Genomic DNA, 85,940 nt, shown 5'->3' with positions numbered 1-85,940 from the left:
ACCCCAAGAATGGAACGACTTCCTAGACAGCTTTGTTGACAACGAGCTGCTCGTCGCTCGCATCAAAGCCAAATCTACGCGGTAGCAATCGGGCGGTTACCATCAAAGATAATTTGTCGGTCGTTTGGCATCCCGCACGATGGGATAAGTCGGAACACAATTGGGCCAATCGACACGAGTCGACCATGAACCTGATCCCCCACCGAGTGTGGGAAAGCCCTCCAGATTTCCGTTGGTTCATGGGGGACGAATCGCAATATTTTCAAAGGCGTGCATCTAACGAGTTAATGTACATCCGAGATGTCGGTTCGCTGAACCCCGCGCCAAGGGACGAATATCGGCACTATGCGCGTTTCAATCATGATGTCGTTGATTCAATTCTGATATGTGCCGTCAGGGCTGCGTATGAGGGCCTCATACGGCAGCTTGAACAAAATTTCGAAGTGCTGCGATGACCTCATTCGACTTCGAAACCAGAGTGGAGGACCATGGCGATTACCACCCGGGTTACAGCATGGCGCCTTGAGCGATCAGACGAACTTTTACTGAAGAAGGAACAAGCCGAGGCCAGCAAACGGCTCGCGGAGGCTTCAGCAAAACGTCAAGACCTTGAGCGCGAGTTAGGAATAACCGCAGCGACCCTGGGGGATGCCTTGAAGCGGGCAATGGCCAACTGGAAAGGTGAAAAGCGACCTTCTATGGTAACGCTTGAGAAGCATGCCGCTCAGTATTTGTGATTGGCGGGCCATCCAATCTACGAGCGCGAGGTTCGTCAGATGATCCGGCCAATAATGGCTTCTAAGTCTGACCTTTTACCCGCACATTTGTTAAAGGAATGAACAATTCCGTTGAACCCAACCATAGAGTTGGTTTGGGTGTTATCTAAGGGCTGCCCGTACAATCGCGATGGGCGGTGGGGCAGCTTGACCTGAGGGCACACCACCGGTACACACGGTCCGCAGATGGCGTAAATTTTCACAATAAAATCAATGATGGAATGCAAAGATTCAAGACTTCGAATCTCTCCACTCCGACCTCGGCTGAAACAGCTGTACAATTCCCCTCGACCCGCCAGTTCCACCTGATCGCTGCGCTAGCGGAAATTATAGAACGATTCCGGATCATAGACGCAAGCGTAGTCGAGGATGCACTGCCTTCCCGCGGCATCGCGCAAGCTCGTGGTGCCGCGCTTGTCCCCTAGCTTGCACTTGGCCGGGGGATAGCGGAAGCTTCGCCCCCCGATGCCAACGCGAACAAAGACCGTCTTGTTCTGGCGAATGATTTGCACAATCTCGTTGCACGTATGATCATGGGCGTTCACCTCCGTAGCTGGGGCGGCGAATAACGGTGAAGGGAGCAGAAGCGTAGCGGCCAAGAGCAGATTTTTCATGGTGCCTCCTGAATGAGTTCAGTTATGCAGCGCTTCCAACTCAGTTCAAACGAATATCGTGGCGTCGTCCTGCATCGGAGCCACAACGCCGCGCGTTAAGAGCGCCTTCGGCCCTCGCCGGCGATGTTCCGACGCCTGTTCCGCGTTATTTTTTGCGGTATGGTCGCCCTATCCCAACGGATAGCATCTCTATACGCAGGCGCAATTCCTTCGGCTGTCGGATCGTGTCTTTATATGCATATCTTCTAAAGGAAGCTCGCACCGCCAAATGCAGGGGTGCCAAGCCGGAGGAATTTCCCATGGAAGCCCAAAGATACAGCCTGCGCAAGAACCTCAACATCTATTGGACGGTGTTCGATGCAGCCACCGGATCGGACGCGCTGATCGACGGTTTTGTCATGGATATGCTCACGGCGGAGGAGGCCGAAGAACTGGTTGGCAACCTGAACCGCGGGGATGACGACGGCTTTCTCCTGGCCGCCTGAGTTCGGCTGCCGAATTTATCCACTCAAGCGGATTCCAGGCGAAAAAGCAGCCACGCACCACCCACCCTCCCACTGGTCGGGAGATTCCAGTCAGGCGCGGGATTGCCGGTTGCGATGCAACCCGCAAATCCTTCGGAGCTTGATCAGGCAGGCGAACAATCCGGGCTGGCTTGCATCCCCAACTACGTCCCAGCTCCATCGCCAGTTCGTTGCCCTGCCGCCTCGGCAAAACAGCGCTTGCAATGTTTTTTTGGCTCGTCATAATAATTTTGCACACGTGCTCAATTTTGTCATTCGGCCGTTACGTACGCCCCTTAGAGCGGACTTCGTTCGCGCTTTTCGGGACCTCGCGGTGGCCTTCAACAATGGTGATGGCCCGCCAAGAGGTTCACACCGCTCTTCTGGGGAGACGAAGAAATGACTATTCTGCCAACATTGAAGTGCATGACCATCGCAGCCGCCATTCTGGCTTCGACGACAGCCTTGTCCTTTGCCAAGGATGTCACCATCACCGTCTGGGCCGGCGGCACCGGGCCCAACGATGTCTATCGCCTCGACGCGATCGACATCGCGGCCGAGCAGCTTCAGCGTGAAGCCGCGATCAAGGGCGAAGACCTGAAAATCAAGGTCGAGAAGAAGGCCTACAGTGGGTGGGAAGACTTCAAGCAGGCGATGACGCTCGCCGCAGAAGCAAAGACGGCACCTGATATCGTCGTCACCGGCCATGAAGACATCGGCCCCTGGGCGCAGTCCGGTCTGATCGTGCCGATCGAGGACTACGTCGACCTAGACTCCTGGCCGCTCAACGACATCTACGAAAACCTGATGAGCATCGCCTCGTTCAACGGCACGGTCTACGGTATTCCGCAGGACGCCGAGTCCCGCCCGATGTTCTTCTGGAAGCCCTACATGAAGGCGATCGGCTATAGCGACGCCGATCTCGACGCGCTGCCGAAGAAGGTCCAAGACGGCGGCTACACGATGAAGAACGTGCTGGAAGACGCCAAGAAGATGCAGGATAAGGGCCTCGTCCAGGCGGGCTACGGCTTCTATCCGCGCAACTCCAATGGTCCTGACTACTGGCAGTTTTACACCAGCTTCGGTGGCACGATGGAAGAAGACGGCAAGCTCGTCTTCGACAAGGCGGCCATGCAGCGCACCTACCAGTTCTTCGCTGACGCGGTGAAGGATGGTGTCACCAAGAAGAACCATATCGGCATGCCCGGCGATCAATGGTGGAAGGAAGTTGCCTCCGGCAAGGCTGGCATCTGGCACGGCGGCACCTGGCACTATGCTCGCTATGTCAACCAGGAGGGCCTTAAGGACTTCTTCGGCAACGTCGTCTTCACGCTGATCCCTGCCGGCGAAGGCGGCAAGGCCAACACCCTGACCCACCCGCTCGTCTATCTCCTGACCTCTGGCCACGACAAAGATTCCACCGAGGTCGCTGCCCAGCTGATCAAGATCGCTTCGGAGCCGCGCATCAACGTGCTACATGCGGTCAAGTCGGCCCACCTCGGCATTTCGAAGGCCGAAACCGAAATCGAGCTTTACTCCTCCGATCGTTGGGCGCGTGAAGCCACCGAGCGCCTGCTGCCCTACGCCAACGCGATGCCCAACAATGCCGATTTCGGCACCTACTGGAATATCATGTGGAAGGGCCTCGAAGCATCCTGGACCGGCGCCAAGACCCCTGACGCCGCCGTCAACGATGTCGAGAGCGAGCTGAAGAGCACACTCGGCGACAAGATCGTCATCCGCTAAACACCCCAACACTCCGGGCGGCAAGTCCGCCCGGATCTTTGCGGAGACTTTCGATGAGAACGTCCAGAACGCTAGGGCTCGTGATGATCGCGCCTGCCGCGGCCATGATCCTGCTGTTCTTCCTGATGCCGGTCGTACTGACCGCCGTCTTCTCCTTTACGAACATGACGACGGCCACCGGCATCTCGGGCGGTGCGTACCAGATCGCGCCGAATTCGCTGGACGCGCTCAAGCGCGAAATGCCGGATGTCGTGCAGCAGCTGACCGAACCGCGCTACGCCATCGACGAGGAAGGCATCAAGGGCGTCGAGGCCCTCGGGCTTCAACCCGGCATCGCCGCCGAACTGCGCGAAAAGCATCTCGGTGAAGTCTTCCCCTCGCGACGCGAGGCTGAACGCATGATCAAGGATCTCCAGGACCGGCCCTCGACCCGAGACGTCAAGCAGATCTCCGAGCAGTTCAACCGCTCCGTCGCCAACCTGCGTTTCGCGAGCAAGGACGACCTTTTCGCCTCGCTCGACAGATTCGGCTACAAGCTGACGCCGGAGCAGAAGGAAGGCCTCGCCAAGGCAACCTATACCGGCTGGAACTGGACCACGGAGAATTTCTCGCGCATCGCGTCCTCGCAGGACATGGCGCAAATCCTCTTCAATACGCTTCTCTTCGTCGCGCTAGTCCTCGTGCTGTTCAACACGACCTACGCGATGGCTCTGGCGATCTGGACGCACTACATGCCTGATATGCCGGCGACGATCTTCCGGTCGATCTGGCTCCTGCCGCGCATCACGCCTGTCGTCATCTATGTGCTGATGTGGAAGTGGCTCGCATGGGATACCGGCTTCATATCGGTGTTGATGGGCAAGTTCGGCTACCCGCCGAAGAACTACCTTCTCGACACCGCCTACCATGCCTGGTTCTTCGTGGTGCTGATCAACGGCTTCATCGGCGCTTCCATGGGCATGCTGGTCTTTTCCTCGGCGCTGAGGGCCATTCCAAAAAGCCAGTTCTTTGCCAGCGAGGTAGACGGCGCCAGCCGCTGGCAGCAGATCCGCTACATCATCCTGCCGCAGATGCGCTGGCCGATCCTGTTTGTCACCTGCTACCAGACGCTGTCGCTGCTCGCTTCCTTCAATGAAATCCTGCTTTCGACCCGCGGCGGGCCGGGCAAGGCGACCGAAGTCTGGTCGCTTGCTGCCTACCACACGGCGCTCAACAACTATGCCGGCAACCTGGAATACGGGCTCGGCGCGGCGATGGCGCTGGTCCTAGTGGTCATTGGCATCATCCTCTCGCTCGCCTACCTGCGCGTCTTCAACTATGCCACGCTGGTTGCGCGGCCGCTCATCGAGGATTGATCATGGCGGAAAAATCGCAACCCTCGGCCAACTACCGTACCTGGCCGGTCATCCTGGCTCTGGCGATCGTCAGCCTGCCACTGGTGCTGATGTATGCCTATCTCTTCATCGACACGATCACCGACAAGCAGCCGGCAGCGCTCATCCCGGATTCGATCACCTTTCGCCACTGGGCCTTCCTTTGGGAGACACCACCCGGAAAACCCAACATCTGGCTGGTGACGCTGAATACGCTTATCTTTGCCGCGAGCACGACTGCCGTCGTGCTCCTCGTCTCGTCGATGGCCGGATACGTGCTCTCCCGGCTAAACGTGCCCGCACGCGGTTTCTTCCTCGCCGGCGTCATGGTGCTGCACGCATTTCCGTCGGTGACGCTGATTATCGCGATCTTCATCGTGCTGCAGATGGTCGGCCTCTATAACTCTCTGATCGGCGTTATCCTGGTGAAGGCTGCCATCGACCTGCCGCTTGGCATCTGGCTGATGAAGGGCTTTTATGACGCCGTCCCTTGGGAAATCGAGATGGCTGGCGTCGTCGACGGTGCCTCGCGGTTCCGCGTCTGGCGCAGCCTCGTGCTCCCGCAGGTGCGTCCTGCGATGATGGCGCTGGCGCTCTTCTCCTTCCTGTCAGGTTGGGGTGAATTCATCCTGCCGCAGGTTTTGGCGCCCGGCGCCCGGGTCCAGGTGCTGTCGGTCTATCTCTCCGGGTTGATCGCTGACGACAACAATTTCAACTTCGGTACCTTCAAGGCAGTGGGCGTGTTCTACGTGATCCCGGTCCTGCTGCTTTACGGGTTCTTCCACAAATACCTCATGAATATCTATGGCGGCGGGAGCAAAGGCTGATGCGTATCCTCCTCGACAATTTCTCGAAGAGCTTCGGCTCAACCAAAGTAATCGAGAACATGAATCTCGAAGTGGCGCATGGCGAGATGCTGGCACTGCTCGGTCCTTCCGGCTGCGGCAAGTCGACGACGCTTTTCGCCGTGTGCGGTATCCACCGCCCGACCGGCGGCCGCATCCTTTTCGGCGACCGCGACGTGACTGATCTGCCGAGCCAGGCGCGCAATGTGGGCGTCGTCTTCCAGTCCTATGCGCTCTATCCGCACATGACGGTCGCCGAAAACATCGCCTTCCCGTTGAAGGTCAAGGGGATGGCTTCGGCAGATATTCGCAAGGAAGTAGACAGCATCGCCGGTCTTGTGCAGATCGGCAACCTGATGGATCGCCGTCCCTCCCAGCTTTCCGGTGGGCAGCAGCAGCGCGTGGCGCTTGCCCGCGCGCTCATTCGCAAGCCCGATGTCCTGCTTCTCGATGAGCCGCTCGCCAACCTCGATGCGAAGCTGCGGCTGGAGATGCGCTCGGAAATCCGGCGCATCCAGCGAGAGACGGGCATTACCGCCATTCTCGTCACCCACGACCAGGTCGAGGCGATGAGTATGTGCGACCGCATCGCCATCATGAAGGAAGGCGAAATCGTGCAGATCGCAACACCGGCTGAAATGTACAACGACCCGCGGACCGCATTCGTCGCCGGCTTCCTTGGCAACCCGCCCATCACCTTCCTGCATGGTATCGCATCGAAAGGTGCCTTTTCCGTTCCTGGCAGCCAGATAGAAGTGCCGCTTCCGGCCTCGGTCAATGCCGGCGAAGGTGTCAAGCTCATGCTCGGCGTTAGGCCGGAGCACTATAATCCGGCGGGCGACGTGCACGTTACCGGCACGGTCAACTTCGCCGAAACCCAGGGCCGCGAAAATCTCTACGACGTTCGGCTTGCCGACGGTCCGCTGTTGCGATCGATCCAGCCGGTACGCCATGACATCGCCATTGGCGACGAGGTCACATGGGCCATCGACAGCCGCAACGTGCTGATATTCGACGAAAGCGGACGGAGACTCTGATGCAACGTGATTTCTCGGCCTTCTTCGAACGTTATCGCTGGCCTGCAGGCAAGGGCCAACTTCCCTTTTGCGTCGGCCACCGTGGCGCGAGCGGCCACGCCCGTGAAAACACCCTCGCCGCCTTCCGGCTGGCGGCGGAGCTCGGCGCGGAAATGTGGGAGCTCGACACGCAGTTGACAAAGGACGGCGTGGTGGTCGTCTCCCATGACGACCATCTCGAGCGGGTCTTTGGCGTGGACCGTCGTATTTCGGAGATGACCGCTGCCGAGCTTGCGGCATTGGACGCGGTCGATGTTCCGACTTTCGAGGCGGTCGCCACACTTGGGCGCGAAACGGGAACAGGTCTGTATGTCGAGCTGAAGGCGCCCGGAAGCGGCCTTCGTTGCTGGCAGCACCTTCGGGAACAGGGCCAGCGATTTGCCTGCCTTGGCTCATTCGACACGGCACAGGTCCGCGAGCTTCGCGAGGCGGGCTGCGAGTATCCGCTTTCGGTGCTCATCCGCGTCGGCCAGGATCCGCACGCCATGGGCGACGAGGCGCACGCTGACATCCTGCATCTTTGCTGGGAACGCGCCGGCGAACGGCCGCAGGATCTGGTTACCCCTTCACTTATGAACCGGGCCTTCTCAGAAGACCGCGAGATCGTCCTATGGCACGAAGAAAGACGGACGATCCTGGATGATTTAATGAAATTGCCGGTGCTCGGCATCTGCACAGATTTGCCGGACATGATGCGCGCCGGCTCGGGTGGGGAACAAAAACGTGGCCGACAAGGATAAGGGACCGCGCAGAGTAACGTCCTTCGATGTGGCGCGCGTGGCAGGTGTGTCTCGCGCGGCGGTCTCACGTGCCTTCACGCCGGATGCCAGCGTCTCTCCCAAGACCCGCGAAAAGATCCACCAAGCCGCCAAGGAGCTCGGCTATCGGGTCAATTATCTGGCCCGCAGCCTGACGAACAAGCGCTCCGATCTCGTCGGCGTCGTTGCCGCGGGGCTAGACAACCCATTTCGCACGCTCCAAATCGAGCATCTGGCGCGCACGCTCATATCCCGCAATTTCAGACCGATCCTTCTGCCAACCTCGAAGGAGGCGGATACGTCGACTGTCATTGGCCAGCTGCTGCACTATGCCGTCTCCGGCGTAGTGGTAACATCGGACGCTCCGCCGACGGAGATCTGCGAGCAGTGTGCCGCCGATGGCGTGCCGATCGTGCTGATTAACAAGGGCGACGACATTCCCTTCGTCGACCGCATCATTTCCGATGACCGCACCGCCGGGCATCTCGCCGCCGATCATCTGATCGATGCGGGCACCAAGCACCTCGGCGTGATTGCAGCGCCGTCCGTTTCCTATACCGCGCGCCGCCGCAGCGAGGCTTTCCTCGGTCGCTGCCGCCAGCGGGGCGTCGAGGCACGACTTCTTTCAGTCGCCGTAAACGACTATCGATGCGGCTTCGACGTTGCGTCCGAACTTGGATCCCTGGCGATTGACGGCGTCTTTTGCGCCAACGACTACATGGCCTGCGGCGTCGTCGATCGGTTGATGTCCGGCCTCAACCGCGATGACGCACCCGCCGTCCGCGTTATCGGCCATGACGACATTCCCCAAGCAAGCTGGGCCGCCTATGAATTGACGACCATTCGCCAGCCCTGCGATCTCCAGGCCGAACAGACCATCGACCTGTTGATCAGCCGGATGGCCGAGCCAAACATGACGGCGCGTGTGGAATTCACGCCCGTTTCGCTGATCCAGAGAAGGACCGCCTGATGAGTTCCGCTTTCGATGCCGCTGCCCTCAATACCCGTGCTGCGGCTGCGATCGAGATCGCCCGCCGCGTTGGCCGAGAGGCGGCCCGCTTTCGCGCGGAAATGGGTTCGGGATTGGAGGTCGAGAACAAAGGCTTGCAGGATTTCGTTACTGTCGCCGACCGCAATGCCGAGCAGGCCATTCGCGACGGCCTCCTTTCGATGTTTCCGCAAGACACCTTCATGGGCGAGGAAACCGGCGGCACTTCCGGTAGCGCCGGAACCTGGGTGGTGGACCCGATCGACGGTACGACGAACTACATCCGCGGTTTCCGCCACTGGGGCGTGTCGATCGCCTTCTGCGCCGAAGGCCGCCTTGAGATCGGAGCCGTCTACGATGCCGCCAAGGATTCGGTCGCGTCGGCAATCCGTGGTCGAGGAGCATTCCGCGAGGGTGTGCCTGTCCACGCAGCGAAAACAACCGACCCGGCCAATGCCATGTGCATCCTCGGCCATTCGCGCAAGACAAGTTTCGACGAGCATCTTGCGGTGTCCCACCGCCTGCATGAGCATGGCATGGACTACCGCCGGATGGGCGCGGCGGCGATCGATCTGCTGCGCGTCGCCGAGGGGGCAGCAGACCTCTACTACGAGCGGCACCTCAACGCATGGGATATGCTGGCTGGCGCGCTCATCGCTTCGGAGGCGGGCGCGAAGGTCGCCATGCCGGAGTTGCAGACCCTTCTCGAGCATGGCGGCCCTGTTGTCGCCTTCACGCCGGGGCTCGCTCGGGAGTTCGAATTCATCCTCGAGATCGAAGGCCTGTCAGCGGTGACAGGCTGATCAGCCCATCGTCCTTTGTGCCCAGGCACGTTCCGTCGCGGGGGCTTCGTCGGTGGTGATCTGATCGGGTTGCAGCGCCATCAGCGCCGAAAAATCAGCCCATTCCCCTTCGTCGAATCCTGTGTCCGGGCTTTTCAATGTGAAAGTCCAGGCATCGACGCGCCGCCCTTCAGTCCGGCAAAGGCCGATCATATCAAGACCTTCCCGCTTGGCGCGCAGAATTAGCGGCCAGTGAAGGTATACCGTGTCCGGCTCTGTCGGCCCGCGCAGGTCGGCAAACAGCTCGCGCTCAACGGCAGCGAGCCCTTCCTGCCGGTAGATATCCACCAATTTGTCGGTCGGATCGATACCGCGCTTCAGATGCGGCAGTCGCTCCTTGACCGCGACGATCAGGTCAAGACAGGCGCCACTGACGATGATCGAGGAGGCAATGTTGCTGAAATGCGCCGTGAGATGCGTAATGCCCTTCTCGCCGATCGTCGCGTAGTCGTCCTTCATGTCGAACTGCAACAGCGATTGAGGATGCGCCATCTGCATCATGGCGGAAAGATCTTCGCTTAGGATCAGCGGCCGCCCGCCCTGCCGCATGCGGATCGGCAAGAGTTCGTCCATCCGCTTGTCCACGATCAGCCCGGATCCGGTCGTCTCGCCTTCCAGGTCGGCGTCGTGCAGTACGACAAAGCCGCCATCGGAACGCACCCGCAGGTCGAGTTCCATCGACGCTCCATCCTTGAATCCGGCTCGCATGACCTCGCGGGAAAACAATGGGTCGCGCATTTTCCGGCGCAAGCGATGCCATTTCAGCCTTGTGGAACGGCCCTCATGCAGGATTTCAAGGCCCGACTCGATCATCTCACTCTCCGCCTGTCGCTTGTGTTGCCTTGCCTTGGGCACGAGCGGATTGCAAGGGGCCGGGAGCGCAAAGGCTTTCTTCCCTCAGAGAACCGCTGCCCCGGCCGGCGACGGTGGGAAGAGCATAAATTCGCATGCTAGAACAACCTATGGTATATATTCGAACGTGTCACCGAAACAAAAAGTTGACGCGGCGGCATCAAAGCTGTAGGGAAACAGCAATCGATACTTTGTTTGCCGATCTTTGTTTTTGCTGCGCCTCGCGCTTCGTGACGAACTTTCCCTTTCAAAAGTCGAAAAATGCCCGTTGTGCTTCGCGCTGCGGTAGTCAGTACTTTTAGAAAGGGTCCATTATGGCCACTGGCACAGTAAAATGGTTCAATGCCACCAAAGGCTTCGGCTTCATTCAGCCCGACGACGGCAGCACGGACGTTTTCGTCCACATCTCTGCTGTTGAGCGCGCAGGCTTGAATTCGATCGTCGAAGGCCAGAAACTCGGCTTCGAGATCGAGCGCGACCAGAAGTCGGGAAAGATGGCCGCCGGCCAGCTTCGGGCCGCTTAACTTTTAGCCTCCATGACCGCGGATGTACTGGCATGGAAGCGCAAGGTTCGAAAGGTCAGGCGCATGTCTGGCCTTTTTTTTCGTCATGTGCTCTTAAATCGCCGCAAATGCTGATAGAGCTTCGGCCTGACGATCTATTCGCAATGCCGCGAATACCACCACCCGAGATACGAACAAGGAACACACGTTGAGACACCTGAACGACAATGGCTTTGCAGAACGTCGCACTGCCGCCGCGCAAGCGAAGAAAGAATTGCTGTCTAAATTTGCTTCTGCACCGAAACCGACCGATCCTGAAATGCAGGAGCGGCTTGCCGCGCGTGAGGCCGTTGCCAACGCCAGAGATGCTCGTCGCGCCGAGCGCGAAGCATTGAAGCAGGCGGAAAACGAGCGCCTCCTCGTAGAGGCCGCAGCACGCACGGCCGCAGCCGAGGCTGACAGGAAGGCCGAAGCCGAGGCTCGCGAAGCAGAGGTCAACGATCGGATCGCGCGCGTTCTAGCCGATGAAGCCGAACGTAAGGCCGAGCGAGACCGTCGCTATGCGGCACGCAAGGCTCGCAAGAGCTGAGGACTGAATATACTGGAGAGTGCAAGCGGGTCCGTTTCGGCGACGCAGCATACCCGGCCAACACGGATCGACCTTCATGAGCGCTCACGCCTACGCAACTGCGGCACCTGCCGAAGAAAATGTCGGAGCTTGGCTGAAGATTCTTTCAGCCTACCGCCAGCCACGCATGGGGCGGAGCAGCTTCGAGCTCCTCGTCACGCTGCTTCCATTCATTGCAATCCTGATGTGCGCCTATGTCACCGTTCACAACGGTTTTTGGCTGGGATTGGCGCTGGTCGTTCCGGCCGCGGCATTTCTGCTTCGCCTGTTCATGATCCAGCATGATTGCGGGCACGGCTCCTTCTTTGCCCGCCGGCGCCTCGATGACTGGACCGGTCGCATCCTCGGCGTCCTGACCCTGACACCCTATGACTACTGGCGACGGGCGCACGCCGCGCATCACGCGACGGCGGGAAACCTCGACGAGCGCGGTATCGGCGACATTACCACGCTGACGATCGCCGAGTATCGTTCGCTGCCCCGATCAAAGCGGCTCGCTTACCGCCTCTATCGGCATCCTCTGGTGATGTTCGGCATCGGCCCCGCATGGCTCTTTCTCATCAAGCAACGCCTACCGCTGGGAATGATGCGCGACGGCCCCCTGCCCTGGATTTCAACGATGGCGACAAACGTGGCCGTGGCTGCACTGGCTGCGGGCATGATCTGGGCTTTCGGACTTGTTCCGTTCCTCGCGATCCATCTCCCTATCGTGCTGCTTGCCGGCGCGGCCGGCGTATGGCTCTTCTATGTTCAGCACCAGTTCGAGGAAACGCACTGGTCAAAGGGCGAGGAGTGGCATTTCCCGCAGGCCGCACTGCACGGCGCTTCCCACTACGACCTGCCGCTGGTGCTGCGATGGATCACCGGCAATATCGGCGTTCATCACGTCCATCATCTGTCGAGCAGAATACCTTACTATCGCCTCCCTGAGGTCCTGCGTGACTATCCCGAGCTGGCCGGCATCGGTCGCATAACACTCTGGGAAAGCCTTCAATGCGTCAGGCTCACACTGTGGGATGAAAAGAGCGGAAAGCTCGTCTCCTTCCGTGATGCAGCCAAAGTAGCCGCCACCATATGATGCCCTAAGTGTGAACAAATCGCCCGCGCCGAGCGCAGGTCGTCATTCACCTTCGGCCTAGCCGTTTCGAGGATAGAAAATTGAACAAAGTAGACCTTACACCCATTCAAATCAGGGGTTTGAAACTTGCCCTGGACGGAGACCTGTTCCCGCAGGACGCCAAGAAGTGGACGCATCTGAACGCCACTGTCACCTACGCAAAGACCGACAGGTTCAAGGAGCGGCCACAGAAGATCAAGTTCCTGAGCACGACAACCCTGACCGAGTTGCGCGGCATGGGTTTTCTTGAGCCGCTGGATGCCGATGTCCCGGCCGAAGGCACGGCACATGGGATAACCATGGCAGGCAAAATCTGGCTTCTCAAGAACAAATAGTCGGCTTGATCCGGCCGAATTAGTGGTTCCCCTTCACGGGGGAATCAGTTGACAGCGGTGCATTTCTGCTCCGCTGTTTTCCATGACCGGGCATCGGCAATCTAGTGTGCCGACGGCTGCTTCGCCCTCGCCACAATCTGCGTTGGATTTACAAATTGAAGCGCGATGATGAGCCAGAAAAGCGTCGTCACCATGTAGACGACCGCCATCGCATCAATCGACTGGCCCGCACGCACACCTGATGCAAATACGGCGTAGTAGAGAGAAACCACCAACGTCTGCGTCGTCGGCCCGGCAATTAGGAACGTCAGCTCGAACATGGCAATCGTGCGAACGAGCACGAGCAGCAGGGCCGCAAGCATGCCTGGCAAGAGCAGCGGCAGCAGGATGCGCACGAACAGACTTGTCGTCCCTGCCCCGAATACACGGGCAGCCGCCTCGATGCGCGGATCGATCTGTTCGATGAATGGGATCATGACCAGAACGACGAACGGCAGCGACGGCACGACGTTGATCAGCACCACGCCCCAGAAAGTCCCGCCAAGCCCGAGTTGATAGAGCACGGTCGCGAGTGGGATGCCGTAGGTGAGCGGCGGAATGAGCAGCGGCAGCAGAAAGAGCAGTACGACCAGGCGCTTTCCCGCAAAATCGCGTCGCGCCAGCGCGTACGCCGCCATGACACCGAGAATGCCGGAGATGATGACGACGGTGAAGACGATCTCGAATGTGACGAGAACCACGCTGGAGAGCTGGAATTCCTTCCATGCACTGAAATACCACTTTGTCGTCCAGCCTGCCGGAAGCCAGGTGCCGAGCCATCGGGTAGCGAAAGAGTTGACAACGACGGCGGCGATGACGGCAAGAAGATTGAGGACGAAGAGTGTGGCAAGCGCCCAGATGGCGAGGCGCCAGATCTTCGAGGTGAGACCTTGATCGCGGATCATGACTAGCCTTTCGTGCCGCCGGCAGGGCCGCGATAGAAGAACGACCGACCGCCGAGCACCGCAAGAACCACGGCGAGTTCGACGCCCCCCATGATCAGCGCGATCGCCGAACCGAGCGAGTGGTCGTATTGCTCGAAGGCGGCTTGATAAGCTGCGATCGAGATAACCCGCGTCGGACCGGCGGGCGCGCCGAGCAGAACCGCGGATGGAAAGACGGCAAATGCCTGGACGAAGGCAAGGCAAAAGGTCACCGCCAGCCCGGGCACCAGAAGCGGCAGGAACACCCGGAAGAAGCGCCGGCGCGGACCAGCGCCAAGGGTGGCCGCCGCCTGCTCGATAGCAGGGTCGATACCGGTGACGTATGAGAGCGTCAGCAGGAACGCGAAAGGAAAGCCGGTGATCAGCAGGGACGCAAAAACGCCCCAGTAGTTGTTCGTCAGCTTCACCGGAGAATCAAGAATTCCAAGGAGCAGGAGCGTATGATTGAACCACCCGCGGGGGCCAAGGAAGGTGACCAGGCCATCGGCCACGAAAACGGTGCCAAGGGTGATCGGCAGCACCAGAATTGTGGTCAGCAGCCGTTGCCTTCGCATCAATCGGACGCGGAAGGCGACCGGCACCGCAAACGCGAGGTTGATGATTGTCACCGGAAGCGCAAGCCACAGCGTGGCGCCAATGGTGTTGTATTGGAACGGATCGCTGAAAAACTTTGCATAATTCGCGTACCACGCGCCGCCGTCCTTCGGCACCAGGGAGTCTACGACGCCGTATAGGAACGGATAGACGAACAGCGCGATCATGAAGGCCAGCCCAGGCAACAGCAATATCGTCGTGCCGTCGAAGCCGCGCGCAGCAAGCCGCGTTTGCAGGGATGACCGGCTCATCGCGCAGTATCCCTGAAGAGAAGCGCCCTTCCCGCAACCGGTCGCAGGCGCGTAGCCGCTCCCCGCGGCAGCACGTCGTCGGCTCGAAAATAAAGCTCCGATCCATCGTTCGATCGCGCCATGCCGAAGAACGCACGACCACGATACTCCATACTGGCGACAGTGGCAGGAATTCCCTCCTCCTCGGCGACGAGATCCTCCGGCCGCACCGACAGTATGGCTGCATCACCGACTTTCAACGGAGTCCGGATGGTACCCGCAACGCGCGCTCCAGCGACCTCGATCTCCGCCTCATCTCCGGAAACGCCGACTACTCTGCCGGCTACGCGGGTGCGAAACCCCATGAAGTCGGCCACATCTACATTGACGGGACGCTGGTAAAGGTCCTGCGGTGAGCCGATCTGCTCGATATGCCCCTGACTCATCACGACAATTCGATCGGCTAGCGATAGCGCCTCGTCCTGGTCGTGTGTCACGTAAATGGTGGTAGAGCCGATCTGATCGTGGATGCCGCGGATTTCGGCGCGCATTTCAAGGCGCAGCTTCGCATCGAGGTTGGAAAGGGGCTCATCCATCAGGACGACGGGCGGGCGAATGACGATGGCGCGCGCTATCGCCACGCGCTGCTGCTGACCGCCGGAAAGTTGGCCAGGCAGCTTCTCCGCCTGGCTCTCAAGACGCACCAGCGCCAGCGCATCATTGATGCGCTTGTCGGCCTCCGTCCCCTTGATGCCCTGCATGGTCAGACCAAAGCCGACATTCTTGCGTACGCTCATATGTGGAAACAGTGCGTAGCTCTGGAACACCATGCCGAAACCACGCCGCTCAGGCTCCAGTTGGTCGATACGATTGCCGCCCAGGCGGATTTCTCCCCCCGACAACCCCAGTAGGCCGGCAATGCAATTTAACGCGGTCGACTTGCCACAGCCAGACGGGCCGAGCAGCGCGACGAACTCCCCCGGTTCGATCGTCAGGTCAATCGCATCGAGGGCGTTATAGGCCCCGAACGAGCGGCTAAGGCCATCAAGCTCAAGGCGGGCATTGCTACGCGCAGAGGCCACTGCATTCGGAACCGAATTCAAGCCAATCTCCATTCACCGATATAATGGGCCGGCTCCGATGTCATGATCGGAGCCGGCGTTTTTCAAGATCAACCCTTCTTGGCGCCGATCTTTTCGTCCCAGAGGCGGAAAGCCTGGACGAGCAGCTTTGGTTCGAGCGGCACCTCCAGCGGATTGTTCGCGATCCAATCGGCATATTCGGGCCGACCAAACTCCTTGATGATGTCCTGGCTTTCCTGCGGCGCCATGTCGATCGTCACGTCCTTGACGGCCGGGCCCGGATAGAAATAGCCGGCATCATAGGCAATCGCCTGCTGCTTCGGCTGAAGGATGTAGTTGAGAACGTCGAGCAGCACCGCGATCTTCTCGTCGGACACACCCTTCGGGATCACCGCGTAGTGTGCATCCGTAACCCAGTGGAACCCATCGAGTTTCTGCACCTTGGCCTCGGCAGGAACGATGCCCAGCGCGCGCGGATTGATGTCCCAGCCAGTGGTGGAGACGACGATGTCGCGTGTGCCTTCGCCGAGTTCCTTCATCACCTGACCGGTGCCGGTCGGATAGTATTCGATATTCTCGCCCAGAGCCGCAAGATATTCCCAGGTCTTGGCCCAGCCGTTGACCGGATCGCGTGGATCGCTGTCACCGAGCAGATAGGGCAACCCCATCAGGAATGTCCTGCCAGGGCCGGAATTCGCCGGTCTTGCATAGATGAAGCGGTTCTTGTTTGCCTTGGTCCACTCGAGCAGTTCCTGCGCGGTCTTGGGCGGGGTGGGGACTTTGTCAGGCATGTACTCGATAAGCGGCCCGGACGGATAATAGGTGATGACAATGCCCTGATCCTTGGCCAGGCCCTGCATCTTGAAAGCCTGCGGCTGCAGGATGGATTGCAGATCCGGGAGCGCAGCCTTGTGGGCCGAAAGGTCGATCCACAGGCCCTGATCGAGACCGGCAGACAGCGCATCGGTGCCGGTCAGGACGAGGTCGATATCGACCTTGCCGGCATCCTGCTGCGCCTTGATCTTCCCCGGAAGTTCCGGCGCCGGCGCCTTGGTAAAGGCAAAATTAGAAACCCACTCGGGCTTTTCCGCCAGGTAGGCTTCAAACATACCCTGCGTCAGCGCCAAGTTGCCGGCAACGTCGGCGATGGTAACGGTGACAGGGCTTGCGGGCTTCTTGGCCTGTGCCCACGCCCGGACCGGAAGCAGTCCTGCGACCACCGCGCTAGCGGCAGTACCGACAAAAGTTCTGCGGGTAATTTTCATAGTGTTCTCTCCTCCTCTTATGGCTGCATCAAACGGGGACAGTCGCCTCGATGCTCGGCACCAACGATCTGCTGTAGACCGGTGCTAGTATGGGCTGTGTGGAAGCTCCTGAAGTGGCTGCAAGGTACCGTTCCTCCTCGGCACATCTTGGCAGCGCATCTGAATTGATATACTAGTATGCACAGTTAAGTCAATGTTCAGGGCGCTCTATGCAGCCAGCCACAATTCCCGCCGCCATTGCCCTCCCGACTCCTGCCGAGAGACCGGCCAAGATTCGGCGCGTGACCACGGCGGACGCTATCTTTGATCGGCTTTATGGCGACATCCTTTCCCTTCGGATGCCACCGGGAATGGCTCTTCAAGAGAAGCGCATTGCAGAGGATTTTGGCGTCAGCCGGACGCCCGTTCGCGAAGCGCTGCTGAGGCTTTCAGAGGGCGGGCTCGTCGATATCTATCCGCAGTCCGGAACGGTTGTCGCAAGAGTGCCTGTGTCGTCCATCCCCGAGGCGGTCGTCGTGCGCAAGGCGCTGGAAGGCACCACGGTGTGCCGAGCCGCGGAGATTGCTGCAGCGATCGATGTCTCGCGTCTGGACGCTATCATCGCCCGACAGAAGGCGCTGGCGGTCCTCGGCGACACCTCCGGTTTTCATGAGGAAGACGAGGCATTTCACGAGGCGATCGCTCAGGTTGCCGGCTATCCCGGCATTTGGACAATCCTGAAGACTGTCAAGGTCCAGATAGACCGGGCACGACGGTTGACGCTTCCCGTGCTCGGGCGCATGGACAATGTAGTGCGCGAACACACCGTCATCCGCGACGCAATCGCCGCGCATGACATAGGGGCGGCGCAGGCCGCAATGGCCCACCACCTGAGCGCGGTCATTCCCGACGTCGCGGAATTGCGCTCTCGGTACCCGGATTATTTCTGCTGAACACATCAGCACATCATAACAAAAGCAGACAGCGAGGAGGAGAGAGATGCGGCAGGGTTGGAGATGGTTCGGGCCTGAGGCACCGGTAACGCTCGACGAGGTTCGCCAGACCGGGGCCACGAATATCGTATCGTCGTTGCATCAGATACCAATCGGCCGCGCCTGGACCAAAGCCGAAGTCCGTGAGCGGCAGGCGATGATCGAGACGACACCCGCGGGGCGTTCTTCGCTGACTTGGTCCGTGGTGGAAAGCATTCCGATTCCTGATGCCGTCAAGCGCAAGGGCAAAGAGGCAAAGGCTGAGATCGAAGCCTGGATCGCGAGCCTCGAGGCCGTGGCGGCCTGCGGCATCCCGGTTATCTGCTACAACTTCATGCCCGTGGTTGACTGGACCAGGACGGACCTCGACCACGAGATCGCCACCGGCGCGACAGCTATGCGGTTCGATCACGAGAAATTCACCGCCTTCGACCTGTTCGTCCTCCAACGCGCCGGCGTAGATCAGGCCTATTCCTCAGATGACAAGGCCCGTGCCCGTGCTGTCTTCGAAACGATGTCGGAAAATGAGATCGCCGACATAACGCGGAACATCACCTCGGCGCTGCCCGGTTCGACAACCGAACCGCTGACGATCCCCCAATTCCGTGAAAAGCTTGCGGCCTATGCTGGCATCGATGCCGCGAGACTGCGCCAGCACCTCATCGAATTCCTGCAGGCCGTGACACCGGCCGCGGAAGCACGCGGCGTCAAGCTGACTTTGCACCCGGACGACCCCCCGCGCTCCCTTTTTGGCCTGCCGCGCATTGCCTCGACCGCGGAAGACTACGCCGCACTTTTCGACGCCGTTCCATCCAAGGCAAACGGCATGTGCTACTGTACCGGCAGCCTTGGCGTGCGCGCCGACAACGATTTGCCGACAATCGCCCGCCGCTTTGCGTCACGCATCCACTTCGCTCACCTGCGCGCCACCAAGCGCGAGGGAGACGGGCGCAGCTTTCACGAAAGCGCCCATCTGGAAGGTGATGTGGACATGGTAGCAGTCCTTAGGGAATTGGTAGCGGAAGACCGCAATCGGAACGCGGACGAAACCATCGTGTTCCGCTCAGACCATGGTCATCGAATGCTCGACGACTTGCACAAGCAGGTTACCCCTGGCTATCCGGCCATTGGTCGCCTGCGAGGCTTGGCCGAGCTTCGCGGCATCCTTCACGCGCTCGGATCCCCGCCCAACTGACGGGTTCGTCGCCTGCGTACATGCCAGACTGCCGTCGCTGGCAGTTTGTCAGCACATCACCTGTTCGGTGAACAAAGACAGGCATGAAACGAGCGCAGTTTTGGGATTGTGTGCCGGAACGGGAAAAGCGTGGTGGATATTCGCGACCTGTTATCCCTAGCGCGTCATCTGAATGGATCGACTCGCCAAGGTAGATCAAACCTGATGCGCCGCACCACCCCTCACTGCGGCGCTGGAGGCCCGGCAGGCGGACCGTACGAGGACAATTTGCCGGGTCTTCAGCCAAGCAGCCGCGTGACATCATCAAGTCGGCGATAGCCGCGGATTGCGCGGCGAATGCCGTTCGTCTCAGACGGCCTTAGAAAGCACGGCGACCTGTGCCTGCAGACCATTCGGCAGAGGCCCGGCGGGCCCTATTTCTTCTTCGTGGTTGTCGCACTCATCACCTTGTCGCCAGGCTTGATTCCCAACTTGGCCGTCACGCCGGCATTGAGTTCGACGACATATTTCACCTCGGCCATCGAATCGATGATGTCTTCGGAATAGGGAACGGCATTCTGCTTGATGTTGCGGATGGTGCCTGTCGAATCGACAAACAGCATGTCGAGCGGAAGAACGGTGTTTTCCATCCACATCTGCACCCGGCGCGACGTCCCAAAATCGAAGATCATGCCCGCGTCGTCAGCCATTTCCTTTCGAAACATCAGGCCGCGCTGCCGGCGCTCGCTGGTATCGGCAATCTCTACGATGAAAGTCAAACGCTTGCCCGACGCCGTCTCGACGATCAGCGGCTCCTTGTCGAATTTCATCGGCTGCTGGGCAAGGAGGGGAAAGGCAAACATGAAAAAAAGCGCCGTAAGGGCGCCTCTGATCCAATGCGAAACCAGAAAACGCATCAATGCGCACGGCTCGCCGGGCTCGGCACATCCGGATGAATTTCGGCGGCCATCAGCCCCTTGTCGCCGTCGCCATAGCGCACCAACACGACCTGGCCCGGACGCAGTTCCGTCAGGCCGAACCGCCGAAGCGTTTCCATGTGAACAAAAATATCCTCGGTGCCCTCCCCACGTGTCAGGAACCCGAAGCCCTTGGTGCGGTTGAACCATTTGACAAGCACCCGCTCCAGCCCGCTTGTGGGCGTGACCTGCACATGCGTGCGTACAGGCGGCATCTGAGAAGGATGAATGGCGGTAGACTGATCCATCGACAGGATCTTGAACGCCTGGTAGCCCCGTTCGCGCCGCTGAATCAGGGCGACGATGCGCGTGCCTTCCAAAATCGTTTGATAACCGTCTCGGCGCAGGCAGGTCACGTGTAGCAAGACATCCTGCATTCCGTTGTCCGGCACAATGAAACCGAAGCCTTTGGCGACATCGAACCACTTGACAACGCCAGTGATTTCAATGAGATCGACCGCTTCTCCCGCGAGTTGATCGAGGTCGGTGAATTCCTTTGATGAAATTCTGTCAGCCATGTCGCCAGCCCCTCAATACGCGTCACACTGTTACGGTTAACTGATTCTTGAGATCAAGATTAACATGTTGGTAACGGATTAGCGCAAGTCCTACTTTTCCATTATTCGCAGTTGCCAATTATACCCCGGAGTCTTGCACGAAGCTGACTCTCCGCCACATACGAATTTGAACCCGCATTTAGAGAGGAAACATAATGCGTTATCTCCACACGATGGTCCGCGTGAAGGACCTGGATGCGTCGCTGAACTTTTACGCCACGCTGTTCGGCCTCGAGGAAGTGCGCCGTATCGACAATGAAAAGGGCCGCTTCACACTGGTGTTTCTGGCCGCACCGGAAGACCGGACCGACGCCAGTGCCAAAGGCGCGCCTTGCCTCGAACTCACTTATAACTGGGACACGGAGAACTATACGGGTGGACGCAACTTCGGCCACCTCGCCTACGAAGTCGACGATATCTACGCCACATGCCAGAAGCTGATGGACAACGGCATCACTATCAATCGCCCGCCGCGCGACGGCCACATGGCCTTCGTTCGCTCCCCGGATGGAATCTCCATCGAGATCCTGCAGAAGGGCGGCAGTCTGCCCAACGCCGAACCATGGGCCTCGATGGGCAATACCGGCGCCTGGTAAGCCGAGGCTTTTGCGAGGCTTGTGGCTTTTGCGATTCCGGGTAACTGCGGCCGGATCGCGCTTGTCGCAAGCCGAAGCAACGGGCACTCTCCAGCTGACTCAAGGCGAATGGCGCGACTTTCAGCGGGTTTCGCCTCCATTTTGGAGATTGCTCGCTTGTTCGCTATCGAAAAGCGCATGCCCCTCGGGGCTGCACTTCTGGTCGCCACGTCGGTGTTGGCGCTGGCCGGCTGCGTGTCGGACAAGAAAGCCGTCGATGCAGCCGCCGTGCTCACCCCCGCCGATCCATCCACGGGCCAGCAAAGCACCGCCGCAAACGCACCTGTTGCCCAGCCCGGCTATCGCGACCCGATGGTCAGCGCATCCGGTGCGCAGGCAGCAGCAACAGCGCAGCCGGGTGAAGCGCAGCCGATGGCCGCGGGGTCGGCTGCCTCCGCCCCCGCCAATATCGGCGGCCTGACGATGCAGTCGACGGGAATCAATGCCCAGGCGATCAGCATATTTTCAGCCCGTTCAACATCGCAGAACAATCCGACATCGACTGTACTGCAATCGCCCGGCGGGAACGCGTATGCCCCGGCCGGTGTCAGCCCGACGCGGTCCAGCGTCTACAGCAGCCAGACACCGCCCGAACAGCCACAGCAGGGTCAAGCCGTGCTGCCGCAGCAATCCTCCGAGAACGTCAGCACACAGATCACGCCCGCCCACACTGCATTGGCAACGGGCGCGCTTCCCGGTCAGACAGTGAACGCTCTTTACAGCGCACCGAGGCAAAATCTGCTCGGCAGCCTTTCGGGCCTCCTGCAGAAGGCCTCCCTGCCCGGCATGACGCGCATGGCGCCCAACGGGCTTCACATTCAGAACGACAAAGTCGAGGTCGGGTGCTTCAAGCCCAATCTTCTGAACGTCATCAAGGCTGTCGAAACCCATTTCGGCAAGCCGGTCGTGGTCACCTCGGGCTATCGGGACCCGGAACACAACAGGATGGCCGGCGGCGCGGAAGAGTCCATGCACAAGAGCTGCGATGCCGCCGACATTCAGGTCAGCGGCGTTTCCAAATGGGACGTAGCAGGCTACATCCGCTCGTTGCCCGAACGCGGTGGCGTCGGCACCTACTGCCACACGGATTCCATCCATCTCGACACGGGAAAAAACCGTGACTGGAACTGGGGATGCGGCGGAAGGGGCGCGCCAACGACCCTCGCACGGGCGCTGTGACCACCGCCATTCTACAGGCATCACGTTAAGTCAAATCATACGCCAATGCGTAAGGATTTGCGGCCAGGAACCTGATTCAACGACGATAATCCCCATTTCGCCTGCGCAAGAAATTCCTGTCATTTTTTTGATAAAAATCTTAATTGGCGATAAGGGCGCCACCACGAAGGAAGCGCCCTTCGTCTATCGGTTAGGACACCAGATTTTCATTCTGGGAAGAGGGGTTCGACTCCCCTAGGGCGTGCCATCGTGCTTATTTTTCAATTACTTACAATGCCGATTCACCATCGAATCACTTATCGATCAGTGACTCAGTTATGGGCGCGTAACCGCTTTACCTCCGCCGCTTGCTTGCCGCCGCCGCCGCGCGTTGCGCCATCGGCTCCGCGTTCAGGTCTTTCAGGTAAATCATCGTCGTCGAGATATCCTTGTGGCCCATTGCCTTCATGATCGCGAAAGGATCGGCGGCACCCTCGGCTAGCTCGCTGGCAAAGGATCGCCGCAGGCCATGCAGGGTATAGCCCGGTGCGATCCCGGCCTGCTTGCACCAATGCGCCATCATGCCGGTCAGGCTCTTTTCCGAGAAAGCCTCGCCATACATGGTCTTGCGGATCGTACCGCCCTTGGATCGGTCCAGCGCGTTCAGGGCGATCTCAAGCTCTGGCGGCACGAACAGGACCACCTTGGCATTCTTGCCATTGTGCGCGTTCTTCCTCGCCTCGAATTCGATGATGGTCGTTACCTTGATTTCATCGATCGATGCGGCCTAAGCTGGCTCCATTCGACGGTAGCGACATCCCCTCGCCTGTTTCCTAGAAAGCGCGCCAAGGCGAGGCATGTCCGGGCGGCGGTTCCCGGCTGATGATGGCGATCGTACTGATCGACAATTTCCGGTGGCCATGGCTTTTGCGGTGTCGCTTTCGGCAATTCGATCTTCTGGAGATCTGCGCCAAGATTGCGCAGGCACCATTCGGCCTCGACGGCGGCGGCATAGAGCTTGCGGATGACAATCGCTATCCGCTTGGCCTTATGCGCAGCATGGCTTGCGACATGCTTGCGCAAAAGCGGCAGGATTTCGGTCTCTGGCGTACTGATCGCCGCCATGGCAAACGTCGCCTTCGATCCCTTGTCCATCGGGCTTTCGAGAAAGACCCGCGCATGCCGGATATGCCCGGCCAGCGTCTTGCCCTCATAGCCCGCCCATTCATCCGAGTTCTTCTCACCGGCTCCCGTTTATATTGTCGGCCTTCTGCCCAGCGGAAATTTACGGCACAATTTACCGTAACGTACTTATGCAAAGTGCCGCACTGGTGGTGTGCTGGCGTCACCCGCAGTCGCCAATCAGGAGCCTATCATGAAAGAGACACCGGAAAGCCGCGCGCAGATCACTCGTCGCGGCGCAATGAAGGGAAGTATCGGAGCGGCAACTCTCGCCGCTCTGGGGGCAAGGGCGGCCACGCCGGTCGCACTTTCAGCTGCACCGATATTGATGGCAGCCGAAGCGGCTCAAGCGCAGGCTGCCGGTGCCGCTCCGGAAGTCACGATGCCTGCCACTGGAATCACGATGCAGCCAGGATATGCCAAAGCCATCGCGCAGATGGCCTATGTCTGGGGCTGGCCCATCGTCAACATGCTCAACCGAAACGCCAAGATTACGCAAGCGCCGTATCCCGGCTTGCTAGGGGGTATCCTACCTGCCGCACCGCGCGGCCAAGTCGGCATGCTCCACGACTACATCGAGCCTACCGAAACCTTCGTGACCTGCCCAAATCAGGACGTTGTCTACGGCCTCGGATTCTTCTCGCTCGATGAGGAGCCGGTTGTTGCGCAGGTCCCGGATTTCGGCGACCGCTTCTGGGTCTATGCGCTCTACGATGCCCGTACGGACCAGTTCGGCCATCTCGGCAAGCCTTACGGCACAAAGCCCGGCTTCTATCTGCTGGCAGGTCCGCGATGGGCAGGTTTGAAGCCCGATGGAATTACCGATGTCATCCGCAGCCCAACTGCACTTGCAAACGCGATCCCGCGCATTTTTCAAGACGATACGCCTGAGGATAAGAAGGCGATCCAGTCGGCCATCAATCAGGTCGTCTTCTATCCGCTCAAGGACTTCACCGGTGAGATGAAGACAATCGAATGGGCGAAGGCCAAGGACATTCCGGTTCCGCAATCGTCCGATCCGGACGGCGGTGGTGGAGAAACAAAATGGGTTGTCCCTGAGAATTTCTTTGACCAGTTTCCCGATGCGCTTGCGGCTGCCGATCCACTCCCGGGCGAGGAGGCGCTTTACGGCCAGTTCCGCTTGTTGATTGACGCAGCAGCCAAGGACCCGGACCTCAAGAAGCTTTTAATCGAAACTGCCATCGAAACCGAGGAAAGGGTGATCCATCCGTTCTTTGAATGGAAGCACAACGGCCGCCCGGCCGGCAATGGATGGAACCGGTCCACCAACAATGCCCAGTTCGGCGTCGATTATTTCAACCGAACCGGGACCTCGAAGTCGAACATGTTCGACAACCGACCAAACGAGACCCAGTATTTCTACACCGAATATGACGAGAACGGGAAACAACTGACCGGCAGCGGCAGCTATGCGGTCACCTTCCCCACAGGACAAGAACCGCCGGTCAACGGTTTCTGGTCGCTGACTTTGTACAACGACAAGCACCTGTTCCACGTCAATGATCTGAAGCGTTTTTCACTCGGGACAAAGAACAAAAACCTGAAGCGCAACAGTGACGGCTCACTCACGCTCTACGTGAGCGAAAAATCGCCGGGAGGAGACAGGGAAACAAATTGGCTTCCCGCCCCGGATGGTCGCTTCTCTCTCTACATTCGGGCCTACTGGGGCAAGGAGCCAGTCTTGGACGGATCATGGCAGCCACCCAAGATCAAGGCGACCTGAGGTCTCTGGTCGGGGCGGGGCACTTTGTCGGCTAGTGCCCCGATGGCCCGCTATTGGTACAAATACGAAACTCGGCCAACGTAGAAAGGGAGGACTTAGGCCCTCCCCTTCTACCTCACCTGGCAAGCCAGAGAAGGATATCATCTAGATCGGCGGAATACTCCGAGCCGAAAACCACACAATTTCGGTCGTCCGCTAACAAGTATCCATCGGCCTGCGCGTCGGGATTCTTGAGGAGCTCGAATCCGGCCTGTTTAGCAAGACGATAAGCATCAATCTCGGGAGCGGTTAGCTCCCACTCTATATCGCGCTTCATCGCGCTACTCCTTTCTCAAGAGAAATAGGAAGTACCGCGCCGAGCAATGCCTGCCGTGTCGTGGAAACCGTGCAATGCCGTGACGAATATGCTTTGCATTCGGTCCCTCGCGGCCATGTTCCCACAACGCCGAGACAACACAAATCACTTTTGTGCGTCCCAAACATTGATGAGCGCAATTTGGTACGAAAGCGGAACGCGAATAAATGACTCCCCATGGCAATAGCGAGCTTTGATAAGTGACTCGCTTTTGCAACCCCTTGAAAAGGCAACAAGATGGCACACCCCTATGGCGTGCCATTCTGTTGAATTCCAGTTATAATCCGGCGACTTGTCAAAGCGGTCTCGCGCTCCTATTTCACATTGAAGGCGCCCTTCGTCTATCGGTTAGGACAACAGATTCTCATTCTGTAAAGACGAGTTCGACTCTCGTAGGGCGTACCAGTTCGTCGCGAAGCCAAACCTCTTCGTCATGGAAAGCGAACTGATACGAAATAGCCTGCCGATTGCTGTTGGCCTATTGCTTGGCAACGACAGGGTAGCAGGTCTGGCGTCCGCATCCGTGCCCTACAGCGCCTTCATCATGCCGCCATCGACGAAGTAGGTCGAACCAACCGAATAGCTTGCCTTTTCCGAGCACAGGAAGACAAAGAAATTCGCCAGTTCCTCCGGCGAAGCGAAACGCTTGATGGGCGCGTGCTCACGAGCGACGCTGTCGAGATAGCCCTGCCAATCTCCACCTGTTTCCGACGTGAGTTGCTTTGCGGTCTTGATCCAATCGGGTGTCAGGACAAGTCCGGGATTGACGCAGTTGACGCGGATGTTGTCCCCGACGACCTCGGTCGACAGCGTCTTAGAGAACATCATCAACGCCGATTTCGTGACGTTGTAGATCGGCTCGTACCAAAGGGGCTGAGCGGCGCAGATTGAGGCGTTGTGCAGAATGACGCCGCCGCCCCGTTGCCGCATCTGCGGCACCAACCCGCGGGCCAGGCGAACTGCCGCCATGACATGCAGATCCCAGTATTGCTGCCATTTCTCGTCCGGTGCCTCCATGATTGTCTCGTTGGAACCGGTCCCCGCGTTGTTGACGAGAATGTCGGCGCCGCCCATCCGCTCGGCTTCACCGATAAGATCAGCCACGCCAGCCGGCGTGGCGACATCGCAGGCGACCCCCGTCGCCCTGACCTTGAACTCGTCGGCGATGCGGGCGGCTTCCGCGTGAACACGCTCGGCCCCGCGCGCCGCTAGCACGACGTCGGCGCCCTCCTTCGCCAGACCCTCGGCAATCGCCAAACCTATCCCGACACTTCCGCCCGTGATCACGGCGCACTTGCCGCGCAAACCCAGATCCATCGTTGCTCCTCCCACGCGGCCCTCCGCCGCTCGGGAACAAGATTAGGCGGGTCATTTGCAACGACGCAAGCTGAAAGAGCATGGATCTCCACTTGGAGTGGAAGGCTTTCAGGACAAGGGTTTTAACCTGGCGCGCCCGTTACGCCGTCGCCGGGAGTTCGGTTCGAAATACAAGCTCCAGAAGTATGCCGCCCGGCGTTCGCACGAAAAGACGCCGTTCGCCAAGGTCGGGCAAATCCATTGTGGAGTACCCGATGCCGCGTGCCTCGAGCCTCGTCCTGGTGCCGTGATAGTCATGGAGCCGGAATCCCGCATGATCGATGATCTCGGCGTCGTGTCCCGTCATACGGCCGCCACCCGGAATGAGATGTACGATCGGGTCGTCACCTTCGTAGAGCCAATAGCCGGGAAACGAAAACGCCGGGCGATGACCAGGCTTCAACCCCAGAACCGCTTCCAGAAATTGGCGCGTCGCTTCGAGGTCCGCCGTCCTCAACGTGACATGATCAATTTTCATGGCACTATCCGATCGCCCCCCCGCCATCGACGCGGATCGTCGAGCCGGTCGCAAATGGCGTGGTGAGTACGAACATGACGGCATTCGCGATGTCCGATGGCTGACCGACGACCTTGGCCGGCAGGCTGTCGGCGACGCGGGCGAACATCGCCTTGCGCGCGTCATCATCCATCCTGGACCAGAGCGGCGTGTCGATCAGGCCGGGAGAGACGGCATTCACCCGCACCGGTGACAATTCCAGCGCCAGCCCCCGCGCAAGCGCCTCCAGGGCGGCGTTGATTGCCCCCTGCAGCACCGAATTCGCCGAGGGGCGTTCGCTGAGGAAGCCGGAAATGAAGGTCAACGACCCGCGCTCGGTAAACCTGGCGGCGCGCGCGATCCTGTACGCGCCCCAGAATTTGCTCTCCATCGCCGTTCTTGCATCTTGAAGCGACAGCTTTCTCACCGGACCGCTCGGTGTTTGCGCCGCGGAGACGATGATGTGGTCCCAGGCGTCCTCGGCTGCGAAGAAGGCCTCGATGCCGCTTTCGTCTGCGGTGTCCAGAATGACGGTCGGCACGCCGCCCAGAAGGTGCGACGCTTCCGCCAGTTTGTCCCGCGATCGCGAAGCAATGGTGACGGAAGCCCCTTCGGAGATGGCCTGGGCGGCGACGGCAAAGCCGATACCGGAGCTGCCGCCCACAACGAGCACGCGTTTCCTAACAATGGATGTCACTTCTCTGGTCCTTTCGCTCAAGCCAGTGTCGGCAGGACACCGCCATCAACCCGCAATGACGCGCCGTTGGTCGCAGATGAAAGCGGGCTCGCCACGTAGGCTACGAGATTGGCGACTTCCTGCGGATCGATCAGGCGCTGCAGCAGAGAGGTCGCGCGGTGCTTTGCAAAGAATTCCGCCTCAGCCTCAGCCGCGGAGGCGTTCGGTTTTGTCGACAGTCCCTTCAGGAAGTCGACAATCCCCTCGGACTGGGTGGGACCGGGCAAGACGGAGTTCACGGTGACAGCGGTCCCTTTCGTCTGTTCGGCAAGGCCGCGAGAAATCGCAAGCTGGGCGGTCTTCGTCATGCCGTAGTGGATCATGTCGCCCGGCGTCATTAGCCCGGATTCACTGGAGACGAAGATTACCCTTCCCCAATTGCGTTTCAGCATTCCGTCAAAATAAGCCCTTGCCAGTCGCACGCCACTCAGCACGTTGGTGTCGAAATACCGCCGCCATTCATTGTCGTCGATCTCGGCAAATGGCTTTATTTCGTAGATACCGAGATTGTTGACAAGGATGTCGACGGCCGGGACCGCTTTGACGATCTCGGATGCCCCCGCCTCGGTGGCGGCATCGGCGACAACGCCGGATACTTCCTTACCGCCCGACGCACGAATGCTTGCAACGGCAGCATCGAGCTTGTCTCTGTTGCGACCCGCCACGATGACGTTCGCGCCTTCGACCGCCAGGGTCCTTGCAATCTCCAGGCCGATGCCGGCGGTAGACCCTGTAACCAGGGCAGTCTTGCGTTCCAGATCTAGGTTCATCTTCTGCGCCTCGTGTTTGTTGACGGGGTCAAGATAGGGGGCTTTCCCATTTGCAAGAATAGCCGTTGATGGTGATGGTCCATTGCGATATCAGCAATAATATGGCCGATAATCTTTTCGATATGCTGGTCTTCGTCCGCGTCGTCGAGGCGGGCAGCCTGTCTGGCGCTGCCCGCGATCTCAGGCTGTCGCTTGCCGTCGTCAGCCGCAAGCTCGCCCGGCTCGAGGAACGCCTCGGCGTTCGCCTCGCAAACCGCACCACGCGAACCCTGACACTTACCGAAGAAGGCGCACGCTTCCATGCCCGTTGCATCCGGATCCTGGCCGAGATCGACGACGCTGAAATGGAAGTCACCAGCGGCCTGGATACAGCAACCGGCCTCCTCCGGGTGACGTCGACATTCGCGTTCGGCTGCCGCTGGCTTGCTACGCTGCTGCAGGAATTCCAGGCGATGCATCCCACGCTGCATATCCATCTCGATACGTCTGACACCGTCACCAATATTGTCGAAGGCGGCTACGATCTTGCGGTCCGGTTCGGGTCGCTCGCCGATTCAAGCCTGATTGCCCGTCAGTTGGCACCGAACAAGCGGATTCTGTGCCGCTCCCTCGTACCTCGCACGCCGGGGACGGCCGCAAAGGCTTGAAGACCTTCTCGTGCACGATTGCATCACCTTCGGCGATCCACCCAACAGCCATTGGACCTTTTCCGACAACCGCAGCATCAACGTGAAGCACCCCCTCAGCACCAACAACGGCGAACTCGCTCGTCGCTGGGCGATCGACGGCGCGGGGTTGGTGCAAAAATCGCTGTGGGACGTTCGCGACGATATCGACGCCGGCCATCTGGAAATAGTGCTGCCAGGCATCCCGCTGCCAGCAGCCCCGATCCATGCGGTATTTCCTCACAATCGCCTTACCGCCGCGAAAGTTAGGCTGTGCGTCGATTTCCTCGCCGTGCGTCTGAAAGCGATCAATGTGGCGGGCATCAGGGCTGGCTAGCACACCCCCTCGAAAGTCCGTCTCTCTCGAATCAATCACTAAACATCTGGCGCCAGAACAGTGTGCACTGCAGCAACGATTGCCGCTTGCATTGTTTATAAATTTATCTATCACTAAACATATTGCTAAACATGATGTTTGAGGAGTTCATGTCAGCATTCTCTGGAAGTGGGTGAACTCGCGCTGCCGGCGGAGCCGGCCTTTGGTTCTGGGAGGAACTTATGCAGAAAAGATCGAAAGCCCTGCTCGGGCTGGCCTCGGCATTCGTGATGTCGTCGGCGTTGCCCAATCTCGCAAAAGCCGACCAACTAACGCTGTGCTGGGCTGCCTGGGATCCAGCCAATGCGCTCGTCGAGCTCTCGAAGGATTTCACCGCCAAGACTGGCACGGAAATGAAGTTCGAGTTCGTCCCCTGGACAAGCTATGCGGACCGCTTCCTCAACGAATTGAATTCCCATGGCAAGCTCTGCGACCTGATCATCGGCGACAGCCAATGGATCGGCGGCTCGGCCGAGAACGGCCACTACGTCAAGCTGAACGACTTCTTCGACAAGGAAGGCATCAAGATGGATGACTTCGTGCCGGCGACGGTCGTTGGCTATTCGGAATGGCCGAAGAACACCCCGAATTACTGGGCGCTTCCGGCTATGGGCGACGTGGTCGGCTGGACCTACCGCAAGGATTGGTTCGAAAAGCCGGAGCTGCAGAAGGAATTCAAGGAAAAGTATGGCCGGGATCTCGCCGCGCCGAAGACCTACGACGAGCTGAAGCAGATCGCCGAGTTTTTCCAGAAGCGTGAGATCGACGGCAAGACCGTCTACGGTGCCTCAATCTATACCGAGCGTGGCTCGGAGGGCATCACCATGGGCGTGACCAACGTTCTCTATGATTGGGGCTTCCAGTACGAAAATCCCAAGAAGCCTTACGAAATGGAAGGATTCGTCAACTCGCCGGACGCAATCAAGGGCCTGGAGTTCTACAAGGCTCTCTATGACTGCTGCACACCGCCCGGCAGCTCCAACGTCTACATGGTCGAATCCGCAGACGCCTTCAAATCCGGACAGGTCGCCATGCAGATGAACTTCGCCTTTACCTGGCCAGGTCTCTACAAGGACGAGAAGGTCGGCGGCGACAGGATCGGCTTCTTCCCCAATCCCGCTGAGAAAGAACATTTTGCCCAGCTTGGCGGACAAGGCATCTCGGTTGTGTCGTATTCCGACAAGAAGGATGCGGCCCTGCAATACATCAAGTGGTTCGCGCAGCCTGAGGTACAGGCCAAGTGGTGGCAGCTGGGCGGCTTTTCCTGCCTGAAGGCTGTCGTCAACGCACCTGATTTCGCGTCGAGCCAGCCGTATGCCCCGGCATTCCTGGAATCCATGGCCATCGTCAAGGACTTCTGGGCGGAACCAAGCTACGCCACCCTTCTCCAGGACATGCAGAAGCGCGTTCACAACTATGTGGTTGCCGGCAACGGCACCGCCAAGGAAGCGCTTGATGGTCTGGTGGCGGACTGGACCGAAGTGTTCAAGGACGACGGCAAGATCTAGTGTCCTCCTGGACGCGTGACATCCTAGTCAGAATGACGGCCCGGATCGGCAAAAGAGCCGGGCCGCCTGATGTCTCACATACCCAAAGACCAGGTGACATCTTGAATATCTCCCACTCCTCTATCGTCGAGACAGCCGCGGATGCGACAGCACGGGCGACGCCTGTATCGGTCGCCCGGCGCGTCCGAGGTCTTTCCGACAGGGCGATCGCTTGGTTGTTCATCGCCCCGGCTATCATCCTGCTGCTCGCAATCAACATCTTTCCGCTGCTGTGGGCAGTCTATCTTTCTTTCACAAATTTCCGCGCCAACCGACCGAATGCGCCGGTGCAAGGCGTAGGTCTCAGCAACTACGAGCGCGTCCTCACCGATCCGGATATCTGGCAGGCAATGCAGACCACCGCGCATTTTGTCTTCTGGACGATTGTCCTGCAGACCGTGATCGGCTTCGGACTTGCCTATCTGATCGACCGGAAGTTTCGTGGTCATGCCTTCTGGACGACCATCATTCTGATCCCGATGATGCTGTCTCCTGCGGTGGTCGGCAACTTCTGGCGCTTTCTCTATGAGCCGCAGATTGGCCTCTTCGCCTACGCGGTTTCGCTTGTCACCGGCATTCCGACCTCGGAAATTCAGATGCTCGGCAGCGTCACCCTGGCGCCCTGGGCGATCGTTATCGTCGATACATGGATGTGGACACCCTATGTGATGCTGATCTGCCTCGCCGGGCTGCGCTCGATCCCGGACTATATCTACGAAGCGTCGGAGGTCGATCGTGCGTCAGCATGGCGGCAGTTCTGGTCGATCACGGTCCCGATGGCCCTGCCCTTCATCATGCTCGCCGTCCTCTTCCGCGGCATCGAAAACTTCAAGATGTTCGACATGGTAACGCTGCTGACAGGCGGTGGGCCGGGGTCAACCACCGAAGTGGCCTCGATCACGTTGAAGCGTGCGGCCTTCGAGAGCTGGGCGACCGGCCGGGCTTCCGCCTTCGCCATCGTCCTTTTCGTCGCGGTGTTCGGACTGGCAAACATCTATGTCAAGGCTCTCAACAAGGTGAAGCAACGATGAGCTCCGTCAACGCTGCCCATTCGGTCGTCGAACCAAGCCTCACCAGCAAACGGATCGCCGGTGCGCTCGTCATCCTTTATGCACTGATCACGCTGATTCCGCTCGTCTGGATCTTCCTGACCAGCATCAAGTCGCCACCGGACTCCATCAGCTACCCGCCGAAGATCGTGTTCACGCCGACGCTGGAGGGCTATTGCAATCTCCTCACCACGAGAACGCGGCAGACGCCGGAGTACATTTCGTCGCTGCCGGCGCCGACTGGTACCTGCGATGAGGTGACGCGCAAGCGCAACATGGTGATCGCCGGTCCCTCGAACTTTCTGCCGCGCTTCGTCAATTCGCTGGTGATCGCCTTCGGATCGACATTTCTTGCCGTCTTCCTCGGAACGCTCGCCGCCTACGGCTTCTCGCGCTTCCGGATACCGCTCGCCGACGACCTGCTGTTCTTCATCCTGTCGACCCGCATGATGCCGCCGATCGCGGTCGCCATCCCGATTTATCTGATGTACCGGGAGCTCGGCCTCTCCGATACGGCGCTGGGCATGATCCTGCTCTACACGGCCGTCAACGTCTCACTAGCCGTCTGGTTGCTCAAGGGCTTTATAGACGAGATCCCGCGGGAATACGAGGAGGCGGCGATGATCGACGGCTACACGCGGCTGCAGGCTTTCCGGAAGGTGGTGCTGCCGCAGGCAACAACCGGGATCGCCGCAACCGCAATCTTCTGCCTGATATTTGCCTGGAACGAATATGCCTTCGCAGCCCTTCTTACCTCGGGTGCAGCCCAGACGGCGCCTCCCTTCATTCCGACGATCATCGGCGAAGGGGGGCAGGATTGGCCGGCGGTGGCCGCGGGAACGACGATCTTCCTGATCCCGATCCTCGTCTTCACCATTCTCCTGCGCAAGCAGCTGCTGCGCGGTATCACCTTCGGAGCGGTCCGGAAATGACGCACCTCATCGAAACGCCCCGCCCTCCTCCGAAGCGGCCGTTCTTCCTGCGCCGAGGCCCGATGGAAAATATCGCCACCGCGCTGATCGCCATCGGCTTCCTGATGCTGTTCCAGCCCTTCCTGCTGGTGCTCTACACCTACTCTCTGGTGACGCTGCTCGCAGGCACGGCCATGTTCATCATCGTCTCAAAGTTTCCGGAGTGAACCATGGCGGACATCAGAATCCAAAATCTCCGCAAGGAATTCGGCAGTTTCGTCGCAGTCCAAGACTCGAGTTTCGTCGTCCATGACGGCGAATTTCTGGCGTTGCTCGGGCCTTCCGGCTGCGGCAAGACGACCACGCTGCGCATGATCGCCGGGCTGGAGCTGCCAACCAGCGGCAATATCTATCTCGACGGAGAGGATGTCACATTCAACCGCGCCAGCGCTCGCGATATTGCGTTCGTCTTCCAGCTGTTTGCGCTCTATCCGCACATGAATGTCCGCAAGAACATCGGCTTTCCCTTGTTGTCGCAGGGAATGCGGAAGGCGGAGATCAAGCAACGGGTTGAGGAAACCGCCCGCCTGCTGCAGATCGGCCACATTCTCAACAAGTCCGTCTCCGGCCTTGCCGGCGGCGACCGGCAGCGTGTGGCGCTCGGCCGCGCCATCGTCCGGCGACCGAAATGCTTCCTGATGGACGAGCCGCTGGGCACGCTTGACGCCGAGTTCCGCGAAGTCATGGTTCACGAGTTGCGCGAACTCCATAACCGTATCCACGCAACCACAGTCTACGTTACGCACGATCAGCACGAGGCCATGGCGATGGCCGACAAGATTGCCGTAATGAACCACGGCGTTATCGAGCAATTCGGCACGCCTCAGGAGATCTACAGCAAGCCGGCGACAATGTACGTCGCGGACTTCATCGGATCGCCGCCAATGAATTTCATGCGTTTCACGTCGGGTCTGCAGATGGGATCGCGGTCCATCTTGCTTGACGGCGTCGATGTGCTCGTACCGGAGATCCGTCAGGACCTGGCGGAGGGCGAGCTGGCGCTCGGCGTGCGACCTGAACACATCCGCTTCAGCGACAGCTCGCCGTTGCGCGGTGCCGTTTACGGGAGTGAATATCTCGGCACGAACCAGGTGGTGGCTGTCGAAACATCCAGCGGATTGATCAAGGCTCGTGTTCCGGCAAACCGGAACTTCCGCATCGGCGAGACGGTCGGGCTGGAATTCAATCATTCAAACCTGGCGCTGTTCGACTGCAAGTCGGGCCGCGCCGTGGCGTCAGCGCTCTATTCGGAGGCCCAGCATGGCTGACGTTGTCCTGAAGGGTCTCAACAAACGCTTCGGCGAAACCCAGGCTTTGACCGATCTCGACCTGACAATCCGCGACGGCGAGTTCGTCGTTCTGCTCGGGCCGACGGGCGCCGGCAAGACGACAACGCTCCGCCTTATTGCAGGGCTCGAAAAACCAGACAGAGGCCGCATCGAGATCGGTGGCCGGAACGTCGGCGCCGAAGCACCAGCCGAACGCGATGTCGCCTTCGTCTTCCAGCAATACTCGCTCTATCCGCATATGACGGTCTACGAAAACCTGGCATTTCCGCTGAGGGCGCCGGTACGCAAGCTCACCGCGAACGAGATAGACCGCCGGGTGCGCGACGTCGCACGGATGGTCCGGATCGATCACAAGCTGGAGAACCGCTCCACGCGTCTTTCGGGCGGTGAGATGCAGCGCGTCGCGATCGGCCGCGCGCTGGTGCGCCAGCCGTCAATCTATCTCATGGACGAGCCACTCTCCTCGCTCGACGCTAAGCTGCGCGCCGAACTGCGGCTAGAGCTCAAGCGGATTCAGAAGGAACTGGGCTCGACATTGCTCTATGTAACCCACGATCAGGTGGAGGCCATGACAATGGCCGACCGCATCGGCATTGTCGCCGAAGGTCGGCTCATGCAGGTGGGAACGCCGCGCGATATCTACGGCAACCCAAGCAATCTTCATGTTGCTGCGCGCCTCGGCCAGCCACACATCAACCTGCTGCCCGCTGATCTGCTTCCGGGCGGCCATCCGCCGGCAGGCACCAAGACCGTAGGGGCGCGCACCGAACATCTCGATATCATCCTTGGCAAGGACGCCAACGCCGAAATCGACTGGATCGAGCATCTCGGCGATCAGAACCATCTGCACATCCGCGTCCGAGATCACAAGCTCGTTACACTTGCGGACCCATATCTCGCAATAAACAGGGGCGACAGGATCAACTTGACGCTACGCGATCCACTCTATTTCGATGCAAGCGGAAAGCGCCTCTCCTGAACGCCAATAAAAACCGATCATCGCATGCAAGAAAAAACAGACGGGTATCGATCAAATGAAGCATTTTTTCAACCGCAGGGAAAACATAGTCACCGAAGCTTTGGATGGCCTGCTTCTGACGAGCGGCAAAGGTCGCCTCGCCCGTTTGGATACGTTTCCCGACATCAAGGTGATCCTGCGGGCCGACTGGGACAAGTCGCAGGTGGCGATCATTTCCGGCGGTGGCGCCGGACACGAGCCCTCCCATGCGGGCTTTGTCGGCAAGGGTATGTTGACCGCAGCGGTTTCGGGCGAAATATTTGCATCACCAAGCGTCGATGCGGTTCTTACGGCAATCCGCGCGGTGGCCGGCCCAAAGGGCGCCCTGCTGATTGTGAAGAATTATACGGGAGATCGTCTGAATTTCGGCCTCGCCGCCGAGAGGGCCCGCGCCGAGGGTTTCGATGTCGAGATGGTCATCATTGCCGACGACATTGCAATTCCCGAGATCAATCAGCCACGTGGCGTGGCCGGGACATTGTTTGTCCACAAGATCGCTGGCTTCCATGCCGAAGCGGGTGAAGACCTCCCGACCGTAACGATGCACGCAGCTGCGGCAGCCAAAGACATCGTCTCTCTCGGCATGTCTCTCTCGACCTGCAGCGTGCCGGGGCAAGCGCACGAGGATCGCCTGGGCGAAAACGAAGGCGAACTTGGTCTTGGAATCCACGGTGAACCAGGTGTCGAGCGCATAGCACTCCAACCCGTCGCGGACATCGTCGCAACCATGCTCAAGCGACTGAGCGCCAGGCTGCAGGATGGTGCCGGCCACGCGCTGCTTATCAACAATCTCGGCGCGGTGCCGCCGCTTGAAATGACCGTCATCGCCAATGCCGTGTTGTCCTCGCCGACTGCGGAACGAGTGAAGCTGATCATCGGGCCGGCTCCAATGATGACCGCACTCAACATGAACGGCTTTTCGCTATCACTTATCAGGCTCGACGCTGTCCGCGAAAAAGCACTCGTGGCTGCGGTTGGCCCGCATGCCTGGGTGCCTCCCGTCGAACGCCACGAAATCACAATCGTCACCGTTCCGAAGGCGGACGCACGATTGAACGGAACAAATGCCAGCGACGATGAATGGAGTCGCCGCATGATCACCGCACTTTGCGACCACCTGATATCGCTCGAAGGCGAACTCAACCGCCTCGACGGTCGTGTAGGCGACGGTGATACCGGCTCGACCGTTGCATCCGGCGCGCGCAGCATCCTCGCCCGCATCGATACGCTGCCGCTCAGGAAACCTGCCGCCACACTCGCTGCCATCGGCGACATCCTCGGCACCAGCATGGGTGGCTCGAGCGGAGTGCTGATGTCGATCTTCTTTACCGCCGCTGCCAAGGCAATGGCGGAAAAGCCTGATATCGCAGCGGCCCTTCTTGCCGGGCTCGATCGGATGACGTTCTATGGTGGTGCAGGCGTTGGCGATCGAACGATGGTCGACGCGCTTGCCCCGGCGCTGCAGTCGCTCGCATCGGGCGGCGTGGCAGCGGCTGCGAAGGCAGCTGCCGCCGGCGCGGAGGCGACGAAGGCAATGACGAAGGCAAAAGCCGGACGTGCGTCTTATGTCGGCGAAAGAGATCTCGCGGGCGTGGCCGATCCCGGCGCAGTCGCAGTGGCTGGAGCATTTGGAGTTATGGCGAGCCTCGCCCAATAAGAGCGGTGGCATAGGGAGGATTTAGTGCAGGCCGAACCAGCCCTGGTTTCAGGATTGATCGAGGTTTGTCGCGCGACGATCGCGGCCAACAGCGATCACCTTTGCGCTCTGGATCGAGCGATCGGTGACGGAGACCATGGAACGAACATGCAGCGCGGCTGCGAAGCGGTCAGCGCTGAACGCGCGGAACTTTCCAGCCTGCCCTTGGCGGACGCCGTGGAGAAGATCGGCCTGACGCTGGTGATGAATATCGGCGGCGCGGCGGGGCCGCTCTACGGCACGTTGTTGATGGAGTTGGGCCGGGAGCTTCGCAAGCGTGATGAAGGGGCGGAGTTTTCCCTGGTGCTGAAGCAGGCGATCGATGCCGTGGCGAAGCGGGGTCGATCTCATGCAGGCGACAAGACGCTGCTGGATGTCCTCTATCCTGTTCATGCGGCGCTCGCCGAACGTTCGCCGCTATCGGATATCGCCATCAGGGCTGAGCGGTCAGCCGATCAGACTGCGGCCATGAAGGCCATGCGCGGCCGCGCCTCCTATCTCGGAGACCGGTCAATCGGCCACATCGATCCCGGAGCATCTAGCTGCGCGCTATTGACCACGGCAATATGCCATTATCTTGGGGAGAACCATTCGGCATGAGTGGAAAGACGGCAAATGTTGGCATCGTGATCGTCTCCCACTCCCCTCTCGTGGCGCGCGGCATTGCCGACATGGTAAGGCAGATGGTGGGCGACTGCGTGCCGCTCTCCTGGTCCGGTGGCAATAACCACGGCGAACTCGGTACCGACGCCGGGGGCATTTTGCGCGCTATCGAATCCGCCTGGTCCGATGCAGGCGTTGCAGTCTTCGTCGACCTTGGTGGAGCGGAGACAAACAGCGAAATGGCGATCGAGATGCTCGGCTTGCCGCGCTCGAAACTTGTGTCGATTTGCAACGCACCTCTCGTTGAAGGCGCAGTCATAGCGGCAGCGGAGGCATCGGGCGGGGCATCCTTGGCAAAGGTCGTGGCGACAGCCGAGGAACTGTCACCCTGATGACCGGGTTGCCCATGAAGAGGCGGGAGGACAATCAGTTGCAGGCCAGCTACCAGACGGAGGTGGAAGTCAAGCACGGCGTGGGACTGCACGCCCGCCCCTCCGTCACGTTTACGCGGCTGGCAAAATCGTTTCCCTGTTCGATCGAGATCGCCGTCAACGGCAACGACGTGTGGCTGAATGGCAAGAGTATAATCAAGATCATGGGCGCCAGAATCCGCAGGGGGTCGATTCTGAGAATCAGAGCCAGCGGAATCCTTGCCGAAGAAGCGATCCGGGCACTGAAGGAGCTTATCGAGCGCGATTTCGATGAGGAAAAGAAGCATGGCCGAACCGCTTAGACTGGACGGAACGATCGCCTCCCCGGGCGTTGCCACCGGCCCTGCCTATCTGGTCGAGCCGACGCTTGCGTCGGTCACACCTCGCGCACAGGCGTCTTCCGGCTATGAAGTGCTAGCAGCCGCGATCGAAACGGCAGTCACCGAGCTGCAGCGCCTTGCCGGTGGTGCCGACGCGGAAAGCGGTGACATCATTGATTTCCAGATCGAAGTCCTTCGCGATCCGACGATAGCCCAAATGACGGCAGCACGCATGGAAACCGGCGAAAATGTCGCTTTCGCCTGGGTCGACACGCTCGACGGGTACATCCGCGAATTGGAGACTGCCGAGGAGGAACAGATGCGCGCGCGCGCCGTCGATATCCTCGACATCAAAAATCGCGTTCTCGGCGCCCTGACCGGCACGCCGCTCGAGGATTTCCCCCTGGGGTCCGTCTTCGTCGGCAAGGATATGGAGCCTAGCCGCTTTCTCGCGCACGACTGGTCATCAGGCGGTGGCATCGCGCTATACAATGGCAGCGCCGCCGGCCACGTTGCGCTGCTCGCCCGGTCGAGGTCAGTGCCAATGGTCGTAGGCGTGGGATATTTCACCACGGCCGCAGGAGCACCTATTCGCGTTGACGGCGACGCCGGCGCGGTTGTTCTTCAGTCCGGTGCCAGGCCCATGCCGCGCAAGACGCCGGTCGGCGTTTCCGGCAACGCCGCCCATGCCTCCGGAAGCGGCACCCCACGCACGGCCGATGGCGTGCCGCTTTCGCTGTCCATAAACCTAAACGATCCGACCGAACTCGATAGCGTCGATCACGCCGCCGTAGCAGGCATTGGATTGCTACGCTCCGAATTTGCGATTACCTCGGCGGCAGATGCCGCAAACGAGGAAAGGCAACTCTCCGTCTATTGCCGTGTGCTCGAGTGGGCAGTGGGCAAGCCGGTAACGATCCGGATGTTCGATATCGGGAGCGACAAACCCCTCTCTGGCTTTGAGACGTTGCCCGATGTGGGCCTGCGGGGAATCCGGCTGCTTCTCGCGCGGCCGGAAATTGCCCGGGTGCAGGTGCGTGCGCTGCTCAGAGCGTCGGCCTTCGGCAATCTCGCGGTCATGCTGCCCATGGTAACCGTTCCCTCCGAGATCGACGAGATGCGTCGTATCTTCAAAGAGGAAGCCACGGAGCTTGATCGGCGCTCGGTGCTGAACCGTTTCCCGTCCATCGGCATGATGGTGGAGGTGCCCGCGGCTGCATTGATGCTGGATAGCTTTGCCGTGGCGGATTTCTTTTCGTTCGGAACCAACGATCTCACCCAGTATCTCACTGCGTCGGCTCGTTACGGTTCCGGCTTCGAAATCCCGCGTGACAAGTCCATACCGGCCGTCTTGCGTCTCATCGAGCAGGCCGTGAAACTGGCCGCCGGCAAGCCCGTCAGCATATGCGGAGACATGGCAGGCGACCCTGGACAGCTATCGGCCCTGCTCGCCACGGGCCTGCGTCACTTTTCCATGGCGCCGGCCCAGCTTCCCGCGATAAGGTCGGCACTCGTCGGTTTGAACGCCGATGGGACAAAGGCAGCCGGAGAGTAGAATGGCGCGCGAAGACACCGAAGACGCCATTATAGCCTACAAGTCCATCCTGGCGCAGATCATCGATATCAGGCCCTCCGGCACGCGTCAGCGGTTGGCGACCGAACTCGGCAAGCACCGCAGCTTCGTCACGCAAGTCACCAGCGCGACCTACTCGACACCGCTGCCGGCGCGTCACCTCGCAACGATTTTCCGCGTCTGCCATTTCAATGCTACCGAGCAAGAGCGTTTTCTCGAGGCCTATCAGCATGCCCATCCGGGAAAGCTGCCGGAGCTCGGGCATTCCGAAAAGTTACGGCACCTGTCTTTGATGGTGCCCGACTTTGGTGACGAGCGCCGAAACCGCCTGCTGGAACAGGCGATCTCCGACCTTGTGGAAAAGATTGTCGCAATTTCCGGAGGGCCGGAATGAGCGGAACCACCGAACGACAGACCCGGTAAACGATCGCCGCCTTGGGAGGGGCTTGATGAAGAAGTTCATGAACACTGCGGACACCATGGTCACCGAAAGCGTCGAAGGCTTTGTACGCGCCCATGCGGAGTTCGTCGTGTTCGGTGCGGAGCGCAAATGCATTCGCCGCCGTCATCTGACACCAGGCAAGGTCGCCGTCATCTCCGGTGGCGGGGCTGGCCACGAACCGATGCATATCGGCTTCGTCGGCCGTGGCATGCTGGATGCCGCCTGCGTGGGCCATATCTTCACGTCGCCGACACCCAGCCAGATCATCGGTGCGATCGAGGAGGCAGATACCGGCGCCGGATGTCTGCTCGTTGTCAAGAACTACGATGGTGACGTCATGAACTTCGAGATGGCTGCCGAGATGGTTGCCGCCCGTCACCGAATCGAAATGGTCATCGTCAGCGATGACATAGAGACTGCGAGGGTCGGCGATGGACGCGGCCGCCGCGGCGTTGCCGGGACACTCGTCGTGGAACGGATTCTCGGCGCTGCCGCAGAACAAGGCATGTCGCTCGACAGGCTGAAATCGCTCGGGGAGGGCTTAAGTCCGAAGATCCGGTCGATGGGTGTGGCTCTCACTGGCGTGACCGTGCCGCACACCCAGCGGACGACATTTTCCCTGAGCGCGACGGAAATGGAAATGGGCGTTGGAATCCATGGCGAACCCGGCCATTCCAGAAAGCCCTTCTCAGCCGCCGACACCATTGTCCGGTACCTATGCGAAGCGATCGCCGGCGATATCGCCAGCCAGCCCAATGCCAAGGCATTGCTCTTCGTAAACGGGCTCGGTGGCACGCCACCGGCGGAACTCTACGTCGCGTATGATGCCGCGCGCCGCTTCATCGAGAATGGAGGCATCCAAATCGAACGCTCGCTTGTCGGAACCTATGTCACCTCGCTCGATATGCAGGGACTATCGGTAACGCTGGCACTCCTCAGCGATGAGGAATTGGCCCTGTGGGACTCGCCGGTGGCAACCGCCGCGCTACGCTGGGGCTGCTGACCGCAACGCGCTGGTTGGGTCAGCTTGGTTCCCTGTCATCGGAAATGCGAAAACGTCCACGGGTTCGCCGAGCCCTCGCAACGGGAATGATCCGAGGCTGTCCATCCCGACTCCGCAGTCAGCCATATCCACGAAAGCCTTTGACAGCAGCACCGGGCGCTTAACCTCCTTCGTGAGGTTTTCGAGACGCGATGCCACATTGACGGCGGGGCCGATAACCGTGAAGTCGAGACGCCTGCGGGTTCCGATGTTACCGTACATCACATCACCGACATGCACGCCGATGCCGTAGCGAAGCACCTCGCGTCCGTCCCGCGCGTTTCGTTCATTGAGAGTTGCCATGGCGACACCGGCCTCCTGAATAGCCGTAAGCAAGTTCCTGCAGGCCATCGGATCGGTCAGCGGGAAGATGGCCAGCATCCCATCCCCCATGAACTTCAGTATCTCGCCGCCGTGCCTCTCGATCGGCTCCGACATCGCGTCGAAATAGTCATTCAAGAGTTCGATGACATCATCGCGGGGCCAATGATCCGAGATGGTCGTGAAGTCTCGCAGGTCGCAGATCAGGATTGCTGCGCCGACGGTAGCGCCACTGCCGCGTGTCGTCGCGCCTGCCAGGATTTGCTCGCTTGCGTGCGGACCGACGTAGGTTTGCAGGAGCGTGCGGGCAAGAATGTTCTTGAGCCTGATCTCTGTGACAAGCGTCAGGGCCGGCATGAGATCCTTGAGGAACGTGACGTGCTCCTTGAGGAAACCTCCCGGTCTGTCAGTCGAGAACGTCGCGATATGCCGCTTGCCGAGTGTGTGCTCCATCGGCCAGGCGATATAGTCCGTCAACCCGTCGCGTCGCAGGTCGTCGTAGAAGCGGTGTCGGCTGTCGTCTTCCCGCATGCCTTCGAGATTTTTACGAACCTCCGTGGCGCCGCTGAAAATATCGTTCACCGGACTGTTGAGAAACTGCGGTGTCTTTTCGACGCCATAACCGAAAGTGTCGATCTTGGCCTCGGCCATGCCGACGTTCCACAGAAGCCGTGCACCGAGCCATTGCGGGTGCTGCGTTCTGAAGTGCATCGTTGCGCGCGCCACCGGAACGCCTTCACTCCGCAGCCTTTCGCACATCTGTACGAGGATGTTATCGATGAACCGCTCGTCCCGCGTTTCGTTGATTAACCAGTCGAGAATCTTCCGCCTGTGCGACGGCCAGACGCCTTCACCTTCGTCAATCGAATTGAAAGCCGCGTCCGAAACGGATTGCATGGCAACGCTCCAAAAACATCATGTCTACCCTCGACCATGACAATGGAAGGGCTTTCCCAGCCTGTTAGATGGTGTTCGCGGGCGCGAATTAAAATGGCCCTCGGACACGCGAGGTGTTTTTACCGACGCCGTCTTGCTCAGGCAAGCAGTCGTCTCGTGGCCGCAATCGTTTCAGCGCTGGATGCCAGCGGCCGGTATTCGAGGCCGACGGCGCCATTGTAACCCTTGGAAAAAAGCCAGTCGAGCCGTGTCTTGAGGTCAATCACGCCGCTACCCGGCTCGTTGCGCCCGGGATGGTCGGCAATGTGAACGTGAAATACCCGGTCTACGTCCCCACCGATGACCGCTGCCGTGTCCTCTCCCATGACGGCTGAATGATAGACATCGTAGATGATGCCTATCTCCGGACGGCCCGTTGCCCTCACGATCTCTATGCCCTCGACGGTGGAATGCAGGAAATATCCGACGTGATCGATCAGCGTGTTGAGGGGCTCGACGCCCAGACGGACGCCGCTGTCTTCCAGAAGTTCCCCTGCTCGGGTCAGTATTTCGACCAGCGCGGCCGCCTGCTCATCACGCGACTTTCCCGCAAGATCGTCTCCCGCCTGGGCAATCAGCGTGTGCGCACCAAGCCGCCTCGCGGTTTCGATGGACGACTTCAGCCCTTCGAGGAAGGCGCCTTTGTTCGCGATATCCGTCAGGGGAATCATCGGTTCAGCGACAAAGCTCGCGAGCTGGATCCCGGTCTCGGCCACTGCCCACTCGATGCTGCCCAGGTCCTTGTTCGTCCATCTCCAGAATTCGACGGTGTCCAATCCTGCGCCGTGCGCGAGCCGGATTCTATCAGCAAAATTCTCGGCTTCGTCGGCAAACAGCCATTCGATGCAGGCGGAGAGTTTCATGATGGCCTCGTTTATCTGGGACGTTGCAGCGGACCACAATCGAGCAACTGCGGCAAGCCCGGCAAACGCTGTGGCCGACTTGTTTCCACCTTGACGGCATATTTGACATTGCTAACCTGATGTCACCTATCGACGTTCCGGTTTCACCCGTCGGCGCTAGCGGGCAATCTCAGCATCCGGCGGCACGATCTACGATATGGCAGCGGAGGATTGATGCCAGCGGTCAGCGTCTCAGCCGGAAGAATGATGTTGGTCCTGATCGCCTTCGTTCTTTTCGTGGACGTAGTGCCAGGGGCGCACGCCCAACCGCCGGCAGCAACGTCGCATCGCGTCTGCGACTATTCGATGGACGTTCCCGCGACGGGAGAACGCCTTTGCATCTCCGGCGACACATACGGTCGCGATCTCTGCTCGGCGCTCGAACACTTTTCGCAGGCAAACGATCTGCCGCCGGAGTATTTTGCCCGCCTGATCTGGCGCGAAAGCCGCTTTAGACCCGGCGCTGTCAGCCCCAAAGGTGCACAGGGCATTGCCCAATTCATGCCGGGCACTGCGAGGCTGAGAGGATTGAAGGATAGTTTCGACATTCTCGAGTCGCTCAGCGAGTCCGCACGCTATCTCGACGAATTGCGAGGACGCTTTGGCAATCTCGGCCTTGCCGCCGCAGCCTATAATGCCGGCGAAAAAGGTTTGGCGAACTACCTGAATACCGGCCTTTTGCCTTTCGAAACAAGAAACTATGTTCTCGCCATAACCGCCAGCACGATAGATCAATGGAAAAACAGTCCACCGGAAGACGCCGCGCCGTTTCTTAGCCGGGAAAAGGGCTTTCTGGCTGCCTGCGTTGAACTCGCCAATAGCCGGCGCCTGACCGAGAGCCCATCCGCTCGACAAGGTCCCTGGACACCCTGGGGCGCCCAGCTTGCAGCCCACGGCAACGATGCTGCCGCGTTGCGGTTGTTTGCTTCGGTCGCGCGCCAACTCCCCGCCGAACTCGCTGATGAACAACCGATCATTGTTCCCGTGCGTGACAGGAGCTTCGGTTTCAGGCCACGTTACGCCGCACGCATCGGAAGGCAAACCCGCGCCGAAGCAAACCAGGTCTGCGTCGAGGTTCGCGCATCCGGGGCAGCGTGCACGGTCTTCAGGAACTGATTCTGGTCCGCCACGGCTACGCTATGTGTGAGCAGCGTGTCAGTCCGTCAAGAAATCGGGGCCAGTGTCCTGGTATGTAAGCTTGAGTGTCCCATCCGGCTGGACGACGTACTTCTCGAACGTGCGATATCCCCACTTGCCGAGAAAAGTATTCTTGATCACCGTCCCCGGTGGATAGGGAGAACGCACCACACGACCGCCATATGTCAGGCTCCCCGGCGTTGGCTCGGGCGCCGAAGCGGTCGTCGTACAGCTGGCGAGTGCCATCGCGATGACGATCATTGCGTATTTCATAGATATCCTATGCACTGAAAAACCGGTCGCAAGAATGCGACCGGCGTCATTCCGGGCGACAAGTGCCGAAATGCTATCATCAACCCTGCGGCGTCAGGGTCATCGACGTTCCTGTTGCAGCAACGTTAATGCCGAGCTGGCCGGTAACGCTTATCACCTGCAACTGGACCGAACCGTTTGTCCCGCCAAAAAGAACGTTCGCGCCGACACCGGCCACCAGCGTGGCTTCGGCGCTTGCGCCCTGATAGAGCCCACCCAATGCGCCGCGATGATATCCGGAGGTCGGAGCAAACACCGCCCAAACAATCCGGCCGCGCGTGGTGAAGCCGAGGTCGACGCCAAACTTGCGGATCGCTCCGGCGTACCGATCTTGCGGCACGCCGCTATAAGCCGGCGTGAACACGCAATCGACCGACTTGGCCGACCCCAGAAGGTAACCGATGCCGCCCCCGACATCACATGCCAGAATTCCGATCTTCACGCCGTCCCGAATGTCCGGCTGCTGGTATGTCCTTGCCATATCGGCTGCAGTTGCAGGCGATACCAACGTTTGCGCCAGAGCTGCCGCAGCAAGGACCGATGCGATCTTCTTCATGTTTTTCTCTCCTTGTTTGGGCTTAAGAACATAGCGCGCCACTTAAATTTACCAAGGCCACGAATGCAACACAGCACTTCGGTGAACATGTCGAGTTGCGGTGACATCGGCCTTTGTCTAATTGTAGCCCAGCGCGAACCGCGACGTTGCCAATCAGGCAAATAAGCGGTGCGTCCTAGCGAATTCGCTTGGACGCACCAAGGCGTCACCTGGCATTTCGGCATTTTTCCCCGTTAAACCCTCACAGGAGGCACGATCAATGACCCAGGAGCTTACCAGAGAAGAACTGGAAATCAGAATTGCAGACGTAAGCGAGAACATCCGAACCCTGATCGAGCAGGCCGCCGCCATCAGCGGCGCCGCCGACGAGGAACGCGCTGACGAGCGCATCGAAGAGCAGCAGGCGCTCTACGAGCTCCTGGTGAGGCAACGTGACGCACTCGATCAGGCCAAATAGCGGTCGAACTGTCCCTGTCGTCAGCGAGTGCGCCGCTCGCCGCCATATCGGCTACTGAGCGTCGAGTGCGTTATCGCGGCTCACGAGGATCTTGTCGACCCGGCGACCATCGAGATCTATGACCTCGAATCGCCAACCATTCCTGGTGAAGCTCTCGCCGAGCTCCGGCAGATGCTTGAGTTCCTCAAGCACAAGCCCGGCAACCGTTTGGTAGTCGACATCGTGGTCGATGGGCACGTTCATGAAGTCGGCGAATTCGTCGATCGGCGTCCAGCCTGAAACAAGATAGGATCCGTCGTCTCGGCGCTTGATAGCCTGTTCGTCAATCTCGCCCTCGGCGAAAACGCCCATTATCGCCTCGAGAATGTCGCCCGACGTGATCACGCCTTCGAAATGGCCGTATTCGTCGAAAACCAGCACCATGTGGTGCGGCGATCTCCGGATCGCTTCGATGACCACGCTCGCCGGCGCGAGATCGGAAACCACGGGGACTTCGGTCGTCAGGGCACCCAGATCGACGCCATTCGGGATCGCGTCATAAAAATCCTTTACCGCAAGGACCCCCAGGACTTCATCCGAGCTCCCCTTGCGTACCGGCAGACGGGAACGGTTTGTGCGTTTGATCTGGGCACGGATCTCATCGATTGTATCCTCCACGTCGATAACCTCGACATCTCGCCGCGGTGTCATAAGTGCGCGAGCAGTGCGATCTGCCAGACGCATGACGCCCGAGATCATGGCCGACTCCTCGCTTTCGATGACGCCGGCGCTCTGCGCCTCCGCTAGCACCGTCTTGATCTCCTCATCGGTGACGCCTTCGCCGCTCTTGCCGGATTGGCCGAGAAGGCTGAGCACCAGTTTTCCGGAAGCGTCAAGCAGCCAGACCAGCGGCAGCGAAAACTTCGACAGATAGGTCATGGCAGGCGCTACCTTCGCAGCGACAGCCTCCGGCGCCCGCAACGCTACCTGCTTGGGAACCAGTTCACCGACAATGAGGGAAAGATAGGTAATCGCCACGACCACGGACCCGACACCAAGCCCGTCGGCCCAGGCACGGGTCAGGCCCTGCGTAAGGAGCCACTCGGAAAGCCGTGCGCCAAGCGTCGCGCCCGAGAAGGCGCCCGAGAGAACGCCCACCAGCGTAATGCCGATCTGGACGGTGGAAAGGAAGCGGCCGGGATTCTCGGCCAGCTTGATGGCGAGCCGTGCCCCCCGACTTCCCTGGTCGGCGAGAACCTTCAGGCGAGCCGGACGGGCGGAGACGACGGCAAGTTCCGACATGGCGAGGACGCCGTTCACGATGGTGAGCAATATGACGATTAAAATTTCGAGGAGCAAAGCGAACCCGTAAGGCTGGTTGTGACAAGACCACGATAGATGACTACGGGACGCACGCAAAGCTATCCCATGAACTTTGATTTCGGGTCTTCTGCTTGTTAATTTCGACGATGGCGGTCTTGGCCCGTGTCAACAGATGCTTGTGACGAACGCAGAAGCATCAAGCAGCCAGAATTCGACTAGCGTGTTGCGTCGATGCGCCCGAGCGCGAACCGCAGCGGCTCGTCCGATACATAGATGATGCCGTGATAGGGGTGAGCCATATCGTTGATGACAAATATGGCGCCCCCTACTGAAACAGCGCAGACCGACACGATGCACAGCACGGTCGCATTGCGAGGCGACAACAGGCCGAACGTCATGAACAGCAAAGCGAGCCAGAACACCAACACCACCAGAAAGGCTGTCGGAAGGCCCTCGTTTCCAGCCTCCACCACGAGCCAGTGTGCTTCCGCGATCTGGCCGCTGACCTCTATCGCACGATCCCTTATCAGCTTCTGCGCGTCGTCGTGAGGAACGAGCGCCCGCAACGTCCGTTGCACCGGCTCGATGCCCAAATCGTCGTCCGCCGAATGTTGCGTCTCTTGCAAGCCGCCCCACGTCTGGTTCAGCCTAGCATAGACGAGTGCGGTAAGTTGTCTGCGTGCCTCTTTCGTTTCATCGCCGTACTGGACCATCACGCGATCCAGAAGAACAAGACGCGCCGCGGATGTCTTAAGTTCCTGCTGGGCTGTGTCGAACGTGGTCTTTGCCGAAGCGATCAAAAAGCCGACGGCCAACGCCGACAAAGTTCCGACCACTGCCGTGGCGAGCTTTATGGCCTCCTTCGAATCCACGCTCAGATGGTGATCCGGAAGGCGACGGCTGAGACCTGCTCCGATCAGACTGGCGCCGATCAACAGCAGCGTCACCATGATTCCGGTTTCCAGTGCATTCATGGTGGCATTGCTCTTTCGGTATAATCTCTCTTCTGTCCCCGGTCGTCAGGCGGCGTGGACATCCCCGCCACAACCGCGACCGCTGTCATAGCAGCAATTGTCGCTGATGCCATCAGTCGCCCGGCGGGCGTGATGCGCTACCCTGCCCCGGATTTGTGGGAAACAATCGAACGGGACGCGATATCGTCCCCATACCCAGATCTGGGTGGCAGACCCGCGAGGAAAACAGCGTGGACCGCCAAACCAGTTATGCATCGAAAAGCCCGGCAAATGACCGGGCTTTTCGCAAATGCTACTCGCAGACCCTAATATTCTCCATATGCCATCCACCGTCGTAGGCGTTCTGCACGCGGCGGTCTTCAAACCAGCAACGCGGCGGCGGTGGTGGCGGATCGATGTAACGTGGCCCACTATTGTTGGCGATCGCACCACCGATTAAGCCCCCGATCACGCCCGCCGCCAGACCACCGACAACAGCATCGCCGTTGTTGTGATGGTGGTGACGCCGCCAATCGTCGGCCGAGGCGATGTTGGCCGAAGCAAACATGCTGCCAACGACCAGGGCCATGGCAATGGTGGAACGAATTGCAATCTTCATTGTCTCTCCAATCGAGTTTGCGCAAATCAGTCGCAACTCAATAATTTCAGACAATGGCATCACTGCGATCAATTTTCGGAAATGAAATCCGCGATGCTGTCGTCGTCAAGCGACTAGCGTTCACGCGATCTGGTATGAAATTGATTAGCATGCTCGGGCCTGCGGGACTATTGTCCCCCGTCGCCCGCTCTAGGGCGCTGCTCATCATAACCTTAGCCCTGCCTCTGCGGGGCTCTTTTTTTCTAGCCGGCCTTCCGCGCCTCTGCCATGTCATCCGGCATCACGTGCATGCCCGCCTCGTGCGCAGCTTCAACGAAGGCGGCCCTGGCGGTTTCCGCATCCACGTAGAACTCCAAAGCCTCCACCGATGACACGACCGCCCGATGGAACGGCGACCCCTTGGGGCCATGCCATTTTCCGCTCAAGAGCATAGCGGCAAGATCCTCGACCGTATTAGCTTGGCGATATCGGCCGGTGCCTTCGATTTCGACCTGCATCGGGCTAATAAAAACCGGGATCTTGCCATCCATGGAACCAAACTCCTTGACATCCACCGAATCACTAAATGGAAAAGCGATTCGTTTCGTCCAGTGGCGACCGCACAATGATCTTGACTCTTGCTGAAAACATGAGAACATATAGAGAACAACCACGAGGCTAGCCCATGACAAGGACAGAGGAAGTCATCGCAAACGCATTGGCTGTTGTCGCCAAGGCCCGCGCTGAACGCGAGCGCGACGCCGAGCGCCGCAAACGCATCTTTGGCAAAATCGACATCGGCCGTCCGTTGCCGTCGATCAAAGGTCAGCAATTGAGCCTGGATTTGCACTGATGCAGCCCGCCACAAAGGAAGACGTCGACTTTGAAGTGCAGGCCGCACTCGCTTGGCACGATGACGACGTGAACGCGACCATTGCCACGTTGCTGGAAGACATACGCCACCTGCGCCGACAGCTCATATTGTCGCAGACGGCCATCAGCCGCGGCATGAAGAGAGGATGGTCTCCCCACTTCCAACGAAGCTGAGAGACATCTTTATACAGGCGCCAGGTCGTCACCAATGGCACCGCTCCGATTTCGTCTATCGGCTTACACGCAGGCTCTTAAGTGAATTACCGATCGCCTTGAATATCGGCTGGAGTGCGGCAGTCGTCGGCGAGTTGAAGTAAAACGCGTTCTGAGACGCGCAGCCGCGCATTAGGTCCGTTGTATCTTTGTCGAGGCTGCCGAAGGTAATCGTGTATATGACAATGCCCGAATTTTTCATTGCCGTGCAGACTTCCGCTAGCCGGGTGTTCAGGCCCGTCACTGCCGTCTCCTCGTCTTTCGTACCCAGGTAGTTGGTGCCGTTGAGCAAGCCATAGGCGGTGTAGACGTTGTCGGACATGGTGTTCTCACCATCCGTCATGATCACGACGGCCTTGGTCATGCGCGGAGTATTGTAGTCGAGCGGCAGCTTGTAGGTAGTCATGTCACCGCCCCAGAGACCCCGCCACTTCGGAGACAGCATGCGCCAGCCCCAGACGGCGCCGAAATTGACATGCGTGTTGCCCACGGCCTTCATCGAACCGATCGCGGTTTGGAGTGTCTTCTTATCCGACGTCATGCGGGTGACCTCGGCCGGGCAGCTCTTGTTCGGCCCGATGGTGTCGTCGAGCGGATCAACCTTATTACCCTTGTCACTGATCCAGTCGTTTTTGGTATTGTCTCGCCAGTAATAGGGTGTGAGCGGTTTTGATGATGGCACGGCGTCGAAAATGTCGTCGGCCACGGCACTATAGGCTTCGACACATCCTCCCCAGGACGTCTTCCCCCAATCGAGAGCCGCGACCGAACCGGCTTTCAGCCAGCCTGTGTGACTCTTGCCGACGTTGACCGATTGTGAAAATGGCACGATACCGACATACAGGTTCTCGGCAGAGTCCTTGTCGTCGAAGAGGATGTCAAGGAGCGTGTTTGACGCCTTTTTCAGGGCGGTCAATCTCGATCCGCTCATCGAGCCGGTATTGTCCAGCACTAGGGCCAGTTCGATGCCACCTGTCGCGCGGTCGATGACGCTTTGCGCACTGGCGCTGATCTTTTGAATGCCGAGAACCTTCATCAGGCTCGCCGGCGCGCTGGCCGTGGCGTTCACCGTCAACGTCTTTTTGTCGCTGCTGATCGTCCAGGTCAGACTGTCCAGTGTCGCGCCCACGGAGCCGCTGCCAAAATTCGCTTTGGTGAATTTGGTGAGCTGGGCCTGGATCGTCGCGGTATCGAGCTTGGCGACGGTGGAAAGCGCCCCTGCATCGATGGAGCGTTGCAAGGTGGAATGCAGCAGCATCATGCGCGCGGCATCGATGCCGAAGCCTGTCGCACCGATGACTGCGATCCCGATGACGGCAACAAACGGCAGCACGCTGCCGCTCTCGTCTTGGCGCATACGGGAGATCATGGATCGAATGTTCATGCGATCACCATTCCTTAGTGCTAGCAGCCGGGTGCGCTGGTCAGGTCGCCGAGGCGCGGACGGAAAACAGCGGTCTTGTAGATCAGCTCGTTGAGCGGAACGAAGCCGTCGAAAATTGGCGTGTACTGATAGAAGACTTCGGCAACGATGACGTTGTCGGTTGCATCGAGAACGAGACTGTTCGGCAGCGTGGCGGCCTTTGAGACCAGGCCAACACGGCTCGCGTTCGTCGGTGTTCCGCCTTTGCACTGCCAGGCGACCTTTGGCGCAGCCCCGCTCGTACGGGATATTGAAGACAGGATCACATAGCCGTTCTTGGAAAAATCCCTGCCGCCCATGATCTCTCCGGATACCGTGAAGATCGAAGAAATGTCGACCGACGTCACGGCCTCATATCTGGAAACCGCGTCGGCCACTGTCGAGGCCGTCTGTGCCGCCTGAAAGTTGGAGCGTGCATACAGCGCCACCTCCCCACCACCGCAGAGGAGCAGGAGCAGAACGGGAGTGACTAGCGCCATTTCGACGCCCGCGACGCCGTCGTCGCGAGCAACGAGCTGACGAGCGCGACGACCGGTGGCTTCAATTGCTTTCCGGATTCTGTTCATCTTAGTAAGGCTCATTTTGAACAACTGCGGTGGCCGACAATTCAATCGTGCCGTTGTCGCCGACAAGCTCCTTGAGAACCGGCGTGTGGAACGTCCAGGGATAGGAAACGGTATAAAGAACGACCTGTTTGGCACCGCCGTACCCGGTCGCACCCTGGTCCTTGTCGTAGACCCCGTTCTTGTTGACGTCCGTGAAGTTCTCGCCGTCGTCGCGGATGCCGTTATTGTTCTTGTCGATGAAAGGTTCGGGCATCTTCAGCGTGTCGAAACCGGAATAGGACTTGCTCGTGATGACGAGCTTGTCGGCATCCATCAGAACGCTTGCCTGCGACCTTATTCTCTGGCGAACGGTAACGTCCTGCGTGGAGCCTTCCGACACAAAGCCTGTGCGACCTGTTCGCGCCGCATCATAGGTCGCATTCTTTAGAAGGATGTCGGCTGCAAAGGCTATCCCAGACTCGACAATCGCAAATGTCAGGAAAATCAGGACAGGAGCGACAATGGCGAATTCGACCGCCGTCGCGCCATCGTCAGAAGCTCCAAAAGCGATGCCCTTCGAGTTGGCCAATTAAATCACCGCGCCCTTAAATAGATCTCACTTAAGGACGAAGTAATACTCGCAGAAACTTCACGCCGATCTAAGCCGACAATTAAAATACGACGAAATCAGCAAATTATTCTGATCACCGGCTGCGGGGCGCAGCCGATTGTCTTTTGCTTCGCGTTGTCGCTTTGGGATGCCTGGGGCGGCAGACCATTAGGCCGGAGAGCGCATATCTTCGGAAAGCGGTGATTTCGCGCGTGGTTCCACAGTTGCGGGAAGGAGAGAAGCTGGTGTCCTTGCCGCAATTCGCGCTGCGCTCTGCATCAGTTGGGCAAAGGATCGCTCGTGGACACCATCGGCCGCGTTCAAAAGCGCGATAAGCGGATCCAGTAGAATTTCAGAAATCGTCAGCTCGTTCTTCAACGGATGATCCTCCTGTTCAGGACACCCAATCGGCTATCACCCAAACATGACGTTCATTGGAGGCAGACGATCACGTCTCGGTCACAGCCAGACAGTTTCTCGCGACAAGCACCCTTGCAGAGGATCGGCTAGCGCAATCACGAGGCCAGTTTGACGCCCGCTGAGATAGGCAAAATGCCCGACAGCAACAGAGCGGAAAGTAATCGCGCGGAGTGGAAACACAACCCGCATCCCGGTCCGCCTTCGGCAACTGTCACGCTGACAAATTCGAGAATCGCCTTCTTCGTCGACGTGGCGTTCCTTGACGGAAGTGGATCGGTCTGCGCCGAAGCTTGGAGGACGCCCACAGCAGGATTACGGCGGTTGCGACCACTTGCGTTGTTTTCAGAACGAATAGCGCCTCTTCCTAAATTCGTTGTATTGACGGAGAACCGGGAAACGCCGAGGTCACTTCACTTCTTCAAGGTCGGCGGGCTTCCAGCTCCCGTCGAAGGCAGGCTTGTCCGGGCCGTAGATGCGGATGTAGGCGAACCAGCCATGGCCCCGGCTATGTCTTGATCCATCGGTCCTCCTGGCCCTGCGGGGCGGACGGACCGAAGTAGAGGTCGGGGGCTTCCGGCCCTTTCGCGTCCTTCAGTTCGAACAATGAGCGCAGCGCCGCCTTTCCCTGATCGGTCTGGACTTCCGAACGCGTCTGGGCGTCGTACGCGGTCACTGACCGGAAGAGCTTGCCAGGCACGGGCTGTGGAATGGAGAGCTTATAGGTCTTGCCGCCATCGAGCCACGCGCCGGAGCTTCTCCCCGAACTGGATGTTGTCCTCCCATTTCAGCGACGTGCGGTCCATGTCGAAGCTTGTCGTGTCGACGGACTTCAGCCGCTGCTTTGGGTTTGCGAGCGGATAGACCTTGATCGCCTCGAGTGCCTTCAACGCCTTATCCTGATCGCCGCCGACCGGAAGCGCGCGCACCGCAAGCAGGTTCTTGTAGGCGGGCGTTTTGCCGACGAGATATCCCTATGGTATCTTCCCCTTGTAGTCCGGGCCGGCGATCAGGTGCTGGCCGCCCTTGCCTGCGTCGGGACCGGAAATCCCATGTCGAGGACCCAGCCCTGATTGTGATCGTTGACGAGGCCAATGTAGGCGCCGGGCGGAAGCTCCACGACCATAGGTCCCTTGGAGACGTCGAGCGTTGCCGACCCGGCGTCGTCCCTGGCCTTCGTACTGGTTTCGGGTGCTGGATAGCCTATGTCGGCGCCATGTCCTCCTGCGCAAATGCCGTCGTGGCCAGCAGGGTCGTCGCGAGAAGTAAGGATGCAAACTTACGGTTCATGCGTCGATCTCCATCGGGATGAAATTGGTCGTGGGTCAGTCCGCCTTGACGACGTCGGACAAGACCCACTTCTTGTCGAAAAAAGCCTTGGTCGGGCCGTATGCCCGGAACATCAGCTCGAACTTCCGCTTCGGATCGGTCGGAACCCAGTTGGACTGCCTACCCTCGGGCGCCTTCGGTCCGAAGTAGAGATCGATGGATCCATCGCCGTTCTTAGCAAGCTCCGGAATCTGGGAGGATCGACTGGCGCGGTCGACGTTCTTGATCAGGGCATGGGTCTCACGATCGTAGGCGGTGACCGACCAGTACTGCTGCACCGGGACATTCGGCGGGACATTGAGACGGTAGCTCCTGCCGCCATCGAACGCCTCCCCATCTTTGTCCCGGATGGAGATCGAATAGAACTGCCCTGCTCCGAGCCGCTTGATGCCGATATATGCGTAGCTGTAGGCAACGCCGCGATCGTCGACCGGATAGGCGTCGGCTTCGTTGAATTCGGCCTGTGCCGCCTTGATGAGAGCGGGATAGGTTGGGAACGTCCAGCGACTGGTCTCGGAGAAAAATGGCGGGAAGCCCACATCGTATCTGGCCTCCAGCAGGGACTTCGCTTCGGCGACGCCGTTTGCGAGCAGTCCCTCGAGATGGGCGTCAGGCTTGAACGGCCTGCCCTTTTCGATGCCGAGCGTTTTCAACTGGTCGATCATGACACGGTCCCGGATGATCCACGGCTCCTCTTGCACCACCCTGTCGAGGTGCTCGAAGAAGCTGCCGTCCCACCGGATAGTCGAGTCGAACAGCATGTCTTTCACGTCGGTGAATACGGTCGCTGGCGGAGCGGCCGCCTGCGAGAGGGGGTAAACCTTTAACTTCTTTCCGTAATCGATCGAGGCGCTCACATCTGCATCGGAATGACTCGCGAGGTTGGAGCGAAAGAGCATATAGCCGCCGTTGACCTCGGATCGAAGCGGAATGTAGCCATCCGGAATCTTGTCCGCATAGCCGGGCGGAAGCACGAGGAACTTGCCTCCCTTCCCCTTATCGACGCCGAGAAGCCCTGCGTCTTCCAGCGGAAGCTGCCAGGCCGTGACGATATTTCCATTGAACGAGGCATGCCCTTCCGCCGCGGGCAGGTCGAGAACCACGGGGCCGTCCTTGGTCGTGAAGAAGACCATGAAATAAAGAGCATCGGGATTGGGCGTCAGTGTCTGGTTCCTCCAGTCGAGCGGACGCCCCCAGTAGATGACCTGCCCCACCTTGCCCGGCGTTTTGTCGAGCATCTCCTGGCGCATGAGGTCGAAGTTGACGGCGGGCATGCCCCATACTGCGGCCTCGACAGCCTTCCGTTCGATCTCGCGATCGAAGACGGATAGGTTGTCGGCGGCAGGAGCCGGAAATGCCAACAGCGCGGCGGCAACAAGCGTGGAAACGAGCTTCACTATTTGCCCTCCTGAATAGAGGCTGCAGTTCAGCAAATGAACGGCCACCTGGGAAGTACGTTACAGTAAACGTCCGGACGTCACCGCATCGCAAGTGCGCTAATCTCACCAACTTAGCGATGCTGCCAGTAGTTCAGCTTGTGTGGAAATGTGTCTCCTGCGATGACCCGAGAGAACACGAAACAGTCCCTCGCTTCTGACAACACCTCGGGAGCCATTTGCATCAATGGATGGGCTCCGCTTGGCTACATGCGTGAGAGATCGGTGGCCACCTGTCCAAATCATCGTAACATCCGGCCATCATTCTCCTGACGCCAGCCTGCTCCCAAGTGGTGTGGCCTTTTATCGGCAAGCCTCGCCGGCAGGACGCTTACGCCATCCGCGTGAATGGGCTGTCCGGCAGGTCCGGCTCTCCGGGATGTCTCACAATCACACTTGAATCCTGGGCGCCAAACCATGCTTTGTGATGCCGGAGGAGGAAAGGTCGAGCGAGCTTCCAGCAGGGTCCGGCCGAAACCACTCGACCATCTCCGTGGGGCCAGGTTGGCGCCGAGCCCTTGGAGGCTCATCATATCTTGGGACCCGAGCACGCCGCGAGCCGGAATGCGTCCCGTAAGCCGGATGAAATTTTCTTGCCAACGATCGGTGCCCTGGGTTCTGTTCAGTATTGACTGCCGGGGTGGTCTGCGAGGTGCTCCGTGCGAACGAGCCCGATTCGGTGAGGAGCAAACCGGCGCAAAAAATGGCGATTCTGTCCATTTGTGTTTCCGCCTGTTGAGTGAACCGGAAACACGCGGAAAACGTATAAGTTCTAATGAATTATTTGCGACGTCTGGCCTTACAACGCACTGTTGCCGCACTATGACCGAACGTCGTCATACGCAGGAACCTCGAAATCGTCGTCGCCCGATACGAACAGTTTGGTGGCAAGCTGCTTGATCCCAGGCTTGTCGACGACGCGAAGAACAGCGCGCTGTAGAGCAACGCCGAACATCGTCTGTGGCTGCAGCATCTTCGGAGCAAATTTCGGTACGTTCTGTCCCTTCTCCACGTAAGGACGCATGATCTCATCGTACCGTCTGAGCGCCACTGCAAGGTCGGTCGAGCGCGATAGTTCGCCGGCCAGGACGTATGCCCCGACTATGGCAAGCGTCGTGCCGATTCCCGCGATCGGAGTGGCGCACCACGCCGCGTCGCCGGTGAGGACGACCCTGCCATTCGACCAGCGATCCAACTTCACCTGCCGCAGGACGTCGAAATACAGGTCGTCAGTCGTCTCCAGTCCCTGCAGTACCCGTTGCGTCTCCCAGCCTGCGTCGGCGAAATGCTCTCGCAACTCTCCGGAAAAGACGAGCTCACGAGTGGAGGAACCGACACCCTCTGCGATCACGACGAGATCGTATTCGTCACGAGCACCGCTTTTGAATGAGACGTGGACGGCCTCCCCGGCGTCTGTGATGTCGATGATGCAGTCGTCGAAACGGAACCTTACATCGCCATCGCATGCGACGTAGAAGATACGCGCCAGATCGCCACGAAGGATTTCGAGTTCGGCGGTGGGTCCGTCGGAGCCAAGTTCTTGAACGTCGAACTGGGCAATCGGCTTGTCATCGCTGTCGACGAACCTGACGCCCGTCTCGCCGGTTCCGCCTTCGGCAACCACCTGTTCGAGACCCATCATCGCCAGAACCGTTCGGCCCGCACCCCGGACGTCGATATTCTGTCCGCCATCTCGGAACTCCGGGTGGCGCTCGACGACGGTAACGGTGAACCCCCGTTTAACGAGCCACCAGGCGAGGGCGTTGCCCGCCACGCTCGCACCACTGATCAAGATTCTGCCAGCCGATGTCTGTCCAGAGCCCCTCATCGGTCATCTACTCCAGACACGCGTCGCTGCCAAGTCTCCCAAAATCCGCTTGACGGCAGGTATCTGTCTTACCGAAACCTCAACGTCGCCGGCGAACGGAGCGTCGTCGCGCTGTGCGCCCTCATGTGACGCCTCGCCGCCGGCTTTCGAGCCCGAGGCATTCCCTTCCGCTGCCGATTGAACGAACATATACGGTCTCGATATGCCGCGCTCTTGAACGATGTGCTCTACCGCGAGGTCTGCAGCTTCACGCGTTTCGAAATTGGCGCGGGCCGTAACCGCCCTGTCGTCTGCCATGTCCTGTCTCCCTTTGGCCTCGAGACTAAACTCTCAAGGCGTTCGGTTGTTGCAATGCCTTTCGTCTTCCTTCCATCAAGTGAAGAAACAGGCAGCCAGTCATTCTGAATCCGGCAGTCTTCAAGGAACGGCTGGACGTCGGCATGACACCTGCGCGAGCGAAAAGCCTGCTGCAGGAGAACTTCGACGGCCGACTGGAATTCAATCGCGTCGCTCGAGATGCGAACTCGTCGAAGTTCGAAGGCAAGCCGCTTCCAGAGGTCAAGTCCTTTTGATGGTGACGACAGACCTTGTCGCAGAATTCGTGCGTGCGGCGAACCGCCTTCCGAAGCTTCCGCCCCGGAAAGCCGGCGTTCTCGAAAGAGGCCTAACAGCCTCCGGTGCACTGCGCTGTCTCCTTGCGGACAGGCAAGATCGCGTCCGGACTTTTGGAGACCGACGGATTGGTGGAGATGCGGTCATCGATATCAATCTAGGGAAGCGGAGCGAAGTTCGAGATCGCCAGATGCCGACGCGGCGCGCCTCCGCGTCGTTCCGTCGGAGGCCAGTTTAACTTGAGATTTTTTGCAGCGTCCCTCCGATAATGACCGGCGGCGTTGCGGAAAGACTGTCGGAAGGTTAAGACATGTACCTCACCAAACTAAGAACTGGGGGTATTTAGTGGCAAATGGCACCGTTAAGTTTTTCAATCAGGACAAGGGTTTCGGCTTCATCACGCCGGAAAACGGCGGACAGGACGTCTTCGTCCACGTGAGCGCCGTAGAGGGCTCCACGCTACTTCGCGAAGGCCAGGCCGTTTCCTACGAACTTGGCCAGGATCGCAAGACCGGGAAGTCGAAGGCGGAGAACGTCCGGGCGATCTAGGCTCTTATCAAGGACCTTCCGACATCAGAATCCGCACTGCGGCGACGGACGACGCCGAGGCTATGAGCGTAGTGTTTAAGAAGCTCGTCGCTGCGGGAAAGCGAACTGCTAGAGCCGATGTCGAGTTCGTTCTGGAGAACTACATAGGCAATCCCGTTGGAATTCCGTGCTCGTTGGCTGGAGGCGAGGATGGCAAGCTTCTCGGCATCCAATCGCTTGTCCGGGCGACAGGGAGGGAATGATGCTGCACGCCCTTGGGGCGGCGGGGCATTGTCGCGACGCAGGTACTGCCAGACGCCTCTTGAACGGGCGTCGGCACAAAACTGTTTGCGACCGCCAGACAGGCTACGATCAAGGTCGGCCTGACGAAAATCGAAGCGTTCATCGGAAAGGAAAACACGGTCGCCCAGCCCTACTACGAGCAGATGGGTTTCGAGACCTATCGCCACAGGGAAACGGCCGTGTGCAACGTTCACGTTAAGCTGACACTAGAAGAGCCGGAACTTCGCTGTCCGTTGATCCGAAGTCGTGACGGATCACGGTGACAGGCATTCGTCGCAGATGCCGCAGCAGTCTTCGTCCATGACGGCGCGACGCCCGCAGCAGTCGCAAGCAGCCTCTCCCACGCCGCACGGCTTCTGGTCCGGCGGTAGGATTTCCATCATGTCGTCGTCGACGGTGATGCGGACGAGGTCGTTCATGTCAGGCTCCGAGGAATTCGGTCTTGAAATGGTGATGATGGCATTTCAGTCAAGATGGGAGACTTGACGGTTCAAAAGCGGACGACATTTCGGTCGTATGAACCGTATTCCCTGCCCTCCTGCCGACGGGAGGTTGCAGTGGCGCTCATCGAGCTAGCCGACACCATGTCCTTTCGGTGCTTGTCAACCGGGCCGGGATCGCTCTTCCTGCTGCCGTTTCGGTTATAGTCTCCACCGATGACCGCCGTGGGATGATCGACTATCGAAAAGCGTTAAAGACCCACTTGCACTGCTGTGAAGAGCGATGCTGAGAAGGTCGTTGCGATTTCGCCCCGGCGTTTCTTATTGCGCCGGCGCTCGACGCCCGTCTCGGAACGAAGACCACTCCCGCTGTTGACCACCCATCTGAGGAAGATGCAAAAAACAGAAAGTCATCGTCGTTCCGCGCTCGTTGAGACGTGGGCGCTATCGCCCGGCGCTACGTTCGTTTCGACGACGACGAGGATCACGGGCGGCTTCCGTCATACCGCCAGAGGGCACATTTGCTCGCCGGCCAGTTAAGTTTACAGTGCCATATCTGCCCGAATGATTGCGGAGAAGCAAAGTATTGTAAAGGCGCTCCCTACCCGCTATCGTCGCAGCAACCTCTGCAAGAAACATTTACTGCTCTGATAAACATTAGGTTTTCGCCTTGTTGTGGGAGAAGTGCATGGACGTTCTTGACCCCTCCGCGATCCTGAAAACTCGTTTGCATCGGCAGGTACTCGTCCTCCGTACAACGCCGTGCTTCGCCTGGTGACGGATGGCCACGGGGCACTTCGTGATGTCGCCCTTGAACAACCCTCAGGCTATCACGCCAATGTCTCGCCAGCTCTTTTGCAATCTGCATGACCGGAACTGACGGGCGAATTTTCGCAGTGGCGGTTCATTCAGGAAGTTCTTTCTCGATTTGCAGGCAATTCTCGAAGTGACAGTTCGACGAGGTGACGGCGCGCCATGAGTGAGGGAAGGAATCTCCGATGAAAATTCCGTATCGCCGGGCTACTGTACAACTGGCCTTTCTAGTTGGATTTATGGCGACCTACGGCAATCTGGCCGCGCAGACGGAACCCACCGTCGGCGTCAGAGAAGTTGCCATTGCAGACGTTTCGCCAAAGCATGAATTCGTCGGGCGGGTCGAAGCGGTGGATGCGGTGGATGTTCGTGCGCGTATTGAGGGCTTCATCCAAAGCCGCCTCTTCGCAGAAGGGCAAGTTGTCCGAAAGGACCAGGACCTCTTCCTTATCGACAAGCGCGCCTCCGAGATCGCTCTTGCAGATGCAAAGGCGGGGCTGGCAAGCGCGCAGGCCACACTGGCGGACGCGAGGCGGCGCCTCGAGCGCAATCAATCGTTGAGCAGTCAGACAGTCTCGCGGGCGACATTGGAAGAGAGCCAGGCAGCAAGCGAAAATGCCGCAGCGAATGTCCTGTCGGCGCAGGCAAGGGTCGAGCAGGCTGAACTCAATCTCAGTTTCACCCGCGTATCGTCTCCGCTTGATGGGCGCATAGGCGCAGCCGCCCTTTCGGTCGGGAGCTTCGTAAACGCGTCGTCGCCTGCCCTCGCACGCGTCGTGGCAATCGACCCGATTCGTGTCGTTTTTTCCGTGAGTGATCGCTCGATATTGGAGTTGCGCGCCGCAGCCGGCGGGATTGGAAAAGACGAGTTGGCCAAGCGGTTTGCCCCCGGTCTCCGTCTCTCGAACGGGCAAAACTACGAGCAGGCAGGTGAGATAGAGTTCTTTGGGAATGAGATCGATGAGCAGACCGGAACACTGGCAATCCGCACACTCTTCCCAAACCCTCAAGCTCTTCTCATCCCTGGCCAATTCGTCACGGTCGTAATTTCCGAAGTCGAACAGAAGTTGCGCCCCGTTGTACCCCTTGGAGTGGTTCAGCAAGACCGGGAGGGCAAATATGTCCTCCTCGTCAATGAACAGAGCGAGGCCGTTGTCCGGCGCATCAAGGTGTCTGAGCAATCCGAAGGAAGCTGGATCGTCGAAGACGGTCTGAAGGGTGGCGAAACGCTCATCGTAGAGGGTCTGCAGAACGTGTCAGAAGGATCGCGCGTCAAGGCTACCCCGGCATCCGAGGCAGCCGGTGTCGCAGGCGCATCGGCGATTGCTCCCGTTCGGCCGAGTTCGTTGCCATGAATATATCGGCACCCTTCATATCAAGGCCAAGGTTCGCGATGGTCATCGCCGTCGTCATGATGATCGCGGGAGTGGTCGCGCTTCTGCAGATCCCCGTCGCCCAGTTCCCACAAATCACTCCACCGGAAGTCCAGGTGACGGCCAGCTATCCCGGTGCGAACGCCAGCGTTATGACCGACAGCGTTGGTGCTCCAATCGAAGATCAGGTGAACGGTGTTGAAGACATGCTTTACATGTCTTCGTCGAGCACGAATAACGGCGCCTACAGCTTGACCGTGACATTCGCAGCAGGGACCGATCCTGCCATCGCGCAGGTCAACGTGCAAAATCGGGTCGCCATGGCCACGCCTCGACTTCCGGCCGCAGTCACCCAGACCGGCGTGTCGGTCAGGGCACGTTCCTCCAGCATGTTGCTTGGCTTCGCGATCTATTCGCCGAAGGGAACCAAGGACGACGTCTTCATCAGCAACTATGCCACGATCAACATCCGCGATGCGATCGCCCGCATACCTGGTGTCGGAGAGGCAAGTGTGTTCGGTCCCGCATATAGCATGCGGATCTGGATGAACCCGGACCGGATGCAGGCACTTGGGGTGACAGCCGCCGATCTTACAGCGGCCATTCAAGCTCAAAACGCGCAGGCATCAGCGGGCCAACTTGGTTCGCCGCCAGCGGCCACGGGCCAGCAGTTGCAGTTGACTGTGATGGCAAGAGGAAGGCTGGCGAACGAATCCGAATTTGGCGACATCATTGTTCGCACCAACAGAGATGGCGCAATCGTGCGTCTGCGGGATGTGGCCAGGGTCGAGCTTGGTGCGCAATCGTACGATACCGCCTCGACCCTGAACGGCCAGCCGAGCGCCACCGTGGTGGTCTACCAAACCGCTGACGCCAACGCGTTGGCGGTCTCCACGGCCGTCCTTTCCGAACTCGAGCGTTTGGCGAAGCAGTTTCCGGATGACGTGGAATATGCGCTCGTTTTCGACACCACCGCTTTTGTCCGAGAAACAATTCGCGAGATCTTCATCACGCTCGCGATTACCTTTGCCCTGGTCGTTGCCGTGGTATACGCGTTCCTGCAAGACTGGCGTGCCACCGTCATTCCCACTTTGACGATTCCCGTATCGTTGATCGGAGGCTTCGCAGTTCTCTATGCGTTGGGATACTCGGCCAATACGATTACGCTGTTTGCGGTTATTCTCGCGATAAGTCTGGTCGTGGACGACGCGATCATCGTTGTTGAGAATGTCCAGCGCGTGATGAGCGAAGCTGGGGTTGACGTCCGGGAAGCGACGCTGCGAACAATGAGCCAGGTCACCGGCCCTATCGTTGCAACGACGCTCGTACTGGCAGCGTTGTTCGTGCCGGTCGCCTTCCTCGCCGGGATCACGGGCGAATTGTACCGTCAGTTTGCGGTCACTATCCTGGTTACCATCATCTTTTCGACGATCAATGCCCTGACCCTTAGCCCAGCGCTCTGCGTACTCATGCTACGCCCCCCGGCACAGCAGAGCGGGCGTTTTTTCGCAAAACTGAACGATGGGCTCGATGCATCGCGGCGCTTCTATCTGCATCTTCTGCCTATATTCGCGCGAAAGGCCGTCATCTCATCGCTGGTTCTTGTAGCGATTGTCGTCGGCATCTTCGGGCTCTTTCGAATTCTGCCGACGGGCTTCGTTCCCGCCGAGGATCAAGGGTACCTGTTCATCAATGTCCAGTTGCCGAACGCGGCTTCTATGGAGCGAACCCAACAGACGATCGCCACTGTAAGCTCTATCCTCCAGCGGACTCCCGGCGTAGCAAATACGATTGGGATCGCGGGCGCGAGCATGGTTGGAGGGGCCGGCTCCAATTCGGGAATGATCATCTCCGCACTCAAGCCTTGGGGTGAACGTGACCGTGACCAGAGCGTGTTTGCGCTGATCAACAGATTGCGATCGGAGTTTTCCGCAATTCCAACGGCCTCCGTGGTGGCGTTTAACCCACCAGCGATACCGGGTCTCGGAAACACGGGGGGCTTTGATTTCCGGCTCCAGGCGCGTGCGGGCCAAAGTCAGGAAGAACTTGCCGAAGTTATGCGCGGCCTTATAGTCAGAGCGAACAAGACGCCCGGGTTGGGCAGCGTCTTCAGCACATTCTCCGCCGATGTTCCGCAGGTCTATCTCGACATCGATCGCAAGCGCGCCGAACTCTACGGCGTGTCACCCGCGACGATCTTCAACACATTGCAAGCCCACCTGGGGTCGTCCTATGTCGATGACTTCAATCTGTTCTCACGCGTGTATCAGATCCGAATCCAGGACGAGCCAAGCTTCCGGACGCGGGTGGAGGATATCCAGCGTCTGCGCGTTCGAAGCCAAGCGGGCAATCTTATCCCGTTGCAGGCGATCCTCTCCGTCTCGGCAGTTTATGGCCCCAACGCAGTCAACCGGTACAATCTGTTTCCGTCTGCGGCGATAAACGGGCAAGCCGCCACAGGCACAAGTACAGGCGCGGCGCTGAGCGCCATGCAGCACCTCGCGAACGAAACACTGCCAGCGGGCTTTGGTTATGAGTGGACCGGTCTCGCGCTGCAGGAGATACAGGCTGGCAATCAGACGGTGCTCATCCTGATCATGGGTATAATCTTCACATACCTGTTTTTGGTGGCGCAGTATGAAAGCTGGAGCGTTCCGATTGCGGTGATGCTGTCCGTCACCGTCGCGGTTCTGGGTGCGTTGGGAGCCTTGTTTGTTGCCGGGATCGACCTTGATATCTACGCGCAGATCGGTCTTCTGCTCCTCATTGGACTTGCAGCCAAGAACTCGATTCTGATCGTCGAGTTTGCCAAGGAGCGACGGGAAGCTGGTCTCGGTATCATTGAGGCGGCGACTGAGGGTACGTCACAGCGCTTCCGGCCAGTGCTGATGACTGCCATGGCATCCGTGCTGGGTGTCATACCGCTGGCTATCGCCACCGGCGCGGGCGCCGGCAGCCGACAGGCGATCGGTACCACCGTTCTCGGAGGCCTGTTGGTCGGAACGCTCATCGGCCTGCTGATGATTCCGCTCCTGTACATCGCGGTTCAGTCGACGCGGGAGCGGCTCAAGCAACGTCTCTTCGGCATTCCTGAAAGTGAACCGCGTGGTGAGAAACCTGAAAAAATCAACTAACATCTTGAAGTGGTTCCGATCTCGTTGGCAAATTCGGGAGAGGCAATCAGCCCGCCGCCCTTAAACAAGCAGGAAAACTCCAGCCTGCAATGGGTGAACGAAAGCTGCCATTCGATTGGCCATGGACGAGTCGACGCATCGCACGGCACATTGGTCAGATGTCGGACGGGACTGTTGCGGAAGCGCTACTGGTGCTGGCGAGCCAGCTTAGCGCATTGAAGATACTTAACCGTGAGCCAGCGTGAGGTCATACACAGAAGGCATTCCTCTCGTGTCGGTTCAATCGATAACCCGCCCGCTCTATCCAGAAGTTCCATTTTGGAGAGATTGGAGGTTTTTTGGAGTCAGCTCGTTAAAAGCAGCCGCGCTCTTTTTAGCTCCGCCGTTTCCGCGCCCTCGGCGAATTGATTGAACAGGGGCTGCAAGAGGTTGCGGGCATCGTCAAACCGTCGATTAGCGACCATCAACTCAGCGAGATCGTTGGCGGCCCTGATTTGCCAGCCTAGTGCGCCTTGAACGCGGCTCATATCGATAGATTGCAAAAAGCGTTCTTCCGCTTCTTCGTGATGCGCGGAGTTGGTCAAAAGCAGGTCACCGTTCACCCGAAGAAGCTCCGGCATGTATAGAACATCGCCTTTGAGCTCAATATTTCGGACAGTTCGCTCAACGACATCGAGCGCTTCGGTCACCTGACCGATCGACTTCAAATCCTCGAGCAAGCGAAATGTTGAATTCCGTGGTCAGCAACTCGTAACCGATAGTATGGACGGCGGCCAAGCTCGATCGGAGGTCCTCGACATCCCGTCGAGCGTCGCCCCGAAGGATGGCGAGCTCTCCACGGCGGGCGCGCCCCGCGGCGATGAAGGGACCGAGCGATTTTGTCTCCGCCTGATGGACCAGGGTATCGATATGTTCCTGGGCTTGATCCCAATTGCCGTTCCAAAGAAAGACCGAAATGGCCCACCCCAGAACGACGGCCAATGCCGCAGGCCTGTCGGTTTTCGCTGCACTTTCGATCACGTTCCTGGCTCGTTCCTCCGCCTGCTCGGGGAAGCCTTGCAGCCACAGGTTCCTCGCCATTGTCACTTCGCATGGAAAATGGAGTTCGTGGGAGAGGTAGATCGTCGTCCGGCCTGCCCGAGCCCAATCGACCAGACTTGCCTCCAGTTCGACACGCGCATTAGCCAGATCGCCAGCAAGGTGGAAAGACCTTCCCAGAAAGGACCGAGCTTGTGCTGATGCCGCGAAACGATCGCCGAGTCAGTCTTTGTCAACGGTACGGGTGCTCAGGGAGCGATGCTTTCCCACATGTTGCGGAGCGTAGTGTCGGGACTTGAGAGGCGCAAGCATGTGACCATCGGTCTGCAGATGATGGGTCGGAAGCACGTCGGGTATGGTGTCGAGCTAGATCTCTACGGCACATTCAGGGTCGCGATGTTAAAGACGATTAGCGATATCCTGGGGGGAGGTCTGACTCGCGAGATCGAAGACTCCTGGTCGGCGACCCTAGATGTGATCCTGGGTCTGATGAAAGAAGGAGCCGGTGCGGAGATCCGTCGAATCTGAGCGGCTCATGGGAGCCCAATCCGAACCTTTCGGCTGGACGTGCAAAGGTCAGTTGGGCACCGGACCTATCGGAATGCAGCGAGCAAAGCTAATCGTTTTTGGCCCACCCAACAGCATGTCGCCCGCAATGTATGCTTGTGGGCGATTTGGAAGGTTGGCTGTATGGCTGGAATGCGGGCACTTTGCCGTCCGGAGCCTCTACGCTGCCGCGGCCTTCGGGGCCTTTACCGTTGCGAAAAGCGGCAAGGCGAGGAGATAAAGTGCTGCACCTACCAGCCATATCGTGCCGATCCAGATGCTTTTGGTCGAAAAGAACACTGCAGTGGTCAGCACCGGCCCCACTACGCCTGCCAGGCTCATCAGGCTGGCCAGCACACCCTGCAACTGGCCCTGCTGGTCATCGCTGACGCGGCTGGTCACCAGCGATTGCAGCGCCGGCATGGCAACGCCGCCCAATGCAAACAGAGGCGCTACCGCATAACCCATCCAGCTCTGGCTGGCGAAGGCCATCAACACATATGCCAGCATGTCGAAGGCAATACCGATCATCAACGTGCCTAGGTCACCAAAGCGACGCGACAGCGGTCCGACGAGAAAGGCCTGCGCCAGGGCGCCGCTGATGCCGAAAGCTGACAGTGACAGGCCCATATGCACCGAATCCCATCCGAACCGTTCGGCGCCATAGAGCACCCAGATTGTTCCCGGTATGGCTGCCACCAGACCGAATACGACAGAGACGGTTACAAGTGGTAGGAGCGACTTGAAATTCCAAAGCCACACCAATGGCGCCAGCGGATTGAGTTCCTTGAACGCGAATTTGCCGCGACTAGCCTTTCGACTTTCCGGCAGGACAAACAGCGCCATGAGCAGGTTGAGGCCATTGAATAAGGCTGCCACAAGAAACGGCGAGCGGAGCCACCAAGCGCCCATGACGCCGCCGATGACGGGACCAATGATAAAGCCCAGGCTCATCACGGCGCCAACCGTCCCAAACCGCTGCGCACGCTGCTCGGCTGGGGTGATGTCGGTGATGTAGGCGCTTGCTACCGCCATATTGGCGCTGGTTATCCCCGCCATGGCCCGCCCCACCACGAGCACCCAGCCGAGCGGTGAAAGTGCCATGACGAGGTAGTCGAGCAGCGTGCCAGCCAAAGAGAGCAGCAAAACCGGGCGCCGGCCAAACCGATCACTGAGCGCACCAAGGACCGGCGAGAAGACAAATTGCATGATGGCATAGACCGCCAGCATGATCCCATAGAGCAGTCCGATGTCGCCGCCACCTGTTACCTCGACCAGCAGGTTCGGCAGGATAGGAAAAATCAAGCCTGCGCCAATGGCATCGAGGGCAACGGTTGAAAGAATTACGACTAGGGCCTTGTTCATGCTGATACATCCCGATAGACTTTATCAGTGATAAATTTATCGGTGATAAACTACCTTATCGGTGATAAGTCAAGAGGTGTGCTATCCATGACTATCGGACGTGATCGCATTATCGATGAGGCCCTGCTGCTGCTGGACGAGGTGGGCATAGACAAGCTGTCCACCCGCAAGCTTGCAGAGCGGCTGGGCGTCCAGCAGCCGGCACTCTACTGGCACTTCCGCAACAAGTCGGAATTGCTCGACGCCATCAATTCCGAGATGCTGCTGCGCTATCACAGCGATCGCCTGCCCAAACCCGGACAGGATTGGGAGACGTTCACGCTGGCCAATGCCCGCAGCATTCGTAAGACGCTGCTCACCGTGCGCGATGGCGCCCGGCTGACCGCAGGCACACGGCCTTCCGTCGCCGAATTTGCCGATGCGGAAAAGGTCTTGCAACTCTATGTCGACACTGGATTTTCCGCAGAGGAAGCGTTTGGGATCGCCATTTGCGTCACACGCTATGTGGTCGGTTATGTTCTTGAAGAACAAGGAGAGCACGAACGGGAACAGTCAGACCAAAACGCGGCCAATACCGACTTCGCGGCGGAACTGGCGCCGTTCCCCCTGCTCGCGAAAGCCCTTGAGACTTTCCACAGGGTTGGAACGGTCAACACTGAAGCCGTGTTCGAGAGCGGGCTAAGTTACCTGCTTGCCGGCATGAAGGAGAAACTGCGGGCGAAAAAGGTAGGATAACCCGGAAACGCTCAGACTAGCCGCATTCGAAAGTTCGATGGCGGCGCGGACTTGAAAGTGTTGAGAACCTAAACCGCCTTAGCGAGCTGGTCGGTAAACGCCGTACCACCCCGACGGGCCTGGCGGCCGAGTGGTAATCTCCTCAACCGTCCATTCGTTGCCGTCCGGATGATGGACTACAAAGTACGACGCGTAGCTCTAGCGTTGAGGATTGAAGCCATTAGCGATGCCCCGACCATCGACGCGCTATCTGGATATCGTCGGTCGCGTCAAAGCCAATGGCCCCGATGACTACGATGCGGTTCATAAGGTTCAGCAAGGCATCAAGCTCGCCCCACTTTCTGCCTGGGGCAAGAATGGATATCTGCCGCCCAAACACACGGTCGATTCGGCGATCGACATGACGACGACGGTTCCCATTCAAAGGACCACATGAGCCCTCAGGTGTATTTTCGCCAACTTTGCGAAACTACTGAAAGACGCCGCCCGGGACCGTTCGACTATCCGATCATTCATCGGCTTGAGCGGGTTGGCTTTAAAGTTGGCAAAGACTTTGACCTCAATTCCGTTCCTCCAAGAATCCGGCAGGCATTGGAGTGCAGCATGACCGACGGAAAAGCGCTGGTACTTTCAGAAGGAAAAAAGGCGGGCGGCGAAGGAGAGAATTTGAAGGGATGAGTCGATACCCTTCAGAGCGGCGGTTATGGCGTGGATTACACCTATCGGGCAGCGATCGCGTAGTGCTGCCTTGGTGAGAATCTGGCGCAGGATGCGATTTATCCATCGTTGGCCACAGATAGCGATGGCGTGCCGCTCGATGGTAGCAAGAAATACGTTTTGCACTTCGGCAAGGGCAAACTTCTACCGTGGATGGCTTCTGGTCCGTCACCGCTTGTGACAGCGACGGCTATTTCGTTCCCAACAAGATCAAGCGTCAATCGGTCGGGGACCGCAGCAATCTCGTTCCAAACTCCGATGGATCGGTCGATATATTTTTACAGGCTGGATCACCGGGGGAGAAGAAAGCCAGTAACTGGTTGCCAGTGGCCGCCGGAAAACCCTTCAACCTCCTGATGCGCCTGTACTGGTCGAGATATCCTTGCCAGCCCGCAGAACAGCCTTAACATCGTCCCACGGATGGGAATGACTGGGAACAAGAAATCGCAAGAGGGTCTTGATTACAAGGCCGTCTGGCAATTCATGAAACAACATGGGAAGGACAAATGGTGGGTGATGTAGGGCTCGAACCTACGACCCGCTGATTAAGAGTCAGAGGGTTTAGTAATTCTCACTGCCCGTCCCGTCTACGCTTGTCAACAAAGTCGACGGATCAAGGCCTTAGAAACAAAGCAAAATTTGTTGACCAATCAAAAGCCCACAATCTCTCGTCAACTTTCTTGGATGTGACTTAGCCACCTCATTCCAAATCACACGTGATTTGGCCGCTGACTGGCATGTGTTTTTCGGGTCTAGCTCTTGCCATGTGGTTCGATCCGGGCGACCATTTTCTCAGACAAGAGAAAGAGACCCACCGAATGCCATCCGAAATCTTCAGCGGCTACACGCTCACGAAAGTCAAAAACCAGATCAAGAAGGGTGTCGCGGCAGCGGTCGTCTACCGCGACCAAGACACTAGCGGACTTGCGATCAAGATCACCAAGACTGGCGCATCCTGGTACTACAGCACCCGCGATACGAACCTGCAGATCGCACCGTTCTCTCACTTCGGCCTGGATGACCTTCCGATGCTCCGCGAGTTGGTCGTCAAGATCAGGAAGGAGGCGAAGAAGGGCAATCCAATAGACACTCTCGTGAAGTCCTTCGCGGCCGGATACTCAGTTCAGGATGCGGGGCATCTTCACGACGTTGCTACTGGAACTGGTGTAGTCTGGGAAGTGGCTCGGGACTTGTATCTGGAGTGGTGTGGAAGGAACCGAAACACGGACACCGCTCGTGGTTACAGGTCTGCTCTTGGAGCTACACCTGGACTGCAGGATGACTTTGCACCGATCAATGGAAAGCCGTTGGCCGCAATCCTGACCCGCGACCTCGCGCAGATCCGGGATAACATCGTGACCCGTTGCACCGAGAGGGCTATCGAGCAGCAGCAAGTACGTGGGGCCGCAAAGAAGGATGTGGTCGCCGGCATTCGTCAGGCCGACTTCACCGTGTCGGTCTTGAAAGCGGCCTTCAAATACTTTGTGAACAAGAAGAACTTCAACCTTGATCGGAACCCTGCAGCCGACTTGTCGAAATGCCTCGAACGTCCGTCTGAGATTGCTGGCAAGGAAAAGTTCAGAGCTCTCTCTCAGATCGAAATCGGCGCATTATGGGAAGCCCTGGAATCCTGTCCAAACGAAACGGTTCGCGGAGTCCTCAAACTCCAGCTTCTCACCGGACAGCGTCGCACCACGCCGACGATCGCACTGCAGTCAGCGTTTCAGTTCGACTCCGGACACTATGAATGTGTATGGGGGCTCGAAGACAAGAGCCATCACTGGCGCAAACTCCCCTTGCCGCCTGTTGCCGCAGGGATCGTAAAGCACGCGCTTCGGATGGCGACGAACAATCCTGATTCTGCTCACCTGTTTCCGAAGCAGCGCGCCAAGAAGAAGGGTGATGATATGGCAGGACACATCAACGTCCGCACGGTGTCCGACGGGATCGAAGAGATGAGAAAGCCCGGAGGCGTCTTCGAACTGATGCCGTTCAACGTTTCGACCCATGACCTCCGCAAGGCGTTCGTCTCCATCGTCGGACCCAAGATGTCGCAGTTCATACTGCGCGGCCGACAGATGGATGCTGAAGAAGTCACGATGATCACACACAAGAACGAGGGTCGCGAGAGCGTTGCGCAGCTCGTCTACGACAAGAACAGCTATCTCGACGTCAAGCTCGATATCCTGACTTGGTGGCAGGAACACGTACTCGAGGGACATCGGTTGTACCTCGCCTCCCGGGACATGAAAAAGGCGGCATAATGGCCGCCTGACAGTCCTCGTCTTGTGATATCCGCCCTATCCGAGTGCCCGAGCAATCCATTTACTCGGGCACTGGGTGCCAGTTTTCAGTGCCGCGTCCCATCATCCTTTGTCGTCTCTAGCAGCCGCGCGAATTCGGCGCCTTTCTCGTCGGCACCAACCTCGTCGCCTTCGAGGTGCAGCCCATATCCGGCCTCGATCGCCGCATACATCACCGACGCTCGCGACATCTGCAGGATCTCCTGGATATCGCGCATGTCAGCGTCGCCGTTCGACCACATCCGCAACAGACCATCCTTCATAGCCTTGGGATCGTCGTAGCCTTCAGGCAGCACACTACCGCCGACATGCCGCGCCCACGGATCACGGATTCGTCCATCATCAGGATGCCGCTCACCGACGAGGTATTCGTGGTCACGGCATAGCGTCAGAGCATACCGTTTGCCGAGGTTCAGGTGCGCACCGCGACCGCAGATTTCGCAGGTCTGGCCGCTCCGATGCCAGGCGATCTGGCTGAGCGCGACGGTAGCCTCCAGCGACTTCGGGTCATCGTTCTCAGTCGTCACATGGATTCGCATGCGTCCGCAGTTGCGCCACGCTCTGTGAAAACGGAAATTGCAATGCTTCGGGTAACGAGATCCGACGACTATGATGTTGAGCACGATAGCCGACCAGCCATCACCGACCTCGACTCTAATGCCGCGTTTCATCGTCGCCCTCTCGCGTCAGATCCTGCATCATCTCCAAGCCGTCGCCGTAATCCTTCAAGAAATGCGCCATCGCCTCCTCGGCGCTGTCGAACATGAATCCCACGGGGTTGCCACACCACTCGACCGCATCAACGACATAGCCGTGCTGCACGCACCGCACGCGCGCGGTCTCGCCGACATCGACAAGGCTTCCCCCACGACCGCAGCATTCGCACGTCACCAACGACTTCGCCCGAGCATCCTCCCGGATCCGCTGAAGCGAGCGATACGGATGCGGGAGCTTGCGCTCGGACGGCAGATAGTCGTCGAGCGGCACGTCCCTGGAGACGTATGTCGCCGAGATCTGCAAACCGCCGTCGACCGTCTCCGCCGACACGATCTCGAACAGCCACTCTTCAGGCAGCTTGGAGGCATCTTCGACGGCTTCGGCAAGGATGTTCTTCCAGCCGTTAGCGACGGTCATATTCGACATTGTCCACCTTTTGGTCGGCTATTTCCGACATCAGTCCTTATCGCGTTCGGCTTCCTGCTTCAGTCGGATCCGCTCGTATTCTTCGTCGATCAGTCCACGGAGATATCCGTGGAGAAATTTCTCATCCGATACCGACAACGGCTGTGCGGAGAATTCACGCCACTGCGCGACTTCATCGCGGACGTATTTGTCGAGGTATTCCTCCTTGACGCATGCGCCCTGGGTCGCGTCCTGAATGTGCCATCCAAATTCGAGCAAGAGTTCCTGCTCACGGCCGGTGAACTGTAGAAAATCGGCGTCGATGCGCTTTCCAAGTTCAGTTTCGACGAAGGGATCGTTTCCTTCTGCCAGCATGTGATCCTTCGGCCGCGGCCGCACCGGTACCAGATCTTTCAGGATTTCTGCCGCTTCCGGAGGATACTCGTCGCAGTTCTGCCGATTCCGGTGCTCGGCTTCGGCGATCAGTGCTCTGCCTTTGTCGAGCACGTCGCGAATGTAGTCAGCATCATCGTTCCATGCCCACGGATCCGCATGCATTCCGTCGTCTTCCCGGAACTCACCCATTACAAGCGCATGCTGGTCGCAGACCGTCTTCGCGTAGCCCGACAACCGCAGCCGGCCGCTCGCCCCGCATACTTCGCACGTGGCCAACGACCGCAGCCGCACCTCTTCACGGAGCCGTTCGACCTCGGATCGGCAGCCGCGAGCAGAGTAGTCGCAGGCGACATGGAGCACGCAACAGCCAAACTTCTCCTTCGCGCCGACGATGCGGGCGCCCCAAGCCTCCGGATACGTCCTGACGCGGTCGGCAGCATGGTGCAGCAGGCTGATCCAGCCGAGGTCCAAGGCGAAGCGCGCGTCCGACTGGATCACATCGGCGTTGTCTACGATCAGTTTGCCGAACGCTTCCTCGCGGGCTGCGGACAGCGCCGACACGATGCGGCGGAAGGCCTCCAGCCCCGCCTGATCGCGCAGGTAGGAATGATCGTCAGCCGACAACTCCGTCAGATATTCAAACTCGTCGCCGATGAAAGCTTCCCATTCCGAATCCACGAAGTGGCTGTGATCGGCAGCGTAGTGCTGTGCAACCTCGGGAATGCGATCGAGGTACGCTCCGCGCAGCCAAGCCTTCCGTACATCATCGATCATGCGCTCATCCTCTTTCCAAGGTTCACCCAGCCGTCCGTCGTCATCGCCATCTTCTTCTCGCGGTTCAGATGCAGCAGCCGTGTCCACACCCACTGCACGTCATGCTCCGCATGATAGATGATCCCGCCCAACTTCCAGAACGCCGGCAGCGAGCCGGACTGAAAAAGGATCAGACTCCAGGGCTGTAACATCGGCGCCGCGACCAGTTCTTCTACGGTCGGCACCGTCTCGCGACACATGCGATACTCAGGTGGCGGCAGTAGTGCGCCGCCCGGAGTCGCGAGTTCGAGCAGACGGCGGCCGAGATGGAAAAGGGGTCCAGTGTTCTTGACCAGGTGCCAGCCAACCCGGCGGCAGGTCTCGTCATCGGCGACCCAGTCGATATCGTGCGCATATTCGATGGATTCGTCGCGCAGGATGGCTTCGATGAGCAAGGACTCGCGATCCATTCCTTCGATGCTCACGTGCCGCGGAACGCCCAGGCTCTTGCGGCGACGTCGAGGTGCATGTGCCGTCATCGTGACCAACCCGGTGCCTCGACGTCGACAAGTGCATCCAAGTCGGGGTCGTATCGCCGCCAAGTCCCGTCAGTCTCGCGATACGTGTAGTCGCTGTCGACGTAGGGCTCTGCACGGTATCCATCGCGAACGGCGTGATCCTCGCAGACGGTCGTTAGATATCCTCTCCGATTGCTCCAGACACCCGGCTTCCCGCAGTATTCGCATGTGTAGTAAGATCGCGCTTCCGCGAGGGCGTGTGCGTCAGTGACCGCGCGCACTGACGACAACGTTTCGCCGTACAAGGAATCATAGATGCGCAGGGACCCCATTTTTTCCTTGATCTGGCGGATTTCGTAGACAGCGCCGTCCGGCATTTCGCGGTCGATGACAGCGAAATAGTCGTCGAGGATTCCGATCCAGCCTTCGTGACACTCAATGAGAAATCCCGCACGAAGGAGCTGCGGATATTTTGCTTTCAGATCGTTCCAGGTCTTCATCGGAATCTCTCCGGAGTTTCAATCGGTACCATCGAATCCGCCTCGCGGTCGTACTGATACCACTGGCCCTCAAACTGCATCATTCCGTCCGTTGGCCGGCGGCGCGTGCCCCATTTCCGCTGATCCGGTGACGCGTGTTCATCGCAAAGGCATCGCCACCAGGCATATCCGCCTCCTGGTGGCGGACGACGGATCCATCCATCCGCTCCGCAGACCTCGCACGTGTACGCGGATTTGGCCTCCGCCTTGCCCTTAGCCAAGCGCGCGCCTAGCACATCAGTATCGCACCAGCAGCGCATCGTGCCCCATTTCTCTTTGATCTCGTAGACACAGAGGCCGGGATCATGCGGCAACGCCTCGTTAATGAAATCGCGCACGAGGCCGAGCCAGCCCACGCCCACATCGACCCACTTCGCGCTTTCGAAAACGCCCGGGTAATCCTCTTGCAAATCGGCGAGCTTAATCGTCGGAAAGTCACGCATTGCAGGTCTCCGGCTCGCACTTGTCACAGATGACGCGGCGACCGCGACGGTCACGGCCGTGGCGGGATCCGCAGCACTCGCATGTCCACAAGCTCTCCGAAATGTAGGTTTGCAGCCACCTGTCGAAGGTCACGTGCCGGGTCCACCCGCGACCGTCGCTGGGCAGCGAGTAGTCGATGTGGAGCCACCCAGCGGCTGTCAGTGCCAGGATGCGCGCGTCCGGATAGTCACGCGTGAGGTCGGTCAGGAGACGGTCGACGAGCGCGAACCAGCCTTCGCGAATGAAAACTTCGGACTCGGGAGGCATGCGGTCACCGTGTTTCGCCAGGAGAGCCAGATACAGATCGGGGCGGATAGGATCAGTCATCAGCGGTCTCCTCTTCGAAAATCTCTTGAAAGCGCTGCTCGAACCGAGCAAGTGTAATCTCGTGACATAAAGCTGCCGCGCTGCGCGGATCGAGGCTGTCGGTGAATTCCTTATCGATGCGCGTGCGACCACAGGCGGTCGCGATGATACCGACGACGCGGACTTCCTTGTCGATTCCTTCTTCCCGCATCACCCGCAGCAGACTATCAACCGCCGGAATCTGGCAGTCGTGCAGCCGCAGCCGATCACGTGCAGGTACGGCATGGCCGTGGCATGCGACGAGATAGTCGTATTCATCGTCAGTCATCGCGCATCCCTTTCGTCAGCTCGTTGAAAGTCCGCGGAGTGAAATCAACATCGGGCATGTCAACACCGACATCCCGTGATCGACCTTCACTCGGCAGTCGCCCATGGGCATGGCCGTAGAAATGCCACGCGCCCTTGCCGCGCCCTTGCCAGCATCGTTGCGCGTAATGGCTGAGGACGACGTGCTGTCTTTCGTCCTTCACGAACATCAGGGCTTCGGGGCGCGCTGCCCATTCGAGACCAGCGATGGTCGGGTGCATCGCGCCGTCGCGGCGGACATCGTGGTTGCCGAAGACGAGGTATTTGCGACCATTGAGACGGCTGAAGATCCGGCGGATGCGATCCGCGTTGTGAAGACCCATAGCGAAGTCGCCGAGGTGGTAGACGACATCATTCTCGCCCACGACCGCGTTCCAACGAGCGATGATCGCCTCATCGTGCTGCTCGATGGTTTCGAACGGCCGCGGCTGTATGGAGAGGATATTCGCGTGATTAAGATGGGTGTCGGCGAGATAGAACTTGCGGCACAAGGACATGCTGGACTCCATAAGATAGGCAAACGAAAGCGGCTCCGCAGCGCGGAGGGTCAGGCTATTCGGGCTATCTTCCGTCCAGTCATCGTGTGGTCCCCTTATCCGGGAATCCGTATAGCACAGACCCGGATGAGTTGTGAGCCCCGCCGGATCGAAAAGGCGCCGGCAGGGTTAAGATTGCGCGATCGTATCAGGGATAGGTCCGCGAGGTTTCGCTGGCGAGTAGCTCCGACACTGTGTCGTCCGGATGAATGCCGCGGCGGATGCCCATCGCCATGCGCTTGATGTAGTCGCGGCGCAGGGCGTGCGGGATCTGTTTCCAGAGAGCCGTATCCAGAGACGGCGGCTTTGTCGCGGGTGGAGGGCAGACGGCTGCGTCCTCGTCGTCGCCGAAAGGATTCGTTGGCAAGTCCTGCAGTCCGGTGGCGAATGTGACGGCATCGGAGGGATCAATCTGTCGCGGTGCGAGGATCGAACGTGCAAGCCTCATCATCTGGTCCGTCGAGAGTGCGGCCGCAAGCGCGGTGAGCATGACCGTCGGATCGATCTTCACCGTGGCACCCGCATCGGCCGGAGGTTTGCCGTTCTTCCTCGAACGGATGAGCGCCACTCCACCGTCACGACCTGGCACAAGGGACAGCCACGTGTCGCACGTCTCGGCGAGATAGCGGTTCTCGAGGACGCGCATCGTGTCGTCCTCCGCAGCAGTGGTCTCAAGATCCACGATGAAGTCTCTGTATCGCATGTACTCCGTCATAATCTCACTCCTGTCCTGACTTCAGCTTCCCGTTCCGCCTTGCGTCCCGTTTCCGTTCCGCTTCCCGGATCAGTTCAGGAACTGTCCTTTTTCTCGGCTGCCAGATCGCGCTCGGTTTCTCCGTCATTTTCGCGCCGTGTCTGCAATCGTCGGAAACGGGCTCTACAGGTCGTTCAGGAACGTTCGCCGCATCGACACACACATGAGTGGTTTGGATGCATTCCACGGGCTTCCTTCGGCGTTTCCCATGCTCGACCACAACCGAGGATGCGGCAGAGAGGGACTGTGCCTTGATTGTGGCAGCCGCCTTCGCCCTCGTTTTGATCCTGCTAAACCTGTTCGTAACAACAGAGTACGTCTCCTCCACGCGTACGGTCTTAAGAGTCCGACTCTGAATCTTCCTACGATTCCGGTTTGATTCTGAATCTGAGGAAGCGGCACGGCAAGAGGCAGGACGGGCAGAGGGGAGGATAAATCCCTTATGTAGCGGACTTGGACGACACTCCTTTGTTTTCACAGATGAATTTAGGACGCGAGACACTCCATCGACATGTTTGTTGAAATGACGCTCCATTGCGTCAATGACCGTAGTCTTGTGGCTGCTCGGGACAATAAAGGAATCGTGAACGGACAGGCACGTGACTCCCTGCCTGAGTGTCAGTTCGTTGACGATATCCGTGCAGATGGAGCTGTCGACACGCTGGAGACGGATGCCAGCGTCGGAGTGAAAAAAGCGTGCGATGGGTGCGTGCTTCTCCCGGATCGCCTCGATCATGTCGACAGCTTCGTGGTATCCGCCGCCAACGTGTTCCGACAGTGCATGTACGGCTTCTGGGTAGGCCGTCGCGTTGATCAAAATATTCACGCCACGCTTGCACGCATCACGCTGGTCTCTATAGCCGGGGATGTCATATGCATCGCCCTCAAGGCGAATCCCGGCCGCGTGGTAGAGCAACCTCGGGTGCAGCGTCGCGAAGTCGGCTTCGAAAACTTCCTCGCCACCAATGACGATCTGCTTGCGAGCGTCCTTGTCCATCGCTTGCCAGGCGGCTCCGTAATAGCGGCCTCCCAGCGTCCAGACATCGTTGAACACGCGGTGGCATGCGCGGCTCGACAGGTCTACGCCGTACTCGTGCCCTTTCTTCGACATGAAGAACGCGGCGTCACCATCGTGGCGGCCACCATGGAACTCGATGTCGGCCGCGGCATAGTGAGCGTTGAGCCTCGTGAGCATGCTGCGCATCCGGTAGATGGCTTCCGTCTCTTTATACGGAATCAACCTCTTGTCCTCGCGGCGGCGGAGGCGGATCGACTGCGCGAGTTCCTTGTCCATCTTCGGCAAGACGATCTTTGCCGCGGCGACCGCAGGCAGGATGCGCGACTGGAGCGTGACGCCCGTTGGTGTCTTGCGCAGGTGGTCGCCAGGTCGGGCCTTGATGTGGCCCTCAATGAGGGGGGAGTCTGTAAGCCTCTCCATCGCGCCGACGACGGTGCTGTAACCAAAGGCATCGCCATAATACATCTCTTGACCCGGATACCAGGACTCCGAGCGACTGTAGGACATCCACTGCCCTGGCTTCGTGCGTGCGCTGGAGATAATGCCGGAGGCAATCGATGCGAGGGCCTGACGGTCGCGCTTGGTTCGACCGTCAGGAAGCGGAACTCCCGCCTCAACCATACGGTCGTGGTCGGCATGTATGTGCCATTGGAGTGCGCGGTCTCGAGAAAATTCTGTGTTGCTTGTGTTGTGCATATTGGCTGTCCCTTGGTCGTCATGAAAGTCATCGATTGGGATCTCTTTGCGGACCCTCCAGTCGATGGTTTGAGACGGCGGCGCGCGGTGCAAGCAGCAGCCGGCGGCCGGGACGAGCAAATTTGTTGACGCGAGGATTGCTCTGATGGTGGCGTCAACAAACTTTTATTTTTCAAGGCTTTGTGAGATGCGCCGCCGGCGGCAATCCTGTGCCTGTTCACTCACGTAGTGAGGACGGGAACGCTCACGTAGTGAGCAAAGGAGGAGACGATGCCGAGGCCCCGGAACCCCGAAAAGGAAGCGCACAGAGCCGAGCAGGAGCGGTATCGCAATCGGCTGCGGGAGGCGCGCAAGCCCGAGGCACCCCCAGTTGACCGGGCTATCGCTGCCGCGTTCGCTCTTGCGCTCTCTCGTCTTCGCGAAGCCGGGCAGTCGAATCCTGTCTTGGAGGCAGTTGTCGCCGACTCGAAAGCCCTGCTACTCAAAGACGGATATGCGCCGAACGAGGCCGTCCGGAAGCTCATGGCTAGGCTTCTATATCGTGGCGATCTGCGGTCGCTCGATAAGAGCACCAAGGAGTTGGCCAAGGGGCGCTTCTCCCCCCGTTACTTGAATGTTGAGAAACGGATTTCTGCAAATTCACGTAGTGAGGACGGAGACGAACATTGAGACGATTTCTCCCTCCACCACGACCAGCACCAGATCCTAGAGGGCCTAAGGCCAAGGAAGCGTTGGCGGTGCTGGCTACAGTTGCCGCCAACGACGCGGACCACGCCCGATCACAGAACGGGGTCGGCTTTTCGCGGGCGGATTCCGCGAAGGGCCATGTACTGGCACAGCTCAGCGCCCGGGCTGTCCTTCAAAACTTCAAAACGAATGCTCGTGCGCTGAGGTACTCAAATTAGCCGCCCGATATCGTCAACAGGCATCACGGGCAAGTCAGGACGACTTGCTTTAAGTCAAAACAAATTGCGGAAATCCGATTCAGCGTTCTCGCCGGCGATTGCGGCCAACGACGTTGCCTCAGAGAATACTGGATGGGAGGACAGTCATGATTGAACTACAGGAAACGCCAAGCTCCGCAGGTCCGGCCGAGGAAGAATGCTACGTTTCAATCGGCCCAACCACTCAGTGGCGATCGGCCCTGCGGGGGTTTTCTATCCTCCGTCACATCGAGATGCTGGATCATTCCAACGTGCTCTTCATGATCGATGAGGTCCTGGGGGAACAGCGCTCCGGAACACCAATCGGCGCAGGTGGCATCAAGGTCTTTCATGGCAGCATCTTGCTGTGCAATAGCCTGGTCCCGAAGCTTTTTGTAGGTCTCGAAGAGCTCAGGGCGATGGCGGAAGCCGATCGACTTGGGATATTGATCGCGAACGGTCCTCCGCCGAGAGCATTCCGATGTCCACGCCTCCCCTTCGAGGTGCATCAAGCGATCGTCGCGCTAACGGAACGATGCCGAGCTCTTGCGGTCATGCCGAGCGATTGACCGGCGCATAATTCGCGGCTGAAACACGCGTAGCAACCCGAAAATGCAGGCGATGGCTGGTCGTCCTCGTGCCCGAGACTGCTCTTACACTCCTGCTCTTCCAAGGGGCTCGAATATGCCGGGCCGATCTCCACGTATGGCCCGCCACTGTAAATATTGGAGAAGAGACTTCTTCGGAAGTTATGTTACCAAAATTGAAAGCGCTATCGCCGTCGGTGAAATCCAGCCGCCACTGAGAGGTCAGCTATTTCGGCGAGGTAACGCCTGAAGATGCTCGCGCGCTTGTCCAATACGAGGACGTCTAAAAACTGTACTCTCGCGAGACGACGCGACTGCGGCGAGCGCAAATGATCCTCTGCCAAACCTCTGTAACCATTTGATTCTGTTGTATCGGCATTTTGGCTCCCGTTGTGAACATCTCCGATCAAGGTGTTCACCTGGGGTCGGGCCCAAAAAATTGCATCGAGTTGCAACGAACCACTTGCACGATCTGGCCATTACGAGGACCATTTTTAAGCATCCATACGAAAGGTCCCAGATGCTGCTACCCAAAAGAATCGTTCTCCGCTCTCATCGTCGACGTCCCGGAGAGCCCGTTGAAGCGGCAAGCGAGCCGCAAGTCGCAATCGATCTAGCACAGCGGTCTCCGATCAAGAATCTGGCTGAACTCTGCTGTAAAACGGTCACAATCGAGAGCGACGACTATGTCCTCCGCGAGTTCGATGGCAAGGAGTACTTCCGGGGGAGCCGTATCGGCGCGATCAACTCGCTGTACGACCTCGGATATGACTTGGGCATCCAGGACTATGTCGACATGGCACGCGACGAGTTTGCGGTAGAAGATCCTCAACTCAGTTTCGAGAACTTCCTCGCTGCGGGAACGGATGATCAAGAATCGGCCCGCCGCCCTTGAAGCGCGTCCGAAATCGCGCGTGCTCAGCGGCTGGATCGCTGACGGCGTTTACAGGCTCTAAACGGTCCCACACTATTGGTCGGCGGAATAATTCGTGGAGAGTGGTACTGCATGAAAGCGATCGAAGTCTATGCGGGCGTGGGCGGCTTAGGGATTGGCCTGGAAGCAGCCGGTATACAAGTCGTCTTCGGTCATGACATCGACGAGAAGGTCCATCGCGTCCGCACCGAGAATGGCATTCCCGGTTGGCGCGCCGACGCAGGCGACATCTCGAAGATCGCACCCGAAATCGCGCTGCGCAGCTACGACATGGTATGCGGAGGCCCACCTTGCCAGGACTTCTCAGTAGCCGGGCAACAGAGTCCCGGGGCGCGCGCTGAATTAACTGTGTCGTTCGCGCTTCTTATCGGGGCGTGCAGACCAGAATGGTTCCTTTACGAAAACGTCCGACGCGCAGCGTGGTCGACACAGTACCAGAATGCTCGCAAGCTCTTCAAAAAATACGGATATGGTCTGACTGAGATGGTGCTGGATACGTCGCTCTATGGCGTGCCTCAGTCGCGCAAGCGCTTCATCTGCGTCGGCCGAATGCACGAACGCGACGGATTTCTTGAAAGTGCAATCAAGGCTGCCGCTAAGAAGACGAAGCGACCGATATCGGATATTCTCGACCCGAAGGATCCCGACGACGCTGAGCTAATCCGGATCGGCGGATACTTCACCCGACCTTTCGGTGATGGGCGCGGCGTGCGCCGGCTCAATGAGCCAGCCCCCGCCGTCTACCGGAATTTTCGCGAGAAGCCGGCGAAAAAGCATCGCGAGACGCGGAACCCACTCGACCACATCCATGCGGTGGATGCACATACAATTACGCAACGGCAGATGTCCCGGATTCAAGGGTTTCCCCTGGATTTCAACTGGTGGTCATCCGATGTCGATGCGACCGAAAAAGATATCGACGTAATGATCGCCAACGCTGTTCCGCCGCCGTTCGCATACTACCTCGGCAAAATAATCAAGGCCCGACACTCCGCGAAGGAAATCCCCGCGATGGATCCCCGCTTCCACTCGTGGCTTTACAAGCGAAAAACTAAAAGAGGCAAGCCGCTCACCTCTGCTGCCGTAGCAAACATCCTATCGCGCATAAACCGCGCGCGAAAGCTGCTTGGAGGAAGAACTTTTGCATCGATAGACGCCGAGATCGATGCCCTCGACGTAATCATTAAAAAGAAGTCACTGGATATAAAACAGTCGAGCGATCTCCGCGCTGCATGTCGACTATACGACGATTTTCTCCGGAAGCATCAGAAGAAGTCTGCATATGACCGCCCGCCAAAACCTTGGAAGCGACCGTTCGGAAACCGCGCCACACCATGGGAACCGAAATGGGTTGCCGAACACGATCTCGTCCCAGAACACCCGCGACTAAAAGCCAAGGATGTATTGGCTCCGGATACGGCAGCGATCCAAAATCGCAAGAAGCCAAACCTCAACAGATCCAAGCGAACTGAGCAGGATGAACTCGAGGACCTTGCGAAACTTGGTTTCGCACCAGACCGAGATTACATCGACTAATCCTTAGGCCGATGTTTGCGATTGCCGCGACGCTTGCCGCTGCCTTGGCCTTGGCCTTGAAGCGCGCTTTCAGCCTCTCGGCGTTGCGTTTCCGATTGTATGCGTGTCCGACATCGCCATCTCCCCTGCCCCATATGTCCGCCGGCGATGCCTGGCGCAAATAGGCCGGCCAGAATCAGACCTTCGCGTGGTTCCGGAGGTAATGTCCGACGAGATCATCGAGACCTCGTGATTTAGCCTGCTTCAATAGCGTTGCGCGCGACGGAGTCGATTCCGACAGGGAAAATGCGCCGTGGTAGCACTCGCCCACATCGTCCTCGCCGAACAACGCTTCGTTGGCGGCAAGGTCTAGCAGCGTGCGCTCTGCAGATGCCACGCGATATGCGCGCCCGTCTACATCCTCCCGGACTTCGACACCCCACGGCAGGTCGACACCGACGATCCACTCGAGGTCGTAGTCGCCCCACTTCGGTGGCTGCGGCATGCGCTCGGGCTGCGCGAGTTGGCGGAAGCCGTGGGAGTTCGCGCTCGTCCATCCTCGGGCGATAGCGGACTGCATGCCAGCGAGGTGAGCGTTGGGGTATGCGGCGCACAGATCAGCCCAATCCGCTTGCGCCGCATACGAATCAATCAGCTCGGCATCGCGCCCTGTCGTCGTCCGGGATCTGCCGAGCCACTCCTGAGCACGAGCGGTCATCGGATCCTTGACCCCGACTTCACCGGCGCGCAGCCGCTTGGCCGTCCGCTCTGAGACCTCGAGCACCACGGCAAGCTGCGGAGACGACAATCCAGAGGCCGAAAGCCACCTCCGGAAGTCCTCGGTCGTCCATACTCGCCTAGCCATGGTCGTCTCCACCAATTGTGACGTCAACTGGGTGACACTATTCTGACACCCAGTCAAATACGCGATATCGCGAAGGTTAAGGGATTGCGATCGACGAAGCGGCGCTGCATATCTGTCGAGGGTGTTTGAGGTCGGCATCAAGCGTGTGAGTGCAATCATCGTCGCGGGTCTGCTCGCATCCGGATCCCGTACTCCGACACCCCGGGGCAAGCCCACACCGGACAGCCTTAAAGTCGTCGGGATTGCCCCTGATGCCAATATTCTTCGTTCCTGGGTCGAAGCTTCAAAGTCAATGCCAATAAAAGTTGTTCAGGTGTACCCTGAGCGCTGGCACGTTACTGACCCGACGCTAATCAACGCCAATTTCGAAGTCAGCCAAGATGTCCGCCATGTCTTCGATGCAGACGTGATCATCACAGATTCATGGCCGACCAACGCTCATGACGGCGAGCTGATCGACTATCAGGTCAATTTATCCATGCTGAACGAGTGCAAGAGCAACGCGATATTTCTGCCCTGTCCACCCGTTTCAAGAGGTCAGGAGGTATCGGTTGAAGCAATGCAACATAATGTTTGCCAGAGTCGACCTGCAAAAGCATTCCTGCTGCACGCTCAGAACGCACTCATGGAATGGGTGGCCGCGTGACACCTTCTTGTTCGAGAATCGTCCATCCGCGCAGTTTGCCAGGCTTCAGCGCTCCTAAGTCAAAATGACCACCGCGCTTGGTCGTCTGCCCCGTATTTTCGTTTGTAAATACGCTGGACAACACCCACCCGATCGACGGTATCAGCTCTTCGTCGCGCTCACTTCGTGAGATGTATTCGCCGAACTCTCGTATTTCGTTCANCCTTTTGCGCCGATGAAGCCGTCCAAGCCGTTGCGAGGTCTCAATTTCGTGGGCATCCTTCGGCATTTCGTCGCAGCGAGAGGAACGGCCGGACGCAATTTAGTGGGGCCGCGCAAGCGGCCAAATTGGTGGCCAAACATGCCAGTTCGCGATGGCGGCGAATGCATCAGTCTTTTCGCACCGCTTCTTGTTTCGGAAGGTGCTAGGTCGCGGCCCAAGCTAAACGACTTGGCGCTGTCGCTGGCTGAGAAATCTGCGGCTTTCTCGTCGTCCCTGCCTCCGGCGATTGCAAGCTCACTTTCCGAACTCGCCAGGACCGTGAATTGCTACTATAGCAACCTGATCGAAGGTCGCAGAACGCGTCCGATCGACATCGAACGAGCGGTCCGCTTCGCGCCGATACTGTTGAAAAACTATTGGTGGTGAGAATCTCATCTGTCCCCTTAGAAATTAGCGTCCGTGACACGAACCGCCCGCCGAGAT

Annotated in this window: 98 protein-coding genes, 2 tRNA genes and 3 pseudogenes; 56 read left to right on the top strand and 47 right to left on the bottom strand. The window is 58.9% G+C overall.

Translation table 11 applies throughout. The annotated features are described in order from the left end of the window. Positions 1–488 precede the first annotated feature (488 nt). Positions 489–737, top strand: a complete 249-nt coding sequence (locus ASC90_RS13130; RefSeq protein ID WP_056540877.1) for a hypothetical protein — start codon at positions 489–491, stop codon at positions 735–737. A 356-nt stretch (positions 738–1,093) separates the two neighbouring features. Here the strand turns inward: ASC90_RS13130 and ASC90_RS13125 are convergent, their stop codons facing one another. Beyond that, a complete protein-coding gene (locus tag ASC90_RS13125) occupies positions 1,094–1,390 on the bottom strand; it encodes a hypothetical protein (RefSeq protein ID WP_056540873.1) in 297 nt (98 codons plus the stop codon). Positions 1,391–1,689: 299 nt separating this feature from the next. Here ASC90_RS13125 and ASC90_RS13120 point away from each other — a divergent pair, with 299 nt between their 5' ends. The 8 genes from ASC90_RS13120 (at position 1,690) to ASC90_RS13085 (ending at position 9,482) form a co-directional block, all read left to right on the top strand. Next, the gene (locus ASC90_RS13120) at positions 1,690–1,875 is read left to right on the top strand and encodes a hypothetical protein (protein WP_056540870.1); all 186 of its coding nucleotides are present in this window, start codon (positions 1,690–1,692) and stop codon (positions 1,873–1,875) included. A 417-nt stretch (positions 1,876–2,292) separates the two neighbouring features. Beyond that, positions 2,293–3,639, top strand: coding sequence for an extracellular solute-binding protein (locus ASC90_RS13115; protein WP_056540866.1), 1,347 nt, complete (start codon positions 2,293–2,295; stop codon positions 3,637–3,639). A 53-nt stretch (positions 3,640–3,692) separates the two neighbouring features. Beyond that, positions 3,693–4,994: a sugar ABC transporter permease gene (locus tag ASC90_RS13110; RefSeq protein ID WP_056540863.1), complete on the top strand. Its 1,302-nt coding sequence runs from the start codon at positions 3,693–3,695 to the stop codon at positions 4,992–4,994. 2 nt (positions 4,995–4,996) lie between these two features. Continuing rightward, complete coding sequence (locus ASC90_RS13105; RefSeq protein ID WP_056540859.1) at positions 4,997–5,839, top strand: carbohydrate ABC transporter permease; 843 nt, start codon at positions 4,997–4,999, stop codon at positions 5,837–5,839. Then, positions 5,839–6,894 carry an ABC transporter ATP-binding protein gene (locus ASC90_RS13100; protein ID WP_056540856.1) on the top strand — a complete coding sequence of 352 codons (1,056 nt, stop codon included), beginning with the start codon at positions 5,839–5,841 and terminating at the stop codon, positions 6,892–6,894. Before ASC90_RS13105 ends, ASC90_RS13100 begins: the two co-directional genes overlap by 1 nt. Next, the gene (locus ASC90_RS13095; protein ID WP_056540854.1) at positions 6,894–7,673 is read left to right on the top strand and encodes a glycerophosphodiester phosphodiesterase; all 780 of its coding nucleotides are present in this window, start codon (positions 6,894–6,896) and stop codon (positions 7,671–7,673) included. The genes ASC90_RS13100 and ASC90_RS13095 overlap by 1 nt, the downstream gene beginning before the upstream one ends. Then, entirely contained in the window at positions 7,657–8,661 is a 1,005-nt protein-coding gene (locus ASC90_RS13090) for a LacI family DNA-binding transcriptional regulator (RefSeq protein ID WP_056540851.1), read from the top strand. The genes ASC90_RS13095 and ASC90_RS13090 overlap by 17 nt, the downstream gene beginning before the upstream one ends. After that, positions 8,661–9,482, top strand: a complete 822-nt coding sequence (locus ASC90_RS13085; protein WP_056540848.1) for an inositol monophosphatase family protein — start codon at positions 8,661–8,663, stop codon at positions 9,480–9,482. The genes ASC90_RS13090 and ASC90_RS13085 overlap by 1 nt, the downstream gene beginning before the upstream one ends. On the opposite strand, the gene ASC90_RS13080 is transcribed toward ASC90_RS13085, so the two are convergent. Next, positions 9,483–10,334: a glycerophosphodiester phosphodiesterase family protein gene (locus ASC90_RS13080; protein WP_056540845.1), complete on the bottom strand. Its 852-nt coding sequence runs from the start codon at positions 10,332–10,334 to the stop codon at positions 9,483–9,485. A 353-nt stretch (positions 10,335–10,687) separates the two neighbouring features. On the opposite strand from ASC90_RS13080, the gene ASC90_RS13075 reads away from it, so the two are divergent. The 4 genes from ASC90_RS13075 to ASC90_RS13060 all read left to right on the top strand — a co-directional run bounded on the left by ASC90_RS13075 (position 10,688) and on the right by ASC90_RS13060 (position 12,956). Next, entirely contained in the window at positions 10,688–10,897 is a 210-nt protein-coding gene (locus tag ASC90_RS13075) for a cold-shock protein (RefSeq protein ID WP_056540842.1), read from the top strand. Positions 10,898–11,084: 187 nt separating this feature from the next. Then, positions 11,085–11,465 carry a DUF6481 family protein gene (locus tag ASC90_RS13070; protein WP_056540839.1) on the top strand — a complete coding sequence of 127 codons (381 nt, stop codon included), beginning with the start codon at positions 11,085–11,087 and terminating at the stop codon, positions 11,463–11,465. 76 nt (positions 11,466–11,541) lie between these two features. Next, positions 11,542–12,582, top strand: a complete 1,041-nt coding sequence (locus tag ASC90_RS13065) for a fatty acid desaturase (RefSeq protein ID WP_056540837.1) — start codon at positions 11,542–11,544, stop codon at positions 12,580–12,582. Positions 12,583–12,662: 80 nt separating this feature from the next. Continuing rightward, positions 12,663–12,956, top strand: a complete 294-nt coding sequence (locus ASC90_RS13060; RefSeq protein WP_056540832.1) for a hypothetical protein — start codon at positions 12,663–12,665, stop codon at positions 12,954–12,956. A 101-nt stretch (positions 12,957–13,057) separates the two neighbouring features. Here ASC90_RS13060 and ASC90_RS13055 read toward each other — a convergent pair whose 3' ends face one another. From ASC90_RS13055 to ASC90_RS13040, 4 genes are read right to left on the bottom strand one after another with little or no spacing between them, the layout of a single operon-like run. Then, complete coding sequence (locus ASC90_RS13055) at positions 13,058–13,900, bottom strand: ABC transporter permease subunit (protein ID WP_056540829.1); 843 nt, start codon at positions 13,898–13,900, stop codon at positions 13,058–13,060. A 2-nt stretch (positions 13,901–13,902) separates the two neighbouring features. Continuing rightward, entirely contained in the window at positions 13,903–14,784 is an 882-nt protein-coding gene (locus tag ASC90_RS13050; RefSeq protein WP_056540826.1) for an ABC transporter permease subunit, read from the bottom strand. After that, positions 14,781–15,878: an ABC transporter ATP-binding protein gene (locus ASC90_RS13045; RefSeq protein WP_056540822.1), complete on the bottom strand. Its 1,098-nt coding sequence runs from the start codon at positions 15,876–15,878 to the stop codon at positions 14,781–14,783. The genes ASC90_RS13050 and ASC90_RS13045 overlap by 4 nt, the downstream gene beginning before the upstream one ends. Before the next feature lie 56 nt (positions 15,879–15,934). Next, positions 15,935–17,110 (bottom strand): extracellular solute-binding protein, encoded by a 1,176-nt coding sequence (locus tag ASC90_RS13040; RefSeq protein WP_056540817.1) that lies wholly within the window; start codon positions 17,108–17,110, stop codon positions 15,935–15,937. Between the two features lie 209 nt (positions 17,111–17,319). On the opposite strand from ASC90_RS13040, the gene ASC90_RS13035 reads away from it, so the two are divergent. Then, positions 17,320–18,042: a GntR family transcriptional regulator gene (locus ASC90_RS13035; RefSeq protein ID WP_056540814.1), complete on the top strand. Its 723-nt coding sequence runs from the start codon at positions 17,320–17,322 to the stop codon at positions 18,040–18,042. Between the two features lie 46 nt (positions 18,043–18,088). Next, positions 18,089–19,276 (top strand): mannonate dehydratase, encoded by a 1,188-nt coding sequence (gene uxuA / locus ASC90_RS13030; protein WP_056540812.1) that lies wholly within the window; start codon positions 18,089–18,091, stop codon positions 19,274–19,276. 413 nt (positions 19,277–19,689) lie between these two features. On the opposite strand, the gene ASC90_RS13025 is transcribed toward uxuA, so the two are convergent. Then, on the bottom strand, positions 19,690–20,172 hold the full coding sequence (locus tag ASC90_RS13025; protein ID WP_056540809.1) for a DUF192 domain-containing protein: 483 nt from the start codon (positions 20,170–20,172) through the stop codon (positions 19,690–19,692). Continuing rightward, on the bottom strand, positions 20,172–20,750 hold the full coding sequence (locus ASC90_RS13020) for a cold-shock protein (RefSeq protein WP_056540806.1): 579 nt from the start codon (positions 20,748–20,750) through the stop codon (positions 20,172–20,174). The genes ASC90_RS13025 and ASC90_RS13020 overlap by 1 nt, the downstream gene beginning before the upstream one ends. 194 nt (positions 20,751–20,944) lie before the next feature. Between ASC90_RS13020 and gloA the strand changes: the two genes are divergently transcribed. The 3 genes from gloA (at position 20,945) to ASC90_RS13005 (ending at position 22,850) form a co-directional block, all read left to right on the top strand. Further along, positions 20,945–21,385 carry a lactoylglutathione lyase gene (gene gloA, locus ASC90_RS13015; RefSeq protein WP_056540803.1) on the top strand — a complete coding sequence of 147 codons (441 nt, stop codon included), beginning with the start codon at positions 20,945–20,947 and terminating at the stop codon, positions 21,383–21,385. Between the two features lie 156 nt (positions 21,386–21,541). Continuing rightward, a complete protein-coding gene (locus ASC90_RS13010; protein WP_056540889.1) occupies positions 21,542–22,603 on the top strand; it encodes a D-Ala-D-Ala carboxypeptidase family metallohydrolase in 1,062 nt (353 codons plus the stop codon). Positions 22,604–22,775: 172 nt separating this feature from the next. Beyond that, positions 22,776–22,850 (top strand) — tRNA-Glu (locus ASC90_RS13005). Positions 22,851–22,937: 87 nt separating this feature from the next. Here the strand turns inward: ASC90_RS13005 and ASC90_RS13000 are convergent. Further along, on the bottom strand, positions 22,938–23,273 hold the full coding sequence (locus ASC90_RS13000; RefSeq protein ID WP_210172039.1) for a site-specific integrase: 336 nt from the start codon (positions 23,271–23,273) through the stop codon (positions 22,938–22,940). Positions 23,274–23,341: 68 nt separating this feature from the next. Beyond that, on the bottom strand, positions 23,342–23,737 hold the full coding sequence (locus ASC90_RS12995; protein ID WP_056540798.1) for a hypothetical protein: 396 nt from the start codon (positions 23,735–23,737) through the stop codon (positions 23,342–23,344). Positions 23,738–23,957: 220 nt separating this feature from the next. On the opposite strand from ASC90_RS12995, the gene ASC90_RS12990 reads away from it, so the two are divergent. Next, the gene (locus ASC90_RS12990) at positions 23,958–25,508 is read left to right on the top strand and encodes a DUF1254 domain-containing protein (RefSeq protein ID WP_082519892.1); all 1,551 of its coding nucleotides are present in this window, start codon (positions 23,958–23,960) and stop codon (positions 25,506–25,508) included. Positions 25,509–25,623: 115 nt separating this feature from the next. Here ASC90_RS12990 and ASC90_RS12985 read toward each other — a convergent pair whose 3' ends face one another. After that, positions 25,624–25,824 (bottom strand): hypothetical protein, encoded by a 201-nt coding sequence (locus tag ASC90_RS12985; protein WP_056540796.1) that lies wholly within the window; start codon positions 25,822–25,824, stop codon positions 25,624–25,626. 369 nt (positions 25,825–26,193) lie between these two features. Here ASC90_RS12985 and ASC90_RS12980 point away from each other — a divergent pair. Continuing rightward, positions 26,194–26,268 (top strand) — tRNA-Glu (locus ASC90_RS12980). Positions 26,269–26,391: 123 nt separating this feature from the next. Here the strand turns inward: ASC90_RS12980 and ASC90_RS12975 are convergent. The 4 genes from ASC90_RS12975 to ASC90_RS12960 form a co-directional block, all read right to left on the bottom strand. Then, positions 26,392–27,180 carry an SDR family oxidoreductase gene (locus ASC90_RS12975; RefSeq protein ID WP_056540793.1) on the bottom strand — a complete coding sequence of 263 codons (789 nt, stop codon included), beginning with the start codon at positions 27,178–27,180 and terminating at the stop codon, positions 26,392–26,394. Between the two features lie 139 nt (positions 27,181–27,319). Further along, the gene (locus ASC90_RS12970) at positions 27,320–27,697 is read right to left on the bottom strand and encodes a VOC family protein (protein ID WP_056540789.1); all 378 of its coding nucleotides are present in this window, start codon (positions 27,695–27,697) and stop codon (positions 27,320–27,322) included. 4 nt (positions 27,698–27,701) lie between these two features. Next, the gene (locus ASC90_RS12965; RefSeq protein ID WP_056540785.1) at positions 27,702–28,412 is read right to left on the bottom strand and encodes an SDR family oxidoreductase; all 711 of its coding nucleotides are present in this window, start codon (positions 28,410–28,412) and stop codon (positions 27,702–27,704) included. A gap of 17 nt (positions 28,413–28,429) precedes the next feature. Then, positions 28,430–29,221, bottom strand: a complete 792-nt coding sequence (locus ASC90_RS12960) for an SDR family oxidoreductase (RefSeq protein ID WP_056540783.1) — start codon at positions 29,219–29,221, stop codon at positions 28,430–28,432. 101 nt (positions 29,222–29,322) lie between these two features. On the opposite strand from ASC90_RS12960, the gene ASC90_RS29915 reads away from it, so the two are divergent. From ASC90_RS29915 to ASC90_RS12890, 15 genes are all read left to right on the top strand, one after another. Continuing rightward, a complete protein-coding gene (locus tag ASC90_RS29915; RefSeq protein WP_244480382.1) occupies positions 29,323–29,868 on the top strand; it encodes a LysR family transcriptional regulator in 546 nt (181 codons plus the stop codon). Next, positions 29,786–30,223, top strand: coding sequence for a substrate binding domain-containing protein (locus ASC90_RS29910; protein WP_244480381.1), 438 nt, complete (start codon positions 29,786–29,788; stop codon positions 30,221–30,223). The genes ASC90_RS29915 and ASC90_RS29910 overlap by 83 nt, the downstream gene beginning before the upstream one ends. Before the next feature lie 221 nt (positions 30,224–30,444). Next, entirely contained in the window at positions 30,445–31,770 is a 1,326-nt protein-coding gene (locus ASC90_RS12950; protein ID WP_056540780.1) for an ABC transporter substrate-binding protein, read from the top strand. Between the two features lie 101 nt (positions 31,771–31,871). Continuing rightward, positions 31,872–32,840 carry a sugar ABC transporter permease gene (locus tag ASC90_RS12945; RefSeq protein ID WP_156392919.1) on the top strand — a complete coding sequence of 323 codons (969 nt, stop codon included), beginning with the start codon at positions 31,872–31,874 and terminating at the stop codon, positions 32,838–32,840. Then, positions 32,837–33,790 (top strand): carbohydrate ABC transporter permease, encoded by a 954-nt coding sequence (locus tag ASC90_RS12940; protein ID WP_056540773.1) that lies wholly within the window; start codon positions 32,837–32,839, stop codon positions 33,788–33,790. Before ASC90_RS12945 ends, ASC90_RS12940 begins: the two co-directional genes overlap by 4 nt. Continuing rightward, complete coding sequence (locus ASC90_RS12935) at positions 33,787–33,996, top strand: hypothetical protein (RefSeq protein ID WP_056540772.1); 210 nt, start codon at positions 33,787–33,789, stop codon at positions 33,994–33,996. The genes ASC90_RS12940 and ASC90_RS12935 overlap by 4 nt, the downstream gene beginning before the upstream one ends. Before the next feature lie 3 nt (positions 33,997–33,999). Next, on the top strand, positions 34,000–35,097 hold the full coding sequence (locus ASC90_RS12930; RefSeq protein WP_056540769.1) for an ABC transporter ATP-binding protein: 1,098 nt from the start codon (positions 34,000–34,002) through the stop codon (positions 35,095–35,097). After that, positions 35,090–36,097: an ABC transporter ATP-binding protein gene (locus ASC90_RS12925; protein WP_056540767.1), complete on the top strand. Its 1,008-nt coding sequence runs from the start codon at positions 35,090–35,092 to the stop codon at positions 36,095–36,097. Before ASC90_RS12930 ends, ASC90_RS12925 begins: the two co-directional genes overlap by 8 nt. A 55-nt stretch (positions 36,098–36,152) precedes the next feature. After that, positions 36,153–37,793 (top strand): dihydroxyacetone kinase subunit DhaK, encoded by a 1,641-nt coding sequence (locus ASC90_RS12920; RefSeq protein ID WP_056540764.1) that lies wholly within the window; start codon positions 36,153–36,155, stop codon positions 37,791–37,793. A 24-nt stretch (positions 37,794–37,817) separates the two neighbouring features. Further along, complete coding sequence (dhaL, locus tag ASC90_RS12915) at positions 37,818–38,432, top strand: dihydroxyacetone kinase subunit DhaL (protein WP_056540761.1); 615 nt, start codon at positions 37,818–37,820, stop codon at positions 38,430–38,432. Then, on the top strand, positions 38,429–38,827 hold the full coding sequence (dhaM, locus tag ASC90_RS12910; RefSeq protein WP_056540758.1) for a dihydroxyacetone kinase phosphoryl donor subunit DhaM: 399 nt from the start codon (positions 38,429–38,431) through the stop codon (positions 38,825–38,827). Before dhaL ends, dhaM begins: the two co-directional genes overlap by 4 nt. Further along, positions 38,827–39,168 carry an HPr family phosphocarrier protein gene (locus ASC90_RS12905; protein ID WP_056540753.1) on the top strand — a complete coding sequence of 114 codons (342 nt, stop codon included), beginning with the start codon at positions 38,827–38,829 and terminating at the stop codon, positions 39,166–39,168. The genes dhaM and ASC90_RS12905 overlap by 1 nt, the downstream gene beginning before the upstream one ends. After that, the gene (locus tag ASC90_RS12900) at positions 39,152–40,741 is read left to right on the top strand and encodes a putative PEP-binding protein (RefSeq protein ID WP_056540751.1); all 1,590 of its coding nucleotides are present in this window, start codon (positions 39,152–39,154) and stop codon (positions 40,739–40,741) included. The genes ASC90_RS12905 and ASC90_RS12900 overlap by 17 nt, the downstream gene beginning before the upstream one ends. Before the next feature lies 1 nt (position 40,742). Then, positions 40,743–41,153, top strand: a complete 411-nt coding sequence (locus ASC90_RS12895; protein ID WP_056540748.1) for a hypothetical protein — start codon at positions 40,743–40,745, stop codon at positions 41,151–41,153. Positions 41,154–41,208: 55 nt separating this feature from the next. After that, complete coding sequence (locus ASC90_RS12890; RefSeq protein ID WP_056540743.1) at positions 41,209–42,204, top strand: dihydroxyacetone kinase subunit DhaK; 996 nt, start codon at positions 41,209–41,211, stop codon at positions 42,202–42,204. Here ASC90_RS12890 and ASC90_RS12885 read toward each other — a convergent pair. Both ASC90_RS12885 and ASC90_RS12880 read right to left on the bottom strand, forming a co-directional pair. Next, entirely contained in the window at positions 42,187–43,461 is a 1,275-nt protein-coding gene (locus ASC90_RS12885; protein WP_056540741.1) for an adenylate/guanylate cyclase domain-containing protein, read from the bottom strand. The two genes, ASC90_RS12890 and ASC90_RS12885, sit on opposite strands and share 18 nt — an antisense overlap. 137 nt (positions 43,462–43,598) lie before the next feature. After that, a complete protein-coding gene (locus tag ASC90_RS12880) occupies positions 43,599–44,363 on the bottom strand; it encodes a TIM barrel protein (RefSeq protein WP_056540737.1) in 765 nt (254 codons plus the stop codon). A gap of 213 nt (positions 44,364–44,576) precedes the next feature. Here ASC90_RS12880 and ASC90_RS12875 point away from each other — a divergent pair, with 213 nt between their 5' ends. After that, positions 44,577–45,518, top strand: a complete 942-nt coding sequence (locus tag ASC90_RS12875; protein ID WP_056540735.1) for a lytic transglycosylase domain-containing protein — start codon at positions 44,577–44,579, stop codon at positions 45,516–45,518. Positions 45,519–45,557: 39 nt separating this feature from the next. On the opposite strand, the gene ASC90_RS12870 is transcribed toward ASC90_RS12875, so the two are convergent. Both ASC90_RS12870 and ASC90_RS12865 read right to left on the bottom strand, forming a co-directional pair. Then, positions 45,558–45,812, bottom strand: coding sequence for a hypothetical protein (locus tag ASC90_RS12870; protein ID WP_056540732.1), 255 nt, complete (start codon positions 45,810–45,812; stop codon positions 45,558–45,560). Between the two features lie 79 nt (positions 45,813–45,891). Next, positions 45,892–46,407: a DUF992 domain-containing protein gene (locus ASC90_RS12865; RefSeq protein ID WP_056540729.1), complete on the bottom strand. Its 516-nt coding sequence runs from the start codon at positions 46,405–46,407 to the stop codon at positions 45,892–45,894. 259 nt (positions 46,408–46,666) lie between these two features. On the opposite strand from ASC90_RS12865, the gene ASC90_RS12860 reads away from it, so the two are divergent. Further along, complete coding sequence (locus ASC90_RS12860) at positions 46,667–46,864, top strand: hypothetical protein (RefSeq protein WP_056540727.1); 198 nt, start codon at positions 46,667–46,669, stop codon at positions 46,862–46,864. Positions 46,865–46,915: 51 nt separating this feature from the next. On the opposite strand, the gene ASC90_RS12855 is transcribed toward ASC90_RS12860, so the two are convergent. The 4 genes from ASC90_RS12855 to ASC90_RS12840 all read right to left on the bottom strand — a co-directional run bounded on the left by ASC90_RS12855 (position 46,916) and on the right by ASC90_RS12840 (position 50,268). Then, complete coding sequence (locus ASC90_RS12855; protein ID WP_056540722.1) at positions 46,916–48,202, bottom strand: hemolysin family protein; 1,287 nt, start codon at positions 48,200–48,202, stop codon at positions 46,916–46,918. A 179-nt stretch (positions 48,203–48,381) separates the two neighbouring features. After that, positions 48,382–49,140 (bottom strand): DUF4239 domain-containing protein, encoded by a 759-nt coding sequence (locus tag ASC90_RS12850; RefSeq protein ID WP_056540719.1) that lies wholly within the window; start codon positions 49,138–49,140, stop codon positions 48,382–48,384. 292 nt (positions 49,141–49,432) lie between these two features. Continuing rightward, complete coding sequence (locus tag ASC90_RS12845; RefSeq protein ID WP_056540716.1) at positions 49,433–49,738, bottom strand: hypothetical protein; 306 nt, start codon at positions 49,736–49,738, stop codon at positions 49,433–49,435. A gap of 242 nt (positions 49,739–49,980) precedes the next feature. Next, on the bottom strand, positions 49,981–50,268 hold the full coding sequence (locus tag ASC90_RS12840) for a DUF982 domain-containing protein (protein ID WP_056540712.1): 288 nt from the start codon (positions 50,266–50,268) through the stop codon (positions 49,981–49,983). A 134-nt stretch (positions 50,269–50,402) separates the two neighbouring features. Here ASC90_RS12840 and ASC90_RS29355 point away from each other — a divergent pair, with 134 nt between their 5' ends. Further along, positions 50,403–50,570 carry a hypothetical protein gene (locus ASC90_RS29355; RefSeq protein ID WP_200950895.1) on the top strand — a complete coding sequence of 56 codons (168 nt, stop codon included), beginning with the start codon at positions 50,403–50,405 and terminating at the stop codon, positions 50,568–50,570. Next, on the top strand, positions 50,570–50,764 hold the full coding sequence (locus ASC90_RS12835; RefSeq protein ID WP_056540709.1) for a hypothetical protein: 195 nt from the start codon (positions 50,570–50,572) through the stop codon (positions 50,762–50,764). The genes ASC90_RS29355 and ASC90_RS12835 overlap by 1 nt, the downstream gene beginning before the upstream one ends. A gap of 55 nt (positions 50,765–50,819) precedes the next feature. Here the strand turns inward: ASC90_RS12835 and ASC90_RS12830 are convergent, their stop codons facing one another. From ASC90_RS12830 to ASC90_RS12800, 6 genes are all read right to left on the bottom strand, one after another. Next, complete coding sequence (locus ASC90_RS12830; protein WP_056540707.1) at positions 50,820–52,187, bottom strand: VWA domain-containing protein; 1,368 nt, start codon at positions 52,185–52,187, stop codon at positions 50,820–50,822. 20 nt (positions 52,188–52,207) lie between these two features. Continuing rightward, positions 52,208–52,792, bottom strand: coding sequence for a TadE/TadG family type IV pilus assembly protein (locus tag ASC90_RS12825; RefSeq protein WP_056540704.1), 585 nt, complete (start codon positions 52,790–52,792; stop codon positions 52,208–52,210). 1 nt (position 52,793) lies between these two features. After that, complete coding sequence (locus tag ASC90_RS12820) at positions 52,794–53,360, bottom strand: TadE family protein (protein ID WP_244480380.1); 567 nt, start codon at positions 53,358–53,360, stop codon at positions 52,794–52,796. Positions 53,361–54,306: 946 nt separating this feature from the next. After that, positions 54,307–54,498, bottom strand: a complete 192-nt coding sequence (locus tag ASC90_RS29905) for a hypothetical protein (protein WP_056540699.1) — start codon at positions 54,496–54,498, stop codon at positions 54,307–54,309. Positions 54,499–54,517: 19 nt separating this feature from the next. Then, on the bottom strand, positions 54,518–54,727 hold the full coding sequence (locus tag ASC90_RS29900; protein ID WP_056540697.1) for a hypothetical protein: 210 nt from the start codon (positions 54,725–54,727) through the stop codon (positions 54,518–54,520). 396 nt (positions 54,728–55,123) lie between these two features. Continuing rightward, the gene (locus ASC90_RS12800) at positions 55,124–56,524 is read right to left on the bottom strand and encodes a DUF1254 domain-containing protein (protein ID WP_056540692.1); all 1,401 of its coding nucleotides are present in this window, start codon (positions 56,522–56,524) and stop codon (positions 55,124–55,126) included. A gap of 223 nt (positions 56,525–56,747) precedes the next feature. On the opposite strand from ASC90_RS12800, the pseudogene ASC90_RS29895 reads away from it, so the two are divergent. Next, positions 56,748–56,963: pseudogene (locus ASC90_RS29895) on the top strand (hypothetical protein); the annotation flags it as partial. 420 nt (positions 56,964–57,383) lie between these two features. On the opposite strand, the gene ASC90_RS12795 reads toward ASC90_RS29895, so the two are convergent. Next, complete coding sequence (locus tag ASC90_RS12795; protein ID WP_244480379.1) at positions 57,384–58,337, bottom strand: FAD-dependent monooxygenase; 954 nt, start codon at positions 58,335–58,337, stop codon at positions 57,384–57,386. Positions 58,338–58,394: 57 nt separating this feature from the next. After that, positions 58,395–58,688, bottom strand: coding sequence for a hypothetical protein (locus ASC90_RS12790; RefSeq protein WP_056540686.1), 294 nt, complete (start codon positions 58,686–58,688; stop codon positions 58,395–58,397). A gap of 143 nt (positions 58,689–58,831) precedes the next feature. Between ASC90_RS12790 and ASC90_RS30275 the strand changes: the two genes are divergently transcribed. The 3 genes from ASC90_RS30275 to ASC90_RS12775 all read left to right on the top strand — a co-directional run bounded on the left by ASC90_RS30275 (position 58,832) and on the right by ASC90_RS12775 (position 59,794). Then, complete coding sequence (locus ASC90_RS30275; protein ID WP_280138325.1) at positions 58,832–58,963, top strand: hypothetical protein; 132 nt, start codon at positions 58,832–58,834, stop codon at positions 58,961–58,963. 385 nt (positions 58,964–59,348) lie between these two features. After that, positions 59,349–59,552: a cold-shock protein gene (locus ASC90_RS12780; protein ID WP_056540679.1), complete on the top strand. Its 204-nt coding sequence runs from the start codon at positions 59,349–59,351 to the stop codon at positions 59,550–59,552. Positions 59,553–59,614: 62 nt separating this feature from the next. Then, positions 59,615–59,794 (top strand): hypothetical protein, encoded by a 180-nt coding sequence (locus ASC90_RS12775; protein WP_056540676.1) that lies wholly within the window; start codon positions 59,615–59,617, stop codon positions 59,792–59,794. A 294-nt stretch (positions 59,795–60,088) separates the two neighbouring features. Here ASC90_RS12775 and ASC90_RS29350 read toward each other — a convergent pair whose 3' ends face one another. Next, on the bottom strand, positions 60,089–60,253 hold the full coding sequence (locus ASC90_RS29350; protein ID WP_200950894.1) for a hypothetical protein: 165 nt from the start codon (positions 60,251–60,253) through the stop codon (positions 60,089–60,091). A gap of 1,019 nt (positions 60,254–61,272) precedes the next feature. Here ASC90_RS29350 and ASC90_RS12770 point away from each other — a divergent pair. Further along, positions 61,273–62,442, top strand: a complete 1,170-nt coding sequence (locus ASC90_RS12770; protein ID WP_056540673.1) for an efflux RND transporter periplasmic adaptor subunit — start codon at positions 61,273–61,275, stop codon at positions 62,440–62,442. Beyond that, positions 62,439–65,594: a multidrug efflux RND transporter permease subunit gene (locus ASC90_RS12765; protein ID WP_056540670.1), complete on the top strand. Its 3,156-nt coding sequence runs from the start codon at positions 62,439–62,441 to the stop codon at positions 65,592–65,594. Before ASC90_RS12770 ends, ASC90_RS12765 begins: the two co-directional genes overlap by 4 nt. Positions 65,595–65,938: 344 nt before the next feature. Here the strand turns inward: ASC90_RS12765 and ASC90_RS29345 are convergent, their stop codons facing one another. Together ASC90_RS29345 and ASC90_RS29340 are read right to left on the bottom strand one after the other, a co-directional pair. Further along, positions 65,939–66,283: a hypothetical protein gene (locus ASC90_RS29345; protein ID WP_200950893.1), complete on the bottom strand. Its 345-nt coding sequence runs from the start codon at positions 66,281–66,283 to the stop codon at positions 65,939–65,941. Continuing rightward, a complete protein-coding gene (locus ASC90_RS29340) occupies positions 66,258–66,674 on the bottom strand; it encodes a hypothetical protein (RefSeq protein ID WP_200950892.1) in 417 nt (138 codons plus the stop codon). Before ASC90_RS29340 ends, ASC90_RS29345 begins: the two co-directional genes overlap by 26 nt. A 216-nt stretch (positions 66,675–66,890) precedes the next feature. Here ASC90_RS29340 and ASC90_RS12750 point away from each other — a divergent pair, with 216 nt between their 5' ends. Then, positions 66,891–67,160, top strand: coding sequence for a globin domain-containing protein (locus ASC90_RS12750; protein WP_056540661.1), 270 nt, complete (start codon positions 66,891–66,893; stop codon positions 67,158–67,160). 198 nt (positions 67,161–67,358) lie between these two features. On the opposite strand, the gene tet(30) is transcribed toward ASC90_RS12750, so the two are convergent. Then, positions 67,359–68,543: a tetracycline efflux MFS transporter Tet(30) gene (tet(30), locus tag ASC90_RS12745; RefSeq protein WP_056540658.1), complete on the bottom strand. Its 1,185-nt coding sequence runs from the start codon at positions 68,541–68,543 to the stop codon at positions 67,359–67,361. A 42-nt stretch (positions 68,544–68,585) separates the two neighbouring features. Here tet(30) and ASC90_RS12740 point away from each other — a divergent pair, with 42 nt between their 5' ends. From ASC90_RS12740 to ASC90_RS12730, 4 genes are all read left to right on the top strand, one after another. After that, on the top strand, positions 68,586–69,278 hold the full coding sequence (locus ASC90_RS12740) for a TetR/AcrR family transcriptional regulator C-terminal domain-containing protein (protein WP_244480378.1): 693 nt from the start codon (positions 68,586–68,588) through the stop codon (positions 69,276–69,278). A 226-nt stretch (positions 69,279–69,504) separates the two neighbouring features. Further along, a complete protein-coding gene (locus ASC90_RS12735; protein ID WP_056540651.1) occupies positions 69,505–69,714 on the top strand; it encodes a DUF1254 domain-containing protein in 210 nt (69 codons plus the stop codon). Then, entirely contained in the window at positions 69,711–69,956 is a 246-nt protein-coding gene (locus ASC90_RS28815) for a hypothetical protein (protein ID WP_156392917.1), read from the top strand. Before ASC90_RS12735 ends, ASC90_RS28815 begins: the two co-directional genes overlap by 4 nt. Positions 69,957–70,813: 857 nt before the next feature. Then, positions 70,814–72,259 (top strand): hypothetical protein, encoded by a 1,446-nt coding sequence (locus tag ASC90_RS12730; RefSeq protein ID WP_156392916.1) that lies wholly within the window; start codon positions 70,814–70,816, stop codon positions 72,257–72,259. Between the two features lie 86 nt (positions 72,260–72,345). Here the strand turns inward: ASC90_RS12730 and ASC90_RS12725 are convergent, their stop codons facing one another. The 11 genes from ASC90_RS12725 to ASC90_RS12675 form a co-directional block, all read right to left on the bottom strand. After that, complete coding sequence (locus ASC90_RS12725; protein ID WP_056540644.1) at positions 72,346–72,969, bottom strand: hypothetical protein; 624 nt, start codon at positions 72,967–72,969, stop codon at positions 72,346–72,348. Then, a complete protein-coding gene (locus ASC90_RS12720; protein ID WP_210172038.1) occupies positions 72,953–73,432 on the bottom strand; it encodes a hypothetical protein in 480 nt (159 codons plus the stop codon). Before ASC90_RS12720 ends, ASC90_RS12725 begins: the two co-directional genes overlap by 17 nt. A gap of 39 nt (positions 73,433–73,471) precedes the next feature. Then, entirely contained in the window at positions 73,472–74,590 is a 1,119-nt protein-coding gene (locus tag ASC90_RS12715) for a hypothetical protein (protein WP_056540639.1), read from the bottom strand. Continuing rightward, a complete protein-coding gene (locus tag ASC90_RS12710; protein ID WP_056540637.1) occupies positions 74,587–75,108 on the bottom strand; it encodes a hypothetical protein in 522 nt (173 codons plus the stop codon). The genes ASC90_RS12715 and ASC90_RS12710 overlap by 4 nt, the downstream gene beginning before the upstream one ends. Then, positions 75,105–75,587 (bottom strand): hypothetical protein, encoded by a 483-nt coding sequence (locus ASC90_RS12705; RefSeq protein WP_056540634.1) that lies wholly within the window; start codon positions 75,585–75,587, stop codon positions 75,105–75,107. The genes ASC90_RS12710 and ASC90_RS12705 overlap by 4 nt, the downstream gene beginning before the upstream one ends. Then, positions 75,584–76,069 carry a hypothetical protein gene (locus tag ASC90_RS12700; RefSeq protein WP_056540631.1) on the bottom strand — a complete coding sequence of 162 codons (486 nt, stop codon included), beginning with the start codon at positions 76,067–76,069 and terminating at the stop codon, positions 75,584–75,586. The genes ASC90_RS12705 and ASC90_RS12700 overlap by 4 nt, the downstream gene beginning before the upstream one ends. Continuing rightward, positions 76,062–76,436 carry a hypothetical protein gene (locus ASC90_RS12695; RefSeq protein ID WP_056540629.1) on the bottom strand — a complete coding sequence of 125 codons (375 nt, stop codon included), beginning with the start codon at positions 76,434–76,436 and terminating at the stop codon, positions 76,062–76,064. The genes ASC90_RS12700 and ASC90_RS12695 overlap by 8 nt, the downstream gene beginning before the upstream one ends. Continuing rightward, positions 76,429–76,743 carry a hypothetical protein gene (locus tag ASC90_RS12690; protein ID WP_056540626.1) on the bottom strand — a complete coding sequence of 105 codons (315 nt, stop codon included), beginning with the start codon at positions 76,741–76,743 and terminating at the stop codon, positions 76,429–76,431. Before ASC90_RS12690 ends, ASC90_RS12695 begins: the two co-directional genes overlap by 8 nt. Further along, the gene (locus tag ASC90_RS12685) at positions 76,736–77,278 is read right to left on the bottom strand and encodes a metallophosphoesterase (RefSeq protein ID WP_056540624.1); all 543 of its coding nucleotides are present in this window, start codon (positions 77,276–77,278) and stop codon (positions 76,736–76,738) included. The genes ASC90_RS12690 and ASC90_RS12685 overlap by 8 nt, the downstream gene beginning before the upstream one ends. A gap of 187 nt (positions 77,279–77,465) precedes the next feature. Further along, complete coding sequence (locus ASC90_RS12680) at positions 77,466–78,032, bottom strand: hypothetical protein (RefSeq protein ID WP_056540621.1); 567 nt, start codon at positions 78,030–78,032, stop codon at positions 77,466–77,468. A gap of 4 nt (positions 78,033–78,036) precedes the next feature. After that, the gene (locus ASC90_RS12675) at positions 78,037–79,785 is read right to left on the bottom strand and encodes a hypothetical protein (protein WP_156392915.1); all 1,749 of its coding nucleotides are present in this window, start codon (positions 79,783–79,785) and stop codon (positions 78,037–78,039) included. 270 nt (positions 79,786–80,055) lie between these two features. On the opposite strand from ASC90_RS12675, the gene ASC90_RS12670 reads away from it, so the two are divergent. The 4 genes from ASC90_RS12670 (at position 80,056) to dcm (ending at position 83,765) form a co-directional block, all read left to right on the top strand. After that, on the top strand, positions 80,056–80,454 hold the full coding sequence (locus tag ASC90_RS12670; RefSeq protein ID WP_056540616.1) for a hypothetical protein: 399 nt from the start codon (positions 80,056–80,058) through the stop codon (positions 80,452–80,454). Between the two features lie 382 nt (positions 80,455–80,836). Further along, a complete protein-coding gene (locus tag ASC90_RS12665; protein WP_056540612.1) occupies positions 80,837–81,277 on the top strand; it encodes a hypothetical protein in 441 nt (146 codons plus the stop codon). A gap of 538 nt (positions 81,278–81,815) precedes the next feature. Beyond that, a complete protein-coding gene (locus tag ASC90_RS12660; protein ID WP_056540610.1) occupies positions 81,816–82,190 on the top strand; it encodes a hypothetical protein in 375 nt (124 codons plus the stop codon). A 111-nt stretch (positions 82,191–82,301) separates the two neighbouring features. Further along, complete coding sequence (dcm, locus tag ASC90_RS12655; RefSeq protein WP_056540607.1) at positions 82,302–83,765, top strand: DNA (cytosine-5-)-methyltransferase; 1,464 nt, start codon at positions 82,302–82,304, stop codon at positions 83,763–83,765. A gap of 175 nt (positions 83,766–83,940) precedes the next feature. Here dcm and ASC90_RS12650 read toward each other — a convergent pair whose 3' ends face one another. Next, entirely contained in the window at positions 83,941–84,609 is a 669-nt protein-coding gene (locus ASC90_RS12650) for a hypothetical protein (RefSeq protein ID WP_056540604.1), read from the bottom strand. A 220-nt stretch (positions 84,610–84,829) separates the two neighbouring features. Here ASC90_RS12650 and ASC90_RS12645 point away from each other — a divergent pair. Both ASC90_RS12645 and ASC90_RS12640 read left to right on the top strand, forming a co-directional pair. Then, positions 84,830–85,255, top strand: a pseudogene (locus ASC90_RS12645) (ornithine carbamoyltransferase); the annotation flags it as partial. A 202-nt stretch (positions 85,256–85,457) separates the two neighbouring features. Then, a pseudogene (locus ASC90_RS12640) lies at positions 85,458–85,883 on the top strand (hypothetical protein); the annotation flags it as partial. Between the last annotated feature and the right edge of the window lie 57 nt (positions 85,884–85,940).

Origin of the sequence: Rhizobium sp. Root1220, from assembly GCF_001426265.1 — a bacterium.
Lineage (GTDB): Bacteria > Pseudomonadota > Alphaproteobacteria > Rhizobiales > Rhizobiaceae > Rhizobium.
Note: the sequence above shows the minus strand (reverse complement) of the source record. Positions and strands in the feature narration are given on the sequence as shown.

Excerpts from the sequence above, each read along its gene's own strand:
- ASC90_RS29340 (WP_200950892.1), bottom strand. The coding sequence starts at position 66,674 with ATGGCGAGGAACCTGTGGCTGCAAGGCTTCCCCGAGCAGGCGGAGGAA.
- ASC90_RS12670 (WP_056540616.1), top strand. The coding sequence starts at position 80,056 with ATGCCGAGGCCCCGGAACCCCGAAAAGGAAGCGCACAGAGCCGAGCAG.
- ASC90_RS13045 (WP_056540822.1), bottom strand. The coding sequence starts at position 15,878 with ATGGAGATTGGCTTGAATTCGGTTCCGAATGCAGTGGCCTCTGCGCGT.
- ASC90_RS13025 (WP_056540809.1), bottom strand. The coding sequence starts at position 20,172 with ATGCGTTTTCTGGTTTCGCATTGGATCAGAGGCGCCCTTACGGCGCTT.
- ASC90_RS12790 (WP_056540686.1), bottom strand. The coding sequence starts at position 58,688 with ATGGCAGACGACAGGGCGGTTACGGCCCGCGCCAATTTCGAAACGCGT.
- ASC90_RS12850 (WP_056540719.1), bottom strand. The coding sequence starts at position 49,140 with ATGAATGCACTGGAAACCGGAATCATGGTGACGCTGCTGTTGATCGGC.
- ASC90_RS12840 (WP_056540712.1), bottom strand. The coding sequence starts at position 50,268 with ATGGATGGCAAGATCCCGGTTTTTATTAGCCCGATGCAGGTCGAAATC.
- ASC90_RS29355 (WP_200950895.1), top strand. The coding sequence starts at position 50,403 with ATGACAAGGACAGAGGAAGTCATCGCAAACGCATTGGCTGTTGTCGCC.
- ASC90_RS13050 (WP_056540826.1), bottom strand. The coding sequence starts at position 14,784 with ATGAGCCGGTCATCCCTGCAAACGCGGCTTGCTGCGCGCGGCTTCGAC.
- ASC90_RS12735 (WP_056540651.1), top strand. The coding sequence starts at position 69,505 with ATGCCCCGACCATCGACGCGCTATCTGGATATCGTCGGTCGCGTCAAA.
- ASC90_RS12765 (WP_056540670.1), top strand. The coding sequence starts at position 62,439 with ATGAATATATCGGCACCCTTCATATCAAGGCCAAGGTTCGCGATGGTC.
- ASC90_RS12900 (WP_056540751.1), top strand. The coding sequence starts at position 39,152 with ATGGCCGAACCGCTTAGACTGGACGGAACGATCGCCTCCCCGGGCGTT.
- ASC90_RS12890 (WP_056540743.1), top strand. The coding sequence starts at position 41,209 with ATGAAGAAGTTCATGAACACTGCGGACACCATGGTCACCGAAAGCGTC.
- ASC90_RS12935 (WP_056540772.1), top strand. The coding sequence starts at position 33,787 with ATGACGCACCTCATCGAAACGCCCCGCCCTCCTCCGAAGCGGCCGTTC.
- ASC90_RS12860 (WP_056540727.1), top strand. The coding sequence starts at position 46,667 with ATGACCCAGGAGCTTACCAGAGAAGAACTGGAAATCAGAATTGCAGAC.
- ASC90_RS12825 (WP_056540704.1), bottom strand. The coding sequence starts at position 52,792 with ATGAACAGAATCCGGAAAGCAATTGAAGCCACCGGTCGTCGCGCTCGT.
- ASC90_RS13095 (WP_056540854.1), top strand. The coding sequence starts at position 6,894 with ATGCAACGTGATTTCTCGGCCTTCTTCGAACGTTATCGCTGGCCTGCA.
- ASC90_RS13020 (WP_056540806.1), bottom strand. The coding sequence starts at position 20,750 with ATGGCTGACAGAATTTCATCAAAGGAATTCACCGACCTCGATCAACTC.
- ASC90_RS12660 (WP_056540610.1), top strand. The coding sequence starts at position 81,816 with ATGCTGCTACCCAAAAGAATCGTTCTCCGCTCTCATCGTCGACGTCCC.
- ASC90_RS12990 (WP_082519892.1), top strand. The coding sequence starts at position 23,958 with ATGAAAGAGACACCGGAAAGCCGCGCGCAGATCACTCGTCGCGGCGCA.
- ASC90_RS13065 (WP_056540837.1), top strand. The coding sequence starts at position 11,542 with ATGAGCGCTCACGCCTACGCAACTGCGGCACCTGCCGAAGAAAATGTC.
- ASC90_RS12865 (WP_056540729.1), bottom strand. The coding sequence starts at position 46,407 with ATGAAGAAGATCGCATCGGTCCTTGCTGCGGCAGCTCTGGCGCAAACG.
- ASC90_RS12830 (WP_056540707.1), bottom strand. The coding sequence starts at position 52,187 with ATGAACATTCGATCCATGATCTCCCGTATGCGCCAAGACGAGAGCGGC.
- ASC90_RS12835 (WP_056540709.1), top strand. The coding sequence starts at position 50,570 with ATGCAGCCCGCCACAAAGGAAGACGTCGACTTTGAAGTGCAGGCCGCA.
- ASC90_RS12905 (WP_056540753.1), top strand. The coding sequence starts at position 38,827 with ATGACCGGGTTGCCCATGAAGAGGCGGGAGGACAATCAGTTGCAGGCC.
- dhaM (WP_056540758.1), top strand. The coding sequence starts at position 38,429 with ATGAGTGGAAAGACGGCAAATGTTGGCATCGTGATCGTCTCCCACTCC.
- ASC90_RS13040 (WP_056540817.1), bottom strand. The coding sequence starts at position 17,110 with ATGAAAATTACCCGCAGAACTTTTGTCGGTACTGCCGCTAGCGCGGTG.
- ASC90_RS12895 (WP_056540748.1), top strand. The coding sequence starts at position 40,743 with ATGGCGCGCGAAGACACCGAAGACGCCATTATAGCCTACAAGTCCATC.
- ASC90_RS12675 (WP_156392915.1), bottom strand. The coding sequence starts at position 79,785 with ATGCACAACACAAGCAACACAGAATTTTCTCGAGACCGCGCACTCCAA.
- ASC90_RS12665 (WP_056540612.1), top strand. The coding sequence starts at position 80,837 with ATGATTGAACTACAGGAAACGCCAAGCTCCGCAGGTCCGGCCGAGGAA.
- ASC90_RS12650 (WP_056540604.1), bottom strand. The coding sequence starts at position 84,609 with ATGGCTAGGCGAGTATGGACGACCGAGGACTTCCGGAGGTGGCTTTCG.
- ASC90_RS12970 (WP_056540789.1), bottom strand. The coding sequence starts at position 27,697 with ATGAAAATTGATCATGTCACGTTGAGGACGGCGGACCTCGAAGCGACG.
- ASC90_RS13115 (WP_056540866.1), top strand. The coding sequence starts at position 2,293 with ATGACTATTCTGCCAACATTGAAGTGCATGACCATCGCAGCCGCCATT.
- ASC90_RS12685 (WP_056540624.1), bottom strand. The coding sequence starts at position 77,278 with ATGTCCTTGTGCCGCAAGTTCTATCTCGCCGACACCCATCTTAATCAC.
- ASC90_RS12885 (WP_056540741.1), bottom strand. The coding sequence starts at position 43,461 with ATGCAATCCGTTTCGGACGCGGCTTTCAATTCGATTGACGAAGGTGAA.
- ASC90_RS12705 (WP_056540634.1), bottom strand. The coding sequence starts at position 75,587 with ATGAAGACCTGGAACGATCTGAAAGCAAAATATCCGCAGCTCCTTCGT.
- ASC90_RS28815 (WP_156392917.1), top strand. The coding sequence starts at position 69,711 with ATGAGCCCTCAGGTGTATTTTCGCCAACTTTGCGAAACTACTGAAAGA.
- ASC90_RS13105 (WP_056540859.1), top strand. The coding sequence starts at position 4,997 with ATGGCGGAAAAATCGCAACCCTCGGCCAACTACCGTACCTGGCCGGTC.
- ASC90_RS29915 (WP_244480382.1), top strand. The coding sequence starts at position 29,323 with ATGGCCGATAATCTTTTCGATATGCTGGTCTTCGTCCGCGTCGTCGAG.
- ASC90_RS30275 (WP_280138325.1), top strand. The coding sequence starts at position 58,832 with ATGACACCTGCGCGAGCGAAAAGCCTGCTGCAGGAGAACTTCGACGGC.
- ASC90_RS12775 (WP_056540676.1), top strand. The coding sequence starts at position 59,615 with ATGAGCGTAGTGTTTAAGAAGCTCGTCGCTGCGGGAAAGCGAACTGCT.
- ASC90_RS13110 (WP_056540863.1), top strand. The coding sequence starts at position 3,693 with ATGAGAACGTCCAGAACGCTAGGGCTCGTGATGATCGCGCCTGCCGCG.
- ASC90_RS12750 (WP_056540661.1), top strand. The coding sequence starts at position 66,891 with ATGCTTTCCCACATGTTGCGGAGCGTAGTGTCGGGACTTGAGAGGCGC.
- dcm (WP_056540607.1), top strand. The coding sequence starts at position 82,302 with ATGAAAGCGATCGAAGTCTATGCGGGCGTGGGCGGCTTAGGGATTGGC.
- ASC90_RS13085 (WP_056540848.1), top strand. The coding sequence starts at position 8,661 with ATGAGTTCCGCTTTCGATGCCGCTGCCCTCAATACCCGTGCTGCGGCT.
- ASC90_RS12880 (WP_056540737.1), bottom strand. The coding sequence starts at position 44,363 with ATGAAACTCTCCGCCTGCATCGAATGGCTGTTTGCCGACGAAGCCGAG.
- ASC90_RS12770 (WP_056540673.1), top strand. The coding sequence starts at position 61,273 with ATGAAAATTCCGTATCGCCGGGCTACTGTACAACTGGCCTTTCTAGTT.
- ASC90_RS12720 (WP_210172038.1), bottom strand. The coding sequence starts at position 73,432 with ATGACCGTCGCTAACGGCTGGAAGAACATCCTTGCCGAAGCCGTCGAA.
- ASC90_RS13075 (WP_056540842.1), top strand. The coding sequence starts at position 10,688 with ATGGCCACTGGCACAGTAAAATGGTTCAATGCCACCAAAGGCTTCGGC.
- ASC90_RS12680 (WP_056540621.1), bottom strand. The coding sequence starts at position 78,032 with ATGACGGAGTACATGCGATACAGAGACTTCATCGTGGATCTTGAGACC.
- ASC90_RS12730 (WP_156392916.1), top strand. The coding sequence starts at position 70,814 with ATGCCATCCGAAATCTTCAGCGGCTACACGCTCACGAAAGTCAAAAAC.
- ASC90_RS12925 (WP_056540767.1), top strand. The coding sequence starts at position 35,090 with ATGGCTGACGTTGTCCTGAAGGGTCTCAACAAACGCTTCGGCGAAACC.
- ASC90_RS12725 (WP_056540644.1), bottom strand. The coding sequence starts at position 72,969 with ATGAAACGCGGCATTAGAGTCGAGGTCGGTGATGGCTGGTCGGCTATC.
- ASC90_RS13125 (WP_056540873.1), bottom strand. The coding sequence starts at position 1,390 with ATGAAAAATCTGCTCTTGGCCGCTACGCTTCTGCTCCCTTCACCGTTA.
- ASC90_RS12940 (WP_056540773.1), top strand. The coding sequence starts at position 32,837 with ATGAGCTCCGTCAACGCTGCCCATTCGGTCGTCGAACCAAGCCTCACC.
- ASC90_RS13120 (WP_056540870.1), top strand. The coding sequence starts at position 1,690 with ATGGAAGCCCAAAGATACAGCCTGCGCAAGAACCTCAACATCTATTGG.
- ASC90_RS12985 (WP_056540796.1), bottom strand. The coding sequence starts at position 25,824 with ATGAAGCGCGATATAGAGTGGGAGCTAACCGCTCCCGAGATTGATGCT.
- uxuA (WP_056540812.1), top strand. The coding sequence starts at position 18,089 with ATGCGGCAGGGTTGGAGATGGTTCGGGCCTGAGGCACCGGTAACGCTC.
- gloA (WP_056540803.1), top strand. The coding sequence starts at position 20,945 with ATGCGTTATCTCCACACGATGGTCCGCGTGAAGGACCTGGATGCGTCG.
- ASC90_RS12845 (WP_056540716.1), bottom strand. The coding sequence starts at position 49,738 with ATGAAGATTGCAATTCGTTCCACCATTGCCATGGCCCTGGTCGTTGGC.
- ASC90_RS13100 (WP_056540856.1), top strand. The coding sequence starts at position 5,839 with ATGCGTATCCTCCTCGACAATTTCTCGAAGAGCTTCGGCTCAACCAAA.
- ASC90_RS12975 (WP_056540793.1), bottom strand. The coding sequence starts at position 27,180 with ATGGATCTGGGTTTGCGCGGCAAGTGCGCCGTGATCACGGGCGGAAGT.
- ASC90_RS12920 (WP_056540764.1), top strand. The coding sequence starts at position 36,153 with ATGAAGCATTTTTTCAACCGCAGGGAAAACATAGTCACCGAAGCTTTG.
- ASC90_RS12930 (WP_056540769.1), top strand. The coding sequence starts at position 34,000 with ATGGCGGACATCAGAATCCAAAATCTCCGCAAGGAATTCGGCAGTTTC.
- ASC90_RS12870 (WP_056540732.1), bottom strand. The coding sequence starts at position 45,812 with ATGAAATACGCAATGATCGTCATCGCGATGGCACTCGCCAGCTGTACG.
- ASC90_RS13080 (WP_056540845.1), bottom strand. The coding sequence starts at position 10,334 with ATGATCGAGTCGGGCCTTGAAATCCTGCATGAGGGCCGTTCCACAAGG.
- ASC90_RS12710 (WP_056540637.1), bottom strand. The coding sequence starts at position 75,108 with ATGACGGCACATGCACCTCGACGTCGCCGCAAGAGCCTGGGCGTTCCG.
- ASC90_RS13130 (WP_056540877.1), top strand. The coding sequence starts at position 489 with ATGGCGATTACCACCCGGGTTACAGCATGGCGCCTTGAGCGATCAGAC.
- ASC90_RS29350 (WP_200950894.1), bottom strand. The coding sequence starts at position 60,253 with ATGAACGACCTCGTCCGCATCACCGTCGACGACGACATGATGGAAATC.
- ASC90_RS12950 (WP_056540780.1), top strand. The coding sequence starts at position 30,445 with ATGCAGAAAAGATCGAAAGCCCTGCTCGGGCTGGCCTCGGCATTCGTG.
- ASC90_RS13055 (WP_056540829.1), bottom strand. The coding sequence starts at position 13,900 with ATGATCCGCGATCAAGGTCTCACCTCGAAGATCTGGCGCCTCGCCATC.
- ASC90_RS12715 (WP_056540639.1), bottom strand. The coding sequence starts at position 74,590 with ATGATCGATGATGTACGGAAGGCTTGGCTGCGCGGAGCGTACCTCGAT.
- ASC90_RS13035 (WP_056540814.1), top strand. The coding sequence starts at position 17,320 with ATGCAGCCAGCCACAATTCCCGCCGCCATTGCCCTCCCGACTCCTGCC.
- ASC90_RS12700 (WP_056540631.1), bottom strand. The coding sequence starts at position 76,069 with ATGCGTGACTTTCCGACGATTAAGCTCGCCGATTTGCAAGAGGATTAC.
- ASC90_RS12960 (WP_056540783.1), bottom strand. The coding sequence starts at position 29,221 with ATGAACCTAGATCTGGAACGCAAGACTGCCCTGGTTACAGGGTCTACC.
- ASC90_RS12995 (WP_056540798.1), bottom strand. The coding sequence starts at position 23,737 with ATGGACAAGGGATCGAAGGCGACGTTTGCCATGGCGGCGATCAGTACG.
- ASC90_RS12695 (WP_056540629.1), bottom strand. The coding sequence starts at position 76,436 with ATGACTGATCCTATCCGCCCCGATCTGTATCTGGCTCTCCTGGCGAAA.
- ASC90_RS12690 (WP_056540626.1), bottom strand. The coding sequence starts at position 76,743 with ATGACTGACGATGAATACGACTATCTCGTCGCATGCCACGGCCATGCC.
- ASC90_RS12875 (WP_056540735.1), top strand. The coding sequence starts at position 44,577 with ATGCCAGCGGTCAGCGTCTCAGCCGGAAGAATGATGTTGGTCCTGATC.